Below are 111,820 nucleotides of genomic sequence, written 5' to 3' on the forward strand. Positions count from 1 at the left end.
GGTTAAACGCATTGAAGGTACGGGCGTGCGTCACCCGTTGCAGGCATTACTGGAGATTATAGGTTGATCTGGAAACGTGAAGTGACCCTCGATGCGCTTAATGCGATGGGGGAAGGGAATATGGTTGGCCTGCTTGATATCCGCTTTGAGCGTATTGGGGACGATACGCTGGAAGCGACAATGCCCGTCGATCATCGCACCAAACAGCCGTTCGGCTTGCTGCATGGCGGAGCGTCTGTGGTGCTGGCGGAAAGTATCGGCTCGGTCGCAGGCTATCTGTGTACGCAGGGGGAGCAAAAGGTGGTGGGGCTGGAGGTGAATGCCAACCATGTACGGTCGGCGCGTCAGGGGCGCGTACGAGGCGTCTGTAAAGCGTTGCATACCGGGGCTCGCCATCAGGTCTGGCAGATAGAGATCTTTGATGAACAGGGACGTCTGTGCTGTTCTTCGCGTCTTACTACGGCGATTGTGTGACGTTGTCACCATAAAAGTGTGATGCATATTGCTTTTGGTCAAAATGTGCGCAGAAAAAGGTGATATACTGTGCACGTTTACACATAAGCGAGGATGATATGTCTACTGATTTAGACCCGACCCAACTGGCGATTGAATTTTTACGCCGTGATAAAACCGAACTTTCTCCCGCGCAGTATTTGAAGCGTTTAAAACAGCTGGAGTTAGAGTTTGCCGATCTCCTCACCCTCTCTGCAACCGAACTGAAAGAAGAGATCTATTTCGCCTGGCGGTTGGGCGTGCATTAATAAAGTCTGTGTAGGCCGGATAAGGCGTTAGCCGCCATCCGGCTATGTTACCAGGCAATCTCACCAGACACTGTCCCCAGATAATAGATAGCCCCCTTGATTTTGTTTAAAAAAAATACAGATCGCCATTTGTGCTAAAAAGGCGCGCGTTCTTTATGAGATTATTCTTATGCCCCTTCAAGAGCTAAGCCATTAGGAGTGCCGGAGATAAGCGCCGGATGGGGCCGGAACCCTTAAGCCTGTATTGAACAGACTTAAGGGTTTTTCTTTTCCGGGCGCGTAAAAAACTAAGGTCTGTCAATAACCGCTGGCATGTCGTCAGCCGTATGATTATTCAAAATACGGTTAGCCAGCACACCTGACATCATCGATCCGTTAACGTTCAGTGCCGTGCGGGCCATATCAACGATAGGTTCGATGGCAATAAAAATACCGACCAGCGCAACGGGAAAATTCAACGTCGACAGGACAATCAGCGCCGCGAACGTACCACCGCCGCCGACGCCGGCTACGCCAATAGACCCTAGCGCAATGGCAGGCAACATCGCGGCCAGAAAATGCAGCGAGAGCGGATCAATGCCGATGGTGGGCGCAATCATCGCTACCATAATAGCCGGATAAATCCCGGCGCAGCCATTTTGCCCCATACTGGAGCCAAACGAGGCGGAAATATTGGCAATGGTGCTTTGTACGCCAAATTTTTCCTGGGCGGAAATGGCCAGCGGGATAGAGGCTGCGCTGCTGCGGGAAACAAACGCAAAGGTTAAGACGGGCCACACCATTCTGAAATAACGCGCTGGATTATTACCGCTGAGGATCAGCAAGATGGCATGCACGATAAACATCATAAAAATCGCGATGTAACAGGCACCGATAAAACCAAGTAAGCTGGCGAATTGTTCAAAGTGGTATGATGAAAATACGGTAGTCATTAATGCCATGACGCCATAGGGCGTTAATGCAATAACGATACGTACCATCTTCATGACCCATATCTGAATAGCGTTAATGCCTGCGCTTAATTTCTGACCTTCTTCCGGCGCCTCTTTTTTGACCTTTAACAGGGCGATCCCCGCTATTAGCGTGAAGATAACGATGCCGATAACGGAAACACTTCTGGCCCCCGTAAGATCAAGAAAAATATTAGTCGGAATCAGCGATGTCACTAACTGGGGAATCGACACCGCGGCAGTCTTATTGACTTCTTCTGTAGTTAACATTGACGGCATGTGCACAAAAGCGCTGGCGTCAAGCCCCAGTACATGGGCGGTCAGTAATCCGATAAAACCAGCAGCCATCACCAGGCATAACATGCATCCGACGATCGTCAGCGACATTTTTCCGATGCCGGCACTATTTTCCAGTTTATTGATGGCGGAAAGAATAGAAATAAAAATTAGCGGTATAGCGACCAGTTTTAGCAGGTGGACGTAACCATTGCCGACGATGCTGTACCATTCGATAATAGTTTTAGTGTGATTTGCTGAAATAAAATGTAGGGATAAACCAATAACAGCCCCTAAAAAGATAGCGATAAAAACGCTTTTCGACAGAGAATCGCTTTTTTGATTAATTCTCAAGATGACCCACGAGAAAACCAAAAAAAGTGCGATATACGCGAGCGTAACAACCATATTTTAAGCCTCTTGCCTCATTCAGCACCTGAAATGCCGGAAAGAGTTTACATAAACCTATAGCTCAAACTGAGTTATAGAACCGCAGCGGATTATAAAGAGCGCAACGCCAGGTATCCATACAAAAAATGGGGTTCTGACCTCGCCGCCCGGCAATGTCGACAGCCTATTAATTAAATAGTCATTTTCTATACATCTTTTCGTTTTTGACCTGCCAGAACGGTTAATGTCTTATAAATCATTACTTATCAAAAAGTTAAGTGGTTTTTTGTCTGTCGTATGACCTGGCGGACAGGGTCTATGCTTAATAAAAGGCGCTCAATATGACCATTTGTTGGAAAGCCCCTGCGGTTAAGGGGTTGAAGTGATAATCATTATCACTAACATGCTGTTATATCCTGGTGATTTAGAACGCGAGGTAACTCTATGGAATTGCATTCAGACACGTTTAACCCGGAGGACTTCCCCTGGCAAGGGCTGACGCTAACGCCAGCGGCGGCAGCGCACATACGTGAACTGGCAGCAAAGCAGCCGGGCATGTTGGGCGTGCGGTTAAGCGTAAAACAGACGGGATGTGCCGGATTTGGCTATGTTCTGGATACCGTTCGGGAGCCGGATAAAGACGATCTGGTTTTTGAAGCCGAAGGCGCAAAGCTTTTCGCACCGTTACAGGCGATGCCTTTTATTGACGGAACAGAAGTGGATTACGTACAGGAAGGGCTGAACCAGTTATTTAAATTTCATAACCCCAAAGCCCAGAATGAATGCGGCTGCGGCGAAAGTTTTGGGGTATAGGCGGTACTATGTCTCGTAACACTGAAGCAACGGAAGAGGTCGGCATCTGGACAGGCGGACGCCTTAATTACAAAGAAGGATTTTTCACGCAACTACCCACTGATGAACTGGCAAAAGGCATCAGCGAAGAGGTGGTGCGCGCGATTTCCGCAAAGCGTAACGAACCTGAGTGGATGCTGGAATTTCGTCTCAATGCCTATAGAGCCTGGCTGGACATGGATGAACCGCACTGGCTGAAGGCGTACTACGATAAACTGAACTATCAGGACTACAGCTATTACTCTGCGCCATCATGCGGAAACTGCGACGATAACTGCGTTTCCCAGCCGGGAGCCGTACAGCAAACGGGCGCGAATACCTTTTTGAGTAAAGAGGTTGAAGACGCCTTCGAGCAACTTGGCGTTCCGGTTCGCGAAGGGAAAGAGGTCGCCGTCGATGCGATTTTTGACTCGGTCTCCGTAGCGACCACATACCGTGAAAAACTGGCGGAACAGGGCATTATTTTCTGTTCTTTTGGCGAAGCGATACACGATCACCCTGACCTGGTCAGGAAATATCTTGGCACCGTCGTGCCGGGGAACGATAACTTTTTTGCCGCGCTGAATGCGGCAGTCGCTTCCGATGGGACATTTATCTATGTTCCCAAAGGCGTGCGTTGCCCAATGGAGTTATCCACCTATTTTCGCATTAACGCCGAGAAAACCGGTCAGTTTGAGCGCACGATTCTGGTGGCGGATGAAGGCAGCTATGTGAGTTATATCGAAGGCTGCTCCGCGCCCGTACGCGACAGTTATCAGCTCCACGCCGCGGTAGTGGAAGTCATCATCCATAAAGATGCTGAAGTAAAATATTCCACCGTACAAAACTGGTTCCCGGGCGACAACAACACGGGCGGCATTCTGAACTTTGTGACCAAGCGGGCGTTGTGCGAAGGGGAAAACAGCAAGATGTCGTGGACCCAGTCGGAAACCGGTTCGGCGATTACCTGGAAATACCCGAGCTGTATCCTGCGCGGTGATAATTCTATCGGCGAGTTCTATTCCGTTGCGCTGACCAGTGGACATCAGCAGGCTGACACCGGCACCAAAATGATCCATATCGGTAAAAACACGCGCTCAACCATTATTTCAAAAGGCATTTCCGCCGGCCACAGCCAGAACAGCTACCGTGGGCTGGTAAAAATTATGCCGACGGCAACTAACGCCCGAAATTTCACCCAATGCGACTCCATGTTGATTGGCGCGGACTGCGGCGCGCATACGTTCCCGTATGTTGAATGCCGCAATAACAGCGCGCAGCTGGAGCACGAAGCGACAACATCACGCATCGGTGAAGATCAGCTTTTCTATTGTTTGCAACGCGGTATCAGCGAAGAAGACGCTATTTCGATGATCGTCAACGGTTTCTGTAAAGACGTTTTCTCGGAACTTCCGCTGGAGTTCGCCGTTGAAGCGCAAAAACTGCTGGCGATTAGCCTTGAGCACAGCGTCGGTTAATGATGAAGGAAAAACCATGTTAAGCATTAAAGATTTACAGGTCAGTGTGGAAGAAAAAGCGATTTTGCGTGGCCTGAATCTGGAGATTCGCCCCGGCGAAGTTCATGCCATTATGGGGCCGAACGGTTCCGGGAAAAGCACGCTCTCCGCCACTCTGGCGGGACGTGAAGATTATGAGGTCACCGGCGGCTCGGTTACGTTCAAAGGTAAAGATCTGCTTGAACTGTCTCCGGAGGAACGGGCGGGCGAAGGGATTTTTATGGCCTTCCAGTACCCGGTAGAAATCCCCGGCGTCAGTAACCAGTTTTTCCTGCAAACCGCGCTGAATGCCGTGCGCGCCTACCGCGGGCAGGCGTCGTTGGATCGCTTTGATTTTCAGGATCTGATGGAAGAAAAGATCGCATTGCTGAAAATGCCGGAAGATTTGCTGACCCGTTCGGTAAACGTCGGTTTTTCCGGCGGGGAGAAAAAGCGCAATGATATTTTGCAAATGGCGGTGCTGGAGCCGGAACTGTGCATCCTTGATGAGTCGGACTCCGGACTGGATATCGATGCGTTGAAAATTGTGGCGGAAGGCGTCAACGCGTTACGCGACGATAAACGCGCTTTTATTATCGTGACCCACTATCAGCGCATACTGGACTACATCAAGCCCGATTACGTCCACGTCCTCTATCAGGGGCGAATTGTCCGTTCCGGCGATTTTACTCTGGTCAAACAACTGGAGGAGCAGGGTTATGGCTGGCTTACCGAACAGCAGTAAAGCGCTACAGCAATGGCAACATCTCTTTGAAGAAAAAGGAGAAAGTCGAACTGAGCAGGCAAGACAACATTTACAACAGATGTTACGTCTGGGATTGCCGACGCGTAAACATGAAGACTGGAAATACACGCCGCTGGAGGGCTTAACCCATAGCCAGTTTATCCAGCAGTGTGCGACTATCAGCGCCGCACAGCGTGATGCGTTGGCGCTGCAAATCGATGCCGTGCGGCTGGTGTTTGTCGATGGTCGGTTTATGCCAGAGCTCAGTGATAGCACGCAAAACAGCGGATTTGACGTAAGCGTCAGGGATGAGCGCCAGACGCTTGCCGCGCCGGTACATCCCGAGGTTTTTCTGCATCTGACGGAAAGCCTGGCACAATGTGTCACGTATATACAGGTACGGCGAAATCAGCGTCCGACCAGGCCGCTACTGTTAATGCATATCACGCAGGGCGTGGATGGCGACGAGCTGAACACCGCGCATTATCGCCACCATCTGGCGCTGGCGGAAGGCGCGGAAGCGACGGTTATTGAGCATTATGTCAGCCTTACAGCGGCAAAACATTTTACCGGCGCGCGTCTGACGATGAACGTTGCAGACAATGCGCAACTGCGTCATATCAAACTGGCGTTTGAAAATGCGTCCAGCTATCACTTTGCGCATAACGATCTTCTGCTGGCGACAGACGCCTCGGCGTTTAGCCACAGTTTTCTGCTGGGCGCCGCAGTACTACGTCACCACAGCAGCTCACAACTGAATGGTGAAAACGCGACGCTTCGACTGAATAGTCTGGCGATGCCGGTGAAAAATGAAGTCTGCGATACGCGGACATGGCTGGAACATAACAAAGGCTACTGTAACAGCCGCCAGTTGCACAAGACCATCGTCAGCGACAAAGGACGCGCGGTCTTTAATGGCCTGATTAACGTGGCGCAACACGCCATTAAAACCGACGGTCAGATGACCAATAATAACCTGTTGTTGGGGAAACTGGCCGAAGTCGATACCAAACCGCAATTAGAGATCTATGCCGATGACGTGAAGTGCAGCCACGGCGCGACGATCGGGCGTATTGACGATGAGCAGATGTTTTATCTGCAATCACGCGGCATCAGGCAGCAGGAGGCGCGGCACATGATTCTTTACGCGTTTGCCGCAGAGTTAACGGAAGCTATCCATGATAGCGCCCTTAAACAGCAGGTGCTGGCGCGAATCGGCCAGCGACTGCCCGGAGGCCTGGTATGACATTTCCTGTAGAAAAAGTACGGGCGGATTTTCCCATACTGCAGCGTGAAGTTAACGGCCTGCCGCTGGCTTACCTGGACAGCGCAGCCAGCGCTCAAAAACCTAATCAGGTGATTGATGCTGAATCTGCCTTCTACCGTCACGGCTATGCTGCGGTACATCGGGGTATCCATACGTTAAGCGCGCAGGCGACCGAAAGCATGGAGAATGTGCGTAAGCAGGCGTCGCGGTTTATTAACGCCCGCTCCGCAGAAGAACTGGTGTTCGTGCGCGGTACGACGGAGGGCATTAACCTTGTCGCCAACAGTTGGGGAACGGAAAATATTCGCGCCGGGGATAACATTATCATCAGCGAGATGGAGCATCACGCCAACATCGTTCCCTGGCAGATGCTGTGCGAGCGCAAAGGCGCTGAACTGCGCGTGATCCCATTGCATCCTGACGGTACGCTGCGGCTGGAGACCTTAGCTGCGCTGTTCGATGACCGGACCCGACTGCTGGCCATTACCCATGTTTCCAATGTGCTGGGGACGGAAAACCCACTGCCGGACATGATTGCGCTGGCGCGCCAGCATGGGGCGAAAGTGCTGGTGGATGGCGCCCAGGCCGTGATGCACCATGCTGTTGACGTCCAGGCGCTGGACTGCGATTTTTACGTTTTCTCCGGCCATAAACTTTACGGGCCGACCGGCATCGGCATTCTGTATGTTAAAGAGGCGTTGCTGCAAGAAATGCCGCCGTGGGAAGGGGGCGGGTCGATGATCTCGACCGTCAGCCTGACGCAGGGAACGACATGGGCGAAAGCGCCCTGGCGTTTTGAGGCGGGAACGCCGAATACTGGCGGCATCATCGGTCTCGGCGCGGCGATTGATTATGTGACGTCGCTGGGACTGGATAAGATTGGCGATTATGAGCAGATGCTGATGCGCTATGCGCTGGAGCAACTGGCGCAGGTGCCTGATATCACGCTATATGGCCCGGCGCAGCGGTTGGGCGTCATCGCGTTTAATCTGGGTAAACACCACGCTTACGACGTCGGCAGCTTTCTTGATAATTACGGTATCGCGGTACGAACAGGGCATCACTGCGCAATGCCGCTCATGGCCTGGTATGGCGTGCCGGCAATGTGCCGGGCTTCGCTGGCGATGTATAACACCCATGAAGAAGTGGACCGACTGGTGGCAGGATTAACGCGTATCCACCGCTTATTGGGATAACAGTGAGGTTTTATGGCTGCGCTACCGGATAAAGAAAAACTGCTGCGTAACTTTACGCGTTGCGCTAATTGGGAAGAGAAATATTTATATATTATTGAGTTGGGGCAGCGCCTGGCGGAGTTAAATCCGCAGGATCGTAATCCGCAAAATACGATTCATGGCTGTCAGAGCCAGGTGTGGATCGTGATGCGGCGAAACGCCAACGGCATTATCGAATTGCAGGGCGACAGCGACGCGGCGATCGTTAAGGGCCTTATGGCGGTGGTATTTATTTTGTACCACCAAATGACGGCGCAGGATATTGTGCATTTTGATGTCCGGCCATGGTTCGAAAAAATGGCGCTTGCGCAGCACCTCACACCTTCTCGTTCTCAGGGGCTGGAAGCAATGATTCGCGCAATTCGCGCTAAGGCCGCCACTCTTAGCTAAACTGTACAGACAGCGTTCTACCTGATGTCAAATCCTTTGTCGGACGGCGACGTCGCTTTATCCAGAGTGGATAGAGCGTGTATTTTGTTATTCTGATAAGCGAAGCGCTACCAGTCGTCGCAGAGGGCATCACCAGGAATACAGGAGGTTTGGTATGAAACGTGCGTCTTTCATTACGCTAACTATTATCGGCGCGTATAGCGCGTTACAGGCAGCCTGGGCGGTTGATTATCCATTACCGCCCGAAGGCAGCCGTCTTATTGGTCAGAATCAAACCTATACCGTACAGGAAGGTGATAAAAACCTGCAGGCTATAGCCCGGCGTTTTGATACGGCGGCGATGCTCATTCTTGAAGCGAACAATACGATTGCGCCGGTGCCTAAGCCCGGTACGCTAATTACCATTCCCTCGCAGATGCTATTGCCGGATGCGCCCAGGGAAGGCGTTATCGTCAATCTCGCGGAGCTACGGCTGTATTATTACCCGCCGGGAGAAAACCGCGTACAGGTGTATCCCATCGGCATCGGTTTGCAGGGACTGGAAACTCCCGTCATGGACACCCGGATAGGGCAAAAGATCCCCAACCCGACGTGGACGCCGACGGCAGGCATACGCCAACGTTCGCTTGAGCGGGGGATCACGCTGCCGCCGGTGATCCCTGCCGGGCCAAATAACCCGCTGGGACGCTATGCGCTGCGTCTGGCGCACGGTAATGGGGAATATCTCATTCATGGCACCAGCGCGCCGGATAGCGTAGGTCTGCGTGTGAGTTCCGGTTGCATTCGCATGAACGCGCCGGACATCAAGGCGTTATTTGCGCAGGTCAGAACGGGGACGCCGGTAAAAGTGATTAACCAGCCAGTGAAATTCTCTGTCGAGCCGAATGGCATTCGTTATGTAGAGGTACACAGGCCGCTATCGCCGGAAGAAGAGCAAAACGTGCAGACAATGCCCTATGTGTTGCCTGCGGAATTTACCGCGTTCAGAAACGCGCAAGGGGTGGATAGTCGCCTGGTCGATAAGGCGCTATACCGGCGAGCCGGGTATCCTGTCAGCGTGAGCGCCGGGCAGACGCCGGCGGTAAATACGACCGCAGTCGAATCCGCTCAGAACGGTTTTGTCGGGGAAGAGGGGCAAACGCGCGCGACGCAGTAGCCTTTGCAGCAAACGACGGACAAAAAAATGGCGCACGATGTGCGCCATTTTTATTACGCAGGTACTATTACTTACGGTATTTAGTAGCCTGGTTGTCCAGACGCTGGTTAGCGCGAGCTGCGTCGTCTTTAGCAGCCTGAACGTCGGAACGCATTGCGTTCACGTCGTTGCTCAGCTGGTCAACTTTAGCGTTCAGAGTCTGAACGTCAGAAGACAGCTGATCGATTTTAGCGTTGCTGGAGCAACCAGCCAGCAGAGTAGAACCCAGGATTACCGCGCCCAGTACCAGTTTAGTACGATTCATTATTAATACCCTCTAGATTGAGTTAATCTCCATGTAGCGTTACAAGTATTACACAAACTTTTTTATGTTGAGAATATTTTTTTGATGGGAATGCACTTATTTTTGATCGTTCGCTCAAAGAAGCATCGAAATGCATGAAAGTCCCTAAAAAACCGAAAGAAAACAGGGGGCTTCCATCGGATTCTTCTTAGATAATCCGCAATTAGATAGTAAAATCCGATTTGATTTTTTTATTAATAGTGGCTATCGATTAAATAAAAAAAGCGCCGGAAGGGCGCTTTTTTAAACAAATTAATTCACACAACAATTATTACAGTACGTGAACAGAGGCGGTGTTAGTGGTGCCGCTTGGAACCAGCGCGCCGGAGACCATCACTACGACGTCGCCTTTCTGGGCGAGGCCGCTTTGCAGGGCGACATCTTTGCCCAGACGGTAGAAATCATCAGTAGAATTGATTTCTTTCACCAGCTGCGATACCACGCCTTTGCTCAGTACTAACTGACGGGCGGTCACTTCATTGGTGGTCAATGCCAGGATGGTGGCGTCCGGGAAGTATTTACGCACGGCGCGAGCGGATTTACCGCCCTGGGTCGCTACCACGATCAGCGGCGCTTCCAGTTTTTCGGCGGTTTCTACCGCGCCGCGGCATACTGCTTCCGTAATGCGCAGTTTACGGCTGTCGTTGTTGTAGTCCAGACGGCTGTTCATGACGCGGTCGGTACGTTCGCAGATGGTCGCCATGATAGAAACGGCTTCCAGCGGGTATTTCCCTTTTGCGGATTCGCCGGACAGCATAACCGCATCCGTACCGTCGAGGATGGCGTTCGCAACGTCGCCTGCTTCTGCGCGGGTCGGACGCGGGTTTTTGATCATAGAATCCAGCATCTGAGTCGCGGTGATCACGACTTTACGTGCGCGGATACATTTTTCGATCATCATTTTCTGCGCAAAAATCACTTCTTCAACCGGGATTTCTACGCCCAGGTCGCCACGCGCAACCATGATGCCGTCGGAAGCTTCGAGAATTTCATCGAAGTTGTTCAGGCCTTCCTGGTTTTCGATCTTAGAGATAATCTGGATATTTTCGCCGCCGTGAGCTTTCAGATGCTCGCGAATTTCGACAACGTCAGAACGTTTACGGATAAAGGACGCCGCAACAAAGTCAACGCCCTGTTCGCAACCGAAGATCAGGTCCTGTTTGTCTTTTTCAGCCAGCGCCGGCAGAGCAATAGAAACGCCCGGCAGGTTAACGCCTTTGTTCTCGCCCAGATCGCCGTTGTTCAGCACCTTACAAATGACTTTATTGCCTTCGATGGCGGTCACTTCCATACCGATCAGACCATCGTCAACCAGGACGGTGTTGCCAACGCTCAGGTCGCTGGTAAAGCCTTCATAGGTGACGGCAACGATTTCATTATTACCGACCACGGATTTGTCGGTGGTAAAAGTAAAGGTTTGGCCCGCTTTCAGCGAAACGTCGTTACCGCCTTCCAGTTTAATGGTGCGGATTTCTGGTCCTTTAGTATCAAGCAGAATAGCGGCTTTTTTACCAGTTTTGCTCATCACGTTGCGCAAATTCTGGATACGCTGACCGTGTTCTGCATAATCGCCATGAGAGAAGTTCAGACGCATCACGTTCATGCCCGCGTCCAGCATTTTGCTTAACATCTCTTCGGATTCGGTTTTCGGACCGATAGTACAAACAATTTTCGTCTTTTTCATGACAGTCTTAGTCTTTAAGTTGAGGAGGATATGGAAATCTGGCTTCGGGCGCGCACGGCCCGGAAGCTAAGCCTGTGTTGCTAAAGTGATGATGCCTCGCTCTAAGGATAGGTGACATCGAAAGAGCGTGCAGAGGAATGTGTGCTCGCGTTTCAGCCCAACGGGAAGGGGATAATTTTAGTCGTTGAGTTTTACAGTCCAATGCGCTGAAACCATTCAAGAGACAATTGGCGCGCATTATACGCTGAAATTTACAAAAAAGGAAAATGAAAACCCTGTTTCAAAAGACATCTGTGCAGATCCACAACGGTTTGTTATTACGCTGTTTACGATGTCGCTGGCGATAACGCCGCCCGAACAGGGGCGGCGTTGCGCAACAGCGGGTGTTGTTGCGCATAATGTCAATCGAGCAACTTTTTGCCTTCCAGGTCGATGGCGATGTTTTGGTTGTGTGCTTTTCGATAGCACAGAATCGCTATCCCGATGGCCGCCCAGCTAATTCCGAGTATCAGAGCGTGAATGTTCATGTTTAAACAGACGTAGCCGATGACGATCATCCCCATGATCGGCGAAATGACATGGGCGAAAATGCGCCTCTGGGCTTTCATCCGGAAATTGAACAGGATAAACACACACAGGTTCACGACAAAAAAAGCGAAAAGCGCGCCAAAGTTCACCAGCGTGGAGATAGACTCAATCTTGCCGGAAAACAGGTAGCTGAGCAGCAGGGTGACGCCGCCGGTAAACAGAATGGCATAATCCGGCGTTTTACGCGTGGTATGGACGTGAGCGAGGAAGGCGGGCAACATTCGGTCGCGCCCCATTGAAAATAGCACTCTGGACACCGCCGTTTGCGCGGTAATAACGTTGCCGACGGCGCACACAAACGCCACAATGATGGAAAATGCCACTTTGAGCCAGATACCGCCAACGTTGCCGGCAATGGTGAAAAATGCTTCATTCGTCGCATTGCCTTCCGCGAAGCGGTCGACATTACCGGTGGCAAACGCCGCAAACGCCACAACGATAATAAACAGTACCGTCGCCAAAACTAACGCCAACAGCGTTGCTTTACTGACGGCGCGTCCCCCGCCTTCGCTTTCTTCACTTAATGTACTGATAGCGTCAAAGCCGAGAAAGTTCAGCGCAGCCACCGAAATCGCCGTCGCGATGAGCCCTGGGGTGAACCACTGTGAATCGAAAAAAGGCCGGAAGGAAAGCGTTATCTGACTACTGTCCAGCAGCATCAGACGGACAATGAGTAGCACGAAAATCGCCAGAATACCGAGTTGAATAAAGACCAGTAACTTATCGAATTTCGCCGTTTGCTGTATCCCGAGATAGTTGACTCCGGTGCCAATAGCCACATAAATCAACGGCCAGACCCAGACCGGGATTTGCGGTAAAATAGCGTGGACCGCGACGCCGCCCAGCACTGCCACGAGCGTAGGGAACAAAAGATAATCCAGCAGTAATATCCATCCGGTCAGAAACCCTACGGCGGGATTAATGCATACGCCAGCATACGCATAGGCCGAACCCGACGAGGAGATATGTTGCGATAAGGTAGAGTAGCTGTACGCGGTAAAAAACATCGCGATCGCGCCAATAATATAAACCAGCGCAACCATACCGTGCGAAAGATTATAAACGACGCCATAAAGAGAGACTGGCGCGATAGGCACCATAAACACCAGACCATAAAGCACTAAATCGGTAAGAGACAATTTTTTGACTTTTTTCATGATAAATACCTTAATGGCTTTTTATGCCAGATCGCGTAAAAACGCGCTTACCGCTGCGAGGCAGGGCGCGATATTTTCTTCATGCGGGTTATGGCTGCTGCCGGGAATAGTGACCGCGCGGCAGTCTGAAATGTGAGAGAGAAGCGGAGAGACGACGCGCTCGGTTGCCTGATCGTTTTCGCCGCGTAGTACCAGAACAGGACAGCGTATCTGGCACAAATGGGGCGTAATATCCCAGTCGGCAAGTTTGCCATTTGCCGCCAGTTCATTGGTTCCCCATAAAATGTGATAACCCGTAGGGTCGGCGGCGAACTGCGCATTAGAGCGCTGAACATGAACGGCTTCTTCCGCGAGGGTATAAACGTGTCTGGCATAATAAGCGACCAGCTGTTCCGGTGGGTTTTGATAAATGACGGCGGGCATAATGACGTTTTTGATATCGTCATCGGACATTGGCGTCAGAGCGTTAAAGAGCCGTATGGCTTCCTGTTGCCACAGGGCGATACTGGCCGGCGAACTGGCCAGTATCGTCCCGCGAAGCCCGGCAGGCTGTAAGCAGGCGTGCTCTGCGGCAAGCATTCCGCCCCAGGAATGTCCCAGTATCGAATACCCGTGTCCAATACCCAGGTGATGAATTAATTGGGTTAATTGACGGAGATAACGCGCAATAGTCCAGAAAGACGCGTCAGCATGAGGAAAATGCGTTGAACGACCGCAGCCATATTGATCGTAAAATATTACCATGCGCCCGTCATCAGCCAGACGGCGATAATTTAATAAATAATCAAAGCCGCCAGAAGGGCCGCCATGAAGGATAATGAGCGGCGTGAGTAATGATTTTCTGTCTCCATAAATCCGATAGCTTGTCAATATGTTTTCAGAAAACATTTCGCCATAGAGATAAGTATCATTCATATTCTTAATGACTCAGTGTGTGGCAGGGCAGGCGAAATTTATATTCGCCTGGGTAATATTATTTTTTTATTGTGTGTAAAACATTACACCAGAAGGTGGCGTAATGTTCCCATTGCAGAAACTGCGGGCTTCCCCAGTGCGGCGAACAATCACTGGCAAAGCAACATACTTTCCCTTTATGGTAAGTACCCATAACTAACAGTGGATCGCCATTAATTTCAGCAAGGACTTGACTATTTTCTTTGGCGATAAGCTTGTTATAGCCCAACAGCGGCGGCCATTCGCTAAATGGCTGGGTAATAACATGCTCTACCGCAGTATTTACTGCTTTACATCCTTGCGGTAGTTCTACGCGGTCATCTACATCCAGCATATCAACCGGCAATACCTCCGCCAGAACCGTATTTTTATAATTGGCTTTTGCTTCTATTCCCGTAAAGGATAAATACCCGCCGATCATCAACAGACCGCCGCCCTCAGCAACATAATCGGCGATAAGTTGTAATGCATCAGGAATAATGTCCATATTATAAAACGTTCTGTTTTGTAGCAGGAACGTATTGCTACCGATATCACTGATGACGATCGCATCATAGCAGGCTAATGCTTCGGCGGTTTGTGGAAAACGAGTTTGCACAATATGGGCAGGCATGTAGTCTACATCGATATTACCCTGGCGTAAGCAGGATAATAAATAGTCTGCGCCTTCTTCGTATTTGCTCGATGTAAAGCTATCAAAACCTTTAGAGTGAATCATATGAATGTGCCAGGATTCGCCAATAAATAAAATTTTCATTATGTCACCTGTTAATTAATGTGAATGACTTTATTAGATTGGGTACGCATTCGATGTAAAACCTGCAAGTGCTGAGGCATACTCGACGCACCGACTTGTTCCACCGCCAGAGAAGCGAAAGCGGAGGCATATTGAATGGCTGCGACCATGTCTGCTTGTCGCGCCAGCGCGGCGGCTAAGGCGCCATTAAAAGCGTCACCGGCCCCGGCGGCATCTTTTACCACGGCGCTCCATGCAGGAATATACAACGTGCGGGCGTGCTCACAGAGCAGAGAACCACGGGCGCCAAGGGTAATGATGACTTTTTTCACCCCGGATTGCAGAATAATATTTCCGGCTTTTTTCGCATCATTAATATCAGTAATGGTTACGCCGGATAAAAAAGAGGCTTCAGTTTCATTCGGCGTGATGATGTCAATATCAGATAATAAATGCGTCACCTGTTTCGTATAGGGGGCAGGATTCAGCATGATCATTTTATTTTCTTGTTTGCCCAGACGAATAAATTCAGTCAACGCTTCAATGTTCGTTTCGAGCTGCATTAACATAACGTCAGACTCGGCGATATAACGGTGTTGCTCGTTAATCTCTTGCGTGGTGAGCATCATATTGGCGCCAGGGTAGATGGCGATAATATTATCGCCATCCACGGCGGAGACATAGATCAATGCGCTACCGGTGGGCGCTTTATCTGTTTGATACGCGCTGTATGAGGTGATGCCTGATTGAATAATATGATTCATAGCAAATGCGCTGAACTGATCTTTGCCCACTTTAAAAATAAAATGTGCCGCAGCGCCGGCATTGTTTGCCGCTAAAGCCTGGTTGGCTCCTTTACCTCCAGGATAGAATCCAAATTGACTGGCCAGAATGGATTCTCCGCTTTGTGGAAACCACGGCACGGTTGCTGAAACATCAATATTGAATGAGCCTAAAACACACACCTTGCCTGCTTTTTTTGGGTTTTCCCGGCGCAGTTTTGCATCCTGATGGATTGGCGTGGCGATAGTGCTGGAGATATCAATCTTATTTTCAGTGATAAGCTTACTCAGCGCGTCACGGTTTAAAATCCCTCCGCCATAGCAACGCTGAAGCATACCTGATTTCTGGAAATAGCGTAGATCGGAACGAATAGTCTCCTGGCTAACCTTATAAAGGTCTGAAAGTTTACTGACGCTAACACTATTATCCTTTATCAGTAAATTAATGATGGCATGACGTCTTTCTTCTTTAAACATATTGCCTCCGGGTAGTGAGTTGAATTGTATTTATGGCAATGTTGTCATGCGGTGAATTCAATCACAGATTATGCGGTCAACCGGAAGTAACCCCAAATGAATGTCAATAATCAGAAGCGCAGCCAATGTGTTAAATATTAATTGCTTACAGAAGGGGAAAATAGTTTTGTGAGTGTTGTCATATATTTTCTATGTAATATGACGGGGTGAACGTAAAATAGTTGGGCTTGCACGATTCAGTGAGTATATGCAGCCGGACAGCGTTCGCTTATCAGTCGCTACCCTCGACGAAATAAGACGATATCGCTCTCCGGCCCGGGGGTTATATACGCTCGATTTTTGCCGGCAGCCCCTGACGTACTGCCGCGCCAGAAACCCAGTCGAGCCAGGTGTTGGTAATGGTTCTTGTCGGATCGGCAAAGCCCAGATCGTTAAGATTTATGCCTGCCCTGATTTGTGGATCATACGGCATAGGCACGCCATCCAGAGAGTGCTGCGTTGCGCCCATCTCGCGGTGGCCATATCCGTGTTCGATGGCGATGACGCCTGGCATCACGCCATTTAACAAACTGATTTGCGCCACGACCTGACCGCCCGGCGTAATGATCCGTACCCGATCGCCATGTTGCAGTCCATAACGCTCGCCGTCTTGCGGATTCAGCGCCACCAGGTTTGCTGGCTTCACATGGTGTAAGCGCGGGATGACGGCTGTTGAGCTGGACATGGTATTTGATTTAAATGAAATCAGTTTCAGCGGCCATTGCCCAATGGGAAACTGGTCGTCAATCGCACGACCATCTGACAAACGCGCCGGATACCAGACCGGGCAACCGCTGAAGCGCTCCCCGGTGATGGCGTGACGGTGGGCGGCGACATCTGCATTCCAGATCTGTAAGGGTTTTTTCCACGCGTTACCTAACCGTTGCTCCGTATAGCCGCTATCCTCGGGCGCAAACCGGCCGCCACGCGAGTAGATAAACGCCACGCGACCGACCTCATCAGCTTTAAGCGTGTGCTGAATTGCTGGCAGAATGCGGCTGACGCCGGTAAGCGAAATATCTTCCTGATTTGCCAGCGCGACCGGCGTCTTGCCCATAAAGGCGATATTAGCGGCTACGCGCAGATAGAAGTCTTCCGCCCGGTTCAGTGGAAAAGTATTGCCCTGCGGATCGGTTATCGCCCGGTCGCCGAAGCCGGGCAGATGGAGCCGTTTTGCTACCGCAATACAAAATGCTTCCATTGAGACAGGTTGCCCGTCCGCCGTGCGGTGAGTGGCGGGGGCGACAACCGGCCAGCGGGCGGTAGTGGCTTTACTGGCTACGCCGCCCCAGGGCGCCGTAAAGCCCCAGCTCTCAAAATTGTGCGTATCCGGCACAATGTAATCCGCCAGCGCCGTCGTTTCATTCATAAAGGCGTCAATCGCGATAAAGAGCGGCAGTCGGCGAGGGTCTTTTAGTTTTTCTTCCGCCACGGCGCGTAGACCGGGAACACCGTAAAACGGGTTGCTCATATTGGAAATCCAGGCTTTAAGCGGATAAGGATAGCCTTCGAGCGCGGAGGTCAACAGTTCGGTAAGCTGGCCTGCCACAAAGGGATACCACGGCGCTTTGGCTGGATAAGGGGATTGCCCACCGGCAATTTTGTCGCGGTATTCTTCCGATGCTTCATAAGCGGTTTTGCTACGGGCAATACTTAACCCGGACGGTTTCACTTTTCCGGCAAAACTGTTCATGTTGTAGCGGGGGCCGTCGCTAACGCCGTTGAATTTGCCGCCGCCGACAAAGACGCCGCCGGACAAGCTGAGGTTGCCGATCAGCGCGTTAAGCATCATGACCGACCAGGCGTTATAAAACCCATTGCCGGCCATCATGCCGCCGTGACTGATGACTGCGGCTTTACGTCCGTGAGCGGTAAAGGTTTCCGCCAGCGCGATAATTTGCGCTTCCGGCACGCCGCACTGTTCGCTGTATTGCGCCAACGAGAGCTTTTCTGCCGCCTCTTTCAGGCGTTGCAACCCGCTCTTCACCGTGACCCGTTGGCCGTCGGCGAGCGTAACGAACTGCGTCACGAAAAGCCGTGCCTGTCGGCAAGTGGACGCATCGACCAACTCGCCGTCGGTATTCAGCACGACAGGGGTCTCTTCGCCATCGGGCGTAAGATGGCGCAGCGTCAGGTGTTGTCCGGCAAGCGTCGGCAGTTCATCCGCAATGACCAGGTGCGTGGCGTTGGTCCAACTTTGCTCGCCGGCCTGCTGCATCGCCTGTACGCCGGGAATCGCCAGATAATCAGCATTATAACGTTGATTATCCATGATCCAGCGGATCATCCCCATTGCCAGCGCCGAATCACTGCCGGGCATGACCGGTTGCCAGCGACCGCGAGGATCGGCGAGCACCGTTGATAAGGGGAGGGCGGGGGCGACCACGACGTATTGAAAATTCTCACGCAGTCGGGCGCTCGCCAACTGACGTGCCTGGCGTTTAAACGGATTGCCGGACTGTGCCGGGGAGGTGCCCATAAAGAGCGCAAACTCCACGTTTTCCCAGTCGGGTTTGACATGCGGGTTTTTATCCAGATCGCCCATCAATGCCCCGGAGCCGGCCCGGTAAGCCAGTCCACAGTAGGCGCCATGCGCGCCGAAATTCTTGCTGCCGAAGCTATTTAGCGCAAAACGACGCAGAAACGCATCGCGGCCTTCGTCGCTGGTATTCGTGACCAGTAACTGATTGGTTTTGGGCCCGAAACTGGGGTGCTTTGCGTCAATTGGCGTATCCGGCGCATGAATAGCGCGCAGTCCGTCCACATGACCTTCGCCAAACAGATCGCCGCCTTCCACGACTTCTTCAATAAGTTGCTCAAAGCTGATGCGCTGCCATTTCCCTTCGCCGCGTTTACCCACGCGTTTCATCGGTTCAAGCAGTCGTAGCGGACTGTACAGGCTTTCCAGCAGCGTGGCGCCGCGCGCGCAGGCGGTTGAGCGGGCGTCAAGACCGCTTTCTCCCGCCAGTTGCTCCATGGCTTCGCTAAAAGGGACGGACGAGTCAATCGGGTGTTCCTGCGACAAGGGGTGATAGGGATTGCCGGCGATGCGTATCACTTTGCCATCGGCATTAACCCGGGCGCGGATACCGCACTGTGTCCAACAGCCGAAGCATTGCGTCATGGCGATGGTTTGTTGTGGATTTTGCTGCCAGTGTGTTTGCGCCTGCGCCTCCGGAATTAACGCGTTGCCAAAGATGCGGTCGCGCGTTACCTTGCCGGACGTCCCGTTTAACAGGCCATCAATTGCGCGTTTCGCCACATCACGGTAGCTCAGACCAAAAGTGACCATCCCACCGACGGCGAGACCGACTTTTAGCCACTGACGACGGGTTAAATTAGCCATGTTGTAATCTCCTGGTGAGTCCGTTCAGCGTTTCACGAATAATAATCAGTAGCGCTATCCACAGGCCGAAGGTGCCGAGAATAGCCAGCCAGCCATCCGTTCCGCCTGGTAACGAGTAAGGGTTAAATTGCGCGTTGAACTTGGGGACGGTTTGTACCTGAATCAACAATGTCCAGCGCATCAGCCAACATAGCGCCAGCGCGCTGAGAACCAGCAGGACGCGTCTTAGCTGCGATAACGGATGACGTAGCGTCAGGCTACAGAACAGCAGCGTGAATACCCACAGCGCTACCCAGCCGACAGCGTAATATTTGGCTGACAGGGCGACGGTAATCCACTGACGGATTGCCGTGCCGGAAAGCGTATCGCCGCTAACCCACATGGCCACAACCAGCCCCAGCGCCGCGAGCGTCCAGATTTGTCCCCACAATATTTTTGGCAGCCTTACCGAGTCGCGTCGGGCGGCGACAATCATCAGCGCGAAGAACGCCTGTAAGGCGCTAAGAAACATCGCCACGGGGAAGGCGTAGCTAAACCAGATTGGGCGCGCCAGCACAACGGAGACTTCGCGGCCGGTATAAATCAACAGGCCCACCGCGCAAAGCGCGCTGGCTAACGCCAACCATTTTGTGACGTTGTAACTTTTATTGAATAATCGTTTTATTTGCTGCGCCAGGAACCATAGGGCGAGAAAGCCGGTAAACAGCGGCAGAAATAATGCTCCCCAGGGCATCCACGACCAGGGCGTCGGCCAGGCATAGAAATGCCAGACGCGGGCGGTCTGGTGCAGATCCGCCGTCAGCGCCAGCGGTGCGGTAATCGCACAGGTAATGGCAATCAGTAATGCCCGATTTTCTTCTGTTGCGGCGTCTTTTTTCCGCCAGTGAAGATAACAGGCAAACAGTGCGGCGCAGGCGGCAATGCCAATAAAAAAGAAATATTGTACCGCCCACGGCAGCCAGCTAATGTCCTGCGGGTGAGCCAGCACTTCTTCAATGATGAGTGAATGCGTCATTCAGACCTCCTGCCAAAGCGCGGGCTGCGCACGGCCCATTAATGGGGTGACAAAGGCGTCGTCCAGACCCAGGTAGAAAACATGGGGCGACGTGCCGTTTTCCGGCTTTAATACCTTGATAGTGTCGCGATGTTGATGAAGCAGGGTGGAGATGCGGCTATGGGGATCTTTGATATCGCCAATAATACGCGCACCGCCGACGCAGGACTCTACGCAAGCGGGTAACAGTCCGGCTTCCAGACGATGAACGCAAAACGTGCATTTATCGGCAGTTTGCGTTTCATGATTGATAAATCGGGCGTCGTAAGGACACGCCTGGACACAATAGGCGCAGCCGACGCAGCGTTTGTTATCCACCACCACAATGCCGTCTTCCCGCTGAAAGGTGGCTTGTACCGGGCAGACCGGCACGCAGGGGGGGTTATCGCAATGGTTGCACAGACGCGGCAATAGCACATTCGTGACTTCCTGACTACCTTCACGCTGGACCTGGTATTGGTTCACCGTCGTACGAAACGCGCCCTGCGGCGTTTGGTTTTCAATAGTGCAACTTACGGTACAGGACTGACAGCCGATACAACGCCGCAGGTCGATAAGCATGGCGTAACGGTGTCGGGGAGAGCCTTCATGCCGCTCCGGCGAAAAAGGAAATTTCGCTTCAGCCAGCGGAACCAGCGAGGCGCCAGCGGTCAGGACGCCAAGCTGCTGGAGAAATTGCCGTTTACTGCTGTCCATATTGACTCCCGTCCACATTGCCAACAATGAAACATTTGTCACGATGTTGGTTCATGTGTAATGAATAAAAAATGTCGATGATTTACAGTGTAAAAATCGAGGCGGGGTGCGCTCTATTGTGGTTAACCACATACCCGGCTTGTTGTTGATCTAAAACAACATAATTGACAGGGATATTAGGGTGAGAGGTAAAACCGTAAGGCGCCTGGCGGTGTTGGCGGCAGTAGGGCTACTTTGTCATGGCGCGTGGGCAGGGACGTGGAATATCGGTATTTTGGCCATGCGCGGCGAGGCGTCTACGCGTAGCCACTGGCAACCCTTGGCAAAGACATTAAGCCAACAGCTTCCAGGCGAAACCTTTCACATCCAGCCGCTGGATCTGCATCAAATGCAGGAGGCTGTTAACCAGGGAACCGTGCAGTTTGTGATAACCAACCCGGCGCAATTTGTCCAACTGAACAGCCATGCGCCGCTGCGCTGGTTAGCTTCCCTGCGCTCCACGCGCGATGGGAAAGCAGTGAGTAATGTTATTGGCAGCGTGATTTTGACCCGACGCGATAGCGGCATCACCACGGCGCATGATCTCATCGGTAAGACCGTCGGCGCGATTGATGCTCAGGCGTTTGGCGGCTATTTATTAGGCTATAAAGCGCTCAGCGACGCGGGCTTACGCCCGGAGCGCGATTTTCATCTCCGTTTTACCGGATTTCCTGGCGATGCCTTAGTCTATATGCTGCGCGAAAAAGCGGTGCAGGCGGCAATTGTGCCAGTGTGCCTGTTAGAAAATATGGATCAGGAAGGATTGATTAATAAAAAGGACTTTATCGCGCTGCTTTCCCGACCGACGCCCCTGCCTTGCTTAACCAGTACGCCGTTATATCCTGACTGGTCGTTCGCGGCGCTACCTGCGGTAAGCGATGCGCTGGCGGATCGCGTAACGCGAGCGCTATTCAACGCGCCCGCCGCCGCGTCATTTCACTGGGGCGCGCCTGCGTCCACCAGTCAGGTGGAAGCCTTGCTGCGTGATGTTCGTCAGCACCCTCAGCAGCGTCGACTGTGGCTGGATGTCAAAAGTTGGTTAATCCAGCACCAGCTAATGGTCGGCGGCGTGATTCTGGCGTTCCTGTTGCTCACGCTCAATTATATTTGGGTCATGCTGCTGGTGCGTCGACGTGGAAAGCAACTGGAACGTAATAGCGTAGTTCTTCATCAGCATGAGCGGGCGCTGGAAACCGCCCGGCAAATGAGCGTGTTGGGTGAAATGACCTCCGGGTTTGCCCATGAGCTTAATCAGCCGCTTTCCGCGATTCGACATTATGCCCAGGGGTGCCTGATTCGACTGCGCGCTGCAGATGAACAGCATCCCTTGCTGCCAGCGCTGGAGCAGATTGACCAGCAGGCGCAACGCGGTGCGGATACTCTGCGTAACCTGCGTCACTGGGTCAGCCAGGCGCAGGGCAACCCGGTGCTAACCGAAGCGTGGAAGGCCATAGCCATTCGGGAGGCGATTGATCATGTCTGGCAATTGTTGCGTATGGCGCAACAGTTTCCGACAGTGACTCTGCATACCGAGGTTAGCGCTGCGCTGCGCGTAACTCTGCCGTCAGTGCTGCTGGAACAGGTGCTGGCGAATATCATTCTTAATGCGGCTCAGGCGGGCGCCACCCATTTATGGGTCGTTGCTGAACGCACTGAAAACGGCATCAGTATCGCTTTACAGGATAACGCCGGGGGAATCGATGAGGCGCTATTACGTCAGGCGTTTCAGCCGTTTATGACCACCCGCAAAGAGGGGATGGGCTTAGGGCTGGCGATTTGCCAGCGGCTGGTGCGGTATGGGCGGGGCGATATCAGTATCAGGAACCAGACCGCGCCGGACGGTCTGTCGGGAACGGTGGTCACGATACATTTCTTACATGAAAATGGGGGCAGGGATGGCGACAATTCATCTACTGGATGATGATACGGCGGTCACTAACGCGTGCGCGTTTTTACTGGAAAGTCTGGGATATGACGTAAAATGCTGGACGCAGGGGGCGGATTTTTTGGCGCAGGCCAGTCTGTATCAGGCCGGGGTCGTATTACTGGATATGCGAATGCCGGTACTGGATGGGCAGGGCGTTCATGATGCGTTGCGCCAGTGCGGAAGTACCCTGGCGGTTGTTTTTCTTACCGGGCATGGCGATGTACCGATGGCCGTGGAGCAGATGAAACGCGGCGCCGTCGATTTTCTGCAAAAACCGGTATCGGTAAAACCGCTACAGGCGGCGCTGGAGCGTGCGCTGACGGTTTCATCGGCAGCGGTGGCGCGTCGTGAGATTATACTGTGTTACCAGCAGTTGACGCCGAAAGAGCGTGAGCTGGCCAGCCTGGTGGCAAAAGGATTTATGAACCGTGAAATTGCGGAAGCGATGAATATCGCGGTGCGTACCGTAGAGGTGCACCGCGCCAGAGTCATGGAAAAAATGCAGGCCGGTAGCCTGGCGGAACTGATCAGGCGTTTCGAAAAAATGGCCTCGCCAGAGACCAGAATACGAACAACGTATGAGCCATGAATAATAAACTGCGTTATTTCTTTGATTTGCATCAAATTTTGTTTAATAGAGAAGACTGTTATATTCTGTTGGTTTGATCTGGCGACGAGTAAAACGTATGACAAAACCGACAAAAGATGACGAACTGTACCGCGAGATGTGCCGGGTGGTGGGCAAGGTCGTGCTGGAAATGCGCGATCTGGGGCAGGAGCCTAAATATATTGTTATTGCGGGCGTGTTAAGAACCGCGCTGGCGAATCAACGCATCCAACGTAGCGCGTTAGAAAAACAGGCTATGGAAACCGTGATTAACGCTCTGGCGCGGTCATAGCCGGTATCATGGTGGAAACGGCCTGTTGGCAATGACGAAATGCTAGTGGGCATCGCCTTTGAATCGTCGCGATTGTCACCATGGCGGGCTGGTTGCCCGCCGTTAGCGATGCGCAGGGTTATCAGGTGATGGCTAAGCGCAGCCCTAATGTATCAGGGTACGGCTCAAAATAATTCTGGCTGCGTAGATAGTCATCCGGATGTTCCGCCAGATAGTGCTTCAGCAGCGTTAACGGTGCCAGGATAGGTAGTCGGCCCGCCCGGTAGCCGAGAATCACCTCGCGTAATTCCGCGCGTTGCCTGCTGTTCAACGCGCGGTGAAAATAGCCCTGGATATGCATCAGCACATTGGTGTGATTTTTACGTGAAGCGGGGTGGCGCAGGATAGCCATCAGTTTTTCTCTGTATCGGACAAAGAAGGCATCCAGATCGTCCCACTCATGCAGACGCGCGACGAAAGGGCCAATTTCGCGGTAGCCGGCCTGGTGGTGGGCGAGAAGCTGAAGTTTGTATCGGCTATGAAACGCGAGCAAACTGTGACGACTCAAGCCCTGCGCGCGTAGCGCATTTAATTCATGTAGCGCGAAGATACGTGCGATGAAATTCTCGCGTAGTACCGGATCGTGCAGGCGACCATCTTCCTCTATCGGCAGCCAGGGATATTTGTCCATCATCGCGGCGGTAAACAGCCCCGTGCCAGCTTTGCGGCCCCTGTTACCCTTTTCATCATACAGGCGAACGCGCTCCATTCCGCAACTGGGCGATTTTGCACACACAATAAACCCCGCCAGTTCGCCTATTGTTGGCAGAAACCGATCAGCAAAGGCATTCATTCGCTCGGTGACGTCATCGTGCGGGGCATGGCTATAGCGCATCCGAATGTCGCCACAGGTCGTCTGGATAAGACGCAGCGCAGGGCGGGGCACGGGCAGGCCGATCGCCACCTCCGGGCAGATCGGTTTGTAGGCCACCCACGGCGCCAGAGAGTTCATGACAAAATCCATACGCTTATGTCCGCCATCAAAGCGTACCGTGGCGCCAGTCAGACATCCGCTAATGCCGACTACGGGTTTGTTATTCATGATTCCCCCTTATTGAAAGTACGACGACTGACGCCAATGGCGCAAAATGTTATCTCACGCTGATTTAAAACTTACACAACTTTGTTTTTTTGTCTAAGTTTTCGCGGAGATTTTTTTTGACGTAATTAAATATCAATAAGATAGAATGAGGGGAAGAAATCTATTTCAGCGCCTATAGTGTGATAACCTCCAGCGAAGCGACCACGTTGCGCCACTGGGCAAGCTGTTTTTTCTGCCCGGCAGTGAGCTTTCCGGTGGTCACCAGGAACCATTTTCTCTGGGCGAACAGCTCGGGCGCCAGCACGACTGGGGGAGAGGGAAGCACATTGAGCCGCAGCTCTTGTCCGGTACGAGTCAACGCTTCCAGCCAGATTTCACAGTGATCCGAGAGATTCCATCCGCTAATAAAGGCATTGTTGCCAGGCGCTTTTCTGTCGCCTTCAAGGCAAAAAGAGGTGTAGGCAATAATGATGCCATCCAGTATTTCGCGCAGCGTCATCACGGCGGGAAGGTGCGCGGACACTTTGCTGCGCAACGGACGCAATAAATGGGTCACCAGTTCTGCGCGAGGATATTCCCGGCCACAGTCATAAATCAACTGCCGCAGCGCGTCAATTCGCCCTTCGTGGAGATGTTGGAGCATCGTCTCCTGGATCGTTATCCAGTTATCGCCCAGGCGAATGACCGGACGCGACAGTAAGGGTTTGACCTGGCTTATCGGTACGCCTTTTCTCACCCAGTCGAGGATGCTAAGCGCTTGTCGAATATCGTCATCGCTGTATAAGCGATGCCCGCCATCAGTACGCTGCGGTTTCAATAAACCATAGCGTCGCTGCCATGCCCTTAGCGTGGCGGCATTGATACCGCATAGTCTGGCAAATTCGCCTATAGAATACGACATGGTAAAGCCCGTTAAATAAGGGGATTCTACTATATCATGATCAAATGAAGACTAAGGTAGTGATAAATGGTGCGGCATACCAGGGCATCCGCATGGATTTTGTCGATGATGAGCAATACTGCGTGGCGTAAGGCTCATCAAAATATGACCAATGCTTAATATCATCGGACGCCCCTGGTTAATACTCTATTAACCTCATTCTTCGGGCACAGTTAAGTAACTCTGTCACTTTATGAACCTGTAGCTTTCTCATCATATTCATCCGGTGTGTTTCGACGGTTTTTATACTGATATGTAGCTTTTCGCTGATCCCATGATTGGTATACCCCTCGTCAATAAGTTTAAGAACCTGACGCTCGCGCAAAGTAAGCAGTTGATGATTGGTCGTGTCAGCGTTTAATTCAGCCAGGATAGCTTCCCGATTCAACGTTGGGTCAATGTAACGCTTGTTTACTGCTACTGTTTGCAATGCCGCTAACAGAACTTGCTGACTACTGCTTTTTAAAACATAGCCATTAGCACCTGCGGCTAAAGTTTTAATGGTCATATACTCTTGTTGGTATGCCGTGTAAACCAGAATATTCATTGCTGGCCAACGCTGATGTAATTGAGGAATGATATCCAGGCCATTGATGCCAGGTAAGCTGAGATCAAGGATAAGTATGTCAGGTTCGTATGCGCAACAGGCATTATAAACCTCAAGACCATTTTTAACATGCTCTACAATTTTAAAATGAGGCCAGGGTAATAAGGCATTCATAATGCCGTTAATGATGATTTCATGATCGTCTACTAATAAGATCTTATATTCTTTCATTTTGCTGCCCTCGCGAAAATTAAGATAATATTAAGTAATGGTGTAGTTTTTGAAGATCATACGTATTTTCTGGCGTAAGTCGGTTAGTTCCTCCAGCGCGATGATTTTCCCCATTTTTACGCGATTCTCAATGTCTATGACATAGCATACCAATTCAGTCTGCCCTATTTGACCTAAACAGCCTTTTAATGTGTGAATTAACTGATCAATTTTTTTTCCAGCCGATACGGCATTTTCAATATCAGCCAGCAAGAGGTCCAGTGATTGGAAAATCTTGCTATTAATGACCACATCATCTGTCGCCAGTAGCGCTGAGCAGCGACTCGGATCCTGCTCCTGTAGCTCTATATTTCGTAAAAGTTGGTATTCTGCGGCAATACTGATATAGCGAGCTAAGGTAGCCAATGTCACTGGTTTGGTAATGTAATGATGAATCCCATTTTTTTTACAACGATGAATATCTTCTGCCGCTACGCTAGCGGATAGCGCCACAAACATGCAGTCAGGATCTAAATTATTCGGCTCATCGTGCCATAATTGTACACATTCAATACCATCTATTTCTGGCATTCTAATGTCAATCAGTACTAAATCGAATCGCTGCTGTTGTGATAAAGTCAGAGCCTCGTTACTACTGGCGGCAATAGTGACGTGTTGGCCCAGGCTGACAAGCATTTTGCCGATGATATCCCGATTAATATCGGCATCATCAACCAAAAGAATCTGCAACTGCCAGGGTGGTAACAAATTATTTATTACTGGCATATTTGGTGTACACAATATTAACTGTTGCGCCAGGTCGTAGAGTTTTCCGGGGAAATACAAAAGCTCTGCGTTGAGAAGCGCATTTTGCTGGTGGGGTGGCTCGCCGCGTATTCCCCAGCAAGCCAGTTGGCGATGCAGGCAGAACGGCGCTGACAGTGTCCCTTTAATTGGTTGAGGCGGCTGGTATTCTTGTAAGGGTAATACTAGCGAGACACAGGTTCCAACCCCGGGGACACTTTTTAGTGTCAGATTACCGCCCATCATTTTAGCCAGGCTTGACGCAATAGTCAGTCCAATTCCTGTACCTTGCGAATTTGTGTCTGCTTGATAAAAAGCAGTAAAGATTTGAGACTGCTGCTGTATTTCAATCCCTTTACCGCTATCGCTAACCAGAAATATTAATTGTTCCTCATGACGCTTGACCGTCAGACGTATCCCTCCGGTTTCGGTAAATTTTACCGCGTTCCCGAGTAAATTAACCAAAATTTGCCGTAAACGGATACTGTCGGTATGAAAATAGAGAGGGACATGTTGACCGACAAAAGTACGTAATGACAGTTTTTTGCTTTGCGCCGGCCCCTGGATGGTTTGCATTGCCTGGTCCAGTAACGGCAGTAACGCTGTTTCTTCCATATGTAATGTGAAATGACCAGACTCGATGCGTGAAAAATCCAGCAGATTATTAATAATAGCTAACAAAGACAGTGTACAATTTCTGGCGGTATCAGCTAGTCCTTGCTGCTCTATGTTTAAAGGGGTGGTTTGTAATAATTCAATCGCACCGAGTACGCCATTCATCGGAGTACGTAACTCATGACTTATTACCGTAAGATGAATGCTTTTACGTTTGTTAGCTCGCTCAGCGCGTTTTTTTGCTTCATTTAGCGCCTGGGTGCGCTCTGCGACTTTGTTTTCCAGATTGTCGTATTGGACTTGTAGAGTATCAAGCAGTTGGTTAAAAGCACCGGCAATACTATCTAATTCATCCAGTCGTTGTGCTGGTAAACGTGTGCTCAGCGGTGCAGTTGCGGTTTTATTAATGACATCGACAAAACGCCATAACGGTTTGGCCAGTGAGCGATGTAGTAACCAGCAAAAAGCCGACGTCATCAACACCAATGCTGTTAATGTAAAGGGGATTTGTTGAAGGATAATTTTTAAGATGCGATTATGTAGATTACCGTATGGGTACAGCGTAACCAGACTCCATCCGGGGCCATGCAAGGTTGTGCGTAATATCAGAAATCCGGGAATTTGCTGCCATCCATCATGCAGCGTTACATTTTCTAACTGTGTACGTATTTTTTGCGGGATGTATGAAAACGGCAATAAGTGGTTGTTTTGATCCAGCCATACTCGAATACTATCATCTAATGGCAGGTGGCTCTTAGTAATGAGATCGGGAAGTTTAACCGTCACCCCAAAAAATACGCCTTGCTGATCGGCAACCGCAACGGAAGCGTGCCATCCTTTGCCGTTTATGTATTCTGGTTCACTCCAGTAAAACCCGGCATGGGTTGGGTATAAAGGAAAGCTTTTTCGCGTTAAAGGCTGTAGAGTTGAATAATCTGAAGGGTTATCAGTAGATAATAACGAAATCTCATTTTTATGATTAAGAATAAAACTATCGCGACGAAAGCTTTTTTCATCGATATCAGAGGACTGCAGAAAGAGACGGTGCTTCTCTCCGTTTAGCGTCGGCGTGCAATTTGAAGGACCGACAGATAGATGCCGGCTCACCTCAGGGAAAATATCGTTATGATGAATCTCAGTCGCTAATGAGCATTGATACATTAAATTTTTAGCGTCACGTTCAGCCTCTTCAAACCGTTGATTGCTTAGTACAATATTCATCTCGGATAGAACGGATAAATCCTCTATTATATGCTGCCGTTTCTGAACCATTGATATATAAGCTGCGGTAAGCACAGATAGCAGCCAAATAATTATTGTTGTTAATAAAAATAAAAAAGTTAGCCTGATTACTAAAGATGTTTGCAGCGTATTCTTGAGATTGAGCAAATTCATAATGCTTCCCTCCAGTTGCCTGTTGCAAAATCTTTGGCACTTGATCACTATCGCAGTACATATAGTTTCATCAGAAGATTAATCGATGGTGTTATCATTAGGAAGATAAATTTCTTCATATATAACCCAGTCGATGACTACAATTACTTTTTAATAAGATGGCGATGTAAAAACATCGTAACAGTTTATTTAATAAATAATTTTTCAAATTGTAATTTTTTATGTCAATGCTGAAAGTGTAATTGTGAATTTATCGGAAAATCCGAATGATAGAATCGCCTGTGACAAGGTATATGTAGACAGCATCCTGATATTGTACAAGAAGAGTATAGTCGAAATAAATGTGAATCAGGCTTTTTACGGATGTGGTTGTGAGCGAATTTGATAGAAACTCCCATTTATGTCTGAGGAGGGATTCATGCTGGCAGTTTTAAAAGGCATTCCATTAATTCAGGATATCAGGGCCGAAGGTAATAGCCGATCCTGGATAATGACTATTGATGGGCATCCTGCCAGAGGAGAAATTTTCTCAGAAGCATTTTCTATTTCTTTGTTCTTAAATGACCTGGAAAGCTTACCTAAGCCTTGTCTTGCCTATGTGACACTACTGCTTGCAGCACACCCGGACGTCCATGATTATGCTATACAGCTCACAGCGGATGGGGGATGGTTAAACGGTTATTATACCACAAGTAGTAGCTCTGAGCTTATTGCTATTGAGATAGAAAAACACCTGGCTTTAACTTGCATTTTAAAAAATGTAATACGCAATCACCATAAACTTTATTCGGGTGGGGTATAAAATGGTAGTAAATAAACGTTTAATCTTAATTTTACTATTTATACTCAATACAGCAAAGAGTGATGAGTTATCATGGAAAGGTAATGACTTCACCCTTTATGCCAGACAAATGCCATTAGCAGAGGTTTTACATCTGCTCTCAGAGAACTATGATACGGCTATTACTATTAGCCCATTGATAACAGCTACATTTAGTGGAAAAATTCCGCCTGGACCACCGGTCGATATTTTGAATAACCTGGCAGCACAATATGATTTGCTTACCTGGTTTGATGGCAGCATGTTATATGTATATCCTGCATCGTTATTAAAACATCAGGTTATCACTTTCAATATTTTATCTACTGGACGGTTCATTCATTACTTACGCAGCCAGAATATCCTTTCATCACCGGGATGCGAGGTTAAAGAAATTACCGGTACCAAAGCTGTGGAGGTGAGCGGTGTTCCCAGCTGCCTGACTCGTATTAGTCAATTAGCTTCAGTGCTGGATAATGCGTTAATCAAACGAAAAGACAGTGCGGTGAGTGTAAGTATATACACGCTTAAGTATGCCACTGCGATGGATACCCAATACCAATATCGCGATCAGTCCGTCGTGGTTCCAGGGGTCGTGAGTGTATTGCGTGAGATGAGTAAAACCAGCGTACCGGCGTCATCGACGAACAATGGTTCACCCGCTACACAGGCATTGCCCATGTTTGCTGCCGACCCACGTCAGAATGCAGTGATCGTTCGTGATTATGCGGCCAATATGGCCGGGTATCGGAAACTTATCACAGAATTAGATCAACGCCAGCAGATGATAGAGATTTCGGTGAAAATTATCGATGTTAATGCTGGAGATATTAACCAGTTAGGCATCGACTGGGGAACGGCAGTGTCGCTGGGTGGCAAGAAAATTGCGTTCAATACAGGTTTGAATGACGGTGGTGCTAGCGGTTTTTCAACGGTAATCAGCGATACCTCAAACTTTATGGTGCGTTTGAATGCCCTGGAAAAAAGCTCTCAGGCTTATGTACTTTCCCAGCCATCTGTGGTGACTTTAAATAATATCCAGGCTGTGCTGGATAAAAATATTACTTTCTATACCAAACTGCAGGGAGAAAAAGTGGCTAAACTTGAATCCATCACTACGGGTTCTTTGTTGCGCGTTACACCTCGCTTGTTAAATGATAATGGCACGCAAAAAATAATGCTTAATCTTAATATTCAGGATGGACAACAAAGTGATACGCAAAGCGAAACAGACCCGCTGCCCGAAGTGCAAAATTCTGAAATTGCTTCGCAGGCCACATTATTGGCCGGGCAAAGTCTATTGCTGGGAGGATTTAAACAAGGTAAACAAATCCACTCGCAAAATAAAATTCCTTTATTGGGCGATATTCCTGTCGTAGGTCATTTGTTTCGCAATGATACGACTCAAGTACATAGTGTAATCAGGCTTTTTTTGATTAAAGCCTCAGTAGTAAATAATGGCATATCTCATGGTTAATCCAAAGAGCTCCTGGAAAATACGTTTTTTAGGTCACGTTTTACAAGGCCGGGAAGTATGGCTGAATGAAGGTAACCTGTCACTGGGGGAGAAAGGATGCGATATTTGTATTCCGCTTACTATAAATGAAAAAATTATTCTGAGAGAACAGGCAGATAATTTATTTGTTGATGCCGGGAAAGCCAGAGTTAGAGTTAATGGCCGCAGATTTAATCCAAATAAGCCGCTACCATCCAGTGGGGTTTTGCAGGTTGCGGGAGTGGCTATCGCGTTTGGTAAACAGGATTGTGAACTTGCTGATTATCAAATACCCGTTTCCAGATCAGGCTACTGGTGGTTGGCTGGCGTATTCTTGATTTTTATCGGTGGAATGGGGGTCCTGTTAAGTATTAGTGGTCAGCCTGAAACGGTAAATGACTTACCTTTGCGGGTTAAGTTTTTATTAGACAAAAGCAATATTCATTATGTGCGGGCGCAATGGAAAGAAGATGGCAGCCTGCAGTTGTCCGGTTATTGCTCGTCAAGCGAACAGATGCAAAAGGTGAGAGCGACTCTCGAATCATGGGGGGTCATGTATCGGGATGGTGTAATCTGTGATGACTTATTGGTACGAGAAGTGCAGGATGTTTTGATAAAAATGGGTTACCCGCATGCTGAAGTATCCAGCGAAGGGCCGGGGAGCGTGTTAATTCATGATGATATACAAATGGATCAGCAATGGCGTAAGGTTCAACCATTACTTGCAGATATTCCCGGGTTATTGCACTGGCAGATTAGTCACTCTCATCAGTCTCAGGGGGATGATATTATTTCTGCGATAATAGAGAACGGTTTAGTGGGGCTTGTCAATGTTACGCCAATGCGGCGCTCTTTTGTTATCAGTGGTGTACTGGATGAATCTCATCAACGCATTTTGCAAGAAACGTTAGCAGCATTAAAGAAAAAGGATCCCGCTCTTTCTTTAATTTATCAGGATATTGCGCCTTCCCATGATGAAAGCAAGTATCTGCCTGCGCCAGTGGCTGGCTTTGTACAGAGTCGCCATGGTAATTACTTATTACTGACGAATAAAGAGCGTTTACGTGTAGGGGCATTGTTACCCAATGGGGGAGAAATTGTCCATCTGAGTGCCGATGTGGTAACGATTAAACATTATGATACTTTGATTAATTATCCATTAGATTTTAAGTGAGTGGAAAATGACAACTTTGACCCGGTTAGAAGATTTGCTGCTTCATTCGCGTGAAGAGGCCAAAGGCATAATTTTACAATTAAGGGCTGCCCGGAAACAGTTAGAAGAGAACAACGGCAAGTTACAGGATCCGCAGCAATATCAGCAAAACACCTTATTGCTTGAAGCGATCGAGCAGGCCGAAAATATCATCAACATTATTTATTATCGTTACCATAACAGCGCACTTGTAGTGAGTGAGCAAGAGTAAAGTAAAAATATCTTAGAGCCTATCTCACCAGGCGTTATTGGTGTAGCCAGTCTGGATACGGACAGCGCGCAAAAACCGCAGCGTACACGTAGTACGTGAGGTTTGACTCGCTACGCTCGCCCTTCGGGCCGCCGCTAGCGGCGTTCAAAACGCTAACGCGTTTTGGCGAGCACTGCCCAGGTTCAAAATGGCAAGTAAAATAGCCCTAATGGGATAGGCTCTTAGTTAGCACGTTAATTATCTATCGTGTATATGGAGGGGAATGATGATAAAGAAAAAGGCTGCGTTTAGTGAATATCGTGATTTAGAGCAAAGTTACATGCAGCTAAATCACTGTCTTAAAAAATTTCACCAAATCCGGGCTAAGGTGAGTCAACAGCTTGCTGAAAGGGCAGAGAGCCCCAAAAAGAGCAGAGAGACAGAGAGTATTCTTCATAACCTATTTCCACAAGGCGTTGCCGGGGTTAACCAGGAGGCCGAGAAGGATTTAAAGAAAATAGTAAGTTTGTTTAAACAACTTGAAGTACGACTGAAACAACTTAATGCTCAAGCCCCGGTGGAGATACCGTCAGGAAAAACAAAAAGGTAAAGCATAATGTCTTCAGGAAACATCTTATGGGGAAGTCAAAACCCTATTGTGTTTAAAAATAGCTTCGGCGTCAGCAACGCTGATACCGGGAGCCAGGATGACTTATCCCAGCAAAATCCGTTTGCCGAAGGGTATGGTGTTTTGCTTATTCTCCTTATGGTTATTCAGGCTATCGCAAATAATAAATTTATTGAAGTCCAGAAGAACGCTGAGCGTGCCAGAAATACCCAGGAAAAGTCAAATGAGATGGATGAGGTGATTGCTAAAGCAGCCAAAGGGGATGCTAAAACCAAAGAGGAGGTGCCTGAGGATGTAATTAAATACATGCGTGATAATGGTATTCTCATCGATGGTATGACCATTGATGATTATATGGCTAAATATGGCGATCATGGGAAGCTGGATAAAGGTGGCCTACAGGCGATCAAAGCGGCTTTGGATAATGACGCCAACCGGAATACCGATCTTATGAGTCAGGGGCAGATAACAATTCAAAAAATGTCTCAGGAGCTTAACGCTGTCCTTACCCAACTGACAGGGCTTATCAGTAAGTGGGGGGAAATTTCCAGTATGATAGCGCAGAAAACGTACTCATGAAAAAAGACCCGACCCTACAACAGGCACATGACACGATGCGGTTTTTCCGGCGTGGCGGCTCGCTGCGTATGTTGTTGGATGACGATGTTACACAGCCGCTTAATACTCTGTATCGCTATGCCATGCAGCTTATGGAGGTAAAAGAGTTCGCCGGCGCAGCGCGACTTTTTCAATTGTTGACGATATATGATGCCTGGTCATTTGACTACTGGTTTAGGTTAGGGGAATGCTGCCAGGCTCAAAAACATTGGGGGGAAGCGATATACGCTTATGGACGCGCGGCACAAATTAAGATTGATGCGCCGCAGGCGCCATGGGCCGCAGCGGAATGCTATCTCGCGTGTGATAACGTCTGTTATGCAATCAAAGCGTTAAAGGCCGTGGTGCGTATTTGCGGTGAGGTCAGTGAACATCAAATTCTCCGACAGCGTGCAGAAAAGATATTACAGCAACTTTCTGACAGGAGCTAAAAATGAATCGAATTCACAGTAATAGCGACAGCGCCGTAGGAGTAACCGCCTTAACACATCATCACTTAAGCAATGTCAGTTGCGTTTCCTCGGGTTCGCTGGGAAAGCGCCAGCATCGTGTGAATTCTACTTTTGGCGATGGCAACGCCGCGTGCCTGTTATCAGGGAAAATTAGTCTTCAGGAGGCAAGCAATGCGTTGAAGCAACTGCTTGATGCCGTACCCGGAAATCATAAGCGTCCATCATTGCCTGACTTTTTGCAGACCAATCCCGCGGTTTTATCAATGTTGATGACGACATTAATACTCAGCGTTTTTGGTAATAACGCTCAATCGTTATGCCAACAGCTTGAGCGGGCAACTGAGGTGCAAAATGCATTACGTGATAAGCAGGTAAAGGAGTATCAGGAGCAGATCCAGAAAGCGATAGAGCAGGAGGATAAAGCGCGTAAAGCGGGCATTTTTGGCGCTATTTTTGACTGGATTACCGGCATATTTGAAACTGTGATTGGCGCCTTAAAAGTTGTGGAGGGTTTTCTGTCCGGTAATCCCGCAGAAATGGCTAGCGGCGTAGCTTATATAGCCGCAGGTTGTGCAGGAATGGTTAAAGCCGGAGCCGAAACGGCAATGATGTGCGGTGCTGACCACGATACCTGTCAGGCAATTATTGACGTGACAAGTAAGATTCAATTTGGTTGTGAAGCCGTCGCGCTGGCACTGGATGTTTTCCAGATTGGCCGTGCTTTTATGGCGACGAGAGGTTTATCTGGCGCAGCTGCAAAAGTGCTTGACTCCGGTTTTGGCGAGGAAGTGGTTGAGCGTATGGTAGGTGCAGGGGAAGCAGAAATAGAGGAGTTGGCTGAAAAGTTTGGCGAAGAAGTGAGCGAAAGTTTTTCCAAACAATTTGAGCCGCTTGAACGTGAAATGGCTATGGCGAATGAGATGGCAGAGGAGGCTGCCGAGTTTTCTCGTAACGTAGAAAATAATATGACGCGAAGCGCGGGAAAAAGCTTTACGAAAGAGGGGGTGAAAGCCATGGCAAAAGAAGCGGCAAAAGAAGCCCTGGAAAAATGTGTGCAAGAAGGTGGAAAGTTCCTGTTAAAAAAATTCCGTAATAAAGTTCTCTTCAATATGTTCAAAAAAATCCTGTATGCCTTACTGAGGGATTGTTCATTTAAAGGCTTACAGGCTATCAGATGTGCAACCGAGGGCGCCAGTCAGATGAATACTGGCATGGTTAACACAGAAAAAGCGAAGATCGAAAAGAAAATAGAGCAATTAATAACTCAGCAACGGTTTCTGGATTTCATAATGCAACAAACAGAAAACCAGAAAAAGATAGAACAAAAACGCTTAGAGGAGCTTTATAAGGGGAGCGGTGCCGCGCTTAGAGATGTATTAGATACCATTGATCACTATAGTAGCGTTCAGGCGAGAATAGCTGGCTATCGCGCTTAATCTGAGGATAAAAATATGGAAGCGAGTAACGTAGCACTGGTATTACCAGCGCCTTCCTTGTTAACACCTTCTTCCACTCCATCTCCCTCCGGGGAGGGAATGGGTACTGAATCAATGCTTCTGTTATTTGATGATATCTGGATGAAGCTAATGGAGCTTGCCAAAAAGCTGCGCGATATCATGCGCAGCTATAACGTAGAAAAACAACGGCTGGCCTGGGAACTGCAAGTCAATGTTTTACAGACGCAAATGAAAACAATTGATGAAGCGTTTAGAGCATCAATGATTACTGCGGGTGGCGCAATGTTGTCGGGTGTACTGACGATAGGATTAGGGGCCGTAGGCGGGGAAACCGGTCTTATAGCGGGTCAAGCCGTAGGCCACACAGCTGGGGGCGTCATGGGCCTGGGGGCTGGTGTAGCGCAACGTCAAAGTGATCAAGATAAAGCGATTGCCGACCTGCAACAAAATGGGGCCCAATCTTATAATAAATCCCTGACGGAAATTATGGAGAAAGCAACTGAAATTATGCAGCAAATCATCGGCGTGGGGTCGTCACTGGTCACGGTTCTTGCTGAAATACTCCGGGCATTAACGAGGTAAACATGGTGCAAGAAATAGAGCAATGGTTACGTCGGCATCAGGTGTTTACTGAGCCTGCATATTTAGGGGAGACCGCCATATTACTTGGGCAGCAGTTTATATTATCGCCTTACCTGGTGATCTATCGTATTGAGGCAAAAGAAATGATTATTTGTGAGTTCAGGCGCCTGACGCCCGGGCAACCTCGACCACAGCAATTGTTTCACTTACTGGGACTTTTACGCGGGATATTTGTGCATCACCCGCAGTTAACATGTTTAAAGATGTTGATAATCACCGACGTTCTGGATGAAAAAAAAGCCATGCTACGCAGGAAATTATTGCGCATCCTGACAGTAATGGGAGCGACCTTTACACAGCTTGATGGCGATAACTGGACAGTTTTATCCGCCGAGCATCTTATCCAGCGACGTTTTTAAATGACCTTCCTGACGTAAATCATTATCACGTGAAAATAACAATCAATAGGTATGATGATGAAAGAAGATCAGAAAAATAAAATACCCGAAGACATTCTGAAACAGCTATTATCCGTTGATCCGGAAACCGTTTATGCCAGTGGTTACGCCTCATGGCAGGAGGGGGATTATTCGCGCGCCGTAATCGATTTTAGTTGGCTGGTGATGGCCCAGCCATGGAGTTGGCGTGCCCATATTGCATTGGCTGGCACCTGGATGATGCTTAAAGAATACACGACGGCCATTAATTTCTATGGACATGCCTTGATGCTGGATGCCAGCCATCCAGAACCGGTTTACCAAACGGGCGTCTGTCTCAAAATGATGGGGGAACCCGGGTTGGCGAGAGAGGCTTTTCAAACCGCAATCAAGATGAGTTATGCGGATGCCTCATGGAGTGAGATTCGCCAGAATGCGCAAATAATGGTTGATACTCTTATTGCTTAAATAACAGAACGAAATATGAAAATTCATATTCCGTCAGCGGCAAGTAATATAGTCGATGGTAATAGTCCTCCTTCCGATATACAAGCGAAGGAGGTATCGTTTCCTCCCCCTGAAATTCCAGCGCCTGGCACCCCCGCAGCCCCTGTGCTGCTTACGCCTGAACAAATAAGGCAGCAGAGGGATTATGCTATACATTTTATGCAATACACTATTCGTGCGCTGGGTGCGACAGTCGTGTTTGGGTTATCGGTTGCTGCAGCGGTAATTTCTGGCGGGGCAGGATTACCCATTGCTATTCTTGCGGGGGCGGCGCTCGTGATTGCTATTGGGGATGCTTGCTGTGCGTATCATAATTATCAATCGATATGTCAGCAAAAGGAGCCATTACAAACCGCCAGTGATAGCGTTGCTCTTGTGGTCAGTGCGCTGGCCTTAAAATGTGGGGCAAGTCTTAACTGCGCTAACACCCTTGCTAATTGTCTTTCTTTATTAATACGTTCAGGAATCGCTATTTCTATGTTGGTTTTACCCCTACAGTTTCCACTGCCCGCGGCTGAAAATATTGCGGCCTCTTTGGACATGGGGAGTGTAATTACCTCCGTTAGCCTGACGGCGATAGGTGCGGTACTGGATTATTGCCTTGCCCGCCCCTCTGGCGACGATCAGGAAAATTCTGTTGATGAACTTCATGCCGATCCCAGTGCGTTATTGGCGGAACAAATGGCAGCGCTCTGTCAATCTGCTACTGCACCTGCATTAATGGACAGTTCTGGTCATACATCTCGGGGAGAACCATGAAACCTGTTAGCCCAAATGCTCAGGTAGGAGGGCAACGTCCTGTTAACGCGCCTGAGGAATCACCTCCATGTCCCTCATTGCCACATCCGGAAACCAATATGGAGAGTGGTAGAATAGGTCCTCAACAAGGAAAAGAGCGGTTATTGGCCGGACTTGCGAAACGAGTGATAGAGTGTTTTCCAAAAGAAATTTTTAGTTGGCAAACGGTTATTTTGGGCGGACAGATTTTATGCTGTTCCGCTGGAATAGCATTAACAGTGCTAAGTGGTGGAGGCGCGCCGCTCGTAGCCCTGGCAGGGATTGGCCTTGCTATTGCCATCGCGGATGTCGCCTGTCTTATCTACCATCATAAACATCATTTGCCTATGGCTCACGACAGTATAGGCAATGCCGTTTTTTATATTGCTAATTGTTTCGCCAATCAACGCAAAAGTATGGCGATTGCTAAAGCCGTCTCCCTGGGCGGTAGATTAGCCTTAACCGCGACGGTAATGACTCATTCATACTGGAGTGGTAGTTTGGGACTACAGCCTCATTTATTAGAGCGTCTTAATGATATTACCTATGGACTAATGAGTTTTACTCGCTTCGGTATGGATGGGATGGCAATGACCGGTATGCAGGTCAGCAGCCCATTATATCGTTTGCTGGCTCAGGTAACGCCAGAACAACGTGCGCCGGAGTAATCGTTTTCAGGTATATACCGGATGTTCATTGCTTTCTAAATTTTGCTATGTTGCCAGTATCCTTACGATGTATTTATTTTAAGGAAAAGCATTATGGATATTGCACAATTAGTGGATATGCTCTCCCACATGGCGCACCAGGCAGGCCAGGCCATTAATGACAAAATGAATGGTAATGATTTGCTCAACCCAGAATCGATGATTAAAGCGCAATTTGCCTTACAGCAGTATTCTACATTTATTAATTACGAAAGTTCACTGATCAAAATGATCAAGGATATGCTTAGTGGAATCATTGCTAAAATCTGAAGTTATTAGCGACGATGTTCGACGGTTGCTGCTGGAAATCATGTTTGCGGGCGTTAACCATAGCCTGATTTCCCAGGTACATGCGATGTTACCAGCGCTAACGGTTATTGTTCCGGATAAAAAATTACAGTTGGTATGTCTGGCATTATTGTTGGCGGGTTTAAATGAGCCGCTAAAAGCCGCGAAAATTTTATCGGATATAGATTTGCCAGAGGCTATGGCGCTGCGTCTGTTATTTCCTGCACCAAATGAGGGGTTTGAAAATTGAATATTTCTGATATGAGCGTAGTGCCTGTAAGCACTCAATCTTATGTAAAGTCCTCTGCAGAACCGAGCCAGGAGCAAATTAATTTTTTTGAACAATTGCTGAAAGATGAAGCATCCACCAGTAACGCCAGTGCTTTATTACCGCAGGTTATGTTGACCAGACAAATGGATTATATGCAGTTAACGGTAGGCGTCGATTATCTTGCCAGAATATCAGGCGCAGCATCGCAAGCGCTTAATAAGCTGGATAACATGGCATGAAGGTTCATCGTATAGTATTTCTTACTGTCCTTACGTTCTTTCTTACGGCATGTGATGTGGATCTTTATCGCTCATTGCCAGAAGATGAGGCGAATCAAATGCTGGCATTACTTATGCAGCATCATATTGATGCGGAAAAAAAACAGGAAGAGGATGGTGTAACCTTACGTGTCGAGCAGTCGCAGTTTATTAATGCGGTTGAGCTACTTAGACTTAACGGTTATCCGCATAGGCAGTTTACAACGGCGGATAAGATGTTTCCGGCTAATCAGTTAGTGGTATCACCCCAGGAAGAACAGCAGAAGATTAATTTTTTAAAAGAACAAAGAATTGAAGGAATGCTGAGTCAGATGGAGGGCGTGATTAATGCAAAAGTGACCATTGCGCTACCGACTTATGATGAGGGAAGTAACGCTTCTCCGAGCTCAGTTGCCGTATTTATAAAATATTCACCTCAGGTCAATATGGAGGCCTTTCGGGTAAAAATTAAAGATTTAATAGAGATGTCAATCCCTGGGTTGCAATACAGTAAGATTAGTATCTTGATGCAGCCTGCTGAATTCAGAATGGTACCTGATGTACCCGCGAGACAAACATTCTGGATTATGGACGTGATCAACGCCAATAAAGGGAAGGTGGAGAAGTGGTTGATGAAATACCCTTATCAGTTGATGTTATCGTTGACAGGACTGTTATTAGGAGTGGGCATCCTGATCGGCTATTTTTGCCTGAGACGCCGTTTTTGAGCCGACCTGATCCCGAGGTGTTGCAACTTTATCGTTATTTCTGGCAACCTGCTCGTTACGCTGTACCGGAATGGCTGGATAAGCTGGGTTTTCATCCTTCAAACTGCTGGCGTTATGGCGATCGGCCCGAGTTGGATCGTCTTCTTGACAGAGCGTTAAATAGACTAAGAGGAAGCTCTGTTATTCCAGCCTGTTTAAATGACAGGCAAAAACGGCAGGTTCGTCTTGCGCCGCGTATATCGGCATTTGCCTTTGGGCTGGGATTATTCAAACTCAGGTGTAGTGACTATTTTATGCTACCAGAGTATCGGCAATTGCTTCTACAGTGGTTTAGCGAGGATGAGATCTGGCAGCTATATGGTTGGTTGGGGCAAAGAGATGGCAAATTACTTCCTCCGCAAGTGATGCAACAAACTGCATTGCAGATCGGTACCGCCATTCTTAATCGGGAAGCGCATGACGATGCGGTTTTACATGCGCTATTAGTATTATTACCCCCTCCGCAGCGTATACTTTGGCCGAAGACTTCTCTTACCGAGATTATCTTCATGGAGCATTTGCTATGAGTTTTACTTCACTTCCTCTGACGGAAATTAACCATAAGCTACCCGCTCGAAATATTATTGAGTCACAGTGGATAGCATTACAATTAACTTTATTTGCGCAAGAGCAACAAGCTAAGAGAGTTTCACATGCTATTGTGAGCTCCGCTTACCGTAAGGCTGAAAAAATCATCCGAGACGCCTATCGTTATCAGCGTGAACAGAAAGTTGAGCAGCAACAAGAACTAGCGTGCTTGCGTAAAAATACGCTGGAAAAAATGGAAGTGGAATGGCTGGAACAGCATGTAAAACATTTACAAGAAGATGAAAATCAATTTCGTTCATTGGTCGATCACGCAGCGCATCATATTAAAAATAGTATAGAACAGGTTCTGTTGGCCTGGTTCGACCAACAGTCGGTAGACAGTGTTATGTGCCATCGTCTGGCACGCCAGGCCACGGCTATGGCGGAAGAGGGAGCGCTTTATTTGCGTATTCATCCTGAAAAAGAGGCATTGATGCGAGAAACTTTTGGCAAGCGGTTTACGTTGATTATCGAGCCTGGTTTCTCTCCCGATCAGGCTGAACTTTCCTCAACACGATATGCCGTTGAATTTTCACTTTCTCGTCATTTCAACGCGTTACTGAAATGGTTACGTAATGGTGAAGATAAAAGAGGTAGCGATGAATATTAAAATTAATGAGATAAAAATGACGCCCCCTACAGCATTTACCCCTGGCCAGGTTATAGAGGAACAAGAGGTTATTTCGCCTTCAATGTTAGCTCTCCAGGAGTTACAGGAAACGACGGGGGCAGCGCTCTATGAGACGATGGAAGAAATAGGAATGGCGCTGAGTGGTAAACTGCGCGAAAGTAATAAATTCACTGATGCTGAGAAACTGGAGCGCAGGCAGCAGGCTTTGCTGCGTTTGATAAAACAAATACAGGAGGATAATGGGGCAGCGTTGCGTCCGCTTACCGAAGAGAATAGTGATCCTGATTTACAGAATGCGTATCAAATTATCGCTCTTGCAATGGCGCTTACTGCCGGCGGGTTGTCAAAAAAGAAAAAACGCGATTTGCAATCGCAACTGGATACGCTTACAGCGGAGGAGGGATGGGAACTTGCCGTTTTTAGTTTACTGGAACTTGGCGAAGTGGATACCGCTACGCTGTCCTCTCTGAAACGTTTTATGCAACAGGCGATAGACAACGATGAAATGCCCTTATCGCAGTGGTTCAGACGCGTGGCAGACTGGCCGGATCGCTGTGAACGGGTCCGTATTTTGCTAAGAGCCATAGCCTTTGAACTTAGCATATGCATCGAACCTTCGGAGCAAAGTCGTTTGGCCGCAGCATTAGTACGTTTGCGTCGTTTGCTGTTATTCCTTGGCCTTGAAAAAGAGTGCCAGCGTGAGGAGTGGATTTGCCAGTTGCCGCCTAATACATTACTGCCGCTACTACTCGATATCATTTGTGAGCGCTGGCTTTTCAGTGATTGGTTGCTTGATAGACTTACCGCTATAGTTTCTTCATCGAAGATGTTCAATCGGTTACTCCAACAACTTGATGCGCAGTTTATGCTGATACCCGATAACTGTTTTAACGACGAAGATCAACGTGAACAAATTCTCGAAACGCTTCGTGAAGTAAAGATAAATCAGGTTTTATTCTGATACCTGGCTTTCAATATTTAGGTAAATTGGCTTTCTGGCTCATCATGAGGCGTCAGGATGGATTGGGATCTCATTACTGAACGTAATATTCAGCTTTTTATTCAATTAGCAGGATTAGCTGAACGGCCTTTAGCAACCAATATGTTCTGGCGGCAAGGACAATATGAAACCTATCTAAACTATCATAACGGTCGTATTCACTTATGTCAGATACTCAAGCAAACCTTCTTAGACGAAGAACTGCTTTTTAAAGCGTTGGCTAACTGGAAACCCGCAGCGTTCCAGGGTATTCCTCAACGATTATTTTTGTTGCGCGATGGGCTTGCAATGAGTTGTTCTCCACCTCTTTCCAGCTCCGCCGAGCTCTGGTTACGATTACATCATCGACAAATAAAATTTCTGGAGTCGCAATGCGTTCATGGTTAGGTGAGGGAGTCAGGGCGCAACAGTGGCTCAGTGTATGCGCGGGTCGGCAGGATATGGTTCTGGCGACGGTGTTATTAATCGCTATTGTGATGATGCTGTTACCTTTGCCGACCTGGATGGTTGATATCCTGATTACTATCAACCTTATGTTTTCAGTGATCCTGCTCTTAATTGCTATTTATCTTAGTGACCCTCTCGATTTATCGGTATTTCCGTCTTTATTACTTATTACTACATTATATCGTTTGTCACTCACAATCAGCACATCACGGCTGGTACTGTTACAACATAATGCCGGTAATATTGTGGATGCTTTCGGTAAGTTTGTCGTAGGAGGAAATCTCACCGTTGGGTTGGTCGTATTTACCATCATTACTATCGTGCAGTTTATTGTCATTACAAAAGGTATCGAGAGGGTGGCGGAAGTTAGCGCACGTTTCTCGCTTGATGGGATGCCAGGCAAACAAATGAGTATCGATGGCGATTTGCGTGCCGGAGTTATCGATGCAGACCATGCCCGTACATTAAGACAGCATGTCCAGCAGGAAAGCCGCTTTCTCGGTGCGATGGACGGTGCGATGAAATTTGTTAAAGGCGATACGATTGCCGGTATTATTGTTGTTCTGGTGAACATTATCGGCGGTATCATTATCGCTATCGTACAATATGATATGTCGATGAGTGAGGCTGTTCACACTTATAGCGTACTGTCAATCGGAGATGGTTTATGTGGGCAAATTCCATCGCTGCTGATTTCCCTTAGCGCGGGAATTATTGTCACCCGTGTCCCGGGTGAGAAACGCCAGAACCTGGCGACAGAGTTGAGTTCTCAAATTGCCAGACAACCTCAGTCGCTCATATTAACCGCTGTGGTTTTAATGCTCCTCGCTTTAATTCCTGGCTTTCCTTTTATCACTCTCGCTTTCTTTTCAGCGTTGTTAGCATTGCCAATTATCCTCATTCGCCGCAAAAAGTCTGTGGTTTCCGCAAATGGCGTCGAAGCACCGGAAAAAGATAGTATGGTTCCCGGCGCATGTCCTCTAATCTTACGTCTTAGCCCGACGTTACATTCTGCCGACCTGATTCGTGATATTGACGCCATGAGATGGTTTTTATTTGAGGATACCGGCGTCCCTCTCCCTGAGGTGAATATTGAGGTTTTGCCTGAACCCACCGAAAAATTGACGGTACTGCTATATCAGGAACCCGTATTTAGTTTATCTATTCCCGCTCAGGCGGATTATTTATTGATAGGCGCGGACGCTAGTGTGGTGGGTGACAGCCAGACGTTACCGAACGGGATGGGGCAGATCTGTTGGCTTACAAAAGACATGGCCCATAAGGCGCAAGGTTTTGGACTGGACGTTTTCGCGGGCAGCCAACGTATCTCTGCCTTATTAAAATGTGTCCTGCTTCGGCATATGGGAGAGTTTATTGGTGTTCAGGAAACGCGTTATCTAATGAATGCGATGGAAAAAAACTACTCTGAGCTGGTGAAAGAGCTTCAGCGCCAGTTACCCATTAATAAAATCGCTGAAACTTTGCAACGGCTTGTATCAGAGCGGGTTTCTATTAGAGATTTACGTCTTATTTTCGGCACCTTAATTGACTGGGCGCCACGTGAAAAAGATGTCCTGATGTTGACAGAATATGTCCGTATCGCGCTTCGCCGTCATATTCTGCGTCGTCTTAATCCGGAAGGAAAACCGCTGCCGATTTTGCGGATCGGCGAAGGTATTGAGAACCTCGTGCGTGAATCCATTCGCCAGACGGCAATGGGGACCTATACTGCGCTGTCGTCTCGTCATAAGACGCAGATCCTGCAACTTATCGAGCAGGCGCTGAAGCAGTCAGCCAAATTATTCATTGTCACTTCTGTCGACACCCGACGTTTCTTGCGAAAAATTACAGAAGCCACCTTGTTCGACGTACCGATTTTGTCATGGCAGGAATTAGGAGAGGAGAGCCTTATACAAGTGGTAGAAAGTATTGACCTTAGCGAAGAGGAGTTGGCGGACAATGAAGAATGAATTGATGCAACGTCTGAGGCTGAAATATCCGCCCCCCGATGGTTATTGTCGATGGGGCCGAATTCAGGATGTCAGCGCAACGTTGTTAAATGCGTGGTTGCCTGGGGTATTTATGGGCGAGTTGTGCTGTATAAAGCCTGGAGAAGAACTTGCTGAAGTCGTGGGGATTAATGGCAGTAAAGCTTTGCTATCTCCTTTTACGAGTACTATCGGACTTCACTGCGGGCAGCAAGTGATGGCCTTAAGGCGACGCCATCAGGTTCCTGTGGGCGAAGCGTTATTAGGGCGAGTCATTGATGGTTTTGGTCGTCCCCTTGATGGCCGCGAACTGCCCGACGTCTGCTGGAAAGACTATGATGCAATGCCTCCTTCCGCAATGGTTCGACAGCCTATCACTCAACCATTAATGACGGGGATTCGCGCTATTGATAGCGTTGCGACCTGTGGCGAAGGGCAACGAGTGGGTATTTTTTCTGCTCCTGGCGTGGGCAAAAGCACGCTTCTGGCGATGCTGTGTAATGCGCCAGACGCAGACAGCAATGTTCTGGTGTTAATTGGTGAACGTGGACGAGAAGTCCGCGAGTTCATCGATTTTACACTGTCTGAAGAGACCCGAAAACGTTGTGTCATTGTTGTCGCAACCTCTGACAGACCCGCCTTAGAGCGCGTGAGGGCGCTGTTTGTGGCCACCACGATAGCAGAATTTTTTCGCGATAATGGAAAGCGAGTCGTCTTGCTTGCCGACTCACTGACGCGTTATGCCAGGGCCGCACGGGAAATCGCTCTGGCCGCCGGAGAGACCGCGGTTTCTGGAGAATATCCGCCAGGCGTATTTAGTGCATTGCCACGACTTTTAGAACGTACAGGAATGGGGGAAAAAGGCAGTATTACCGCATTTTATACGGTACTGGTGGAAGGCGATGATATGAATGAGCCGTTGGCGGATGAAGTCCGTTCACTACTTGATGGACATATTGTGCTATCCCGGCGGCTTGCAGAGAGGGGGCATTATCCTGCCATTGACGTGTTGGCAACGCTCAGCCGCGTTTTTCCAGTCGTTACCAGCCATGAGCATCGTCAACTGGCGGCGATATTGCGACGGTGCCTGGCGCTTTACCAGGAGGTTGAACTATTAATACGCATTGGGGAATACCAGCGAGGAGTTGATACAGATACTGACAAAGCCATTGATACCTATCCGGATATTTGCACATTTTTGCGACAAAGTAAGGATGAAGTATGCGGACCCGAGCTACTCATAGAAAAATTACACCAAATACTCACCGAGTGATCATGGAAACTTTGCTGGAGATAATCGCGCGGCGTGAAAAGCAATTACGCGGCAAACTTACCGTACTTGATCAGCAGCAACAGGCGATTATTACGGAACAGCAGATTTGCCAGACGCGCGCTTTAGCAGTGTCTACCAGACTGAAAGAATTAATGGGCTGGCAAGGTACGTTATCTTGTCATTTATTGTTGGATAAGAAACAACAAATGGCCGGGTTATTCACTCAGGCGCAGAGCTTTTTGACGCAACGGCAGCAGTTAGAGAATCAGTATCAGCAGCTTGTCTCCCGGCGAAGCGAATTACAGAAGAATTTTAATGCGCTTATGAAAAAGAAAGAAAAAATTACTATGGTATTAAGCGATGCGTATTACCAAAGTTGAGGGAAGTCTTGGGTTGCCATGCCAGTCTTATCAGGATGATAACGAGGCGGAGGCGGAACGTATGGACTTTGAACAACTCATGCACCAGGCATTACCCATTGGTGAGAATAATCCTCCTGCAGCATTGAATAAGAACGTGGTTTTCACGCAACGTTATCGTGTTAGTGGCGGTTATCTTGACGGTGTAGAGTGTGAAGTCTGTGAATCAGGGGGGCTAATTCAGTTAAGAATCAATGTCCCTCATCATGAAATTTACCGTTCGATGAAAGCGCTAAAGCAGTGGCTGGAGTCTCAGTTGCTGCATATGGGGTATATAATTTCCCTGGAGATATTCTATGTTAAGAATAGCGAATGAAGAGCGTCCGTGGATGGAGATGCTTCCAACGCAAGGCGCTACCATTGGTGAGCTGACATTGAGTATGCAACAATATCCAGTACAGCAAGGGACATTATTTACCATAAATTATCATAATGAGCTGGGTAGGGTGTGGATTGCAGAACAATGCTGGCAGCGCTGGTGTGAAGGGTTAATTGGCACCGCTAATCGATCGGTTATCGATCCTGAATTGCTATATGGAATAGCTGAATGGGGGCTGGCGCCGTTATTGCAAGCCAGTGATGCAACCCTCTGTCAGAACGAACCGCCAACATCCTGCAGTAATCTACCACATCAGCTAGCGTTGCATATTAAATGGACAGTTGAAGAACATGAGTTCCATAGCATTATTTTTACATGGCCAACGGGTTTTTTGCGCAATATAGTCGGAGAGCTTTCTGCTGAGCGACAACAGATTTATCCTGCCCCTCCTGTAGTAGTCCCTGTATATTTAGGCTGGTGCCAGCTTACGTTAATTGAACTTGAGTCTATCGAAATCGGCATGGGCGTTCGGATTCATTGCTTTGGCGACATCAGACTCGGTTTTTTTGCTATTCAACTACCTGGGGGGATCTACGCGAGGGTGTTGCTGACAGAGGATAACACGATGAAATTTGATGAATTAGTCCAGGATATCGAAACGCTACTTGCGTCAGGGAGTCCAATGTCAAAGAGTGACGGAACATCTTCAGTAGAACTTGAGCAGATACCACAACAGGTGCTCTTTGAGATCGGACGTGCGAGTCTGGAAATTGGACAATTACGACAACTTAAAACGGGGGACGTTTTGCCTGTAGGTGGATGTTTTGCGCCAGAGGTGACGATAAGAGTAAATGACCGTATTATTGGGCAAGGTGAGTTGATTGCCTGTGGCAATGAATTTATGGTGCGTATTACACGTTGGTATCTTTGCAAAAATACAGCGTAAACCTGATAAGAAAAATAATATGCGAACAATATAATAGCGTTCCAGGTCGTGTCATGAGGGATACAGTATGTCTTTACCCGATTCGCCTTTGCAACTGATTGGTATATTGTTTCTGCTTTCAATACTGCCTCTCATTATCGTCATGGGAACCTCTTTCCTTAAACTGGCGGTGGTATTTTCGATTTTACGAAATGCTCTGGGTATTCAACAAGTTCCCCCAAATATCGCACTGTATGGCCTCGCGCTTGTACTTTCCTTATTCATTATGGGGCCGACGCTATTAGCTGTAAAAGAGCGCTGGCATCCGGTTCAGGTCGCTGGCGCTCCTTTCTGGACGTCTGAGTGGGACAGTAAAGCATTAGCGCCTTATCGACAGTTTTTGCAAAAAAACTCTGAAGAGAAGGAAGCCAATTATTTTCGGAGTTTGATAAAACGAACCTGGCCTGAAGACATAAAAAGAAAGATAAAACCTGATTCTTTGCTCATATTAATTCCGGCATTTACGGTGAGTCAGTTGACGCAGGCATTTCGGATTGGATTACTTATTTATCTTCCCTTTCTGGCTATTGACCTGCTTATTTCAAATATACTGCTGGCTATGGGGATGATGATGGTATCGCCAATGACCATTTCATTACCGTTTAAGCTGCTAATATTTTTACTGGCAGGCGGTTGGGATCTGACACTGGCGCAATTGGTACAGAGCTTTTCATGAATGATTCTGAATTGACGCAATTTGTAACGCAACTTTTATGGATCGTCCTTTTTACGTCTATGCCGGTGGTGTTGGTGGCATCGGTAGTTGGTGTCATCGTAAGCCTTGTTCAGGCCTTGACTCAAATACAGGACCAAACGCTACAGTTCATGATTAAATTATTGGCAATTGCAATAACCTTAATGGTCAGCTACCCATGGCTTAGCGGTATCCTGTTGAATTATACCCGGCAGATAATGTTACGAATTGGAGAGCATGGTTGAATGGCACAACAGGTAAATGAGTGGCTTATTGCATTGGCTGTGGCTTTTATTCGACCATTGAGCCTCTCTTTATTACTTCCCCTATTAAAAAGTGGCAGTTTAGGGTCCGCGATTTTACGTAATGGCGTACTTATGTCACTTACCTTTCCCATATTACCAATCATTTACCAGCAGAAGATTATGATGCATATTGGTAAAGATTACAGCTGGTTAGGGTTAGTCACCGGAGAGGTGATTATTGGTTTTTTAATTGGGTTTTGTGCGGCGGTTCCCTTTTGGGCCGTTGATATGGCGGGGTTTCTGCTTGATACTTTACGTGGCGCGACAATGGGTACGATATTCAATTCTACAATAGAAGCTGAAACCTCACTTTTTGGCTTGCTTTTCAGCCAGTTCTTGTGTGTTATTTTCTTTATAAGCGGCGGCATGGAGTTTATATTAAACATTCTGTATGAGTCATATCAATATTTACCACCAGGGCGTACTTTATTATTTGACCGGCAATTTTTAAAATATATCCAGGCAGAGTGGAGAACGCTTTATCAATTATGCATCAGCTTCTCTCTTCCTGCCATAATATGTATGGTATTAGCCGATCTGGCTTTAGGTCTTTTAAATCGGTCGGCACAACAATTGAATGTGTTTTTCTTCTCAATGCCGCTCAAAAGTATATTGGTTCTACTGACGCTCCTGATCTCATTCCCTTATGCTCTTCATCACTATTTGGTTGAAAGCGATAAATTTTATATTTATCTAAAAGACTGGTTTCCATCTGTATGAGCGAGAAAACAGAACAGCCTACAGAAAAGAAATTACGTGATGGCCGTAAGGAAGGGCAGGTTGTCAAAAGTATTGAAATAACATCATTATTTCAGCTGATTGCGCTTTATTTGTATTTTCATTTCTTTACTGAAAAGATGATTTTGATACTGATTGAGTCAATAACTTTCACATTACAATTAGTAAATAAACCATTTTCTTATGCATTAACGCAATTGAGCCATGTTTTAATAGAGTCATTGGCTTCTGTACTGCTGTTTCTGGGCGCTGGGGTAATAGTTGCTACTGTGGGTAGCGTGTTTCTTCAGGTGGGGGTGGTTATTGCCAGCAAGGCCATAGGTTTTAAAAGCGAGCATATAAATCCGGTAAGTAATTTTAAGCAGATATTCTCTTTACATAGCGTAGTAGAATTATGTAAATCCAGCCTAAAAGTTATCATGTTATCTCTTATCTTTGCCTTTTTCTTTTATTATTATGCCAGTACTTTTCGGGCGCTACCGTACTGTGGGTTAGCCTGTGGCGTGCTTGTGGTTTCTTCTTTAATAAAATGGTTATGGGTAGGGGTGATGGCTTTTTATATCGTCGTTGGCATACTGGACTATTCTTTTCAATATTATAAGATTAGAAAAGATCTAAAAATGAGTAAAGATGACGTAAAACAAGAGCATAAAGATCTGGAGGGCGACCCTCAAATGAAGACACGGCGTCGGGAAATGCAGAGTGAAATACAAAGTGGGAGTTTAGCTCAATCTGTTAAACAATCTGTTGCGGTAGTGCGTAACCCAACGCATATTGCGGTTTGTCTTGGCTATCATCCCACCGATATGCCAATACCACGCGTCCTGGAAAAAGGCAGTGATGCTCAAGCTAACTATATTGTTAACATCGCTGAACGCAACTGCATCCCCGTTGTTGAAAATGTTGAGCTGGCCCGCTCATTATTTTTTGAAGTGGAACGCGGAGATAAAATTCCTGAAACGTTATTTGAACCCGTTGCAGCCTTGTTACGTATGGTGATGAAGATAGATTATGCGCATTCTACCGAAACACCATAAATGCTTTTGGTATGCTTCTTCAGGCCACTGCGAAGGTTAAGAGGGTAATAGCGTATAGAGCAGTGCTTGACGATAAAGGTGAGAGACTGAAAATAATCGCTTTTAGCCTGGCACAAGCACCAGATAGCGTATTATAAAATTAAACAAGATAATGGATTGGTGCGTCTGAATGGACTCGAACCATCGACCCCCACCATGTCAAGGTGGTGCTCTAACCAACTGAGCTACAGACGCATTAAAATGATGGTGCGTTCAATTGGACTCGAACCAACGACCCCCACCATGTCAAGGTGGTGCTCTAACCAACTGAGCTATGAACGCAACGTTGTAGGTGACAACGGGGACGAATATTAGCGTCACAACTGCAATGAGGCAAGAGGGAAATCGCAATTTTCTTCCTGAAATCACCTGATTGCGGTGGAAATATGCAACATGTCGAGAAAATAGCCGCCATGCGACGGCTATCGTCGTATTATCGCGCAGCACGCTGCAAAATGATGGCGGACGGCTGACGTTGTAGATAGCGCATCCGTAGCATCATTAACACCGCCGCCGAGGTCAGGCCGATGATGAACCCCATCCAGAAGCCCGCCGGTCCCATACGATCCACCACCAAATCCGTTAACGCCAGGATATAACCGCTGGGTAAACCTAACACCCAGTAGGCGGTAAAGGTGATAAAAAAGATGGAACGCGTATCTTTATAACCGCGCAGAATACCGCTGCCGATAACCTGTATAGAGTCGGAAATCTGGTAAACCGCAGCGAGCAGCATTAATTGCGCGGCAAGCGCCACGACCTCAGGGTTGTCATTGTAGAGCAAAGCAATATGCTTACGCAGAGTAACGGTAAAAATAGCGGTAACCACAGCCATACAAATGCCGACGCCTAAACCGGTACGCGCTGCGGTTTGCGCACCCAGCGTTGAGCCCTGGCCCAGACGATAACCCACTCGAATCGTTACCGCCGCAGCCAGCGACATCGGCAGTACGAACATCAGCGAGCTAAAGTTAAGCGCAATCTGATGACCGGCGACATCCACAATACCTAATGGCGAAACCAGCAGCGCAACGACCGCAAATAACGTCACTTCAAAGAACAGCGCCAGCGCAATCGGCAACCCCAGTTGAATCAGGCGCTTCATGACGACGCTATCAGGTTTGCCAAAGCCTTTTTCATTACGAATATCACGCATTGAACGCGCGTGTTTAATGTAAGAAAGCATGGCGATAAACATCACCCAATAGACCGCCGCAGTCGCAACGCCGCAGCCGATACCGCCGAGTTCCGGCATACCAAAATGGCCATAGATAAAAATATAGTTCACCGGAATATTCACCAGCAGGCCCAAAAATCCCATCACCATACCCGGTTTGGTTTTGGCCAGACCTTCGCACTGGTTTCGCGCTACCTGAAAGAAAAGGTATCCTGGCGCGCCCCACAGCAGCGCGCGAAGATAACCCACGGCTTTATCGGCCAGCGCCGGATCAATATTATGCATAGAGCGGATAATGTATCCGGCATTCCACAGGACGATCATCACCAGCACGGAGACAAAGCCCGCCAGCCAGAACCCTTGTCGAACCTGATGCGCGATACGCTCACGACGGCCGGAGCCATTGAGTTGCGCAATCACAGGCGTCAAGGCCAGCAGTAAGCCGTGACCAAACAAAATGGCGGGAAGCCAGATAGAGGTGCCGATAGCGACGGCAGCCATGTCCGTAGCGCTATAGCCTCCCGCCATGACGGTATCGACGAATCCCATTGCGGTCTGTGCCACTTGCGCAAGGATCACCGGTATCGCTAACGCTAATAACTGACGCGCTTCACTGGTATACTTCTGCACGTATTCACCTTTTATTTTGTTGTTATATGAAAGACTAAAAAGCCGCCGTAGTGGCAGCCAAAAGAAATAGCAGGGGAAATTTCAGTCTATTGTAGCGGGGTATTACTATTTCTCCAGCGAAAAAACAGTTGTTAACGGCGCATTGCTGGCAAGCTGTTTTTCCACCTGCTATTGTGCTGAACAGTTCTGCTTTTATTTATTTCAGGAGTTGAAGATATGTTTACGGGGATCGTACAGGGTACCGCGAAACTGGTATCGATTGATGAAAAACCCAACTTTCGCACCCATGTGGTGACGTTACCGGACTACATGCTGGAGGGGCTGGAGACGGGGGCGTCGGTAGCGCATAACGGATGCTGTTTGACGGTGACTGAAATAAACGGCAACCAGATAAGTTTTGATCTGATGAAAGAAACGTTGCGCATCACCAATCTGGGCGCGTTGAGGGTAGGTGATGAGGTCAACGTAGAGCGCGCCGCCAAATTCAGCGATGAAATCGGTGGTCATCTGATGTCGGGGCATATTATTACGACGGCGGAGATCGCGAAAATCCTGACCTCCGAAAATAACCATCAGGTGTGGTTTAAAGTGCAGGATGCGTCCCTGATGAAGTATATCCTGTACAAAGGCTTTATCGGCGTTGACGGTATCAGTTTGACCGTCGGCGAGGTAACGCCAACGCGCTTCTGCGTGCATCTCATTCCGGAAACGCTGGAACGTACTACGCTTGGCAGAAAAAAACTGGGTGAGCGTGTGAATATCGAGATCGATCCGCAAACGCAGGCGGTTGTCGATACCGTAGAACGCGTACTGGCTACACGAGAAAATGCGGTCAGAAATCAGGCCGACATTGGCTAACGGAAAATAAGATTCCCCCGCATGAAATGCGGGGGAGATGATTAGCGAGGAACGCGCAGACCGTTTTCAACGCCGCGCGTAAATACCACCTGCCAAAGCTGAATATCACGCGCGCGAAACGCACCCGCGCAGGCGTTGAGATAATAGCTGAACATACGTTTAAAGCGCTCGTTATAATTGCCCGCAATCTCTGGCCAGGCATTGATAAAGCGCTCGTGCCACGCCATCAGAGTCGTGTCATAGTCGGCGCCAAAGTTATGCCAGTCTTCCATTACAAAGTGTGATTCGCTGGCCTCGGCGATTTGACGAACAGACGGCAAGCAACCGTTGGGGAAAATATACTTATTGATCCACGGATCGACATTATGATCGGTTTTTTTAGAACCAATAGTATGGAGCAGGAAAAGACCATCCGGTTTTAAATTCCTGTCAACAACGTCAAAATAGGTGTTGTAGTTTTTTGGCCCGACATGTTCGAACATGCCGACAGAGACGATTCGGTCAAACTGATCGTTAAGGTCGCGATAATCTTCCAGGAGAATGGAGACATCCAGACCTTCGCAACGCGTCTGCGCCATTTTTTGTTGTTCAGCGGAGATCGTTACGCCCACCACGCTAACGCCATAATGGGTCGCCATATATTGCGACAGGCCGCCCCAGCCGCAGCCGATATCCAGCACACGCATCCCCGGTTGTAGCTGTAGCTTTTCGCAAATTAATTTCAGCTTGGCTTGCTGTGCCGCTTCCAGCGTATCGGCATCTTTCCAGTAGGCGCAAGAATATTGCATATAGGGATCGAGCATACGGGAAAAAAGGTCATTACCAAGATCGTAATGTTCCTTGCCGACAATCCAGGCGCGTTTTTTACTTTGTAGATTAATCAGACGCGCGCCGAGGATACGGAGCGTATCTTTAACATGGTGGGGGAGTTGATTTTCAAGACCGGCACGTAAGACTTTGCTGAAGAAAATATCCAGACGCTCGCATTCCCACCAGCCATCCATGTAACTCTCACCTAACCCCAACGATCCTTCCTGAAGGACGCGTTTAAAAAAATCGGGATTCTTAACACGAATGTCAGACGGGGCGGAACCATTAATTGTAATATCCGCGCGACTTAACAATTCGTTGGCGATTCGGTACCAGTTATCATCCGGTACGCTGACTTCTTCTATACACGATGAACTCATAGTTTCTCCATCACTGGACGGTGATCAGAACCTTAAAACAGCGTAGACGCTTTTTTGGCTTTGTGAGAAATCCCACGGAAAATTCCGTGAGCCAGTTATCCGACGTAGAACAGAGGAAGGGAGGAGCCCTTGCCGAAAAGGCCATCCATGGTGAATCGGGAACGCTCCGGTTCCCGTTAATGCCTAATAATTATCGTAATATAAACAATCGGGAATCAGTATAGGCCGCAATTTTTGATGATTCAACCGAAAATTGTTAGCGTGCTAATTACCAGCGGTTAACAAGTCTTTAGTGAGACTTGTCGTGGGCGACATTGGCATGGGGAAATTCGGACTCAGCGCAATCTGCATGAGACTGCATTTTGTAACCTAACGCCGCCAGAACAACGGTAGAGAGCATTACGCTGGTGGTGGTCAGCAGCGGCGTGCTGATGAGCCATGAAACCACCAGGCTTGCCAGGAAACATAACCCCAGTTGCAGCGTATTTTGTAGCGCCGCAGCGCGTCCCGTGGCTTGAGGGAAAGGGCGTAACGCTTGCGCGACGACGATAGGGTAGATGGCGCCATTAGCAATCGCCATTACGCAGAAAGGAATCAGGATCTTCACCAGTGAGGCATTATTCAGAAGGCCCGCTCCCCAGGTGGCGATAACGCTCAGCGCATACAGCCCTAACAGCCACGGAAGCAATTGGTAGCCCTGCCATTTTTGTAGCGCCGCGCGGCAACCATATCCGCCAATCAGAAAAGCGATGGTTTGCGGAACATAGCTCAGGCCAATCACTGCCGGGCTGTAACCCATCGCGCTGAGAATAAACGGGGACCCTGTTAGCCACGCAAAAAAGCTGGCGGAACAGGCGGCATAAATCAGCACATTACCGCGATAGGTTTTAGAGCGTAACAACGTCACGAAAGTGAGTTTATCCTGTCCCTCGGTACGCGCTTTTACCGATGGTTTTAAGCGCAGCGCCGGCAACATCAGCAACAACGTAATCACGAACAGGGTGGCGAAAATCGCCTGCCATGAGAAATGCGTCAGTATCCAGCTTCCCAGTAAGGGCGCAAGCGCCGGGGATAAGCCCACCAGTGGCATGATCGTGGCGAAGATACGGTTAATTTTTTGCGAAGGATAATAATCGGTCACCAGCGCTTGCCAGATTACCGTTGCCGCGCAAACGCCGACGGCCTGCACGAAGCGCAGCGTCAGCAGTGCTGCCGCGCTTTCTACCCACAGCATCCCCAGACTTCCGAGTGCAAAGATAGATAACCCCAGCAGTAAAATCGGTTTACGGCCATAACGATCCGATAGCGGTCCCCAGAGGAGTTGCGCGACGGCAAAGCCAGCTAAAAACAGGCTGAGGCTGGCGCTGACCGCGGCGGCAGGCGTTTGTAAATCCGCCTGTATGGCGGCAAACGCGGGCAGGTACATGTCCGTAGCCAGAAATCCCAGTACGCTAAGACCGGCTAACCAGACTAAAAAACCTTTTCCAGGTTGCATATTTGTTTCTCTTTCTTATCAGACAGACATTGTCGCAGAGTGTAGGGAGTGAAATTACGGTTGTGAAACGTTAATATTTGTCCAATGAATTCAAAATTTTTGTAGGCAAATTATGTGGTCGGAATACTCGCTTGAAGTGGTTGACGCCGTAGCGCGCAATGGCAGTTTTAGCGCGGCGGCGCAGGAACTGCACCGTGTGCCTTCAGCAGTCAGTTACACCGTTCGTCAGTTAGAGGAGTGGCTGGCCGTACCGCTTTTTGTACGACGTCACCGTGATGTTGAACTGACGCCTGCTGGCGTCTGGTTTTTAAAAGAAGGGCGTTCTGTTATCAAAAAAATGCAGATCACTCGCCAACAGTGTCAGCAAATTGCTAATGGCTGGCGCGGGCAGTTAGCTATTGCGGTGGACAATATCGTCAGACCAGAACGTACCCGGCAGATGATCGTCGATTTCTATCGCCATTTTGACGATGTGGAACTGCTGGTTTTTCAGGAGGTGTTTAACGGCGTCTGGGACGCGCTCTCCGACGGGCGTGTCGAACTGGCGATTGGGGCGACGCAGGCGATTCCGGTAGGGGGGCGTTACGCTTTTCGGGATATGGGGACCCTGAGCTGGAGCTGCGTAGTGGCAAGCGATCACCCGCTGGCGTCGATGCCTGGGCCGTTAAGCGATGATACCCTGCGCAACTGGCCGTCGCTGGTCAGGGAAGACACTTCGCGAACCTTACCGAAACGGATTACCTGGCTGCTGGATAACCAAAAAAGGGTCGTCGTACCGGACTGGGAGTCATCGGCAACCTGCCTGTCGGCAGGACTATGCGTGGGAATGGTGCCGACGCATTTTGCCCGACAGTGGATAGACAGCGGAAAATGGGTGGCGCTGACGTTAGAGAATCCGTTTCCCGATGCGGCCTGTTGCGTGACGTGGCAGCAAAACGAAGCCTCGCCCGCGCTGGCATGGCTGCTGGACTATTTGGGCGATAGCGAAACGTTGAATCGGGAGTGGCTGCGGGAGCCAGAAGAGGCTCCCGACAGTGGGGATTAACGCCGATAGTCGCGGAACGGGCCGTCAGCGACCGAGCGACGCTCAACCAGGCGTGGATGAACTTCAATAGACTGTGACTCTTCACGCTTATTGACGATGCGATCCAATAGCATATTAAATGCGGTTTCACCTAAAGAGTCTTTGGGCTGGTGAATCGTCGTCAGCGCCGGGGTAAAGAAACGGGCGTTACGCACATTGTCATAACCGATCACCGAAACGTCCTGCGGTACGCGAAGCCCCATTTCGTCAGCCGCGCAAAGCGCGCCCATCGCCATAATATCGCCGCCGCAGAAAACGGCGGTAGGGCGATGTGACTGCGATAAGATTTGCTGCATCGCGTGGTAACCGGATTCCGGCTCGAAGTCGCCCTGAACAATCCAGTTGTCCGGCACGTTGATCAGCGCCTCCTCCATGGCTTTCATAAAGCCTGCCAGCCGCCCCGCGCCGGTGTTGCGCTCCAGCGGGCCGGGAATAACGCCGATATCCCGGTGGCCGCGTTCAACCAGATAACGACCCGCCATATAGCCGCCTGCAAAGGCGTTATCAATCACCGTGTCGGTAAAATCGGCCTTCGCTTCACCCCAGTCCATCACCACCATCGGAATATGGCGATACTCTTCCAGCATGGAAAGCAGAGGTTCTGGATACTCAGAACACATCACCAGCAGGCCATCCACGCGCTTTTGCGCCATCATGGACAGGTAGGCGCGCTGTTTTTCCAGGTTATTCCAGGCGTTGCCTAAAATCAGCGTATAGCCTTTCTGGAAACAGTTTTTTTCAACTGCCTCGATAATTTCGGCAAAATAGGCCGCTTCGCTGCTGGTCGCCAGTAAGCCTATCGACTTGGTATGGTTAACCTTCAGGCTACGCGCGACGGCGCTGGGAGAGTAGTGCAGCTCTTTAATTGCCGCCCAGACCGCGTTACGCGTTTCTTCAGCGACAAAACGCGTTTTGTTGATTACGTGTGATACAGTTGTAGTGGAAACGTTTGCCCGTTTCGCTACATCTTTAATTGTTGCCATTACATTTCACTCCAGACCCTCGCTAAGCTCCTGAGAAACGCCAGGTAAACGTTTGCCTACACACACCCTAATCGCAACATCAGGGTTGCGGCACGCCGGAAAAACGACACGGAACGTCAGGAAGGGGTCAATGGCCGTTACGCTAATTCAGTAAGCCTGGAATTTTGTCTGATCTTGAGGAAAAGGGGAAGCGTTAAAAACAGTTATCAATATAAAACATGAGAGATTTTTGTGCGGGAATGTGCAAAAATGCGCTATATCACTTTTTGTGTGGGAATAAAAAGGAGAAAACTTGATGAGTACCGACCTGAAATTTTCGTTGATTACTACGCTGATTGTTCTGGGCGTGATTGTCGCAGGTGGATTAACGGCCGCTCTGCACTGATTTCCTCTCTTCTGAGGGTGGGCGTCTCCTCTATTCTATCCCTCTCTAAAACGCAGAAGGCGTACCTTCTGCGTACTCAGACTTATGCGGCGAGATTTTTCGCAACAAATTCCCAGTTAACCAGCGCCCAGAAATGCTCCAGATAGTTTGGACGGGCGTTGCGGTAGTCGATGTAATACGCGTGTTCCCACACATCAACCGTCAGCAACGGCATTGCATCCGTAGTCAGCGGCGTACCGGCATTTGAGGTAGAAACGATAGCCAGTTTGCCATCAGCGCTTTTTACCAGCCATGTCCATCCGGAACCAAAGTTTTTGATAGCGGCATCGGTGAACTGCGCTTTAAATTCCGCGAAGCTGCCAAAAGATGCCGCGATAGCATCAGCCAGTTTCCCGGTCGGTTCGCCGCCAGCGTTTGGCGCCAGGCAGTTCCAGTAGAAGGTGTGGTTCCATACCTGAGCGGCGTTATTAAAGATACCGCCTTCGGAGGCGCGCACGATCTCTTCCAGCGATTTGCCTTCAAACGCCGTGCCTTTGATCAAATTGTTAAGATTGGTCACGTAAGTCTGATGATGTTTGCCATAGTGATATTCCAGCGTCTCAGCAGAAATATGCGGCGCCAGAGCATCTTTGGCATACGGTAATGCAGGTAATTCGAACGACATTGCTTCTCTCCTTATTATTAATATTGCGCACGCACAATACCCCTGGTGCGCGTAAGGATAGGGTAGCAAATTGAGAGGTGGCGCAAAAGAAGAAGTTATCCTGTCGTTAAACGACAGGATAAAATATTAGCGAATTGTTTTAGGCGTCATCACCCGGCGGGCGCCGACATAATGACGTTGCCAGTACTCTTCGTTCAGTGAGGTGATCTTAATTTCCTGGCCGCTGCGCGGAGACTGGATAAACTTACCGTTGCCGACATAGACGCCAACGTGATCGGCGGTGCCGCGTCCCTGCGTACGAAAGAACACCAGATCGCCGTTTTTCAACTCGCTACGCTCAATAGGCGCCGCGTCACGCAGGTGATACATCTCATTCGCCGTTCGGGGGATACGGATCTTCACTAAATCTTTATAGGCATAATAAACCAGACCGCTGCAATCAAAACCGGTGCGCGGCGACGCACCTCCCCAGTGATACGGTTTACCAATCTGGTTCATGAGCTTGGACATCGCGGTTTTCGTCGCTTTTTGTACTTTTGCACGATGCGCATCGGCAATAGAGACCGGCAATGTTCCTTTCCCCTTCACGCAGTGCGGCTTACGGCCTTTACGCGTCGTGCATTTTTCCGTTACGTCGAGGGCGGCGATTGACGTGGGCGCGGTTCTGTTACGACGATGTGTCGTATGACGAGATTTCGTGGAGGCGGTGGTACGTTTTGGCGTAGAAGCGGAAGAAGAACGGCTGGTTTTTGAGGTTTTTTTTACGTTTTTTTTGCTGGTCTTACTGATCTTTTTCGTTGTGCTTTTCTTTTTATCTGCCGTTTTCGTGACATGAGAAACAGCAGGCGTCGCTTTGGCTTGCCTGGAAGCATGGGCCATTGGCGTAAAAGGGAGAGTAGTAAAAAGTAAAGCACAGAGCGTGATCGAGATTTTGTTTATCCGCGCCACTGAGCAATCCTCTGTTAAAGGCAGGCGATTCATGCCTGCGTATGATTTACAAAACCTGATAATTCTAATCTACAAAAGCACAGATTGGTAATTGCTTTTGGTTTCTGAAGCTGTGTTTCGTTAACAGATGTAAAAATATAGCAATTAATGCTAAACACGAACGCGTTATCTACAAATCACTGAGCGGCAACCCGCTTAAAAGATATTTTGTATACAACTTATTCCCGCAGACGGTAAAATAATAAGGCATGATGAAAATGTTATTTTCCGTTGCCAGCCTGACCCGTTACAATGACAGGCTTCAGTCGTAAAAGTAGTTTAAGGAAGCGAGACAATGAGCACCACTATCGAAAAAATTCAGCGCCAGATCGCTGAAAACCCGATTCTCCTGTATATGAAAGGTTCACCGAAACTGCCAAGCTGTGGTTTCTCTGCGCAGGCCGTTCAGGCGCTTTCAGCCTGCGGGGAACGTTTTGCCTATGTTGATATCCTGCAAAACCCGGATATTCGCGCTGAATTACCGAAATACGCCAACTGGCCGACATTCCCACAACTGTGGGTAGACGGCGAGCTGGTCGGCGGGTGTGATATTGTGATTGAAATGTATCAGCGTGGTGAGCTGCAGCAGCTTATTAAAGAAACTGCTGCAAAATATAAAACTCAGGAGCCGGACGCAGAGTAATCTGTGAAAGGGGAAAGCGACCTGTAAAGGTCGCTTTTTTACTGCCATAGAAAGCAAGAGCGGCGTTGTTAGCCTCGTTATTTGTCCGTCGACAAAGGTAACGGCCAGCCGCCCAGGCGCTTCCAGCGATTGACGATTTCACAAAACAGCACCGCTGTCCGCTCGGTATCATACAAAGCGGAATGGGCTTTTTCACCGTCAAACTCCATACCTGCCGCCAGGCACGCTTTTGATAACACCGTTTGTCCCAGCGCCAGTCCGCTCAATGCCGCAGTATCAAAGGTGACGAACGGATGAAACGGGTTACGTTTCAGCGAGGCGCGCTCTGCGGCGGCCATCATAAAACTGTGATCAAAAGTGGCGTTATGCGCGACCATAATGGCGCGGCTACAACCGCTGTCTTTGATACCTTTACGCACCATTTTGAAAATAGCGTGTAGCGCCTCATATTCACTCACCGCGCCGCGTAGCGGGTTAGAGGGATCGATACCGTTAAACGCAAGCGCTTCCGGCTGTAAGTTGGCTCCAGCGAACGGCTCCACATGGAAATGCAGCGTCATGTCCGGCATCAGCCAGCCTTGTTCATCCATTTTCAGCGTGATGGCGGCGATTTCGAGCAGCGCATCGGTTTTAGCGTTAAATCCTGCAGTTTCAACGTCGATGACGACAGGATAAAAACCACGAAAACGGTCGCACAGACCGGAAAGTTGAGCGTTATCGGACATCTGAGTCTCTTAATACGAAAAAATGCAGCGCGTATTATGGCAAATTTTACGCCGGGATGCAGTAAAACAACGGGCGCAGTGACCTGCGCCCGGCGGGGGATCAGTTACCCAGACCGCGGCCTGCGTCTTTAGCTTCAATCAATTCGATTTTATAGCCATCCGGATCTTCAACGAAGGCGATGATGGTCGAACCGCCTTTTACCGGCCCCGCTTCACGGGTCACGTTACCGCCGTTCTGACGAATGCGTTCACAGGCTTCAGCAGCATTGTCAACGCTCAGCGCGATATGCCCATACGCATTGCCCATGTCGTAGCTCTCAACGCCCCAGTTATAGGTTAGTTCGATGACCGCTTCTTCCGTTTCCGGACCATATCCCACAAAGGCCAGCGAGTATTTGTATTCCGGATTCTCACTGGTACGCAGCAATTTCATGCCCAGAACGTTAGTGTAAAAAGCGATGGAACGCTGCAAATCGCCGACGCGCAGCATAGTATGCAATAAACGCATTTTCGTTGTCCTTAAAATAGTCAAGATATTCAAAGTATAGCGGCGATGTGAGGCCGCTATCAATGAAATTACAGAGTAGGGTAGTCAGTGTAGCCTTCCGCGCCGCCGCCATAAAAACTTTCGGGACGCTGTGGATTAAGTTCCGCTTTACGTTGCAGACGCGCCACCAGATCCGGGTTAGCGATGTAATCGCGACCAAACGCCACGGCGTCAATCAGCCCTTTTTCGATCAGATCTTCCGCTTTTTCTGGCGTATAGGCGCCAGCGCCGATGATGGGACCGTGGAAACGCGCGCGCACTTTTTCACGGAACGCGTCGCTGTACGGTTCGCCGCCCGCCCAGTCTGGTTCAGACATATGCAGATAAGCGATGCCGCGTTTGCCTAACGCTTCAATCAGATAAAGGGCGTCAGCTTCTTCATTCGGGCCGTTATCGACATTCTGGAAAGTGCCGACAGGAGAAAGGCGGATGCCGATACGGTCCGCGCCCCATTCCTTAATGCCGGCATCAACCACCTCCAGCACCAGACGGGCGCGATTCTCTACGCTGCCGCCGTACCGATCGGTACGGTGATTAGAAGACGGTGAGAGGAACTGGTGCAGCAGATAACCATGCGCGGAGTGCAGCTCCACCAGATCGAAGCCTGCCTCTCGGGCATTGGCGATAGCCTGGCGGAAATCGTTGACGATCCCGGGGATCTCGTGAGTATCCAGCGCGCGCGGCGTGGAAGTCTCTACGCGGATGGCCTGGCCGTTTTCGTCACGCAAAGAGGTGCGGGTTCCCGCATTGATAGCGGATGGCGCGACGGGCGCTTGTCCGCCTGGTTGCAGGCTGGCGTGTGAAATACGGCCCGTATGCCACAGTTGCACCGCCATATGGCCGCCCTGGGTATGGACTCCCTGAGTGATTTTTTTCCAGGCGGCGATCTGCTCATCGCTGTGTAATCCCGGTGCGCCGGCATAGCCTTTCGCCTGTGCGGAGATTTGTGTGGCTTCGCTGATGATCAATCCAGCGCTGGCGCGTTGACGGTAATATTCCGCCATTAACGGCGTAGGAATGTCGCCCGGTTCAATACTCCGCAAACGCGTCAAAGGCGCCATAAATACGCGATTTGTCGCCGTGATGGCACCCACCTTGAGGGGGGTAAACAGTTTTGCTGATGACATAGTGGCTCCTGATATAAGTAGACCGGTCGTCTTGTAATAAAGGAAATAAAAACGCCCGTTACTGCTCAGGCGTTGCAATGATGGTCTTAACATGCGCCAACGCATTTTCCAGCGGCGCGGCGCTACGGGATATTTTGGCCTGCAAATTGGCGCCCAGCCACAGGGCATAAAGTACCTGCGCCTGTGGCAACGGCTGGCCGGTGAAATGTAAACAGTGGCTATTACGGCCATCTTCCAGCGCGCGTGCAAGCAGTGCCATGATCTCCTGCGCCCCTTTATCCATCGTAGAGCGCATATCCTCCGACAGATCGCAGACCTCCGCTGACAGTTTCACCGTCAGGCAACCGCTAATGGCGCCTTGCTGGCAAAACTGCTTTAACGTTTCCTGATACCAGGCGAGAAGACGATCGCGATGATTACCGGGACCGGAGGTGAAGTGCGCCGTAAGACGCTGATGATAGCAGGCGTAATGTCGCTCAAGCATGGCGACGCCGAAGGCTTCTTTCGAGCGAAAGTAGTGATAAAACGACCCTTTAGGCACCTGGGCGGTTTTGAGCAACTCGCTAAGCCCCATGCCGGTAAAACCCCGTTGCATACAAAGCTGCTCGCCGGTGGCCAGCAGATGTTCGCGGGTATCGTGTTCGGTTTGCTTATTCATGACAGGCAGTATAGTAGACCAGTCGGTCTACTGCAAACAGAGTTGCCATAATGTCAGTTAGCGTCTTCAATAGTCATAAGCGCCAAACGTTGAGGAGGGGATGTGGCCGAGCAGTTGGAGTTTTTTCCTGTAGCAAGCCCATGTCGCGGTATCTGCCAGTCTGATGAGCGTGGCTTTTGTCGGGGATGTATGCGCAGCCGCGACGAACGGTTTAACTGGCAAAAAATGAGCGATGCCGAGAAACAAAATGTACTGCGGCTTTGTCGCCAGCGTTTCTTGCGTAAAATACGCGCAAATAAGCCTCTCCCATCGGAAGATCCTCAACAACCTTCACTCTTTTAAACGCGGAATTGCGTATACTCAACCTCATTATTCTCTATGAGGAATCTGTTATGGTTCAGCGTGTCACCATCGCTCCACAAGGCCCGGAATTTTCGCGTTTTGTCATGGGTTACTGGCGTTTGATGGACTGGAGTATGTCCGCGCGTCAGTTAGTGAGTTTTATCGAAGAACATCTGGATTTGGGCGTCACTACCGTTGACCATGCGGACATTTATGGCGGTTATCAGTGCGAAGCGGCGTTTGGCGAGGCGCTAACGCTGGCGCCGCATTTGCGGGAAAAACTGCAAATCGTTACCAAATGCGGTATTGCGACCACCGCCAGAGCGGAAAATAGGCTCGGTCATTATATTACCGATCGCCGCCATATTATTCTGAGCGCCGAACAGTCATTAAAAAATCTGGCGACAGATTATCTGGATATGTTGTTAATTCACCGTCCCGATCCGTTAATGGATGCGGATGACGTCGCCGAGGCGTTTCAACATCTGCACCAAAGCGGCAAAGTGCGCCATTTTGGCGTTTCTAATTTTACGCCAGCACAATTTACGTTGCTGCAATCGCGCCTGCCTTTCACCCTGGCGACCAACCAGGTAGAGATCTCGCCGGTTCATCAGCCTTTGTTGCTGGACGGCACATTAGATCAATTACAGCAACTGCGTATTCGTCCGATGGCCTGGTCATGTCTTGGCGGCGGTCGGCTGTTTAATGATGAGGCTTATCAGCCGTTGCGCCAGGAACTTTCCGTTATCGCGCAAGAACTCAACGCCAGTTCTATTGAACAGGTGGTCTATGCCTGGATTTTACGTTTGCCGTCGCAGCCGCTGCCGATTATTGGCTCGGGTAAAATCGAACGCGTACGCGCCGCATTAGAAGCGGAAACGCTGTCATTGACGCGTCAACAGTGGTTCCGAATCCGCAAGGCGGCACTGGGTTATGACGTGCCGTAATCGCCAACTCGTTGACTTTCCGTACATGTTTTCGCCAGTGGTTTACACTTAACAGGCGACCACATGTAACGGAGGTTTTATGAAGCGATTAAGTTTAGCGATGGTGACGCTGCTGGCCTGTGCGGGTGCGCAGGCCGCCAGCGAGAAAGTAGAGATGAATCTGGTGACGGCGCAAGGCGTAGGACAGTCTATCGGCACCGTCGTCATCGATGAAACCGAAGGCGGCTTAAAATTTACCCCACACCTTAAAGCGTTGCCGCCGGGCGAGCATGGTTTTCACATTCATGCCAACGGTAGCTGCCAGCCCGCGATTAAAGACGGCAAAGCGGTTGCCGCAGAAGCCGCTGGTGGTCATCTGGACCCACAAAATACCGGCAAGCATGAAGGGCCGGAAGGCCAGGGGCATCTGGGCGACCTCCCGGTGTTAGTCGTTAATAATGATGGTATCGCCACCGAACCGGTTACTGCGCCACGTCTGAAGTCTCTTGATGAAGTGAAAGATAAAGCGCTCATGATCCATGTGGGCGGCGATAACATGTCCGATCAGCCGAAACCGCTCGGCGGCGGCGGAATGCGTTACGCCTGCGGCGTCATTAAATAACCCGGAGACAGTGTTCCCTGCGCTGGAGCCTGTTCCAGCTGCGACAGCGAACAGTGTAAACGCCAGATAATCGCCGCCAGCTCATGCGCGGCGGGTTGATGATGATGTGCGAGCGTGTCGCAGATACGCTGTAATTCCTGTAGCGTGACGGCAAGCGGGCGTTGCTGCACGCCGCGCTCGCTCATCACATCGCGCAGCAGGGATATACAAATATCCCGCACCCGGGAAAGCGGATCGGAACGCGACTCCCAGGCGCGCAGCTGCCACACCACATGCGAGCAGTTCAGCAGCACCACTCCCCAACGTAATAACCACCGGCGCGCCAGCGCATCCTGACTATTGCTGAGCTGACTGACGTGATGATAGGTCAGCGATTCAAACTCGCTTTCGTTATGGGAAGGGTGACGGCTAAGCTGATCGACGAAATCCCGGCGTAGCGCGCGGATATGGCGGCGGCTTTTTACGGCATCGGAACCGGGGCGCAAAATCGCAAACGCCAGCCAGGAAATCGCGACGCCGACGATCTTGGCGGTATTATCGTTAAGGAAGTCGGCGAAGTCGTACACCGGTGGATTGGTCACGGCGATGAATGAGCCCATAAAAACGATAAGCTGCCCCCACAGTCCCGCCAGCTTAGGCATCTGCAGTTTAAGCAGTTGCATCGTGACGAACAGCGGAAAAAGGAAAAGCAAGAATTGCCACAGATCGGTGATTTGCACCATCAGGCCAAATTTCACCACGAAGCTGAATAAGGACAGCAGCACTAAAGTACGCATCAATAAGGAAAGCGACTTAAACGGCGTGGCGACGATGGAGTAGAGGACGCAACTGATCGCCGCCAGGGTTAATGCGCCGGGCCCGGATTCCCATTGCGCGCCAATACTCCAGGCGCCAATTACCGTGAGCGTGCAAAAGGTACGCACGCCGCTCCAGATGGCCTCTGCGTTATCCGTATGCCGCGCAAGGCCGGGAGTGCGGCGGATATGGATTTGATCTACCGGCGCGCCGCTTTCGATCAGATATAACTGACGGCTGCTGCGCAGATATAGCTGGCAAAAATAGCGTAATCGCTGCCAGAACGCGAGGTGACGATAATCCTGTTCATCCTGCGGGCGTAGCGGCGCAATAATCCGCGCCACGGTGTAGCTGTCCGCGCGCGGTTTTGCCAACTCAGCTAAGAGTTGTTCAATGACTTCGCGGCTGTTTTCCGGCGGCGTCGGCCAATTTAAAAGCATTCTACGCAGACTGGAGATCACGCTGGTTAGCCGTAATTGCTGGTGTAACAATGCATTTAGCAATGCATTCTGGCGGCGAAAACGGTAGTGACTCCAGAAGGCCTGAATACGCAGCAGGTTCATGGTCAGGATTTGCCCAATGACCCCCTCATGCGCGGAGCGGATAGCGTCGGTAGTCTCCGGCTGCCACAGTAGACTGGCATGTTCCAGCAAGCGCGCATGCATGTTTTTCAACGCGGTGAGCAGGGCGGTACCATCCGATGTGCTGGGTAGGATCATCATCATCATGCCGCCACAGAGGATGCCGACGATAACTTCACATACACGTGCCTGGGCGATATCCCACAACTGCGTGATTTCTACAATATTAACCATCGGGAACGCGATGATCGCCGCCGTGTAGCCGGACAACTGGAAAGCATAAGCGGCATTATTGGTAAAATGCGCGCAGGCCCAGGTACAAAAACCGATCCAGACGGCCATGCTAAATAAGAACAACCAGGGTTCATTCAGCGTATGGCCGGCAATAATCAACGCGGCGGTCGCGCCGAGTAAACTCCCGGCAATACGCCCCAGACTTTTACTGATTACGCCGCCTACGGTCGGAAAGCTCACCACTGCGGCCGAAGTCATCGCCCAGTAGGGCTCATCCAGATTGAGATAATAAGCGAATGTCAGCGCGAGACACATGGCAATGGTATTGCGCAACGCGTAACGCCACTGGCCGGAGGTCGCTTTAAACCAGGGCGTATTTCGCAGGGCTGGCAGGGAGAGTTTCATTACCGCTGCCCAATGGCTACGCTGCAGGTAGTGCCGGAGACGAGCGTGATATCCTGCGGCAAAGCGTCAAATTCGATACGTACCGGTACGCGTTGCGCCAGACGTACCCACGGTACGTTGGGTTTAATATCGGGCACTAAACCGGAGTCACTTTCCACGCTTTGGTCGTAAATAGCGCGCCCGATACTGCCAACGTGACCCTGTAACTTAACATTGCCACTATACAGTGTTATTAATGCAGGCTCACCTTCGCGGATATGGCGTAGTTTGGTTTCTTCGAAATATCCCATTACATAAAATGAATGGCTATCTACCAGGGCGAAAAGTGGCTTACCGGTACTGGCATAATCACCGGTACGCGTGGAAAGGTTGGTCACCCAGCCGGATACCGGCGCTTTTACTTCCGTCTGGCTAAGCTGCCACTGCGCCTGTTTTAACGTCGCCAGTGCGACATCTACGCTGGCCTGCATCGCTTTAACATTCAGATTGGCGCTATCCAGATCTTCAGCAGAGATGTAGTTACGCGATAAATGTCGACGTCGATCGGCTTCATTATTCGCTTTTGCCAGATCGGACTGCGCTTTGGCCAACTGCGCCTGCGCGTTAAGTTCTGCAATATGGAAGGGCGTTTTATCAATGACAAAAAGAACGTCCCCGGCGTTGACGAACTGATTATCTTTGATATTGAGTTGGGTAATGCTGCCAGAAACCTGCGGCGTTACGCTGACCTGTTCCGCGCGGATTTTACCATCGCGCGTCCACGGTGACTGCATATAGTAATTCCATAACCACCATGCGGCCAGAACGGCGACGACGGCGACAATGAGAGTAGAAAAATATTTTATTGTTTTTAACGACATATTTACCACGCGATCAGTAAAACGAGGCCCAGACATACGCAAAGCGTAAAGAGGGAGAGATCCATTAACAGGGGATGCCAGATTTCATCAGAGTATATCCGGTCACGCAGGAGTCGGTGAATAAACAACCAGATAACGAACCCAAGCGCAAAGGCTTTAAAGAATGGCGGAAAGTAAACAGATGCTCCCAACATGAGATCTTGTAAGGGCAATCCTGTGGCGTTGAGTATACACTTCACAAGCAATGTTCCTTTGCGTCAGACATCGATGCTTTAGTTTTAGCCAAAACTGAAGCTACAGGTGCCAGGTGCGCACTATGTCTGAAAAAATGTCTATTGGTAAGCAAATTTAGCAATACATTTGTTTTGAGAATACAAATACTGCACACTATTCTAAAATCAGCATAATAACTTAGCAAGCTAATTATAAGGAGATGAAATTGGAATCGCCACTAGGTTCTGATCTGGCACGGTTGGTGCGCATTTGGCGTGCTCTGATTGACCATCGCCTCAAGCCTCTGGAATTGACGCAGACACATTGGGTCACGTTGCACAATATTCATCAATTGCCGCCTGACCAGTCGCAGATTCAATTGGCTAAAGCGATAGGCATTGAGCAGCCATCGCTGGTACGCACGTTGGATCAACTTGAAGATAAGGGGCTAATTTCGCGGCAAACCTGCGCCAGCGATCGTCGCGCTAAGCGCATTAAACTGACCGAGAAAGCGGAGCCGCTGATCGCTGAGATGGAAGCGGTCATTCATAAAACGCGCGGTGAAATTTTGGCTGGGATTTCTTCAGAGGAGATTGAGCTTCTGATTAAACTTATCGCCAAACTTGAACACAATATTATGGAATTGCACTCTCACGATTGAGGTGCAGGGGCATACGTGTGGCCATGTGACCACACGTAAAGCCTGGTTTAGCGTGGAGAGACGGTAACCTGGCTGCCGTTGCTGGCCAGCACGACACGCTGACCTGCCGAGAAACGCGTATTTCCTTGTTTCTGCACAACCATAATGGTGTTGCCATCGTCTTTACGAATTTCCAGTTCCACACCCTGGGTTTTATTCATTGCGCTCTGGACGCCCTGGCCCGCTACGCCGCCAGCCACCGCGCCTGCCGCGGTCGCCAGTGAACGACCCGTACCGCCGCCGATAGTGTTGCCGAGGAATCCGCCCAACACCGCGCCGCCGATAGCGCCAATCACGTTAGAATCATCACCGCCCTGAATTTGAACCGGACGAACGTTAACGATAGTACCGTACGTTACATTCTGAACTTGTTTAGCCTCGGATGCGGTATAAACATCACCCGAAAGGCTATCATTGTTAACACACCCAGCTAAGGATAACCCCATCAGTGAAACGGCCAGTACACGTTTAATCATTTACCCATCTCCTGTTCTTCACGAAACGCTATGTCAGCATCCCTATAGCTAAATTATATGGCATTTATGCAGTTAAGGTCATATCTTCTGCTGAAAGAATGTAAAAATCATAATCAGAAGTTAATTAACCAATCTTAAACGAAGTCGGAAGCAAGAAAAGATAGGTCATTGATATCCGTGGACGACACGGCAAAAAACGTGACGTGGGCATAGCATTACAAAATACGTTATGCCGAGTGTTAAGGCTTAACCCAGCTTAAAAGGAAGAGGTATGAAATCGGGCCGTTTTATTGGCGTTATGTCCGGAACCAGCCTTGATGGCGTGGATGTTGTACTGGCGGCAATTGATGAAACTATGGTTGCGCAACAGGCAAGTCTCACCTGGCCTATTCCCGTTCATCTGAAAAAAGGCATTCTCGATATTTGCCAGGGACAGCCGCTTACGCTCTCGCAACTCGGCCAGCTGGATACCCAGTTAGGCCGGCTTTTTGCACAGGCGGTTAATGCGCTGTTAGCGCGACAACGTTTGCAGCCGCGGGATATCGTCGCCATTGGTTGTCATGGGCAAACGGTCTGGCATGAACCGACCGGCGAGGCCCCGCATACGCTGCAAATTGGCGATAATAATCACATCGTCGCCCATACGGGGATTACAGTGGTCGGCGATTTTCGGCGGCGGGATATTGCGCTGGGCGGACAAGGCGCGCCGTTGGTGCCTGCTTTCCATCACGCGCTGTTGGGACATCCGACGGAAAAACGTATGGTCCTGAATATCGGCGGCATCGCCAATTTATCTCTGCTTTTCCCCGGACAGGCGGTGCGCGGGTACGACACGGGGCCGGGTAATATGTTGATGGATGCGTGGATTTGGCGACAATGCGCGCAGCCCTACGACAAAGACGCGGCATGGGCGAAAGAAGGTCAGGTTATTCTTCCATTGCTGCAAAAGATGTTGCGCGATCCGTACTTTGCTGCGTCGGCGCCCAAAAGTACAGGACGCGAATATTTCAACTATGGCTGGTTAGAGCGTCATCTTACGGCTTTCCCTGGCGCAGACGCGCGCGATGTACAGGCCACGCTGGCGGAGCTGACGGCGGTCTCCATCGCCCAACAGGTGCTGCTCAATGGCGGCTGCGAGCGGCTGATGGTCTGTGGCGGCGGAAGCCGGAATCCGTTAGTGATGGCCCGTCTGGCGGCGCTGTTGCCCGGTATCGAGGTTTCGACCACCGATAAGGCGGGGATCAGCGGCGATGATATGGAAGCGCTGGCCTTTGCATGGCTTGCCTGGCGAACGCTCGCGGGCCTGCCGGGAAATTTACCTTCCGTGACGGGGGCTACAGAAGCCAGTGTTTTAGGCGCTATTTACCCGGCTAACCCAATAACTCAGAGTTAACTGAATTTTTCCCGGACCCTATATCGGTAAACTAGCAAGGTCAGGAAGGGGCGTTTGCCCTTCCAGAAGCAGGAGAGCTTTCGGGATATGCCTATGAAAAAGATCGCAATAATGTGTTTACCTGTGCTGCTGACCGGCTGTAGCGTTTATCAACAATTTGTTGAACGTATGCAAACGGATACGCTGGAATACCAGTGTGATGAGAAGCCGCTTACCGTTAAAGTCAATAACCCGCGTGAAGAGGTCAGTTTTGTTTATGACAATAAGCTGCTGACCCTGAAGCAAGGAATCTCGGCCTCGGGCGCGCGTTATACCGACGGGATTTATGTTTTCTGGTCGCAAGGCGAGAGCGCCACGGTCTATAAGCGAGACAGAATTGTGCTTAATAACTGTCAGTTACAAAATCCGAAGCGTTGAGATTTTCAGTATGGGGGCGCACAATAGCGCCACCCACTGATTATTTCTGATCAACGCCATGTCTGATAACGACCAATTGCAGCAGATCGCGCATCTGCGCCGTGAATATACGAAAGGCGGCTTGCGTCGCCGCGATTTACCCGCTGAACCGTTAACCTTATTTGAGCGCTGGCTTGGGCAAGCGTGCGACGCGCGACTGGCCGATCCGACGGCAATGGTCGTGGCGACCGTAGATGACAAGGGGCAACCGTACCAGCGTATTGTATTGCTCAAGCATTATGATGAAAAAGGCCTGGTCTTTTATACCAACCTGGGAAGCCGCAAGGCGCATCAAATTGAGCACAATCCGCGTATCAGCCTGTTATTTCCCTGGCATATGCTTGAACGCCAGGTGATGGTGACAGGCAAAGCCGAGCGTCTCTCCACTCTTGAGGTGGTGAGGTATTTCCACAGCCGTCCGCGCGACAGCCAGATCGGCGCATGGGTCTCTAAACAATCCAGCCGCATTTCCGCGCGCGGTATCCTCGAAAGCAAATTCCTGGAGCTTAAGCAGAAGTTTCAACAGGGCGAAGTGCCGCTACCCAGCTTCTGGGGCGGTTTTCGCGTGAGTATTGAACAGATGGAGTTCTGGCAGGGCGGCGAACATCGTCTGCACGATCGCTTTTTATACCAACGCGACGACGGCGCATGGAAAATCGACCGTCTTGCGCCCTAAAGATGCAAAAATCTTGTTTTAAGCACTGGTGCGGATGAATCCGCCGTTTTATGCTATGTCTCTTTCGCGTCTGGCGAAAAGTCGTGTACCGGCAAAGGTGCAGTCGTTTTATACATGGAGATTTTGATGGCAAGCAGTAACTTGATTAAACAATTGCAAGAGCGGGGGCTGGTAGCCCAGGTGACGGACGAAGACGCGTTGGCAGAGCGACTGGCGCAAGGCCCGATCGCGCTCTATTGCGGCTTCGATCCTACCGCTGACAGCTTGCATTTGGGGCATCTGGTTCCATTGTTATGCCTGAAACGCTTCCAGCAGGCAGGGCACAAACCTGTTGCGCTGGTAGGCGGCGCGACCGGTCTGATTGGCGACCCGAGCTTTAAAGCTGCCGAGCGTAAACTGAACACTGAAGAGACCGTTCAGGAGTGGGTGGCGAAAATTCGTAAACAGGTTGCCCCATTCCTGGACTTTGATTGCGGCGAAAACTCCGCCATCGCGGCCAATAACTATGACTGGTTCGGCAGCATGAATGTGCTGACTTTCCTGCGCGATATCGGTAAACATTTTTCCGTTAATCAGATGATCAACAAAGAAGCGGTGAAGCAGCGTCTGAACCGTGACGATCAGGGTATCTCTTTCACGGAGTTCTCTTATAACCTGCTACAGGGGTACGACTTCGCTTGTCTGAATAAACTGCACGGCGTTGCCTTACAGATTGGCGGTTCTGACCAGTGGGGGAACATCACTTCCGGTATCGACCTGACCCGTCGCCTGCACCAGAATCAGGTATTTGGTTTGACCGTTCCACTGATCACCAAAGCTGACGGCACGAAATTCGGTAAAACCGAAGGCGGCGCTGTCTGGCTGGATCCGAAGAAAACCAGTCCGTACAAATTCTACCAGTTCTGGATTAACACCGCAGATGCCGATGTTTATCGCTTCCTGAAATTCTTCACTTTTATGGACATTGAAGAGATCAATGCCCTGGAAGAAGAAGATAAAAACAGCGGTAAAGCGCCGCGCGCGCAGTATGTGCTGGCCGAGCAGGTGACGCGCCTGGTTCATGGTGAAGAGGGGCTGGTCGCGGCGAAACGGATCACTGAATGCCTGTTCAGCGGTTCACTGAGCGCGCTGAGCGAAGCTGACTTTGAGCAGTTGGCGCAGGACGGCGTACCGATGGTTGAAATGGAAAAAGGCGCCGACCTGATGCAAGCGCTGGTAGACGCCGAACTCCAGCCGTCGCGTGGTCAGGCGCGTAAGACTATCGCCTCCAACGCTGTCACTATCAATGGTGAAAAACAATCCGATCCTGAATACATCTTTAACGATGAGGACCGTCTGTTTGGCCGCTACACCTTATTACGTCGCGGCAAAAAGAACTATTGTCTGATTTGCTGGAAATAAGGCATTAAGTAACAGGGAGTGAGAAATCACTCCCTTATTTTTGATGTTCAGGTAAAAAAATGAAGAATATCCTCGCTATCCAGTCCCATGTTGTTTTCGGACATGCGGGCAACAGCGCCGCCGAATTTCCCATGCGCCGTCTTGGCGCGAATGTTTGGCCGCTGAATACCGTTCAGTTTTCTAACCACACGCAATATGGTAAATGGACCGGCTGTGTCATGCCGCCCAGCCATCTGACTGAGATTGTCCAGGGGATTGCGGACATTGGCCAGTTAGCGCACTGCGACGCCGTACTTAGCGGTTACCTGGGATCTGCCGAGCAGGGAGAACACATTCTCGGTATTGTGCGCCAGGTTAAAGCGGCAAATCCGCAGGCAAAATATTTCTGCGATCCCGTGATGGGGCATCCGGAAAAGGGCTGTATCGTGGCGCCTGGCGTCGCAGAGTTCCATGTGCGTTATGCGCTACCCGCCAGCGATATTATCGCGCCTAACCTGATTGAACTGGAAATTCTCAGCAAACATAGCGTGAATAATGTGGATGACGCCGTGCAGGCGGCGCGTGAACTGATTGCTCAGGGGCCAGAAATTGTACTGGTAAAACATCTCGCCCGCGCCGGTTACAGTTCAGAACGCTTTGAAATGCTGCTGGTGACAGCGCAGGAAGCCTGGCATATTAGCCGTCCGCTGGTGGATTTCGGTTCACGTCAGCCAGTTGGCGTTGGCGATGTCACCAGTGGTTTATTGCTGGTCAAACTTTTGCAGGGCGCGACGTTGCAGCAGGCGCTGGAGCACGTTACGGCGGCAGTCTATGAGATTATGATCGCCACCAAAACGATGCAGGAGTACGAACTGCAGGTCGTGGCGGCCCAGGACAGGATCGCTAACCCTGAACATTACTTCAGCGCAACGCGGCTGTAATTATTGCTGCTAAAAAGAGGCCGGATGGCGGTACAGCGAGCTATCCGGCAACATGACATTAATTCAGTCCTTCCGCTTTAAGCGCTGCCGCAACGGTCGGTCTTTTTGCGACACGCTGCATATAACTTTCAATATGCGTTAACCCGTCCATATTCAGTTTTACGCCATAGGCCCAACGCAATACGGTAAACAGATAAGCGTCTGCAATCGTAAAACGCTGGCCGCAAATCCACTGGTCGTCTGAAAGCGACTCATCCACATACTGCAATTTCTTTTCCAGACCGGCGCGAACGGCGGGTTTGAGTGTTTCCGGCGTGTCAGGGCGGAACAGCGGGGTAAAGCCTTTATGCAGTTCCGTTGCAATATAGTTGAGCCATTCCAGCGTATGATAGCGAGCAAGGCTACTTACCGGCGCCAGAAGCTGGCGGTCGGGAACGCTGTCGGCGAGGTACTGCATAATGGCGACGCCTTCAGTCAACAGTGTACCGTCATCCAGCAGCAGAGCCGGAACCTGTCCTTTAGGGTTGACTGCCAGGTAATCATCACCGTTTTCCAGGCGTTTTTTTGCGAGATCGACGCCATCAAGCGTAAAGTCTTTGCCAATTTCGCGCAGGGTAATATGGGAAGCAAGAGAGCAGGCACCCGGTTTGTAGAACAGTTTCATCGGTAACTCCTTTTTGCTGAGGTTTAAAGTATGGTAGTGCGGGGACGAGCAAAAAAAAAGCCGCTAACGCACAGTTAGCGGCCTGAATGTTGTTTCCCGGAAAATTAAACTGTAGCGGCTTTAGAGCCTTTTTCAGCGGTATCATCGTCCTGGGTCATACGGTTCAGCTTAGGCGCTGTCAGCAGCATCAGGACGGCGATAACGGCGGTTGCTATGCCAATCTGCATAAATACGCGACCATAGACTTCCAGGGACATCAGTGGGTCAGTCACGTCGCTCGGCACAGCCATCAGGTTGGCGACATAACCGCCGATGATGTTAGCGCCTGCCGTTGTCAGGAACCAGCTACCCATGATGAAGCCCATCAGACGCTGCGGAACCAACTGTGCGACCATTGCCAGGCCCAGACCGGAGATCATCAGCTCACCGATACTTTGCAGGCCGTAGCTTGCGATCAGCCAGTTTACGGATACGATGCCGGCATCGTTCGCAAATTTGGCGCCCAGCGGCAGAATCAGGAACGCGCCGGAACACAGCACCATACCAATGGCGAATTTCATCGGCATCGGCAGCGTATCGCCCATCCTGTTATAAATAGCGGCCAGAATCGGGCTGCCGATAATGATCCAGAATGGGTTCAGCGCCTGATACTGTTCCGGTTCGAACGCGATACCGAGAATAGAGTGCTCGACGTTACGAATGGCAAAGAAGTTCAGCGACGTCGGCATCTGGCTGTACAGTACGAAGAAGATAATCGCCTGCAGCATCAAAATAAAGGCGACGATCATTTTACGGCGCGCCGCGCCGTGCATGGAAAACGCTTCTTTACCGAAGATAATGACGATGCCAAGAGCGATTACGCCCAGCACCATACGCGCGATATCCTGGTTGTGCAGCAGCCAGGTGGCGACCGCAATCAGAACGACAATACCCACGATGGTCAGCAGCAGATTACGGAAGTTGATCGGTTCAAAGTCGGGTTTGGAACCGTAGCTTTTCACCCAGCGCTGGCAGAAAGCAAAGTTAACGACGGTTATCAGCATACCGACGACACTAAGCGCAAACGCGGTGCTCCAGCCATAACGCGCCGCCAGCCACGGCGTCGCCAGCATAGAGAAGAAGGAGCCGATGTTGACGGACATATAATACATCGTAAATGCGCCGTCGAGACGCGGATCATCCTTCGCGTAGCAGGTAGACAGCAGGGAAGACGGGTTAGCTTTAAACAGACCGTTACCCACAGCGATAGCCGCCATGCCCATATAGACGATGCCAGCGTCATGACCAGACCATGCGACCAGCGCATAACCGATAGCCAGCACCACGGCACCCAACATAATAACGCGTTTGGTGCCCAGAATTTTATCACCTAACCAACCGCCAATGGCGACCAGGCCGTACACCAGCGCACTGAAGGAAGAGAAAAGGGTGATGGAATCCGCTTCTGACATACCCAGTTGTTTTACCAGGTAGACGGCCATAATGCCTTGCAGGCCGTAATAACCAAAACGCTCCCATAACTCTATCGAGAAGATGAGATAGAACGCCTTCGGTTGTTTGAAAGCGTTCAAACTGACGCTTTCAGTTGGTTTTTTGTTTGCAGTAGACACTTTTACCTCTTTTTTACGCCCCGTATTAACAGGGATTGTCTGGCGCGTGATGAGTCAGACTCATCCGTCCGATTGTTATATTGGAGGGGAAACGGCAGGTAATGTTCACTATCTTTCCTCTCCAGACAAGAGCTTTGTAATAATCTGTTACATATAACTCTTCTGGTTGAATCGTCCGATGTCAGAAATGTTATCCAGCGTTAAATTTCTTCATTTGAAGAATGGCAGATTTTTACACTGCAAAAAGGCCATTAGTTTGGGTGAAAGGCGATATCTTCTGCTATTTAAGGTGAAAAGCAGTGATATAGGCCATTATATGAAAAAATGGCAGAGTAATGTTTTGTAGTGAAAACGGGGCGTCAGTCTATCCGGTTGTAAATGTAACCTTAGATGTCATTAAATTTCACATGAAGTTATCAAAGTGATCCTGATCACGGATAGATAGAATTTTTTGCGATTAAAAAAATGATTAACCTGACGTGGAGTGAAAACGAAAGCACATTACATCAGAAAAAGGACAGAGACTGGAATGATTGATGGCTAAAATAGATCCAGGCCGAAGGTGGGAGCGCGCTGGCGTGACGGACGCACTCCGACCATATCAAATATCGACTTTTTCTTTGTATTCGCAAAGATCTTCAATGAGGCAGGAGCCGCAGCGGGGTTTTCGGGCGATACAGGTATAGCGGCCATGCAAAATTAACCAGTGATGGCAGTCCACTTTGAACTCATTCGGCACCACTTTCAGCAACTTCTCTTCTACCTGCTCGACATTTTTACCCGGCGCGAACTGTGTTCGGTTGCATACACGAAATATATGCGTATCAACGGCGATGGTCGGCCAGCCGAAGGCGGTATTTAGCACCACGTTAGCGGTTTTACGCCCCACGCCGGGAAGCGCTTCCAGCGCCGCCCGATCCTCCGGCACTTCGCCATTATGCTTGTCCAGTAAAATACGGCAGGTCTTAATCACGTTTTCCGCTTTACTGTTAAATAAGCCGATGGTTTTGATATAGGATTTCACGCCCTCTACGCCCAGCTCCAGCATCGCGGCTGGTGTATTGGCGACCGGGTAAAGTTTGGCGGTAGCCTTGTTCACGCTGACGTCGGTTGCCTGCGCGGAAAGCAACACGGCAATCAGCAACTCAAACGGCGACGTGAAATTGAGTTCCGTTGTGGGGTGCGGATTGTTGTCGCGCAGGCGCGTCAGAATTTCCAGCCTTTTTGCTTTGTTCATCAGACTTTCCCTGTTTCACCTGCCGGAACAGCGGAAGGCGCGGTTTCGGCGCGGCGTTTCTTCATTTTTTCATCAATAAGATATTTTACCGCCAGCATGAGCCCCAGGCCGATAAACGCGCCTGGCGGCAGCATCGCCAGCAGGAAAGGCGAGTCGGTGTGAAATATCTCGACCCGTAATACTTTTGCCCAGCCTCCCAGCAGGCTATCCGCGCCATCGAAAAGCGTACCATTCCCGAGGATCTCGCGCAGCGAACCCAGCACGAACATCGCGCCTGTCGCGCCCATGCCGATGGAAAAACCGTCCAACGCGGAAAGCCACGGTCCTTTTTTCGCGGCAAACGCTTCGGCGCGACCAACAACAATGCAGTTCGTTACAATCAGAGGAATAAAAATCCCTAAAGACTGATACAAACCGAACGCATACGCATTGATCAGCATCTGTACTGCGCTTACCACCGAAGCAATGATCATAACGTAAATCGGGATACGGATTTCTGCCGGCGTCCAGCGACGTAGTGCGGACACCGTAAGGTTGGTCAGCGTTAATACCAGCGTTGTGGCCAGACCCAGCCCCAGAGCGTTGGTTGCCGTAGACGTCACCGCCAGTAAAGGGCACAGGCCAAGTAGCTGCACCAGAGCAGAGTTATTTTTCCATAACCCCTGAACAACAATGTCTTTTATTTCGCTCATGGCTATTCTCCACAGGCGGTTAAATGGGGGAGCTGAGCGGGCAGTGATTCGGCGTACAGCCCGGCGCGTTTAACCGCATTCACTACGGCACGCGGCGTTATTGTCGCCCCGGTAAATTGGTCAAAATCACCGCCATCTTTTTTCACCGCCCAGTGCGTATCATTTTCACCGCTGATGGTTTTACCGCTAAAGTGGGTAATCCAGTCAGACAAACGGCGCTCAATTTTATCACCTAACCCTGGCGTCTCATGATGTTCCGTCACGCGCGTCCCCAGGACGGTACCGTTGAAATCTGCGCCAACAATAAGCTGGATAGCGCCGGAATAGCCATCTGGCGCGGTGGCCTCAATGATGGCCGCTACGGGTTTATCATCCTTGCGAGCGATAAAAACACGGTGTGTGCCTTTGCCGAGGGCGGGCGCATCGACCAGATAACAACTCTCTTGCAGATTATTATTGTAACGATCTGGCGGCAATACCTGATCAAACAAGGCATGTTGTTGTTGCAGCGCTTGTTCGTGGATGGTTGATTTTGTCATCTGATTAATCACCGCGGTCAATCCCGTAGAGCCTGCGGCAAAAAGCGCCAGCGTAATACCGTGTTTACGAATCGTTTTCATCATGGTTTATCCTTTGCGATGTCCATAGACGCGGGGGCGCGTGTAGTAGTCGATCAGAGGAACCGTGATATTCGCCAACAGGACAGCAAAAGCAACGCCGTCCGGGTAGCCGCCGAAGCTACGAATCAGCCACACTAATACCCCAGCCAGCGCGCCGAAAATTAAACGTCCACGGTTGGTCGTGGAGGCGGTAACCGGATCCGTTAAGATAAAAAATGCGCCCAGCATGGTGGCGCCTGACAGCAGATGAAGCTGCGGCGAGGCCAGCGTAGCGGGCGAGAAAAGCCAACCTAACGCGGCGCATAGCGCCAGCGTCAGCAGAAAACTGACCGGGATATGCCAGCGGATGGCTTTTTGCCACAGCAGGAATACGCCGCCGACAAGCCAGGCGAGGTTAACCCACTGCCAGCCCACGCCGGCCAGCGCGGCGCTGTATATCGGGTACTGCATAATTTGCTCAACGGAATGTCCGGCGCGCAAGGACGTTTTAAACGTATCCAGCGGCGTCGCCTGGCTGATACCGTCAATACCGATACGTAGCAGCGTCATATCGCCGCCGCTGGCGGTATGCCCGCTAAAAATCATCCGCAACGTGTCCAGCATATCGGGCGTTGTTGCGGCTATTTCATAAGGCGGCAACCAGCTTGTCATTTGTACCGGAAAGGAAATTAATAGCACCACGTAACCGATCATTGCCGGATTAAAGGGGTTTTGTCCCAGCCCGCCATATAACTGTTTGGCGATAATAATGGCGAATCCGGTTCCCAGCACGACCATCCACCAGGGCGCGAGCGGAGGGATGCTGACCGCCAGCAAAAGCCCCGTCAACAACGCGGAATAATCCTGCAGGTGACTGGCGACCGATTGTTTGCGCAGCCTGAGGACAATGGCTTCCGCGACGAGCGCTGTGATGGCTGCCAGAACGATCTGGAAAAGCGTTCCCCAACCAAAAAACCACGTCTGCGCGGCAATCCCCGGCAGAGCGGCGATTACTACCAGCAACATGATTCGCGATGTCTGGCGCTGGTTATGGGTATAAGGCGAGCTTGCGATTCTGAATACCATTTAGTCCTCGTTAACAACCTGCTGCTGTGCTGCTTTTTTTGCCTGAACGCGAGCGATAGCCGCAGCAACCGCGGCTTTACGCGGGTCGGCCGGTTCGACAGGTTCGCTTACGGTCTGCTGCTCCTGCTTACGGGCTTTGGCACGGGCGATCGCCGCTTCCACCGCGGCTTTACGCGGATCGACCGGTTCGGCGGGTTCGGCGGGTTCGCTTCCGGCCTGCTGCTCCTGTTTGCGGGCTTTGGCGCGGGCGATAGCCGCTTCCACCGCGGCTTTACGCGGGTCTACCGGTTCGGCAGGTTCGCTTCCGGCCTGCTGCTCCTGCTTACGGGCTTTGGCGCGGGCGATGGCCGCTTCCACCGCGGCTTTACGCGGATCGACCGGTTCGGCAGGTTCGCTTCCGGCCTGCTGCTCCTGCTTACGGGCTTTGGCGCGGGCGATAGCCGCTTCCACCGCGGCTTTACGCGGATCGACCGGTTCGGCAGGTTCGCTTCCGGCCTGCTGCTCCTGCTTACGAGCTTTGGCGCGGGCGATAGCCGCTTCCACTGCGGCTTTACGCGGATCGTCGCCGGATATCGCGCTGTCAGCCACCGGATGACCGGCTTGTTTAGCGCGCGCTTGCGCTTTACGCGCTTCACGGGCCGCGATGACGGCGCTATTGTCTGGCAGACTACCCGCCTGAATAACCACCGGTTGCGTGGCCTGCGCCTGTTTCTCTTTTACCCGCGCCAGCGCAGCGGCAATGGCATCCTGATCTTTTGCCGCTGGTTGTACCGCTGCACTCTTATGACGTGCAAGGCGGGCGGCTTTTTCGCGCTCCAGTCTTGCCTGACGAGCCTCAAAACGCGCTTTGGCTTCGGCGGCGCGTTTTTCTTCAAGCCTGATCGCATTAATCTCCGCTTTTTCCTGACGGAAATATTGGACGAGCGGAATATTACTCGGGCAGACCCAGGCGCAGGCGCCGCATTCTATACAATCAGCAATATGGTGAGCGGTAGCCTTGTCATGCTGCTGCCCTTTGCTGAACCAATAAAGCTGCTGCGGTAAAAGGTCGGCAGGGCAGGTGTCAGCGCAAGCGCTGCAACGAATACAGCTTTTCTCTTCCTGAGGCGTTCCCATTTCAGTCACGGATGGCGCCAGCAGGCAGTTGGTGATTTTTACGACCGGTACGTCAAGCCAGGGAAGGGTGAATCCCATCAACGGGCCGCCCATGATGACCATCTGGTCAGCGGAAGGGCAGAACCCGGCATCGTTAAGCAAATGACGAACGGGAGTGCCGAGCCGCGCCCAGACGTTACCCGGACGGCTTACCGCTTCACCCGTTAAGGTGACAACGCGTTCTGTGATCGGTTCGCCGTCAACCACGGCGCGTTTAACGGCATAAGCCGTACCGACGTTTTGCATCAGCACGCCAATATCAGAGGAGCGCCCGCCGTGGGGAACCTGTTTTCCCGTCAGTATTTGGGTGAGCTGTTTTGCGCCGCCGGAAGGGTATTTGGTTGGGATCACACGTAACGAAATATCGTGGGCGTCAGCCAGTACGGCGCGCAGCATGGAAATAGCCTGCGGTTTGTTATCTTCAATGCCGATTAATACCTCACGCGGTTGCAGAATATGCGCCAGGATGCGAATACCTTCCACAATCTGCGCGGCGCAGTCCTGCATCAAACGATCGTCCGCCGTAATGTAAGGTTCGCACTCTGCGGCATTGATAATAAGCGTGGTGATTTTATCGCCGCCGCCCTGCAATTTAACGCCGGTGGGAAACCCCGCGCCGCCAAGCCCGGCAACGCCATACTGATGAATGCGTTCAATGAGCGCTTCACGGCTGTGGGCGCGGTAATCAGACCAGCCCTCGCGTTCAATCCAGCGGTCCTCGCCGTCGGCATCAATGATGACGCTTAACTCCGCCAGCGCCGAAGGATGCGCCGTCGAGTGGGGGGCAATAGCGATAACCGTCCCGGAGGTGGGCGCGTGTACCGGCAGCATTCTCCCACGTCCACGGGTAAGCGCCTGGCCGCGTAGCACGCGATCGCCGACGCTAACGCACAACTCGCCCTCAGCGCCAATGTGCTGTTTTAAGGGGATAACGAAGCGCGGCGCTAAAGGCACCTGGCGCAGCGGCGTGCCGTTTGACTGGGTCTTCATTTCGGGCGGATGAATACCACCGTCGAAATCCCAGATTTTATCTTTTCTGAAAGCGGAAAATAGTTTAAGCATGTTGTTCCACGGGAATGATGCGAACGGGAATGGTGTTCAAATCCCATTTCCAACTGTCGGGCGTCTCATTCACCGGACGTAATTCGATGCAGTGCGTCGGACACGGATCGACGCACAGATTACAGCCAGTACAGAGATCGCTCATGACCGTGTGCATGGCGCGCGTTGCGCCAACGATGGCGTCAACCGGGCAGGCCTGAATGCATTTTGTGCAGCCAATGCAGTTATTTTCATCAATAACTGCCAGCATACGTACTGGCGCGGCCTGCTGTTCTTCACCATCGCATGGCTGCGGCTCTACGTTTAGCAACTCTGCAATTTTCAGCATGACGGCTTCGCCGCCGGGCGCGCAACGATTGATTTTCTCGCCCTGGAGACCCACGGCTTCGGCGTAGGGGCGGCAGCCGGGATAGCCGCACTGACCACACTGGCTCTGCGGCAAAATCGCATCGATTTTTTCAACAACCGGATCATCTTCAACCGCGAATCGGCGGGAGGCATAACCCAGAATGGCGCCGAACACCAGGCCCAGAAGGGTCAGGGCGCCAACGGCAATCCAGATAGTATTCATTACAACTTCACCAAACCACTAAAGCCCATAAAGGCCAAAGACATTAATCCTGCGGTAATCAATGCTATCGCGTTACCACGAAAAGGGGCGGGCACATCCGCCACGGCAAGGCGTTCGCGGATGGCGGCGAACAGAACCATCACTAATGAAAAACCGACGGCGGCGGAAAATCCGTACAGCGCCGACTGAAGAAAGTGATGACCGAGATTAATATTCAGTAACGCTACGCCCAGAACCGCACAGTTAGTGGTAATCAGTGGTAAGAAGATGCCTAACAAGCGGTATAACGCCGGGCTGGTTTTCCGCACAACCATTTCGGTAAATTGCACGACCACAGCAATGACGAGGATAAAGGCTAGCGTCCGCAGATAAATCAGATCCAGCGGAATAAGTATCCAGGTGTCGATAAGCCAGGTGCATATCGACGCCAGCGTCATGACAAAGGTCGTCGCGAGGCCCATCCCCATGGCGGTTTCCAGTTTTTTGGATACGCCCATAAAGGGACAAAGGCCCAGGAATTTGACCAGTACAAAGTTATTGACCAGTACAGTTCCGACAAAGAGCAGCAGGTAATCAGTCATGTTTCGGCCTGAAATAAAAAAGCCGCCTATTATCTGTCAAACTACCACAGGCGACAACAGGTTAACTGTAGGGTTATTACGGATTAACAAACGTTGTTTTAACGCGCGCTGAACGTTTGAGATAAGGCACAATGAGCGCCGTTGCCAACAGTGGGAAGAGTAACTGACGCACGGCAAAGGCATCTGAGACGGGCGAAAAGGCAAATGCTTTAACCGCCAGTAACACCGACACCAGCAGCCAGATAATGTAATGCTTCGGCACGCAGCGTCTGCGCTTGAAGAATGCGATCGTCAACCACAGGGTATAGTACCACATGGCGATAGCGGTAATAAATGAAATGCCCCATAGCAGTAAATTACCGGTTTCCTGTCCGCTAAGCGTCTTGAACGTTTGCGGTGTGGCAAGCGCCATAACGTAGAGTAATAACGCCAGCGAGGCGCTCAACAACGCGACTAACAGCCAGGCTAACGGGCCAAGAAGCCAGCCTCCAATTCGTTGTGGCGGTGTTGTAGTCATATCTTCTCCGGGGTTACGCGCATTAACGGTCATGCCGCTCATTTTGGGGCAAATATTATAAGGTTTTTGATGTTAAACGCTACTTTCTTTATTGCACATAGCGCCAGACGGATTGCGGAACCTGACCTACATCAAACAGGCGTCCTCCGGAAACCAGTTCGGCACGGCGGTGATCTGCAGCGCGATACATATTAACAATGTCCATGTCATCAGTAAGGGTATAGTTAAGGTGGTCGAACAGTTTTTCCAGACTTTCGAGCGAACTAATTTTGCGGAATTTTAATAGATAATCCTGAACAGTCATATAAAGTTGATCCATATTAAATATAATGCCAACGGAGTAGTCACTGATAAAAAATAAACAAAACCGCACCAGTGAGAGGTCAGGGGTGCAGGTAAAAAGGGAATATTCTTACCGGTAAAGAGTCAGGCGCCACATGGCGCCTAGGGCGAAAGGTTAACGCGCTTTCCTACAACAGGCAATAAACGTCAGACCAGATAGGACATATTTCGTTTTTTTTGCCGGTTTTTGACTTTTCTTTGCACCCCCCGGGGCGCCGCTTACCGTACCACGCGAAAATGCCTTTACATTATCTGACGCTTACTTCTTCTGGACGGAAGCCGTGGGCTCTGGTGGTTGGTAATTGTCAATATGGTTGGCAATACCTAAAAGAATGACTGAGATAACGAGAACTATCCACCCAGTTAATTCAATAAGACGATTCATTATTGACGACATTTGCTTTGATTTATCCATAAACACAGGGGGTAAATGTTACTTTCCTGGCGAACGGTCGGCAAGAGGGAGGGAAACGTTTTCAGCCTCTGTTCTGTAACAAGTTAATCATTTGATGCTACGTTGATGGTCAGGACGCTATTGCGGCTAATCGCACGATGGTGTGGAATAGCGATATCTAAAACCGGAGGCAGTGAGATGAATGATAAAATCCGCGTTGGGTTAATCGGTTATGGCTACGCCAGTAAAACCTTTCATGCGCCCTTAATTATGGGAACGCCAGGGCTAGAGCTTGCGGCGGTATCCAGCAGCGATGAAACAAAAGTGAAAGCAGATTGGCCGGCGGTTTCCGTGGTCTCTGAGCCCCGACATTTATTTAACGATCCGCATATCGACCTGATCGTGATCCCGACGCCCAACGATACCCATTTCCCGCTGGCGAAAGCTGCGCTGGAAGCCGGTAAGCATGTGGTGGTTGATAAACCCTTTACCGTGACACTGTCACAGGCGCGAGAATTGGATGCGCTTGCGCGGAGCACTGGTCGGGTACTTTCCGTCTTCCACAACCGACGCTGGGACAGCGATTTTTTGACGCTGAAGGCCTTGCTGGCGGATGGCGTGCTCGGCGAGGTGTCCTTGTTTGAATCCCACTTTGATCGCTTCCGTCCCCAGGTGCGCGACCGCTGGCGCGAGCAAGGCGGGCCGGGAAGTGGTATCTGGTACGATCTGGCGCCGCACTTGTTGGATCAGGCCATTCAACTTTTTGGCCTGCCGGTCAGCATGACGGTGGATTTAGCGCAACTGCGTCCGGGCGCGCAATCTACAGATTATTTCCACGCGATTTTATCCTACCCCCAGCGCCGCGTGATTTTGCACGGTACGATGCTGGCCGCGGCGGAATCCGCGCGATACATCGTTCATGGTTCGCGCGGTAGCTATGTTAAATATGGCCTCGATCCCCAGGAAGAACGGTTAAAAAACGGCGAGCGTTTACCGCAGGAAGACTGGGGATACGACATGCGTGACGGCGTATTGACCCTGGTTGAGGGAGAGACGCGCAAAGAAGAGAACTGGCTTACGTTGCCGGGTAACTATCCGGCATATTATGCCGCTATCCGCGATGCGTTAAACGGTAACGGTGAAAATCCCGTGCCGGCAAGTCAGGCGATTCAAATTATGGAGTTGATTGAACTGGGCATGGAATCGGCAAAACATCGCGCGACGCTGTGTCTTGCCTGAGATGTCGCATTTCTCCGCCTGGGATAGCATTAAACCGCAGGCGGAGAAGAGCGTTAGTGTCAATAAAGCAATCTTACGCCGCGGCCACTTTTTCGCGCAGCGCACGTTTTTCGCTATCGCTCAGAAAGGCGATTTCCAGACCGTTAATCTGCGCCTGGCGAATCTGTTCGCGGCTCAATCCTGCCGCTGGCGCGGCGACATGATATTCATGGATAATATCTACGCCCTGAACAGCCGGATCGTCCGTATTAAGACTGGCGAGAACGCCATGCTCAAGGAAGGTTTTGAGCGGATGATCTGCCAGCGATGCGACGGTACTGGTCTGAATATTCGAGGTCAGACAGGATTCAATACCGATACGCTGCTGTGCAAGAAAATCCATTAACGCGCGATCTTCGACAGCTTTTACGCCATGTCCGATACGTTCGGCCCCCAGTTCGCGAATCGCCTGCCAGATACTTTCTGGCCCTGCGGCTTCGCCTGCGTGAACGGTAATATGCCAGCCCGCATCGCGCGCCCGATTAAAGTGCGACAAAAACAGACTGCCGGGAAAGCCCAGCTCATCACCGGCTAAATCCAGCGCGGTGATTTTCTCTCTGTGCGCCAGCAGCGCATCAAGCTCCTGTAAACATGCCGCCTCGCCGAAGGTACGGCTCATAATGCCAATGAGTCGCGCCTCGACGCCAAACGTGTTACAGCCGTCGCGTACGCCGTCGATAACGGCTTCAACCACGCCTGCGATCGGTAACTGATGCGCCATCGCCATATAGCCGGGCGAAAAGCGAAGCTCGACGTAATGCAGGCCGTTACGTGCGGCATCTTCAATATTTTCAAAGGCTACACGGCGGCAGGCGTCAAGCGATGCCAGGACTTTTACCCCCCAATCGAGCTTAGTGAGAAAGCTCACTAAATCGGGTTCGGTTGAGGTGACCTGGACATGCGGAATCAGCGTTTCCAGCGTTTGGGAGGGAAGGGCGATGTTGAACTGCCGACCAAGATCCAGAATTGTTTGGGCGCGAATGTTGCCATCAAGGTGGCGGTGGATGTCAGTCAAAGGAAGCGTAATATCAATCATGGGCGCACTCAATTTTTAATAAAAGTGCGCACCATTATACTACAGATTGATAATGCTCTGGAAATTTTGCAAAAACGGAGTCATTACGTTGCAACTTCGCGAGAGCGCGGGAGAAATTTTGTATCATTCTCTGTAACGCGCCCCCGGTCAGCTCACGGGGGTTGTCTCTGTTATCGCCTCTCAGGATAAAGGGTCAACCCCCCGCTTGTAGACGGTATCAGCGAACGGTGCGGTGGCAAAATCCATATCCGAGATCGTAAAGGGGAGCAGATCGGCTTCGCCAAAACGATCGGCGACATAATCCCACTACGTACACCATGTCCCGCGTCGGTCAACTTCCTGTGAAAAATCGAACATATCCCTTCCTTATGCCTGAACGGTATTCATCAGGCCAACCATTTCATCTTTTACCGACTGAACCTGCGGGCCGATAATTACCTGCAAATTATGCTGATTGAGCTGTACGATGCCTGTCGCGTGATTGTCCTTCAATGCCTGGACATCGACAAACGACATATCTTTCACTGACAGGCGTAGGGGGATGCAGTTGTCCAGACTCACGATGTTTTCCGTGCCGCCTAATGCTCACGACGAGCACCATGTGCGGAGTCAAACGATAGCCGCTCGCCTGGTAACGCAAAAGTAGAGGCTGCGCGTCGTTCGGCGCAGACCGGGTGCAGCGTCGCGACACCCGGCAAGGCGATTATTGTTGAGGCAGCGCCGGAACGTCCGGAACGGAAAGCGCCGGCATCCCAAACAGGCCGACAAAGTCTTCCAACGGCATTTTTTGTCCGTTGAGCTTGATCTGGCCATTGGCATACTGCAAACTGGAGGCGATAGTATTATCCTTCAGCGTTGTCAGTCGGAACATCTGACCCATTGCGGACAGCCCCTGAACCTGCTGTTTTGCCAGTTTTTCCGCATCATCCTGCTGATAGCCTTCCAGCTTTGCTATCTGCGTCATAAACTCGACCGCCATGTCCATCGGAATTGCCAGTTTCGCATCCAGCGATTTCACGGAGCGGTCGACTTCCTGCGCCAGCGTTTGCGGTTGTGCCGTTGTGGTTGCCGGATCTTTGAGGAACAGCGACAGATTCAGCGTGGTTTCCCCTTTGGCGTTTTTCCAGCTAAGCGGCGCCAGGGTCAGTACCGGATCGCCTTTTAACAGCACGGGGAGAGCGCTAAAGAACGCTTCAGTGACTTTTTGCTGATAAAGCTCAGGATTCTGCGCCACGTCCGGCTGATTCAACAGCGCCTGCGTTTGCGCATGATATTGCTGACTAAACTGGTGCCAGGCTTCGCCGTCGATTTGACCGACTTTCAGCGTTAATTTACCGCTGCCCAAATCCTGATTCTGCACTTTCAGGCTGTTAAGCGAGTAATCCAACTGGCTGTTAATGGTTTTTCCGTCGTTGACGAGATCGGACTTGCCGGCAATTTCCATCCCTTCCAGCACCGCCATCTCTTTACCCTCAATGGCGATGGACAGTTTATCCAGCGTTAACTTTTGGTCGCCCACACGTTCGCCAAAGCTTGCCAGCTTACTGGTACCGTCTGTTTTCAAATTATTAAAGGTGAGTTGGACCTTCTGATTATATTCGTTAACGGCATCGACCAGGCCGCTCTGCGCTTCGCCTGACAGCGAAACCACATTACCGTCTTTATCGGCGTTAAGCTGGAACTCGCCGCCGCTAAAGGCGACCTTTTCACCGGCATTCTCGTAGTTTAACGGCTTGAGAGAGATATCGGAGCGGGTATCGCCGCCATAACCAATGCGGGTATTGATAACAAAGGGCGTGTCGCCTTTCGCGATATCAAAGAGGGGTTTTGCCGCATCGTTATTCACCAGGGTGGTTTTTACCGACGCCATAGAAGGGATCAGATTGAGCGTTTTGAGCTGGGCGAGCGGGAAGGGGCCATGTGAAACGGACTCGTCCAGCACAATGCTTTGCCCGGGCTTCAACCAGGTAGTGTCTGCGCCGGCAACCGGTTTGACAACCAGTTGCAGATGGCTACTGAACACGCCACGCTGGTAGTTTTGATAACTTAATTCGACACCGGCCTCCGGCGCAGTACGCTTGAGCTGTTCATTGGCCTGAGTCACCATTTCTGCAAGATGGTTCTCCAGCTTTTTCCCCGTATACCAGGCGCCGCCTGTCCAGACGATGCCAAGTGCAATTACTACACCTGCAGCTACCAGTGTTTTTTTCATATCAATTGTCCATAAAAATGAAACCAGGCGGATTAAACCGCCTGGAGGAGTTTTACGTCTGTTATAAGCTTAGCAAGAGTTGTTAAAAAATTCAGTACGTTGCTACAGCTTGTTATAAACACGCGCTAAACGGCCCGTGCCGCTGGCGTTAACCGGAGACTCATCCGCGCCGATAAAGGCAGATTCACCCGGCTTCAGTACCAGACGCTGTTCATCTTTACGTAACACCGCCTCACCCTCAACGCAGAACAGAATCGCGGCGCTGTGTTGGCCGATGCTCGTCTCCTGAAGCGCCAGGTCGTGCAGTGAAAAAGCAAAATCGTCAACCGGAATTGGGAAGTCCAGCTCCGCGCCGCTTTTTACCGGGGCAGTCAGTAACTCGCCAGCAGGCTTAGGTTCGAACTTCACGTTCGCGACCAGCTCAGGGATGTCGATATATTTTGGCGTAAGGCCAGCGCGCAGAACGTTATCGGAGTTTGCCATGACTTCCAGCGCAACGCCCTGCAGATAAGCATGAGGCGTTTCGGCAAACAGGAACATCGCCTCGCCGGGATTCAGTTTGACCACATTCAGCAACAAAGGAGAGAAAAGCCCGCTGTCGTCAGGATAATACTCTGAAATCACGCGGATCGTTTGCCACGGTTCGCCTTGCTGGCTGTTAAGCGCCGCTTTGAGTACGGCTAACGCGCGGGATTTTTCTTCGCCTTGCATATTCAACAGGCTGGCGAAAAGCTGGCTCAGACGTTCAGCATTCGGCGCCTGCAAAAAGTGGGCGATAGCGGAATGCGCGCCGGCGATAGGTTGCAGTAAAGAGACAATGTCAGAAAATTCGCGGAACGCGTTCATCGCCAGGAAAGGCGTCAGGGCAAAAACCAGCTCTGGTTTATGGTTAGGATCTTTATAGTTCCGCTCTGCGGCATCCATGGGGATACCCGCCGCATTTTCTTTCGCGAAACCGATTTCGGAATTGCGCTTATTCGGGTGCACCTGAATAGAGAGCGGCTGCGCGGCGCACAGTACTTTAAACAGAAACGGCAGTTCGCCGAAACGGTTGGCTACCGCTTCGCCCAGCATGGCGGTTTTATTCTTTTCGATGGCGTCACGCAGGGAGACGGTTTCGCCGTTGGCGGTGGTGATTCGCGAGCTGCTTTTGGGATGCGCGCCCATCCAGAGTTCAGCCATTGGCTGCTGCTGCGGATTGGCGATGCCATAAAGTTCCGTTAACGCAGTTTTACTTCCCCAGGCATAGTTTTGCACTGAGTTAATGAGTTTTTGCATTATCAAGCCCTGTTTCAATGTGGAGATCAATGGGAGGTATTAAACCAAGAAACCCGCATGAAGTAACCTCCGGGCGTAAAAAGTCGTACTTGTCTCAGTTTTTGTTAAAAAATTGTGTAGGATAGTGTTACTCGCTTTGAGTCGGGCAATGGAACACCTGCCCAGAGAATAACCATACCGAGCGGTAAGTGAGAGCACAATGTCAAACAAACCCTTCTTTTATCAAGACCCTTTTCCCCTCAAAAAGGACGATACCGAGTACTACTTGTTGACCAGCGAACATGTTTCCGTCGCCGAATTCGAAGGACAAGAGATCCTGAAAGTCGCGCCGGAAGCGCTAACGTTGTTGGCGCGTCAGGCCTTCCACGATGCGTCTTTTATGTTACGTCCCGCGCATCAGCAGCAGGTGGCGGATATTCTGCGCGATCCGCAGGCCAGTGAAAACGACAAATATGTCGCGCTGCAATTCCTGCGAAACTCCGATATCGCGGCCAAGGGCGTGTTGCCCACCTGCCAGGATACCGGTACGGCCATTATTGTCGGCAAAAAAGGCCAACGCGTCTGGACTGGCGGAGGTGATGAAGCGGCGCTGGCTCGCGGCGTATATAATACCTATATCGAAGATAACCTGCGCTATTCACAGAACGCGGCGCTGGATATGTACAAAGAGGTCAATACCGGTACTAACCTGCCGGCGCAGATCGATCTCTACAGCGTCGATGGCGATGAATATAAATTCCTCTGTATCGCTAAAGGCGGCGGATCGGCGAATAAAACCTACCTCTATCAGGAGACAAAAGCGCTTCTGACGCCGGGTAAGCTCAAAAATTATCTCGTCGATAAGATGCGTACGCTGGGCACCGCCGCCTGTCCGCCGTATCACATTGCGTTTGTCATTGGCGGCACCTCGGCGGAAGCGAACCTGAAGACCGTTAAGCTGGCCTCGGCAAAATACTATGATGCGCTACCGACCGAAGGCAATGAACACGGGCAGGCCTTCCGCGATATTGAGCTGGAAAAAGAATTGTTGCTTGAGGCGCAAAATCTTGGCTTAGGCGCGCAGTTCGGCGGCAAGTATTTCGCTCACGATATTCGTGTCATCCGATTGCCGCGCCACGGGGCATCGTGTCCGGTAGGTATGGGCGTGTCCTGCTCCGCGGATCGAAACATTAAAGCGAAGATCAACCGGGACGGGATCTGGATCGAGAAGCTGGAGCGCAATCCCGGTAAATATATTCCAGAGGCGCTGCGCCAGGCGGGAGAGGGCGAGGCGGTGCGCGTTGATCTTAACCGTCCCATGAGCGAGATACTGCAACAACTGTCGCAGTATCCGGTATCAACGCGCCTGTCGCTGAACGGCACGATTATTGTGGGCCGCGACATCGCGCACGCTAAACTGAAAGAACGGATGGACAGCGGCGAAGGTTTGCCGCAGTACATCAAAGATCATCCTATCTATTATGCGGGGCCGGCAAAAACGCCGGAAGGGTATGCCTCCGGGTCGCTTGGGCCGACTACCGCAGGACGAATGGACTCTTATGTTGATCAGCTCCAGTCGCAGGGCGGCAGTATGATCATGCTGGCGAAAGGCAACCGCAGCCAGCAGGTGACCGATGCCTGTAAGAAACATGGCGGCTTCTACCTGGGCAGTATCGGCGGCCCGGCAGCCGTTCTGGCGCAGGGCAGTATCAAGCGCCTGGAGTGCGTGGAATATCCTGAACTGGGTATGGAGGCTATCTGGAAAATTGAAGTGGAGGATTTTCCGGCCTTTATTCTGGTGGATGATAAAGGCAACGATTTCTTCCAGCAGATTCAGTCATCGCAGTGCGCACGCTGCGTTAAGTAATGTCGCCGCCCTGCGGGGCGGTAACATGATTCGCTATTTTGCCGGAGAACGGCGCAAGCGCCTTATCCGGTCTACACCGTTGTGTTGTTATCGTTAATACTCATAAGACCGCAAACATGTGAGCAATGTCGACACATGATCTCATCAACTTGAGTAAGGAGCAGGTAATGGTAACGGTACGCCGCGAGAAAGATTCAATGGGCGCGATTGAAGTCCCGGCAGATAAACTGTGGGGGGCGCAGACTCAACGTTCGCTGGAGCATTTTCGGATTTCCACGGAGAAAATGCCCGTCTCGCTCATTCACGCTCTGGCGTTGACCAAGCGCGCCGCTGCGAAGGTCAACCAGGACTTAGGGTTGTTGGCGGCGGAAAAAGCCAGCGCGATTATCCAGGCGGCTGATGAAGTGCTGGCGGGAAAACATGCTGATGAGTTTCCGCTGGCGATTTGGCAGACCGGGTCCGGTACGCAAAGCAACATGAATATGAATGAGGTGTTAGCGAACCGCGCCAGTGAAATTTTGGGCGGCGTTCGCGGTATGGAACGCAAGGTGCATCCCAATGATGACGTCAATAAGAGTCAAAGCTCAAACGATGTGTTCCCAACCGCCATGCACGTGGCGGCGTTACTGGCGTTACGCGAACACCTCATCCCGCAATTATCCGCATTAACGGATACGCTTCGCGATAAATCCCACGCTTTCGCCGATATTGTCAAAATTGGCCGTACTCACCTGCAGGACGCGACGCCGCTCACCTTAGGCCAGGAGATTTCCGGTTGGGTAGCCATGCTGGAACATAACCTCAGACACATTGAGCACAGTTTACCGCACGTCGCGGAACTGGCGCTCGGCGGAACCGCAGTAGGGACAGGGCTTAATACCCACCCGGAATATGCCCGGCGCGTGGCCGAGGAACTGGCGACGATTACCGCGGCGCCGTTTGTTACCGCCCCGAATAAATTCGAAGCGCTGGCGACCTGTGACGCGTTGGTACAGGCGCATGGCGCATTAAAAGGACTGGCGGCCTCGCTGATGAAAATCGCCAACGATGTTCGCTGGCTGGCGTCCGGCCCGCGCTGCGGCATTGGCGAGATTGCTATCCCGGAGAATGAGCCAGGCAGTTCCATTATGCCTGGTAAAGTGAACCCGACCCAGTGTGAAGCGGTAACGATGCTATGTTGCCAGGTAATGGGTAACGATGTGGCCATCAATATGGGGGGCGCATCGGGCAACTTTGAGCTCAACGTCTATCGTCCGATGGTTATTCATAATTTTCTGCAAACGGTGCGCCTGCTGGCCGATGGCATGGAGAGTTTTAATAAACACTGTGCGTCAGGAATCGAGCCAAACCGCGAGCGTATTACGCAGTTGCTGAATGAGTCGCTGATGCTGGTCACTGCGCTGAATACGCACATCGGTTACGATAAAGCGGCGGAGATTGCGAAGAAGGCGCATAAAGAAGGGCTGACGCTCAAAGCCTCAGCCGTGGCATTAGGATACCTTAGCGACGAGGAGTTCGACGCCTGGGTACGTCCGGAGTTGATGGTTGGCAGTATGACGCCGGGACGTTAATCCGCCACATACAGGTGCAGTCGCGGAATAATCAGTCGCAGCGGCTGCGCCTGTGGTTTAAAACGGTGCTGAATATTGTCGGCGTCATAGTTTTCCAGCCCGCCAATATCCGGCACGCCAGCGCCGTTGTCCGTGTTGATTAACGCGATAATCGGCGTGGGACAGGCGTGTTGCACCTGTTTCTGCTGGCCCTTATACCAGATGCGGGCGATCGGCTGTACTTTAACCGGACGCTTAATCTTGAGTCGGGCCTGCTGCGGTAAGGCAGCGATATCCTGATATTCCCGTTCCAGCTTGAATTGCCATTGTTCGCGCGTCCACGGCGGGACGCTGCGCGGCGACGCGAGGCTTTTTTTCAACTGGCTCAGAACCTCATCCCGGCTTAAATTTTTAATAATATGTTTATTTGCCCAGCCGAAACGTATGGTGGCGGGGTTATTGATAAGCGTCAGCGTGCGGTAAGCGTTCAGAGTAATTAAGCCGGGTAGATGCCGATGCACCCACTCAAAACGTGCCGCTGAGGGAAGACCGGACTCTACCGTAACCATCTGCTCGAAGGTGGTTTTCAACTGGTTAATGCGCTGTACCTGATTTTCCAGATCTAGCTGTGTCGCATTATCCACTTGATAGCATAAAACGCCAGGCAGGCGGACGGCGGCTTTACTGCTGCGGTTTTCGGACTGCTGTTGAATAAACAAATGGCGATAGTGACGTAGCGCCAGCGCTTCGGCCTCTTTCCCCAGATGTTGCGTTACCTCGATAGTATCCAGCGGCGCATGTTCCGCCTCTTTGGTCACCTGCGGCAGTGAAAAGACACGGGCGATAAGTAGCGAATGCTGCTGTAGATTATCCGTCAGCGCCGCCAGGTGTTGTTCTATCTGGCGGAAAGTGCCATTCAGGCGTTCAACGAGATCGTAGCGGGACATGGTATCACTCACTTTAGTTACAACATACTATCTGTATAGCACAGTTCCCGCCGCTCAACCAGCGTGCAAAATGCGTCAGGCAGCGGTCATGTCGGGCATCGCGTGCCAGACCGGCCAGCGAAAACTAAATTTTGCGCCGCCCAGTTCGCTCTCGTCACAGACGACGCTACCGCCCATCGCTAGGGCGATAGAGTGTACGATGGCGAGTCCAAGCCCGCAGCCGCCTGTCGCCCGGTCTCTACTGGGGTCGAGTCTGACAAAAGGTTCAAATATGCGCTCACGCGCATCCGCTTCAATGCCGGGGCCATCATCTTCGACTATCAATGTTGCCTGACTGCCGTCGAGTAACAGGCTGACCTGAACGGTGGTACGACTGTAGCGCAACGCATTATTCAGCAGGTTATCCAGCACTCGCGACATTAACCGCATATCAAGCGCGCCATAATCGCCGATTACAGATGTGAGAAGGTTTACGGCACGTTCCGGGGTCACGCTCTGCACATCCTGCAAATGCGCGAGCAACCATGCGGGGAGGTCGGGTTCGGTCAACATCAGTTCATTTTGTGGTCGGTCAAGGCGCGCATAGGTGAGCAGTTCTTCAATCAGCGCTTCCAGTTGACCAATATCGCGATTGAGCGCCTGTGATTCCGGCGGTGTCAGATTTTCACTCATTTCAAGCCGATAGCGTAAACGTACCAGCGGCGTGCGAAGCTCATGGGCGATACCGTCAATCAGCTGTTTTTTACTGGCGATCAGGGCATTAATGTTATCCGCCATCTGGTTGAACGCGACGCCCAGACGTTCGAAACTGGAGCCATTATCGAAGTGCAGGCGTTCAGTCAAATGACCCTCGCCAAAGCGCTGCGCGGCGGATTCGAGCCTGAGCATTTCTTGCCAGTGCGGGCGCATCCAGATAAACACAGGAAAGGCGAGAGAAAAGGCAATGAGCGCCATTAAGGCGATATCCAGCAGTCGCATTTGATGCAGGAAATAGAGATAGGGAACCGGGCCAACCGCCAGGACGTAATGGCTGCGCGGGATACGCTGAATAAAGGTGTATTGATCGTCAAGCGCGACAATATCGCCTTCACGCAGTCGCTGCGTGGTGGCGGCATCAAGCTTATAATGATTTAACGGTTCAACGCGTAAATCGAAAGAGAGGTTCAGGTCCATCTCTTTTAACGTTTTCCCCCATTCACGCGGCGGAATTTCCCGCAGTTCGCTGCGCATCAGATAGAGCGAACTTTTCATCAGATCGTCGAGCGATTGCCTGCCCGCGCGTTCGGCAGTGAATTTGTACACCAGTCCGACCAATAAGGTCATGACCAGAAAACAGACGAACAGCAAAAGGTAAAACTGCACAAACAGCTTTTTCATCAACGCCCACCGGATCTCAATACATTAACTCTATCGCGGCGCTGACGGAAAAGATTTCCCGTCAGCGCCGCTGGTGGGTTATAAAAGCAGGCTTTGCGTCAACTGACAACCTCATTGTCCGGCGTTAAGGTCCGGACTTTCGTGAACAATGCGTCCATCGACAAGCGTTAAAACAGCGCGAATGGTATCAATTCTGTCTTCGGGCATCGTCATAAATGGCTGATTGAGTACCGCCAGATCGGCCTGTTTTCCGACGCTAAGCTGGCCCCGGTTTTGTTCGGCAAAGGCGAGCCAGGCGGCATGACGTGTATATAACGCTAGCGCTTCCAGACGCGTGAGCCGCTCGCTGGCGGGTTTACGCACGGAACCGCCTGACGCTATACCGGTGATATGATATTCGATAGCGTGCCAGACACCGGCAATGCCAATACGCGTCGAATCGGTGCCGCCAGCTACGACAAGCCCTTTATCCAGCGCCAGTCGAACCGGCGGCGAATTGTCCGTCGCGCTGGGTGGATTGGCGTCACGGATGGCAAGCCCCTCAAAGTAAGGCCCCATTTGCACAGTGTATGCCAGACCCAGCTTACGCATTCGCTCAAGCGTCTGTGGCGAACCGGTATTCAGATGCGCAATAGACCAGCGGAGAGGGCGCAGATCGTACTGCTGCGCTACCTGCTCAAAAATCGTCAATATCGCGTCGGCGCTGTCATCGGTATAGGCATGGATCTCAAGCGGTATTCCCCGTTTTGCCGCAAACGTCGCGACCTGGCGAAGCGCGGTTTTGTCCTGCTCTGAGGAAGAAAACCCTGGGGCCATCCGCACGCCGTCATTCATTCCGGCCACCAGGCTTTCCCCCAGACCAAGAAAAGCCAGTTGCCCGTCATCGGCACGCGCCGGGCGAAAGGCCATCAGGTTGCTGAACCACTGCGCTTCATGACCTTTCGCTTCTGGCTGTACCGGAATGCGATACCCCACGCGCAGCGGTAAATCCCCCTGGTTTCGCATTGCAAATAAAGGCTCATAAGCGGCGGCAGGCCCGGCAGAGGGGTCAATGATGCCGGTCACGCCGCGAGCGTTCATATCAGCGAAAAATTGCCGCAGACCACCCTCACGATCGGCGTTACTACTTATGCTGGCAAAAAGCTGGTTAAACGCGGCGATGTCACCAAATAATTTCCCCGTGGCGCTACCTTTTGCGTCGCGCTCTACGCCGATTCCCGCTAAATCAGGAGGAGGGGTGTCGTTAAGGCCAAGTACGTCTATACCGCGCTGATTCACTAACGCATAGTCGTAAAGATACTGAATATAAGCCGGATGATCGGGAAGGGCGTGGCTCAATTCGGCTACCGTCGGCGCCCGGTTTTCTGCAAATTGCGCCGGTATCCACGATCCCACTACGGCTACCCATTGATCGTGGGGACGACGGTTAGCGTCGGCGCGTAATTTATCCAGCGCGTCTTTAAGCGAAGGGCTGTCGTACCAGTAGGTTTCGAATGTCCAGGTTTGTCCGCCGCGAATGGCGTGAATGTGGGTATCGGTCAGGCCGGGTATCACGGTTTTACCCTGTAAATCGATGGTACGGGTATGGTCGCCGCGCCATTCATTTGTCGCCGTATCATCGCCAATCGCCACAATCCGCGAGCCGGAAATCGCCAGCGCGCTGGCCTGCGGCTGGGCATCATTCAGAGTGATGATATTACCGTTATGTAAAATAATATCCGCTGCCGGGCGGGCGGCGGTGGCTGCGCCTGTGGCCATGAGCAGAAAGAGAAGCGCGGTTCTGGAAAGCAGAGGCGGGACGAGACTGATCATTAGCATGTTCCTTTTGTCGGGCGATAAGCAAACCATAGAGAGCGAACAAGAATTGTTCAATCTGTGCCCAGGGAACAGTGCGTTCTGTTTTTAGAACGGTGGTAATGAAAAAAGAAAAGCCCGCCGAAACGGCGGGCTTGAGAAGAATTAATGAATAATTAGAACTGGTAAACCATACCCAGCGCGACAACGTCATCGGTATTAATGCCGTTATCTGCATAGAAGTTATCGTCGTCATCCAGCAGGTTGATTTTATAATCAACATAGGTGGAGAAGTTTTTGTTGAAATAGTAGGTGGCGCCGACATCAGCATATTTGACCAAATCTTTGTCATCATTTACGCCGTTATTGACAAGGTCTTTACCTTTAGACATCAGGAAGGAAATTGCCGGACGTAAACCGAAATCAAATTGGTATTGCGCAGTAACTTCAAAGTTTTGTGTTTTATTAGCCACACCACCATGAGCATCAGAATCCAAAGAGCCATATGGCGTCATATTCCGGGTTTCAGAATACATAGTGGCTAAATAGATGTTGTTGGCATCATATTTCAAGCCAGCAGTCCATGCATCTGCTTTATCGCCTTTTGCATACTGTTCGCCACGCGAAACCTGATCGTTTGTACGGTCAGATGTTGTGTAAGCAGCACCTGCGCTAAAGCCCATGCCAAAATCGTAAGTGGTAGAAATACCAAAACCATCTCCGTTTTCTCTACGGAAATCGTCATCATCAGTACGGTTATTTGTACCTTCATTACCGTTACCGCTATTTTCATTATTGCCCTGGTATTGTAGAGCAAAACTCAGACCGTCTACCAGACCGAAGAAATCAGTGTTACGGTAGGTGGCCACGCCGTTAGCACGACCGGTCATGTAGTTGTCAGCGTAAGTATAGGAGTCGCCGCCGAACTCAGGCAGCATATCGGTCCAGCCTTCCACGTCGTACAGGACGCCGTAGTTACGACCATAGTCGAATGAGCCGTAGTCGCCGAATTTCAGGCCGGCGAATGCCAGACGAGTCCAGGAATTAGCGCCCTCGCCTTCGGTAGTGTTAGCCTGAACGTTATATTCCCACTGGCCGTAACCAGTCAGTTGGTCGTTAATCTGCGTTTCGCCTTTAAAACCGAAACGAACATAGGTTTGGTCGCCGTCAGAGCCACTATTGTCAGAGAAATAGTGCAGGCCGTCTACTTTCCCGTAAAGGTCCAGCTTATTGCCGTCTTTGTTATAAACTTCAGCGGCGTGTGCCGCGCCAGCAGCCAGCAGAGCCGGGATGACAAGTGCCAATACTTTTCTTTTCATTTTTTTATCCTTAAAAACTTAACTTATTTGCAAAAGATTGAACTTCTACAGATTCGTTGAATCAAAGGCATCCTAATCTGAATAATATTATTTCAGCAAATGCTAACTTTTCTTATATGTTATTAATTAATACAAAAGTTACTGTCGGAAACGAATATATTTATGGTGAATATATTTGTTGTTATATATTCATGGTTGTGATTTGTTTGATTTCACAATTTGCGAAAAAAGATGGCAATATAGCGGCGGGCAGACATTCTGTTATCAATTTTGTGAACTGGCTTCGAGTTTTTTTTATTTAATTTTCTTGAGCGAAAAAGACGTAATGATGAACCGCAACGCAGAGAAAACGGTAATAAAGGGGCTGTTCCGACTAATAAAAATAGCATCCATGTATACAATGTCTGTTTTTTGAACAGTGGCGGTGATGAGCATCGCCACTATGACTTGATAAAGGCAGGTAAAATCTGTCGGCTAACTTATCCCGTCGTTTCGTCCCAGGCATGAGGGGCAAAAAGATAGCCTTTATTGCGAATGGTCTTTATACGATAGGGCTCAGCAGCGCTATCCAGCAGTTTCTTACGCAGGCGGGAAATCGCTACATCCACGCTGCGATCCAGACCATCATAATTGACGCCGCGCAGCGTTTTTAGCAACGCGTCGCGATCCATAATTTGTCCGGCGTGTGTCGCCAGTTCCCAGAGCAATTCAAAATCGGCGGTGGAGAGCGATATGAAATCGCCATTGAGCTGGACCGCCCGGTTAAGGGGATCGATGGTTAACGCGCCAAAACGCAGCGCTTTATGCGGCGTAAGCGCGCTCTCCTGAAGACTTTTTGCCTGTTGCGTTTGTTCGCTTTGCCGCAGGTGTAAGCGCAGACGCGCCAGCAAAACGGCCGGAGGCGTGGTTTTGAGGATGTAGTCGCAGGCGCCCATCTCCAGCGCCAGAATATGATTCATATCACTGTCCAGCGAGGTGAGCAGGACAATCGGGCCTTGCCAGCGGTGGCGCAGATCGCGGCATATCGTCATGCCATCTTTACCTGGAAGCATAATATCCAGTAAAACCAGATCGGGCTGAGTGGTGAGGATAAGATCCTCCGCCCGGTCACCACGCGGCTCAACAATGACATCAATATCATGTTTCGCCAGATAAGCGGCAATGAGAGAACCCACTTCAGCGTCGTCTTCAACAAATACAATGCGGTTCATATTATAAATGGGGAATAGAAAACGCCAACATACACCGCCTCTGTTTTCCCTTCCATAAATCTTTTCTAAACGAGAGCGGTTCCGTTATGCTACACGCTGTTGTTATTAGCATGTTAAGGCAAGGTAATGGGACTCGTGATTAAAGCTGCCCTGGGGGCGCTGGTCGTCGTATTGATTGGTCTGCTGTCAAAAACGAAAAATTATTATATCGCCGGATTAATTCCTCTGTTTCCAACGTTTGCGCTTATCGCGCACTATATCGTGGCCAGCGAGCGGGGCATCGACGCGATGCGTACCACCATCGTCTTTAGCATGTGGTCGATCATTCCTTATTTCATTTATCTTGCAACGCTATGGTATTTCAGCGGCGTGATGCGCCTGCCCGTCGCGCTTGGCGGTGCGGTGGTCTGCTGGGGGCTAAGCGCGTGGCTGCTGATTTTTTGCTGGATTAAATGGCATTAATATTGGCAAAGACCGTGGTTTCCCCATCGTAATACAGACGGATATTACGATGGGGAGGTTGTCAACCCACCAGCATCCACGTAGCCGGAACCGCCGCGACCAGCAATAAACCAATCAGCACGACTTCCTGACGATTTAACACGTTGTCATGCTTGTGCGTCCGACGCGCATACAGGAAAACCAGTAATCCAGGTGCGTACAGCACGACGGACAGCAGCAGGTGCATGGGACCCGACGCGTATAACAACCATAAGCCATAAATACAGGCTCCGATACCGACCGCCCGATGGAGGGGACGTGTTGCAATCTTCAGCAGAAATGCGCCGACCAGAAAGTAGGGCACCAGAATCATTTCTGACGCAATCGTCAATAGCGTGTTGTAGTCCGAACCGGTCAGCCAGATCAGCACCAGACAGATTTGCACACAGATATTGGTGAGCCATAACGATGCAGAAGGCGCGCCTTGCGCATTTTGTCGCGCGAAGATGCCCGGGAAGGATTTATAGGCTGCCGCCAGAAATGGCACCTCCGCCGCCATAATAGTCCAGCTTAGATAAGCCCCGCAGACAGACACAATCAGTCCCGCTGCAATAATAATTTCTCCCCACGGCCCCATCATTTTTACCATTAGTCCGGCCATCGACGGGTTACGCATCTCCGCCAGTTCCGGACGCGCCAGAACGCCAAGAGAAAGCAGCGTGACCAGGAGATATATTCCCAGCGCCGCGAGGACCGCCAGTAGCGTGGCGCGGCCTACATCGCGTTTATTTTTCGCTCGGGCCGAGACGACGACGGCGCCTTCAACGCCAATAAATACCCACAGCGTAATAAGCATGGTGTTCTTGACCTGTTCCCATACGGGAATACCGAGTTCAACACCGGTGAAGTCCAGTGTGAAGGTATCCAGTTTGAACATCATGATAGCCAGCACAATAAACGCGCCGAGCGGTAACAGTTTCGCCAGAGTCGCAACCAGATTGATGCTGGCTGCCGTTTGTACGCCGCGCAGGATGAGGAAATGGACAATCCAGAGCAGGACTGAAGCGCCGACAATAGCCTGCCAGGTATTACCGTCGCCAAACAGACGCAGGGCAGGCGTATCGGTAAAGAAACTCAGCGCTGAAAAAACGATAACCAAATAGGATACGTTGGCGATGACCGCGCACAGCCAATAGCCCCAGGCAGAACAAAAGCCAATCAGTTCGCCGAAGCCTTCGCGGGCGTAAGTAAAGATACCGCCGTCAAGCTCGGAGCGAATGCGCGTAAGGATTAACATGGCGAATGCCAGTAAGAGTATCCCCACGCCGGTAATGGCCCAGCCAATTAACAACGCAGCCGGACTGGCAACGGCGGCCATATTCTGGGGCAGACTGAAAACACCTGCGCCAAGCATTGAGCTTAAAACCAGCGCGGTCAGCGCGCTCAGTCCCAGTTTTTTTTCCATTGGTATCCAGCTATAAAAATGAAATTGGAAGAATAATTATTATGGCAAAACGCATAAAAATGGTGAAAGCCACTAAGGCGCGGGATTTTACGGAGAGAAGGGACCGCATGCAACGGCCTGGATAAGATTTATCGCCAAAAAAGCGAAAAGTGAGATTCATCGCGATATTTGACGGAACTGGCATCCCGCGAGAAAGTGCCGGATGGTGGCTTATCAGGCCTGCCGTTGAACGATCGTGTAGGCCTGATAAGGCAGGTATGCCGCCATCCGGCGAGAAAGCCTGATGGCGACGCGCGCCTTATTTATAGAGGTCGGCGCTGATGGTGATGTTATTACCGCGCTCCTGCCACTGACGCGTAATATGATAATACTTAGCGCCTTTCTTCGCCGCGCGTTTGGCGACCTGGTAGGAGATTTCTGTCATATTGCCGTAGTTGCCGGTGAACTTAACGCTGTCGAAAGGCACCATCATCGCAGCCGTCGCTTTATTCAGCTCCTCAACTTTTGTGCCATCCGGTAGTGTGACAGTGTAACGCCCGCCTTTGGAGGATTGCGTTTCGAAGAAACGGCCTACTTCGGCGCTCGGCGAGGCTGACGTGGCGACGCCTGGAATTTCGACTTTCTTCGCAGCTTCGCCGCCCTGAGCCAGCGCAGCGCGGCCAGCTTCAGAGTCTGCCGGAATAGCGTCGGGGCTCTGGACGATGCGTTTTTTCGCATCTTGTTTATAGATAAATGCAGTGATGCGCTGGTTTCCGCCCTGATTCGCATCTATCTGACGAACAATATAGAAAGCGTATGCGCCTTTTTGTTTCGCCGCTTTCGTAATGGCATCGTTAACTTCCGGCTGGCTACGGTAGAAGCCCTGAACGGTGACGGTGTCATACGGTTCTAATTGTACGGCCTGGTCTTTCGGTAATTCCACGATGCCATTAATGACACGATTTTTGGGCGCGTCGGCTTTCGGCGCGTCGGCTTTATACACGTCCGCCACAACACGCCAGTTACCACTGTTGCCGAACTCCGAGGTGTCGACAACATAGAAGGAGGCTGCGCCTTCTTTATCTGCGCGGCGGGACACGGCGGAGACCGCATCGCCAATAGCATTAAAACGACCGGTAATAACGATGCGGTCATAAGGTTTTAGTGCAGCCGCTTGCTCCGGCGTCAGTTCTGTTGCTGCATGGACAGAAAAAGCAGCCGCAGAAAGCAGAGCCGACGCCAGGAGAGTGTTCTTAAGCTTCATAAAAATAATCCTTCGCCTTGCGCAAACCAGGTACTGGTATTGTTATTGACTAGAAACGTGGCTGATTATTGCATTTAAACCATATGGATGTCTGCGGGATTTTTCACGCATCGTGTCATGTATCCTATCTTTGATGATAACATTTGCCGATATGTCGAAAAAAACGGCGTCCGGGCGGCTAAGCTAATGAAGCGCATAAATTTAATAAGTTAATTTAATGTTAATTTCTTGATCTCACCAGGGGTTTAATGATGTTTTGCTGTCAAATTTGAGCGAATTATCAGCCCTCGCAGGCCATTTTCAAGGCATTATGGCTGCTTAGCGGCTGAATCGTTCATGTTTTGCAAATTTGATAAAAAATTCTGTTTTTTGGCGCTAGATCACAGGCGTTATTTTCAGTAGGTTATAGAGAGTTTGTAACGGTTTTATTCTGCTGGGGTAACATTTACCTCAAACGCGGGCAGGCGTACGCTTCTCGCGCTTACTGACAAACCATCATCAAAAATACCGATGGAAGGGAACATTTATGCGAATTGGCATACCAAAAGAGCGGTTACCCAATGAAACCCGTGTCGCTGCGACGCCGAAAACGGTAGAGCAGCTACTGAAGCTGGGGTTTAGCGTCGCTATCGAAAGCGGGGCGGGTCAACTGGCAAGTTTTGACGACAAAGCGTTTGCGCAGGCTGGCGCGGATATTGTAGACGGCAATGCTATCTGGCAGTCGGAAATTATTCTCAAGGTTAATGCGCCTGAAGAAGAGGAAATCGCTTTACTGAACCCCGGGACTACGCTGGTCAGTTTTATCTGGCCTGCGCAAAATCCTGGGTTAATGGAGAAACTTGCCGAACGTAAGGTCACGGTGATGGCGATGGACTCCGTGCCGCGTATTTCCCGCGCGCAGTCGCTCGACGCGTTAAGCTCAATGGCGAATATCGCGGGTTATCGCGCCATTGTAGAGGCCGCGCATGAATTTGGGCGCTTCTTTACCGGCCAAATCACCGCCGCCGGGAAAGTGCCGCCGGCGAAGGTGATGGTGATTGGCGCGGGCGTAGCCGGTCTTGCGGCTATCGGCGCGGCAAACAGCCTGGGGGCGATTGTCCGCGCGTTTGACACTCGTCCTGAAGTCAAAGAGCAGGTCCAGAGTATGGGGGCTGAGTTCCTCGAACTGGATTTTAAAGAGGAAGCCGGTAGCGGCGATGGTTACGCCAAAGTGATGTCCGAGGCGTTTATCAAAGCGGAAATGGCGCTCTTTGCCGCCCAGGCCAAAGAGGTCGACATCATTGTGACCACTGCATTGATTCCGGGTAAACCAGCGCCGAAGCTGATTACCCGCGATATGGTCGATTCTATGAAGGCTGGCAGCGTGATTGTCGACCTGGCCGCGCAGAATAGCGGTAACTGCGAATATACCGTCGCCAATCAGGTTGTGACGACGGACAATGGCGTAAAAGTGATTGGCTACACCGATCTACCGGGGCGTTTGCCGACGCAGTCATCCCAGCTTTATGGCACCAACCTGGTTAACCTGCTGAAGCTGCTGTGCAAAGAGAAAGACGGCAATATTGACGTGGATTTTGACGATGTCGTGATCCGTGGCGTGACGGTGATTCGCGACGGCGACATTACCTGGCCTGCGCCGCCAATCCAGGTTTCCGCGCAGCCACAGGCCGCGCCTAAAGCAGCACCTGCGCCAAAAGAGCCGGAAAAGCCCGCTTCACCCTGGCGGAAGTATGCGTTAATGGCGCTGGCGATCATTCTTTTTGGCTGGCTGGCCGATGTCGCGCCAAAAGAGTTCCTCGGCCATTTTACCGTGTTTGCGCTCGCCTGCGTGGTTGGTTATTACGTGGTGTGGAACGTGTCTCATGCGCTTCATACGCCATTAATGTCGGTGACCAACGCAATTTCAGGGATTATTGTTGTCGGGGCATTATTGCAAATTGGTCAGGGCGGCTGGGTCAGCTTCCTGAGCTTTATCGCGGTGCTTATCGCCAGCATTAATATTTTCGGTGGCTTCACCGTGACTCAGCGTATGCTGAAAATGTTCCGGAAAAACTAAGGGGTAACACATGTCTGGAGGATTAGTTACAGCTGCATACATTGTTGCCGCGATCCTGTTTATTTTCAGTCTTGCCGGGCTTTCAAAGCATGAAACGTCCCGCCAGGGGAATAACTTCGGTATTGCCGGGATGGCGATCGCGTTGCTGGCGACCATTTTCGGGCCGGATACCGGCAACGTAGCATGGATTCTGGTCGCCATGATTATTGGCGGCGCGATTGGCATCCGCATGGCGAAAAAAGTTGAGATGACCGAGATGCCGGAGCTGGTCGCGATTCTGCACAGTTTCGTGGGCCTGGCGGCGGTACTGGTTGGTTTTAACAGCTATCTGTACCATGACGCCAGTCTGGCGCCGGTGCTGGTGAATATCCATCTGACCGAAGTCTTCCTCGGTATCTTTATTGGCGCAGTCACTTTCACTGGATCGATCGTAGCGTTTGGTAAACTGCGCGGCAAAATCTCTTCTAAGCCGTTGATGTTGCCTAACCGTCACAAAATGAACCTGGCGGCGCTGGTTGTTTCTTTCCTGTTGCTGCTGGTTTTTGTCCGTACCGAAAGCGTGGGTCTACAGGTTCTGGCGCTACTGCTGATGACCATTATCGCGCTGGCGTTTGGTTGGCATCTGGTCGCTTCTATCGGCGGGGCGGACATGCCGGTGGTTGTTTCAATGCTGAACTCCTATTCCGGTTGGGCTGCCGCGGCGGCTGGCTTCATGTTGAGCAACGATTTGCTGATTGTGACCGGCGCGCTGGTCGGTTCGTCAGGCGCGATCCTGTCTTACATTATGTGTAAAGCGATGAACCGCTCTTTCATCAGCGTTATTGCTGGTGGGTTCGGTACTGACGGCTCCTCAACAGGCGACGATCAGGAAGCTGGCGAACATCGCGAAATTACGGCGGAAGAGACCGCTGAGATGCTGAAAAACTCCCACTCCGTCATTATTACGCCGGGGTACGGGATGGCGGTGGCGCAGGCGCAGTATCCGGTGGCGGAAATCACCGAAAAACTGCGTGCACGCGGTATCAACGTGCGTTTCGGCATTCATCCGGTGGCGGGTCGCCTGCCGGGGCATATGAACGTGCTGTTGGCAGAGGCGAAAGTGCCTTATGACATCGTGCTGGAAATGGACGAAATCAATGATGATTTCGCCGATACCGATACCGTGCTGGTGATTGGCGCGAACGATACGGTGAACCCGGCGGCGCAAGACGATCCCCGCAGCCCGATCGCCGGTATGCCGGTTCTCGAAGTGTGGAAAGCACAGAATGTCGTGGTCTTTAAGCGTTCAATGAATACTGGTTATGCTGGTGTGCAGAACCCGCTGTTCTTTAAAGAGAATACGCAAATGCTGTTTGGCGATGCCAAAGCCAGCGTGGATGCAATTCTGAAAGCGCTTTAATCTTTTAAACGTGCGGCGGCCTCTTCGGAGGCCGTTTTTATACACTTCATCCTTTACGCTGCCTCTTTGTTGGCTGCGCTCAGAAACCCCGGTCACATCGTTATCTATGCTCCCGGGGATTTCTTCCCTTGCCGCCGCGAGGCATCTTGAATGATTTTGTGTATGTATTGCATTTTATCTTTTGTTTAAATCGCTAAGCAGAACGGCGATACTCTGCCCGCCGGTGGTCTGTTCGAGGGCGATTTTGACAATGATGGTTAACGGAACGGAGAGCAACATGCCCACCGGACCTAATAGCCAGCCCCAGAAAATTAACGACAAAAATACCACTAAGGTTGAAAGGCCTAAACCACGTCCCATGATTCGTGGCTCAAGGATATTGCCGAAGACCAGATTAATCAGCAGATAGCCTGCCAGCACCAGCAGCGCATCATAAAACCCGTTAAATACCAGCACCTGAATAATGGGTGGCAGGGCAGCGAGCACCGATCCAATATTAGGAATATAGTTCAGCGCGAAGGCCAGTAGACCCCAGACAAAGGCGAAGCGGACATCCAGCACGGCCAGCATTCCCCATGCGACCAGCCCCGTCACGATACTGATCGCTGTTTTTAGCACCAGATAATGGGAAACGCTATCAAGCGCGCGTTGAATTGCCGCCATGCCCTCCACCGGACGGCTCATCATCTGCTGCAGTTTTTCAGGCAGTTGTGGAACCTCCAGCAGCATAAATACCACGGTCAATAACAATAAAAAGATGGACGACATGGCATTGGACAGTTGGGTGAGCAGGTTCGTTACCAGAGTCATGGCGGCGTTTGGATCGATATATTTCGCCAGCTCATCAACCGACACGCCAATGCCTGCTCGCTGTAACCACGGTTCAATACGTTGCAACGGTATCACCAATGAGGAGCGATACTGCGGTAGGGTACGAGCCAGTTCATTTAATGATGTTCCCAAATAGGCCAGTAGTAGTACCATTAACATAACAATAATCACAATGAGCAATGATACGGCGATAACGCGCGGAATTCGGCATCGGGTCATCCGTTGTACAACGGGATTGAGAACGACTGCAATAAATAACGCCAAAATAAAGGGAACAATGATATCTGCGGCGAAGCGGATACCGCTCAGAATAACCACCAGCATTCCCAGCATAATGACGATTTTTAGACCATTGAGCGTGATGATCGGTTTTGCCATATCAGTCCCTGTTTTCTGATGCCGACACGAATAATAATGTGATGTCGGTCGACCTGTTCTGGTTAAAATCAAACACTTCAGGTAAAGAAGTGAAAATATTTTGAGTTAATTCCTGGCTTATGATACAAATCAGGCGTGTTCAACTACCGAGGACAATTATCATCCGCGATGACGAGAAGCAACACTGCGGATAATTGTAATATTATGGACAATATGTTCAGCGCTTTTTTCTCCACGCAAACGCATCTTCACTCTACCTCCTTTTTCCTGCTTATCGGCGAGCAGCACTGGCGTAACGCACTTTAGTCTCTCACTTCTGCCTGAGCTGGCGCAATGCGCTGTGCTAACTGATTTTATTTTTTAGTTTGCTGCGTGCAGCAGACTCGAAAGAGTATATTCTCATGCAGGAGAAGTGTCATGTTTTACTGGATTTTATTAGCTCTGGCTATCGCGACTGAAATTACTGGCACGCTCTCAATGAAATGGGCTAGCGTGGGTAATGGCAATGCGGGTTTTATTTTAATGCTGGTGATGATCACGCTGTCATATATATTTCTTTCTTTTGCGGTAAAAAAGATTGCCCTGGGTGTAGCGTATGCCTTATGGGAAGGGATCGGCATTTTATTTATTACCATTTTTAGCGTGCTGCTATTTGATGAAGCATTATCAACCATGAAGATTGCCGGCTTGCTGACGCTGGTCGCCGGCATCGTATTGATCAAATCAGGGACGCGTAAACCCGGCAAACCGGTGAAGGAGGCGACTCGTGCAACAATTTGAATGGATACACGGCGCCTGGCTTGGGTTGGCAATAATGCTGGAAATCGTGGCTAACGTACTGTTGAAATTTTCGGACGGCTTTCGCCGTAAATGCTATGGCATCTTATCGCTTGCCGCTGTTCTGGCCGCCTTCAGCGCGCTTTCCCAGGCGGTAAAAGGGATAGACCTGTCGGTGGCGTATGCGTTATGGGGCGGTTTTGGTATTGCCGCCACGCTGGCGGCGGGCTGGGTGCTCTTCGGCCAGCGCTTAAACCCCAAAGGCTGGGTTGGCGTGATATTGCTGCTCGCCGGAATGGTCATGATCAAATTTGCCTGAGACGATCGCTGCCTGTCGGTTCAGGCAGCGATTCCCGCATTAATCCTGCGCCAGAGCTTTCAGCTTATCGCGAAAGCCGGTGACGGATATAGCGCGGTTATCGGCGCGCCAGCGATCTTTAGCCGCAGGGGCGGAGCTTTGTACGCCAATGAGCTGCCATCCGCTATCCGTGTGCAATAAGAGCGGCGAGCCGCTGTCGCCAGGTAACGTGTCGCACTGGTGTGAGAGTACGGCATTCTGCGCCCAGCCGGTCACGACGCAATCCTGATGGGAATAGAGCGCATTCAGATGATCTTCCGGATAACCGGACTGCGTGACTTTTCGGTCTGCGGCTTTCAACGCCGCAGTGAGCGCCGCTTTATCGCCGGTAAATAAAGGCACTGGCGTGATACCGGAAGGTGGGTAGCGCAATATTACCAGACCAAAATCCCAGCTTGCCGCGGCAGGCGGCACAATCCAGCCATCGCCATCCGCTTTCAGGCGTCGGCCCAGCGACGGTTCAACGCGGCCTTCAATGCCGTGGATTTCATAGCGCCATACTCCTTTTCGCGCCACAAAACGCAGCGCAACCGCCTTGTCTGGTTTTCCTTTCGGTGGCGTTAGCAGGCAGTGACCTGCTGTCAGGGCGATATGCGGGGAGATAAGCGTTGCCGTACACAAA

General features: G+C 50.5%; 116 protein-coding genes, 2 tRNA genes and 2 pseudogenes (2 of these 120 cut by a window edge). 64 read left to right on the forward strand and 56 right to left on the reverse strand.

The genetic code is table 11. The features are described 5' to 3' along the window. The 3 genes from ACLJRS_RS02835 to ACLJRS_RS02845 all read left to right on the forward strand — a co-directional run. Positions 1 to 67, forward strand: partial view of an FAD-binding and (Fe-S)-binding domain-containing protein gene (locus ACLJRS_RS02835; RefSeq protein ID WP_000612929.1) — the final stretch only. Its footprint begins 2,990 nt before the window's first position; only the last 67 of its 3,057 coding nucleotides appear in the window; its start codon lies off the left edge, out of view; its stop codon occupies positions 65 to 67. After that, positions 64 to 474, forward strand: a complete 411-nt coding sequence (gene menI, locus ACLJRS_RS02840; protein ID WP_000637930.1) for a 1,4-dihydroxy-2-naphthoyl-CoA hydrolase — start codon at positions 64 to 66, stop codon at positions 472 to 474. Before ACLJRS_RS02835 ends, menI begins: the two co-directional genes overlap by 4 nt. Positions 475 to 572: 98 nt before the next feature. Next, the gene (locus ACLJRS_RS02845; protein ID WP_001537749.1) at positions 573 to 761 is read left to right on the forward strand and encodes a YdiH family protein; all 189 of its coding nucleotides are present in this window, start codon (positions 573 to 575) and stop codon (positions 759 to 761) included. Positions 762 to 1,048: 287 nt separating this feature from the next. Here the strand turns inward: ACLJRS_RS02845 and ACLJRS_RS02850 are convergent, their stop codons facing one another. Continuing rightward, positions 1,049 to 2,395, reverse strand: coding sequence for an L-cystine transporter (locus ACLJRS_RS02850; RefSeq protein WP_000261856.1), 1,347 nt, complete (start codon positions 2,393 to 2,395; stop codon positions 1,049 to 1,051). Positions 2,396 to 2,821: 426 nt separating this feature from the next. On the opposite strand from ACLJRS_RS02850, the gene sufA reads away from it, so the two are divergent. The 7 genes from sufA to ACLJRS_RS02885 all read left to right on the forward strand — a co-directional run bounded on the left by sufA (position 2,822) and on the right by ACLJRS_RS02885 (position 9,497). Next, positions 2,822 to 3,190, forward strand: coding sequence for a Fe-S cluster assembly scaffold SufA (gene sufA, locus ACLJRS_RS02855; protein ID WP_000418969.1), 369 nt, complete (start codon positions 2,822 to 2,824; stop codon positions 3,188 to 3,190). 8 nt (positions 3,191 to 3,198) lie between these two features. After that, positions 3,199 to 4,686, forward strand: coding sequence for a Fe-S cluster assembly protein SufB (sufB, locus tag ACLJRS_RS02860; protein WP_000089388.1), 1,488 nt, complete (start codon positions 3,199 to 3,201; stop codon positions 4,684 to 4,686). A 16-nt stretch (positions 4,687 to 4,702) separates the two neighbouring features. After that, the gene (gene sufC / locus ACLJRS_RS02865; protein WP_000948902.1) at positions 4,703 to 5,449 is read left to right on the forward strand and encodes a Fe-S cluster assembly ATPase SufC; all 747 of its coding nucleotides are present in this window, start codon (positions 4,703 to 4,705) and stop codon (positions 5,447 to 5,449) included. Then, positions 5,424 to 6,695, forward strand: coding sequence for a Fe-S cluster assembly protein SufD (gene sufD / locus ACLJRS_RS02870; protein WP_000907929.1), 1,272 nt, complete (start codon positions 5,424 to 5,426; stop codon positions 6,693 to 6,695). Before sufC ends, sufD begins: the two co-directional genes overlap by 26 nt. Beyond that, on the forward strand, positions 6,692 to 7,912 hold the full coding sequence (gene sufS / locus ACLJRS_RS02875; protein WP_000143859.1) for a cysteine desulfurase SufS: 1,221 nt from the start codon (positions 6,692 to 6,694) through the stop codon (positions 7,910 to 7,912). The genes sufD and sufS overlap by 4 nt, the downstream gene beginning before the upstream one ends. Before the next feature lie 12 nt (positions 7,913 to 7,924). Then, positions 7,925 to 8,341, forward strand: coding sequence for a cysteine desulfuration protein SufE (sufE, locus tag ACLJRS_RS02880; RefSeq protein ID WP_000729468.1), 417 nt, complete (start codon positions 7,925 to 7,927; stop codon positions 8,339 to 8,341). Between the two features lie 154 nt (positions 8,342 to 8,495). Further along, positions 8,496 to 9,497, forward strand: a complete 1,002-nt coding sequence (locus ACLJRS_RS02885) for a L,D-transpeptidase family protein (RefSeq protein ID WP_000817059.1) — start codon at positions 8,496 to 8,498, stop codon at positions 9,495 to 9,497. 67 nt (positions 9,498 to 9,564) lie between these two features. On the opposite strand, the gene lpp is transcribed toward ACLJRS_RS02885, so the two are convergent. From lpp to ttrB, 9 genes are all read right to left on the reverse strand, one after another. Further along, positions 9,565 to 9,801: a murein lipoprotein Lpp gene (gene lpp / locus ACLJRS_RS02890; RefSeq protein ID WP_001082307.1), complete on the reverse strand. Its 237-nt coding sequence runs from the start codon at positions 9,799 to 9,801 to the stop codon at positions 9,565 to 9,567. 310 nt (positions 9,802 to 10,111) lie between these two features. After that, positions 10,112 to 11,524: a pyruvate kinase PykF gene (gene pykF, locus ACLJRS_RS02895; protein ID WP_000751447.1), complete on the reverse strand. Its 1,413-nt coding sequence runs from the start codon at positions 11,522 to 11,524 to the stop codon at positions 10,112 to 10,114. A gap of 401 nt (positions 11,525 to 11,925) precedes the next feature. Then, the gene (locus ACLJRS_RS02900; RefSeq protein ID WP_000756090.1) at positions 11,926 to 13,269 is read right to left on the reverse strand and encodes an APC family permease; all 1,344 of its coding nucleotides are present in this window, start codon (positions 13,267 to 13,269) and stop codon (positions 11,926 to 11,928) included. 21 nt (positions 13,270 to 13,290) lie between these two features. After that, positions 13,291 to 14,184: a proline iminopeptidase-family hydrolase gene (locus ACLJRS_RS02905; protein WP_001000508.1), complete on the reverse strand. Its 894-nt coding sequence runs from the start codon at positions 14,182 to 14,184 to the stop codon at positions 13,291 to 13,293. Between the two features lie 58 nt (positions 14,185 to 14,242). Further along, positions 14,243 to 14,980: a glutamine amidotransferase gene (locus tag ACLJRS_RS02910; protein WP_000697187.1), complete on the reverse strand. Its 738-nt coding sequence runs from the start codon at positions 14,978 to 14,980 to the stop codon at positions 14,243 to 14,245. Between the two features lie 11 nt (positions 14,981 to 14,991). Then, positions 14,992 to 16,218 carry a PfkB family carbohydrate kinase gene (locus ACLJRS_RS02915; protein ID WP_000471808.1) on the reverse strand — a complete coding sequence of 409 codons (1,227 nt, stop codon included), beginning with the start codon at positions 16,216 to 16,218 and terminating at the stop codon, positions 14,992 to 14,994. A 322-nt stretch (positions 16,219 to 16,540) separates the two neighbouring features. After that, entirely contained in the window at positions 16,541 to 19,603 is a 3,063-nt protein-coding gene (gene ttrA / locus ACLJRS_RS02920) for a tetrathionate reductase subunit TtrA (protein WP_000002359.1), read from the reverse strand. Continuing rightward, positions 19,596 to 20,618, reverse strand: a complete 1,023-nt coding sequence (gene ttrC, locus ACLJRS_RS02925) for a tetrathionate reductase subunit TtrC (RefSeq protein WP_000149761.1) — start codon at positions 20,616 to 20,618, stop codon at positions 19,596 to 19,598. The genes ttrA and ttrC overlap by 8 nt, the downstream gene beginning before the upstream one ends. Beyond that, entirely contained in the window at positions 20,619 to 21,353 is a 735-nt protein-coding gene (gene ttrB / locus ACLJRS_RS02930; protein ID WP_001520059.1) for a tetrathionate reductase subunit TtrB, read from the reverse strand. It abuts the gene before it with no gap. A gap of 181 nt (positions 21,354 to 21,534) precedes the next feature. Here ttrB and ttrS point away from each other — a divergent pair, with 181 nt between their 5' ends. The 3 genes from ttrS to fumD all read left to right on the forward strand — a co-directional run bounded on the left by ttrS (position 21,535) and on the right by fumD (position 24,218). Beyond that, a complete protein-coding gene (gene ttrS / locus ACLJRS_RS02935; protein ID WP_001214415.1) occupies positions 21,535 to 23,313 on the forward strand; it encodes a tetrathionate respiration histidine kinase TtrS in 1,779 nt (592 codons plus the stop codon). Beyond that, positions 23,288 to 23,908, forward strand: a complete 621-nt coding sequence (gene ttrR, locus ACLJRS_RS02940) for a tetrathionate respiration response regulator TtrR (RefSeq protein WP_000190927.1) — start codon at positions 23,288 to 23,290, stop codon at positions 23,906 to 23,908. Before ttrS ends, ttrR begins: the two co-directional genes overlap by 26 nt. A gap of 97 nt (positions 23,909 to 24,005) precedes the next feature. Further along, positions 24,006 to 24,218 carry a fumarate hydratase FumD gene (fumD, locus tag ACLJRS_RS02945; protein WP_000165779.1) on the forward strand — a complete coding sequence of 71 codons (213 nt, stop codon included), beginning with the start codon at positions 24,006 to 24,008 and terminating at the stop codon, positions 24,216 to 24,218. A gap of 121 nt (positions 24,219 to 24,339) precedes the next feature. Here the strand turns inward: fumD and mlrB are convergent, their stop codons facing one another. The 4 genes from mlrB to ACLJRS_RS02965 form a co-directional block, all read right to left on the reverse strand. Beyond that, positions 24,340 to 25,299, reverse strand: coding sequence for a transcriptional regulator MlrB (gene mlrB, locus ACLJRS_RS02950; protein ID WP_001060729.1), 960 nt, complete (start codon positions 25,297 to 25,299; stop codon positions 24,340 to 24,342). Positions 25,300 to 25,471: 172 nt separating this feature from the next. After that, on the reverse strand, positions 25,472 to 26,200 hold the full coding sequence (locus ACLJRS_RS02955) for a MerR family transcriptional regulator (RefSeq protein WP_000122323.1): 729 nt from the start codon (positions 26,198 to 26,200) through the stop codon (positions 25,472 to 25,474). A 178-nt stretch (positions 26,201 to 26,378) separates the two neighbouring features. Continuing rightward, entirely contained in the window at positions 26,379 to 27,017 is a 639-nt protein-coding gene (locus tag ACLJRS_RS02960; RefSeq protein ID WP_000666335.1) for a two component system response regulator, read from the reverse strand. 30 nt (positions 27,018 to 27,047) lie between these two features. After that, entirely contained in the window at positions 27,048 to 29,810 is a 2,763-nt protein-coding gene (locus tag ACLJRS_RS02965) for a two component system sensor kinase (RefSeq protein ID WP_001050765.1), read from the reverse strand. Between the two features lie 400 nt (positions 29,811 to 30,210). Here ACLJRS_RS02965 and spiC point away from each other — a divergent pair, with 400 nt between their 5' ends. The 30 genes from spiC to ssaU all read left to right on the forward strand — a co-directional run bounded on the left by spiC (position 30,211) and on the right by ssaU (position 51,700). Beyond that, positions 30,211 to 30,612 carry an SPI-2 type III secretion system protein SpiC gene (spiC, locus tag ACLJRS_RS02970; protein ID WP_001738217.1) on the forward strand — a complete coding sequence of 134 codons (402 nt, stop codon included), beginning with the start codon at positions 30,211 to 30,213 and terminating at the stop codon, positions 30,610 to 30,612. 1 nt (position 30,613) lies between these two features. Further along, positions 30,614 to 32,107, forward strand: coding sequence for an SPI-2 type III secretion system protein SpiA (spiA, locus tag ACLJRS_RS02975; RefSeq protein WP_000261279.1), 1,494 nt, complete (start codon positions 30,614 to 30,616; stop codon positions 32,105 to 32,107). Next, the gene (gene ssaD / locus ACLJRS_RS02980) at positions 32,088 to 33,299 is read left to right on the forward strand and encodes a SctD family type III secretion system inner membrane ring subunit SsaD (protein ID WP_000323791.1); all 1,212 of its coding nucleotides are present in this window, start codon (positions 32,088 to 32,090) and stop codon (positions 33,297 to 33,299) included. Before spiA ends, ssaD begins: the two co-directional genes overlap by 20 nt. Before the next feature lie 7 nt (positions 33,300 to 33,306). Then, complete coding sequence (gene ssaE / locus ACLJRS_RS02985) at positions 33,307 to 33,549, forward strand: YscE family type III secretion system co-chaperone SsaE (RefSeq protein WP_000210202.1); 243 nt, start codon at positions 33,307 to 33,309, stop codon at positions 33,547 to 33,549. A gap of 262 nt (positions 33,550 to 33,811) precedes the next feature. Next, positions 33,812 to 34,138 carry an SPI-2 type III secretion system chaperone SseA gene (gene sseA, locus ACLJRS_RS02990; RefSeq protein WP_000972855.1) on the forward strand — a complete coding sequence of 109 codons (327 nt, stop codon included), beginning with the start codon at positions 33,812 to 33,814 and terminating at the stop codon, positions 34,136 to 34,138. Between the two features lie 6 nt (positions 34,139 to 34,144). Further along, positions 34,145 to 34,735, forward strand: coding sequence for an SPI-2 type III secretion system translocon protein SseB (gene sseB, locus ACLJRS_RS02995; protein ID WP_000094422.1), 591 nt, complete (start codon positions 34,145 to 34,147; stop codon positions 34,733 to 34,735). Continuing rightward, positions 34,732 to 35,205: a SycD/LcrH family type III secretion system chaperone SscA gene (sscA, locus tag ACLJRS_RS03000; RefSeq protein ID WP_000711024.1), complete on the forward strand. Its 474-nt coding sequence runs from the start codon at positions 34,732 to 34,734 to the stop codon at positions 35,203 to 35,205. The genes sseB and sscA overlap by 4 nt, the downstream gene beginning before the upstream one ends. A 2-nt stretch (positions 35,206 to 35,207) precedes the next feature. Beyond that, on the forward strand, positions 35,208 to 36,662 hold the full coding sequence (sseC, locus tag ACLJRS_RS03005; protein ID WP_001079772.1) for an SPI-2 type III secretion system translocon protein SseC: 1,455 nt from the start codon (positions 35,208 to 35,210) through the stop codon (positions 36,660 to 36,662). A gap of 15 nt (positions 36,663 to 36,677) precedes the next feature. Further along, entirely contained in the window at positions 36,678 to 37,265 is a 588-nt protein-coding gene (sseD, locus tag ACLJRS_RS03010; RefSeq protein WP_000388323.1) for an SPI-2 type III secretion system translocon protein SseD, read from the forward strand. A gap of 2 nt (positions 37,266 to 37,267) precedes the next feature. Beyond that, positions 37,268 to 37,684 (forward strand): LcrR family type III secretion system chaperone SseE, encoded by a 417-nt coding sequence (sseE, locus tag ACLJRS_RS03015; RefSeq protein WP_000249606.1) that lies wholly within the window; start codon positions 37,268 to 37,270, stop codon positions 37,682 to 37,684. A gap of 51 nt (positions 37,685 to 37,735) precedes the next feature. Further along, positions 37,736 to 38,170 (forward strand): SycD/LcrH family type III secretion system chaperone SscB, encoded by a 435-nt coding sequence (gene sscB / locus ACLJRS_RS03020; protein ID WP_000979963.1) that lies wholly within the window; start codon positions 37,736 to 37,738, stop codon positions 38,168 to 38,170. Between the two features lie 15 nt (positions 38,171 to 38,185). Beyond that, positions 38,186 to 38,968, forward strand: a complete 783-nt coding sequence (gene sseF / locus ACLJRS_RS03025) for a type III secretion systems effector SseF (protein ID WP_000690717.1) — start codon at positions 38,186 to 38,188, stop codon at positions 38,966 to 38,968. Continuing rightward, positions 38,965 to 39,654, forward strand: coding sequence for a pathogenicity island 2 effector protein SseG (gene sseG / locus ACLJRS_RS03030; RefSeq protein WP_000805846.1), 690 nt, complete (start codon positions 38,965 to 38,967; stop codon positions 39,652 to 39,654). Before sseF ends, sseG begins: the two co-directional genes overlap by 4 nt. A 93-nt stretch (positions 39,655 to 39,747) precedes the next feature. Next, a complete protein-coding gene (gene ssaG / locus ACLJRS_RS03035; RefSeq protein WP_000350226.1) occupies positions 39,748 to 39,963 on the forward strand; it encodes a type III secretion system needle filament protein SsaG in 216 nt (71 codons plus the stop codon). Then, a complete protein-coding gene (locus ACLJRS_RS03040) occupies positions 39,941 to 40,231 on the forward strand; it encodes an EscG/YscG/SsaH family type III secretion system needle protein co-chaperone (protein WP_000444713.1) in 291 nt (96 codons plus the stop codon). Before ssaG ends, ACLJRS_RS03040 begins: the two co-directional genes overlap by 23 nt. 11 nt (positions 40,232 to 40,242) lie before the next feature. Beyond that, positions 40,243 to 40,491, forward strand: a complete 249-nt coding sequence (gene ssaI, locus ACLJRS_RS03045) for a SctI family type III secretion system inner rod subunit SsaI (protein WP_001574409.1) — start codon at positions 40,243 to 40,245, stop codon at positions 40,489 to 40,491. Beyond that, on the forward strand, positions 40,488 to 41,237 hold the full coding sequence (ssaJ, locus tag ACLJRS_RS03050) for an SPI-2 type III secretion system apparatus lipoprotein SsaJ (protein ID WP_000862878.1): 750 nt from the start codon (positions 40,488 to 40,490) through the stop codon (positions 41,235 to 41,237). The genes ssaI and ssaJ overlap by 4 nt, the downstream gene beginning before the upstream one ends. A gap of 17 nt (positions 41,238 to 41,254) precedes the next feature. Then, a complete protein-coding gene (locus ACLJRS_RS03055) occupies positions 41,255 to 41,803 on the forward strand; it encodes a type III secretion system domain-containing protein (RefSeq protein WP_001531605.1) in 549 nt (182 codons plus the stop codon). After that, positions 41,800 to 42,474, forward strand: coding sequence for an SPI-2 type III secretion system apparatus protein SsaK (gene ssaK, locus ACLJRS_RS03060; protein ID WP_000011196.1), 675 nt, complete (start codon positions 41,800 to 41,802; stop codon positions 42,472 to 42,474). Before ACLJRS_RS03055 ends, ssaK begins: the two co-directional genes overlap by 4 nt. Next, on the forward strand, positions 42,440 to 43,456 hold the full coding sequence (ssaL, locus tag ACLJRS_RS03065) for an SPI-2 type III secretion system apparatus protein SsaL (RefSeq protein ID WP_000238880.1): 1,017 nt from the start codon (positions 42,440 to 42,442) through the stop codon (positions 43,454 to 43,456). The genes ssaK and ssaL overlap by 35 nt, the downstream gene beginning before the upstream one ends. Before the next feature lie 57 nt (positions 43,457 to 43,513). Continuing rightward, the gene (gene ssaM, locus ACLJRS_RS03070; RefSeq protein ID WP_000383702.1) at positions 43,514 to 43,882 is read left to right on the forward strand and encodes an SPI-2 type III secretion system apparatus protein SsaM; all 369 of its coding nucleotides are present in this window, start codon (positions 43,514 to 43,516) and stop codon (positions 43,880 to 43,882) included. Beyond that, positions 43,867 to 45,912, forward strand: a complete 2,046-nt coding sequence (gene ssaV / locus ACLJRS_RS03075) for an SPI-2 type III secretion system apparatus protein SsaV (protein ID WP_001258231.1) — start codon at positions 43,867 to 43,869, stop codon at positions 45,910 to 45,912. The genes ssaM and ssaV overlap by 16 nt, the downstream gene beginning before the upstream one ends. Next, positions 45,902 to 47,203 carry a SctN family type III secretion system ATPase SsaN gene (gene ssaN / locus ACLJRS_RS03080; RefSeq protein ID WP_410957746.1) on the forward strand — a complete coding sequence of 434 codons (1,302 nt, stop codon included), beginning with the start codon at positions 45,902 to 45,904 and terminating at the stop codon, positions 47,201 to 47,203. Before ssaV ends, ssaN begins: the two co-directional genes overlap by 11 nt. Positions 47,204 to 47,205: 2 nt before the next feature. Then, on the forward strand, positions 47,206 to 47,583 hold the full coding sequence (ssaO, locus tag ACLJRS_RS03085; RefSeq protein ID WP_000449089.1) for an SPI-2 type III secretion system apparatus protein SsaO: 378 nt from the start codon (positions 47,206 to 47,208) through the stop codon (positions 47,581 to 47,583). Then, the gene (ssaP, locus tag ACLJRS_RS03090; protein WP_001223304.1) at positions 47,564 to 47,938 is read left to right on the forward strand and encodes an SPI-2 type III secretion system apparatus protein SsaP; all 375 of its coding nucleotides are present in this window, start codon (positions 47,564 to 47,566) and stop codon (positions 47,936 to 47,938) included. The genes ssaO and ssaP overlap by 20 nt, the downstream gene beginning before the upstream one ends. Further along, positions 47,919 to 48,887: an SPI-2 type III secretion system cytoplasmic ring protein SsaQ gene (ssaQ, locus tag ACLJRS_RS03095; RefSeq protein ID WP_000944184.1), complete on the forward strand. Its 969-nt coding sequence runs from the start codon at positions 47,919 to 47,921 to the stop codon at positions 48,885 to 48,887. The genes ssaP and ssaQ overlap by 20 nt, the downstream gene beginning before the upstream one ends. A gap of 67 nt (positions 48,888 to 48,954) precedes the next feature. Next, entirely contained in the window at positions 48,955 to 49,602 is a 648-nt protein-coding gene (gene ssaR, locus ACLJRS_RS03100; RefSeq protein WP_000056368.1) for an SPI-2 type III secretion system export apparatus protein SsaR, read from the forward strand. Beyond that, positions 49,599 to 49,865: an SPI-2 type III secretion system apparatus protein SsaS gene (ssas, locus tag ACLJRS_RS03105; protein WP_000999982.1), complete on the forward strand. Its 267-nt coding sequence runs from the start codon at positions 49,599 to 49,601 to the stop codon at positions 49,863 to 49,865. Before ssaR ends, ssas begins: the two co-directional genes overlap by 4 nt. After that, positions 49,866 to 50,645 (forward strand): SPI-2 type III secretion system apparatus protein SsaT, encoded by a 780-nt coding sequence (gene ssaT / locus ACLJRS_RS03110; protein WP_000068768.1) that lies wholly within the window; start codon positions 49,866 to 49,868, stop codon positions 50,643 to 50,645. Further along, the gene (gene ssaU, locus ACLJRS_RS03115) at positions 50,642 to 51,700 is read left to right on the forward strand and encodes an SPI-2 type III secretion system apparatus protein SsaU (RefSeq protein WP_001291721.1); all 1,059 of its coding nucleotides are present in this window, start codon (positions 50,642 to 50,644) and stop codon (positions 51,698 to 51,700) included. Before ssaT ends, ssaU begins: the two co-directional genes overlap by 4 nt. 157 nt (positions 51,701 to 51,857) lie before the next feature. On the opposite strand, the gene ACLJRS_RS03120 is transcribed toward ssaU, so the two are convergent. From ACLJRS_RS03120 to mdtK, 3 genes are all read right to left on the reverse strand, one after another. After that, a tRNA-Val gene (locus tag ACLJRS_RS03120) sits at positions 51,858 to 51,934 on the reverse strand. A gap of 10 nt (positions 51,935 to 51,944) precedes the next feature. Continuing rightward, positions 51,945 to 52,021: transfer RNA gene (locus ACLJRS_RS03125), tRNA-Val, on the reverse strand. A 151-nt stretch (positions 52,022 to 52,172) separates the two neighbouring features. Continuing rightward, positions 52,173 to 53,546 (reverse strand): multidrug efflux MATE transporter MdtK, encoded by a 1,374-nt coding sequence (mdtK, locus tag ACLJRS_RS03130; protein ID WP_001175078.1) that lies wholly within the window; start codon positions 53,544 to 53,546, stop codon positions 52,173 to 52,175. Positions 53,547 to 53,762: 216 nt separating this feature from the next. On the opposite strand from mdtK, the gene ACLJRS_RS03135 reads away from it, so the two are divergent. Beyond that, positions 53,763 to 54,404 (forward strand): riboflavin synthase, encoded by a 642-nt coding sequence (locus ACLJRS_RS03135; protein WP_000493972.1) that lies wholly within the window; start codon positions 53,763 to 53,765, stop codon positions 54,402 to 54,404. Between the two features lie 41 nt (positions 54,405 to 54,445). Here ACLJRS_RS03135 and cfa read toward each other — a convergent pair whose 3' ends face one another. Then, positions 54,446 to 55,594, reverse strand: a complete 1,149-nt coding sequence (cfa, locus tag ACLJRS_RS03140; RefSeq protein ID WP_000098878.1) for a cyclopropane fatty acyl phospholipid synthase — start codon at positions 55,592 to 55,594, stop codon at positions 54,446 to 54,448. Between the two features lie 289 nt (positions 55,595 to 55,883). Then, a complete protein-coding gene (gene punC / locus ACLJRS_RS03145; RefSeq protein WP_410957747.1) occupies positions 55,884 to 57,089 on the reverse strand; it encodes a purine nucleoside transporter PunC in 1,206 nt (401 codons plus the stop codon). A 112-nt stretch (positions 57,090 to 57,201) separates the two neighbouring features. On the opposite strand from punC, the gene punR reads away from it, so the two are divergent. Further along, positions 57,202 to 58,134 (forward strand): DNA-binding transcriptional activator PunR, encoded by a 933-nt coding sequence (gene punR / locus ACLJRS_RS03150; protein ID WP_000269523.1) that lies wholly within the window; start codon positions 57,202 to 57,204, stop codon positions 58,132 to 58,134. On the opposite strand, the gene purR is transcribed toward punR, so the two are convergent. Next, positions 58,131 to 59,156, reverse strand: a complete 1,026-nt coding sequence (gene purR, locus ACLJRS_RS03155) for an HTH-type transcriptional repressor PurR (protein ID WP_000190992.1) — start codon at positions 59,154 to 59,156, stop codon at positions 58,131 to 58,133. The two genes, punR and purR, sit on opposite strands and share 4 nt — an antisense overlap. 295 nt (positions 59,157 to 59,451) lie before the next feature. Between purR and ACLJRS_RS03160 the strand changes: the two genes are divergently transcribed. Then, entirely contained in the window at positions 59,452 to 59,541 is a 90-nt protein-coding gene (locus tag ACLJRS_RS03160) for a YnhF family membrane protein (RefSeq protein ID WP_000102277.1), read from the forward strand. Between the two features lie 82 nt (positions 59,542 to 59,623). Here the strand turns inward: ACLJRS_RS03160 and sodB are convergent, their stop codons facing one another. Together sodB and ACLJRS_RS03170 are read right to left on the reverse strand one after the other, a co-directional pair. Then, complete coding sequence (sodB, locus tag ACLJRS_RS03165) at positions 59,624 to 60,205, reverse strand: superoxide dismutase [Fe] (protein ID WP_000007292.1); 582 nt, start codon at positions 60,203 to 60,205, stop codon at positions 59,624 to 59,626. 126 nt (positions 60,206 to 60,331) lie between these two features. Beyond that, positions 60,332 to 61,153 (reverse strand): C40 family peptidase, encoded by an 822-nt coding sequence (locus tag ACLJRS_RS03170; RefSeq protein WP_001520344.1) that lies wholly within the window; start codon positions 61,151 to 61,153, stop codon positions 60,332 to 60,334. 334 nt (positions 61,154 to 61,487) lie between these two features. On the opposite strand from ACLJRS_RS03170, the gene grxD reads away from it, so the two are divergent. Next, positions 61,488 to 61,835 carry a monothiol glutaredoxin 4 gene (gene grxD, locus ACLJRS_RS03175; RefSeq protein WP_000108176.1) on the forward strand — a complete coding sequence of 116 codons (348 nt, stop codon included), beginning with the start codon at positions 61,488 to 61,490 and terminating at the stop codon, positions 61,833 to 61,835. Between the two features lie 77 nt (positions 61,836 to 61,912). Here the strand turns inward: grxD and rnt are convergent, their stop codons facing one another. The 4 genes from rnt to ACLJRS_RS03195 all read right to left on the reverse strand — a co-directional run bounded on the left by rnt (position 61,913) and on the right by ACLJRS_RS03195 (position 64,892). After that, complete coding sequence (gene rnt / locus ACLJRS_RS03180) at positions 61,913 to 62,560, reverse strand: ribonuclease T (RefSeq protein ID WP_001282268.1); 648 nt, start codon at positions 62,558 to 62,560, stop codon at positions 61,913 to 61,915. A 100-nt stretch (positions 62,561 to 62,660) separates the two neighbouring features. Continuing rightward, positions 62,661 to 63,068, reverse strand: a complete 408-nt coding sequence (gloA, locus tag ACLJRS_RS03185; RefSeq protein ID WP_001237787.1) for a lactoylglutathione lyase — start codon at positions 63,066 to 63,068, stop codon at positions 62,661 to 62,663. A 68-nt stretch (positions 63,069 to 63,136) separates the two neighbouring features. Then, a complete protein-coding gene (locus tag ACLJRS_RS03190; RefSeq protein WP_000092946.1) occupies positions 63,137 to 64,234 on the reverse strand; it encodes an alkene reductase in 1,098 nt (365 codons plus the stop codon). Positions 64,235 to 64,292: 58 nt separating this feature from the next. Further along, positions 64,293 to 64,892 (reverse strand): TetR/AcrR family transcriptional regulator, encoded by a 600-nt coding sequence (locus tag ACLJRS_RS03195; RefSeq protein WP_001041823.1) that lies wholly within the window; start codon positions 64,890 to 64,892, stop codon positions 64,293 to 64,295. Positions 64,893 to 64,994: 102 nt separating this feature from the next. On the opposite strand from ACLJRS_RS03195, the gene ACLJRS_RS03200 reads away from it, so the two are divergent. The 3 genes from ACLJRS_RS03200 (at position 64,995) to sodC2 (ending at position 66,782) form a co-directional block, all read left to right on the forward strand. Continuing rightward, on the forward strand, positions 64,995 to 65,234 hold the full coding sequence (locus tag ACLJRS_RS03200; RefSeq protein WP_001538148.1) for a DUF1289 domain-containing protein: 240 nt from the start codon (positions 64,995 to 64,997) through the stop codon (positions 65,232 to 65,234). A gap of 50 nt (positions 65,235 to 65,284) precedes the next feature. Then, positions 65,285 to 66,181: an aldo/keto reductase family oxidoreductase gene (locus tag ACLJRS_RS03205; protein ID WP_000250733.1), complete on the forward strand. Its 897-nt coding sequence runs from the start codon at positions 65,285 to 65,287 to the stop codon at positions 66,179 to 66,181. A gap of 79 nt (positions 66,182 to 66,260) precedes the next feature. Further along, the gene (gene sodC2, locus ACLJRS_RS03210; protein ID WP_000826820.1) at positions 66,261 to 66,782 is read left to right on the forward strand and encodes a superoxide dismutase [Cu-Zn] SodC2; all 522 of its coding nucleotides are present in this window, start codon (positions 66,261 to 66,263) and stop codon (positions 66,780 to 66,782) included. On the opposite strand, the gene ACLJRS_RS03215 is transcribed toward sodC2, so the two are convergent. From ACLJRS_RS03215 to ACLJRS_RS03225, 3 genes are read right to left on the reverse strand one after another with little or no spacing between them, the layout of a single operon-like run. Next, positions 66,758 to 68,797, reverse strand: coding sequence for an FUSC family protein (locus ACLJRS_RS03215; protein WP_000777638.1), 2,040 nt, complete (start codon positions 68,795 to 68,797; stop codon positions 66,758 to 66,760). The genes sodC2 and ACLJRS_RS03215 overlap by 25 nt on opposite strands. Then, a complete protein-coding gene (locus ACLJRS_RS03220; RefSeq protein ID WP_001538147.1) occupies positions 68,797 to 69,657 on the reverse strand; it encodes an HlyD family secretion protein in 861 nt (286 codons plus the stop codon). Before ACLJRS_RS03220 ends, ACLJRS_RS03215 begins: the two co-directional genes overlap by 1 nt. A gap of 2 nt (positions 69,658 to 69,659) precedes the next feature. Further along, positions 69,660 to 69,896: a DUF1656 domain-containing protein gene (locus ACLJRS_RS03225; protein WP_000649755.1), complete on the reverse strand. Its 237-nt coding sequence runs from the start codon at positions 69,894 to 69,896 to the stop codon at positions 69,660 to 69,662. A gap of 194 nt (positions 69,897 to 70,090) precedes the next feature. Between ACLJRS_RS03225 and slyA the strand changes: the two genes are divergently transcribed. Next, positions 70,091 to 70,531 (forward strand): transcriptional regulator SlyA, encoded by a 441-nt coding sequence (slyA, locus tag ACLJRS_RS03230; protein WP_000764551.1) that lies wholly within the window; start codon positions 70,091 to 70,093, stop codon positions 70,529 to 70,531. A gap of 47 nt (positions 70,532 to 70,578) precedes the next feature. Here slyA and slyB read toward each other — a convergent pair whose 3' ends face one another. Continuing rightward, positions 70,579 to 71,046, reverse strand: a complete 468-nt coding sequence (gene slyB / locus ACLJRS_RS03235) for an outer membrane lipoprotein SlyB (RefSeq protein ID WP_000597179.1) — start codon at positions 71,044 to 71,046, stop codon at positions 70,579 to 70,581. A gap of 271 nt (positions 71,047 to 71,317) precedes the next feature. Between slyB and anmK the strand changes: the two genes are divergently transcribed. The 5 genes from anmK to pdxY all read left to right on the forward strand — a co-directional run bounded on the left by anmK (position 71,318) and on the right by pdxY (position 75,892). Next, a complete protein-coding gene (anmK, locus tag ACLJRS_RS03240; protein ID WP_000835028.1) occupies positions 71,318 to 72,439 on the forward strand; it encodes an anhydro-N-acetylmuramic acid kinase in 1,122 nt (373 codons plus the stop codon). Positions 72,440 to 72,526: 87 nt separating this feature from the next. Further along, positions 72,527 to 72,856: a C-type lysozyme inhibitor gene (gene mliC / locus ACLJRS_RS03245; protein ID WP_001132086.1), complete on the forward strand. Its 330-nt coding sequence runs from the start codon at positions 72,527 to 72,529 to the stop codon at positions 72,854 to 72,856. Positions 72,857 to 72,914: 58 nt separating this feature from the next. After that, positions 72,915 to 73,571, forward strand: coding sequence for a pyridoxamine 5'-phosphate oxidase (gene pdxH / locus ACLJRS_RS03250; RefSeq protein WP_001282334.1), 657 nt, complete (start codon positions 72,915 to 72,917; stop codon positions 73,569 to 73,571). Between the two features lie 126 nt (positions 73,572 to 73,697). Then, positions 73,698 to 74,972 (forward strand): tyrosine--tRNA ligase, encoded by a 1,275-nt coding sequence (gene tyrS / locus ACLJRS_RS03255; RefSeq protein ID WP_000168626.1) that lies wholly within the window; start codon positions 73,698 to 73,700, stop codon positions 74,970 to 74,972. Positions 74,973 to 75,031: 59 nt separating this feature from the next. Beyond that, positions 75,032 to 75,892, forward strand: a complete 861-nt coding sequence (gene pdxY / locus ACLJRS_RS03260; protein ID WP_000789732.1) for a pyridoxal kinase PdxY — start codon at positions 75,032 to 75,034, stop codon at positions 75,890 to 75,892. A 58-nt stretch (positions 75,893 to 75,950) separates the two neighbouring features. On the opposite strand, the gene gstA is transcribed toward pdxY, so the two are convergent. The 12 genes from gstA to blr all read right to left on the reverse strand — a co-directional run bounded on the left by gstA (position 75,951) and on the right by blr (position 86,393). Then, complete coding sequence (gene gstA / locus ACLJRS_RS03265; RefSeq protein WP_000765727.1) at positions 75,951 to 76,556, reverse strand: glutathione transferase GstA; 606 nt, start codon at positions 76,554 to 76,556, stop codon at positions 75,951 to 75,953. A 104-nt stretch (positions 76,557 to 76,660) separates the two neighbouring features. Beyond that, a complete protein-coding gene (dtpA, locus tag ACLJRS_RS03270) occupies positions 76,661 to 78,166 on the reverse strand; it encodes a dipeptide/tripeptide permease DtpA (RefSeq protein ID WP_000100911.1) in 1,506 nt (501 codons plus the stop codon). A gap of 601 nt (positions 78,167 to 78,767) precedes the next feature. Next, positions 78,768 to 79,403, reverse strand: coding sequence for an endonuclease III (gene nth, locus ACLJRS_RS03275; protein ID WP_001030318.1), 636 nt, complete (start codon positions 79,401 to 79,403; stop codon positions 78,768 to 78,770). Next, complete coding sequence (locus ACLJRS_RS03280) at positions 79,403 to 80,095, reverse strand: electron transport complex subunit E (protein ID WP_001289628.1); 693 nt, start codon at positions 80,093 to 80,095, stop codon at positions 79,403 to 79,405. The genes nth and ACLJRS_RS03280 overlap by 1 nt, the downstream gene beginning before the upstream one ends. A 2-nt stretch (positions 80,096 to 80,097) precedes the next feature. Next, a complete protein-coding gene (rsxG, locus tag ACLJRS_RS03285) occupies positions 80,098 to 80,718 on the reverse strand; it encodes an electron transport complex subunit RsxG (protein ID WP_000978306.1) in 621 nt (206 codons plus the stop codon). Positions 80,719 to 80,721: 3 nt separating this feature from the next. Continuing rightward, positions 80,722 to 81,780 carry an electron transport complex subunit RsxD gene (gene rsxD / locus ACLJRS_RS03290; protein WP_000231960.1) on the reverse strand — a complete coding sequence of 353 codons (1,059 nt, stop codon included), beginning with the start codon at positions 81,778 to 81,780 and terminating at the stop codon, positions 80,722 to 80,724. Continuing rightward, positions 81,781 to 83,997, reverse strand: coding sequence for an electron transport complex subunit RsxC (rsxC, locus tag ACLJRS_RS03295; RefSeq protein ID WP_001750098.1), 2,217 nt, complete (start codon positions 83,995 to 83,997; stop codon positions 81,781 to 81,783). Continuing rightward, positions 83,990 to 84,568, reverse strand: coding sequence for an electron transport complex subunit RsxB (gene rsxB / locus ACLJRS_RS03300; RefSeq protein ID WP_001092597.1), 579 nt, complete (start codon positions 84,566 to 84,568; stop codon positions 83,990 to 83,992). The genes rsxC and rsxB overlap by 8 nt, the downstream gene beginning before the upstream one ends. After that, a complete protein-coding gene (gene rsxA / locus ACLJRS_RS03305) occupies positions 84,568 to 85,149 on the reverse strand; it encodes an electron transport complex subunit RsxA (RefSeq protein WP_000133203.1) in 582 nt (193 codons plus the stop codon). The genes rsxB and rsxA overlap by 1 nt, the downstream gene beginning before the upstream one ends. 76 nt (positions 85,150 to 85,225) lie before the next feature. Continuing rightward, positions 85,226 to 85,666, reverse strand: a complete 441-nt coding sequence (locus ACLJRS_RS03310; RefSeq protein WP_000214061.1) for a DUF2569 domain-containing protein — start codon at positions 85,664 to 85,666, stop codon at positions 85,226 to 85,228. Positions 85,667 to 85,754: 88 nt separating this feature from the next. Next, a complete protein-coding gene (ydgT, locus tag ACLJRS_RS03315; RefSeq protein ID WP_000217946.1) occupies positions 85,755 to 85,970 on the reverse strand; it encodes a transcription modulator YdgT in 216 nt (71 codons plus the stop codon). A 297-nt stretch (positions 85,971 to 86,267) separates the two neighbouring features. Next, complete coding sequence (gene blr, locus ACLJRS_RS03320) at positions 86,268 to 86,393, reverse strand: division septum protein Blr (RefSeq protein ID WP_001708800.1); 126 nt, start codon at positions 86,391 to 86,393, stop codon at positions 86,268 to 86,270. 207 nt (positions 86,394 to 86,600) lie between these two features. On the opposite strand from blr, the gene ACLJRS_RS03325 reads away from it, so the two are divergent. Next, a complete protein-coding gene (locus ACLJRS_RS03325) occupies positions 86,601 to 87,641 on the forward strand; it encodes an oxidoreductase (protein ID WP_000998242.1) in 1,041 nt (346 codons plus the stop codon). A gap of 73 nt (positions 87,642 to 87,714) precedes the next feature. On the opposite strand, the gene add is transcribed toward ACLJRS_RS03325, so the two are convergent. The 5 genes and pseudogenes from add to manA all read right to left on the reverse strand — a co-directional run bounded on the left by add (position 87,715) and on the right by manA (position 92,206). Further along, positions 87,715 to 88,716 (reverse strand): adenosine deaminase, encoded by a 1,002-nt coding sequence (gene add / locus ACLJRS_RS03330; RefSeq protein ID WP_000565577.1) that lies wholly within the window; start codon positions 88,714 to 88,716, stop codon positions 87,715 to 87,717. Positions 88,717 to 88,941: 225 nt separating this feature from the next. Further along, a pseudogene (locus tag ACLJRS_RS03335) lies at positions 88,942 to 89,073 on the reverse strand (transcriptional regulator); the annotation flags it as partial. Positions 89,074 to 89,082: 9 nt separating this feature from the next. After that, positions 89,083 to 89,301: pseudogene (locus ACLJRS_RS03340) on the reverse strand (PTS transporter subunit EIIB); the annotation flags it as partial. Positions 89,302 to 89,419: 118 nt separating this feature from the next. Beyond that, positions 89,420 to 90,928 carry a YdgA family protein gene (locus tag ACLJRS_RS03345; protein WP_410957748.1) on the reverse strand — a complete coding sequence of 503 codons (1,509 nt, stop codon included), beginning with the start codon at positions 90,926 to 90,928 and terminating at the stop codon, positions 89,420 to 89,422. Positions 90,929 to 91,030: 102 nt separating this feature from the next. Next, positions 91,031 to 92,206, reverse strand: coding sequence for a mannose-6-phosphate isomerase (manA, locus tag ACLJRS_RS03350; RefSeq protein WP_001170618.1), 1,176 nt, complete (start codon positions 92,204 to 92,206; stop codon positions 91,031 to 91,033). A gap of 199 nt (positions 92,207 to 92,405) precedes the next feature. Between manA and fumB the strand changes: the two genes are divergently transcribed. Together fumB and fumC are read left to right on the forward strand one after the other, a co-directional pair. Beyond that, entirely contained in the window at positions 92,406 to 94,052 is a 1,647-nt protein-coding gene (fumB, locus tag ACLJRS_RS03355) for a class I fumarate hydratase (RefSeq protein ID WP_000066603.1), read from the forward strand. Positions 94,053 to 94,219: 167 nt separating this feature from the next. Next, positions 94,220 to 95,623, forward strand: coding sequence for a class II fumarate hydratase (gene fumC, locus ACLJRS_RS03360; RefSeq protein WP_000259121.1), 1,404 nt, complete (start codon positions 94,220 to 94,222; stop codon positions 95,621 to 95,623). On the opposite strand, the gene tus is transcribed toward fumC, so the two are convergent. From tus to rstA, 5 genes are all read right to left on the reverse strand, one after another. Next, positions 95,620 to 96,549, reverse strand: a complete 930-nt coding sequence (gene tus, locus ACLJRS_RS03365; protein ID WP_000092492.1) for a DNA replication terminus site-binding protein — start codon at positions 96,547 to 96,549, stop codon at positions 95,620 to 95,622. The two genes, fumC and tus, sit on opposite strands and share 4 nt — an antisense overlap. A 75-nt stretch (positions 96,550 to 96,624) precedes the next feature. Next, a complete protein-coding gene (rstB, locus tag ACLJRS_RS03370; RefSeq protein ID WP_000732949.1) occupies positions 96,625 to 97,926 on the reverse strand; it encodes a two-component system sensor histidine kinase RstB in 1,302 nt (433 codons plus the stop codon). A 111-nt stretch (positions 97,927 to 98,037) separates the two neighbouring features. Further along, positions 98,038 to 99,744, reverse strand: a complete 1,707-nt coding sequence (locus ACLJRS_RS03375) for an amidohydrolase (RefSeq protein WP_000928660.1) — start codon at positions 99,742 to 99,744, stop codon at positions 98,038 to 98,040. A 152-nt stretch (positions 99,745 to 99,896) separates the two neighbouring features. After that, a complete protein-coding gene (ompC, locus tag ACLJRS_RS03380) occupies positions 99,897 to 101,039 on the reverse strand; it encodes a porin OmpC (protein ID WP_000824336.1) in 1,143 nt (380 codons plus the stop codon). A gap of 479 nt (positions 101,040 to 101,518) precedes the next feature. After that, positions 101,519 to 102,250 carry a two-component system response regulator RstA gene (gene rstA, locus ACLJRS_RS03385; protein WP_001080048.1) on the reverse strand — a complete coding sequence of 244 codons (732 nt, stop codon included), beginning with the start codon at positions 102,248 to 102,250 and terminating at the stop codon, positions 101,519 to 101,521. Positions 102,251 to 102,376: 126 nt separating this feature from the next. Here rstA and ACLJRS_RS03390 point away from each other — a divergent pair, with 126 nt between their 5' ends. Further along, positions 102,377 to 102,712 (forward strand): GlpM family protein, encoded by a 336-nt coding sequence (locus tag ACLJRS_RS03390; RefSeq protein ID WP_000524877.1) that lies wholly within the window; start codon positions 102,377 to 102,379, stop codon positions 102,710 to 102,712. A gap of 61 nt (positions 102,713 to 102,773) precedes the next feature. On the opposite strand, the gene ACLJRS_RS03395 is transcribed toward ACLJRS_RS03390, so the two are convergent. Together ACLJRS_RS03395 and ydgH are read right to left on the reverse strand one after the other, a co-directional pair. Continuing rightward, entirely contained in the window at positions 102,774 to 104,156 is a 1,383-nt protein-coding gene (locus ACLJRS_RS03395; protein ID WP_000412353.1) for an amino acid permease, read from the reverse strand. Between the two features lie 298 nt (positions 104,157 to 104,454). Further along, positions 104,455 to 105,399: a DUF1471 family protein YdgH gene (gene ydgH / locus ACLJRS_RS03400; RefSeq protein WP_000769294.1), complete on the reverse strand. Its 945-nt coding sequence runs from the start codon at positions 105,397 to 105,399 to the stop codon at positions 104,455 to 104,457. Between the two features lie 526 nt (positions 105,400 to 105,925). Between ydgH and pntA the strand changes: the two genes are divergently transcribed. After that, positions 105,926 to 107,455 (forward strand): Re/Si-specific NAD(P)(+) transhydrogenase subunit alpha, encoded by a 1,530-nt coding sequence (gene pntA / locus ACLJRS_RS03405; protein ID WP_001219364.1) that lies wholly within the window; start codon positions 105,926 to 105,928, stop codon positions 107,453 to 107,455. Between the two features lie 10 nt (positions 107,456 to 107,465). Beyond that, positions 107,466 to 108,854, forward strand: a complete 1,389-nt coding sequence (gene pntB / locus ACLJRS_RS03410; RefSeq protein WP_000014056.1) for a Re/Si-specific NAD(P)(+) transhydrogenase subunit beta — start codon at positions 107,466 to 107,468, stop codon at positions 108,852 to 108,854. Positions 108,855 to 109,028: 174 nt separating this feature from the next. Here pntB and ACLJRS_RS03415 read toward each other — a convergent pair whose 3' ends face one another. Continuing rightward, complete coding sequence (locus ACLJRS_RS03415) at positions 109,029 to 110,063, reverse strand: AI-2E family transporter (protein WP_001118272.1); 1,035 nt, start codon at positions 110,061 to 110,063, stop codon at positions 109,029 to 109,031. Between the two features lie 417 nt (positions 110,064 to 110,480). Here ACLJRS_RS03415 and mdtJ point away from each other — a divergent pair, with 417 nt between their 5' ends. Together mdtJ and mdtI are read left to right on the forward strand one after the other, a co-directional pair. Next, positions 110,481 to 110,843 (forward strand): multidrug/spermidine efflux SMR transporter subunit MdtJ, encoded by a 363-nt coding sequence (mdtJ, locus tag ACLJRS_RS03420; RefSeq protein WP_000500278.1) that lies wholly within the window; start codon positions 110,481 to 110,483, stop codon positions 110,841 to 110,843. Next, complete coding sequence (gene mdtI, locus ACLJRS_RS03425; protein WP_001183824.1) at positions 110,830 to 111,159, forward strand: multidrug/spermidine efflux SMR transporter subunit MdtI; 330 nt, start codon at positions 110,830 to 110,832, stop codon at positions 111,157 to 111,159. The genes mdtJ and mdtI overlap by 14 nt, the downstream gene beginning before the upstream one ends. 39 nt (positions 111,160 to 111,198) lie before the next feature. Here the strand turns inward: mdtI and ACLJRS_RS03430 are convergent, their stop codons facing one another. Then, positions 111,199 to 111,820 carry the 3' portion of a trypsin-like serine peptidase gene (locus ACLJRS_RS03430; RefSeq protein ID WP_000549649.1) on the reverse strand. 200 nt of this gene lie beyond the right edge of the window, so only the last 622 of its 822 coding nucleotides appear in the window; its start codon lies beyond the right edge, outside the window — the gene reads right to left on this strand; the stop codon is at positions 111,199 to 111,201.

It is taken from the genome of Salmonella sp. SAL00670, assembly GCF_046552235.1.
Lineage (GTDB): Bacteria > Pseudomonadota > Gammaproteobacteria > Enterobacterales > Enterobacteriaceae > Salmonella > Salmonella enterica.

What these genes read in the sequence shown, in the direction of transcription:
- fumD (WP_000165779.1), top strand. Translation starts at nt 24,006, where the DNA reads ATGACAAAACCGACAAAAGATGACGAACTGTACCGCGAGATGTGCCGG.
- ACLJRS_RS03390 (WP_000524877.1), top strand. Translation starts at nt 102,377, where the DNA reads ATGGGACTCGTGATTAAAGCTGCCCTGGGGGCGCTGGTCGTCGTATTG.
- ACLJRS_RS02850 (WP_000261856.1), bottom strand. Translation starts at nt 2,395, where the DNA reads ATGGTTGTTACGCTCGCGTATATCGCACTTTTTTTGGTTTTCTCGTGG.
- manA (WP_001170618.1), bottom strand. Translation starts at nt 92,206, where the DNA reads ATGCAAAAACTCATTAACTCAGTGCAAAACTATGCCTGGGGAAGTAAA.
- purR (WP_000190992.1), bottom strand. Translation starts at nt 59,156, where the DNA reads ATGGCAACAATTAAAGATGTAGCGAAACGGGCAAACGTTTCCACTACA.
- anmK (WP_000835028.1), top strand. Translation starts at nt 71,318, where the DNA reads ATGAAATCGGGCCGTTTTATTGGCGTTATGTCCGGAACCAGCCTTGAT.
- tus (WP_000092492.1), bottom strand. Translation starts at nt 96,549, where the DNA reads ATGTCCCGCTACGATCTCGTTGAACGCCTGAATGGCACTTTCCGCCAG.
- blr (WP_001708800.1), bottom strand. Translation starts at nt 86,393, where the DNA reads ATGAATCGTCTTATTGAATTAACTGGGTGGATAGTTCTCGTTATCTCA.
- ACLJRS_RS03135 (WP_000493972.1), top strand. Translation starts at nt 53,763, where the DNA reads ATGTTTACGGGGATCGTACAGGGTACCGCGAAACTGGTATCGATTGAT.
- gstA (WP_000765727.1), bottom strand. Translation starts at nt 76,556, where the DNA reads ATGAAACTGTTCTACAAACCGGGTGCCTGCTCTCTTGCTTCCCATATT.
- ACLJRS_RS02955 (WP_000122323.1), bottom strand. Translation starts at nt 26,200, where the DNA reads ATGTCGTATTCTATAGGCGAATTTGCCAGACTATGCGGTATCAATGCC.
- rsxD (WP_000231960.1), bottom strand. Translation starts at nt 81,780, where the DNA reads ATGGTATTCAGAATCGCAAGCTCGCCTTATACCCATAACCAGCGCCAG.
- sseG (WP_000805846.1), top strand. Translation starts at nt 38,965, where the DNA reads ATGAAACCTGTTAGCCCAAATGCTCAGGTAGGAGGGCAACGTCCTGTT.
- ssaU (WP_001291721.1), top strand. Translation starts at nt 50,642, where the DNA reads ATGAGCGAGAAAACAGAACAGCCTACAGAAAAGAAATTACGTGATGGC.
- add (WP_000565577.1), bottom strand. Translation starts at nt 88,716, where the DNA reads ATGATTGATATTACGCTTCCTTTGACTGACATCCACCGCCACCTTGAT.
- sufS (WP_000143859.1), top strand. Translation starts at nt 6,692, where the DNA reads ATGACATTTCCTGTAGAAAAAGTACGGGCGGATTTTCCCATACTGCAG.
- mlrB (WP_001060729.1), bottom strand. Translation starts at nt 25,299, where the DNA reads ATGAATAACAAACCCGTAGTCGGCATTAGCGGATGTCTGACTGGCGCC.
- grxD (WP_000108176.1), top strand. Translation starts at nt 61,488, where the DNA reads ATGAGCACCACTATCGAAAAAATTCAGCGCCAGATCGCTGAAAACCCG.
- ssaT (WP_000068768.1), top strand. Translation starts at nt 49,866, where the DNA reads ATGGCACAACAGGTAAATGAGTGGCTTATTGCATTGGCTGTGGCTTTT.
- ACLJRS_RS03395 (WP_000412353.1), bottom strand. Translation starts at nt 104,156, where the DNA reads ATGGAAAAAAAACTGGGACTGAGCGCGCTGACCGCGCTGGTTTTAAGC.
- ACLJRS_RS02965 (WP_001050765.1), bottom strand. Translation starts at nt 29,810, where the DNA reads ATGAATTTGCTCAATCTCAAGAATACGCTGCAAACATCTTTAGTAATC.
- sseB (WP_000094422.1), top strand. Translation starts at nt 34,145, where the DNA reads ATGTCTTCAGGAAACATCTTATGGGGAAGTCAAAACCCTATTGTGTTT.
- slyA (WP_000764551.1), top strand. Translation starts at nt 70,091, where the DNA reads ATGAAATTGGAATCGCCACTAGGTTCTGATCTGGCACGGTTGGTGCGC.
- ACLJRS_RS02845 (WP_001537749.1), top strand. Translation starts at nt 573, where the DNA reads ATGTCTACTGATTTAGACCCGACCCAACTGGCGATTGAATTTTTACGC.
- ompC (WP_000824336.1), bottom strand. Translation starts at nt 101,039, where the DNA reads ATGAAAAGAAAAGTATTGGCACTTGTCATCCCGGCTCTGCTGGCTGCT.
- pntA (WP_001219364.1), top strand. Translation starts at nt 105,926, where the DNA reads ATGCGAATTGGCATACCAAAAGAGCGGTTACCCAATGAAACCCGTGTC.
- ACLJRS_RS03215 (WP_000777638.1), bottom strand. Translation starts at nt 68,797, where the DNA reads ATGAAACTCTCCCTGCCAGCCCTGCGAAATACGCCCTGGTTTAAAGCG.
- sodB (WP_000007292.1), bottom strand. Translation starts at nt 60,205, where the DNA reads ATGTCGTTCGAATTACCTGCATTACCGTATGCCAAAGATGCTCTGGCG.
- ssaE (WP_000210202.1), top strand. Translation starts at nt 33,307, where the DNA reads ATGACAACTTTGACCCGGTTAGAAGATTTGCTGCTTCATTCGCGTGAA.
- ACLJRS_RS02905 (WP_001000508.1), bottom strand. Translation starts at nt 14,184, where the DNA reads ATGAATGATACTTATCTCTATGGCGAAATGTTTTCTGAAAACATATTG.
- fumB (WP_000066603.1), top strand. Translation starts at nt 92,406, where the DNA reads ATGTCAAACAAACCCTTCTTTTATCAAGACCCTTTTCCCCTCAAAAAG.
- cfa (WP_000098878.1), bottom strand. Translation starts at nt 55,594, where the DNA reads ATGAGTTCATCGTGTATAGAAGAAGTCAGCGTACCGGATGATAACTGG.
- spiC (WP_001738217.1), top strand. Translation starts at nt 30,211, where the DNA reads ATGTCTGAGGAGGGATTCATGCTGGCAGTTTTAAAAGGCATTCCATTA.
- ACLJRS_RS03205 (WP_000250733.1), top strand. Translation starts at nt 65,285, where the DNA reads ATGGTTCAGCGTGTCACCATCGCTCCACAAGGCCCGGAATTTTCGCGT.
- ACLJRS_RS02910 (WP_000697187.1), bottom strand. Translation starts at nt 14,980, where the DNA reads ATGAAAATTTTATTTATTGGCGAATCCTGGCACATTCATATGATTCAC.
- ACLJRS_RS03375 (WP_000928660.1), bottom strand. Translation starts at nt 99,744, where the DNA reads ATGCTAATGATCAGTCTCGTCCCGCCTCTGCTTTCCAGAACCGCGCTT.
- pntB (WP_000014056.1), top strand. Translation starts at nt 107,466, where the DNA reads ATGTCTGGAGGATTAGTTACAGCTGCATACATTGTTGCCGCGATCCTG.
- pdxY (WP_000789732.1), top strand. Translation starts at nt 75,032, where the DNA reads ATGAAGAATATCCTCGCTATCCAGTCCCATGTTGTTTTCGGACATGCG.
- ssaR (WP_000056368.1), top strand. Translation starts at nt 48,955, where the DNA reads ATGTCTTTACCCGATTCGCCTTTGCAACTGATTGGTATATTGTTTCTG.
- ACLJRS_RS03190 (WP_000092946.1), bottom strand. Translation starts at nt 64,234, where the DNA reads ATGTCATCAGCAAAACTGTTTACCCCCCTCAAGGTGGGTGCCATCACG.
- gloA (WP_001237787.1), bottom strand. Translation starts at nt 63,068, where the DNA reads ATGCGTTTATTGCATACTATGCTGCGCGTCGGCGATTTGCAGCGTTCC.
- ssas (WP_000999982.1), top strand. Translation starts at nt 49,599, where the DNA reads ATGAATGATTCTGAATTGACGCAATTTGTAACGCAACTTTTATGGATC.
- ACLJRS_RS02900 (WP_000756090.1), bottom strand. Translation starts at nt 13,269, where the DNA reads ATGAAAAAAGTCAAAAAATTGTCTCTTACCGATTTAGTGCTTTATGGT.
- ACLJRS_RS03195 (WP_001041823.1), bottom strand. Translation starts at nt 64,892, where the DNA reads ATGAATAAGCAAACCGAACACGATACCCGCGAACATCTGCTGGCCACC.
- ssaV (WP_001258231.1), top strand. Translation starts at nt 43,867, where the DNA reads ATGCGTTCATGGTTAGGTGAGGGAGTCAGGGCGCAACAGTGGCTCAGT.
- mdtJ (WP_000500278.1), top strand. Translation starts at nt 110,481, where the DNA reads ATGTTTTACTGGATTTTATTAGCTCTGGCTATCGCGACTGAAATTACT.
- ACLJRS_RS03310 (WP_000214061.1), bottom strand. Translation starts at nt 85,666, where the DNA reads ATGACTACAACACCGCCACAACGAATTGGAGGCTGGCTTCTTGGCCCG.
- sseE (WP_000249606.1), top strand. Translation starts at nt 37,268, where the DNA reads ATGGTGCAAGAAATAGAGCAATGGTTACGTCGGCATCAGGTGTTTACT.
- sufC (WP_000948902.1), top strand. Translation starts at nt 4,703, where the DNA reads ATGTTAAGCATTAAAGATTTACAGGTCAGTGTGGAAGAAAAAGCGATT.
- ssaK (WP_000011196.1), top strand. Translation starts at nt 41,800, where the DNA reads ATGAGTTTTACTTCACTTCCTCTGACGGAAATTAACCATAAGCTACCC.
- rnt (WP_001282268.1), bottom strand. Translation starts at nt 62,560, where the DNA reads ATGTCCGATAACGCTCAACTTTCCGGTCTGTGCGACCGTTTTCGTGGT.
- ssaL (WP_000238880.1), top strand. Translation starts at nt 42,440, where the DNA reads ATGGTGAAGATAAAAGAGGTAGCGATGAATATTAAAATTAATGAGATA.
- lpp (WP_001082307.1), bottom strand. Translation starts at nt 9,801, where the DNA reads ATGAATCGTACTAAACTGGTACTGGGCGCGGTAATCCTGGGTTCTACT.
- ACLJRS_RS03220 (WP_001538147.1), bottom strand. Translation starts at nt 69,657, where the DNA reads ATGTCGTTAAAAACAATAAAATATTTTTCTACTCTCATTGTCGCCGTC.
- rsxG (WP_000978306.1), bottom strand. Translation starts at nt 80,718, where the DNA reads ATGATGAAAACGATTCGTAAACACGGTATTACGCTGGCGCTTTTTGCC.
- pdxH (WP_001282334.1), top strand. Translation starts at nt 72,915, where the DNA reads ATGTCTGATAACGACCAATTGCAGCAGATCGCGCATCTGCGCCGTGAA.
- spiA (WP_000261279.1), top strand. Translation starts at nt 30,614, where the DNA reads ATGGTAGTAAATAAACGTTTAATCTTAATTTTACTATTTATACTCAAT.
- ssaP (WP_001223304.1), top strand. Translation starts at nt 47,564, where the DNA reads ATGCGTATTACCAAAGTTGAGGGAAGTCTTGGGTTGCCATGCCAGTCT.
- nth (WP_001030318.1), bottom strand. Translation starts at nt 79,403, where the DNA reads ATGAACAAAGCAAAAAGGCTGGAAATTCTGACGCGCCTGCGCGACAAC.
- rstA (WP_001080048.1), bottom strand. Translation starts at nt 102,250, where the DNA reads ATGAACCGCATTGTATTTGTTGAAGACGACGCTGAAGTGGGTTCTCTC.
- rsxC (WP_001750098.1), bottom strand. Translation starts at nt 83,997, where the DNA reads ATGCTTAAACTATTTTCCGCTTTCAGAAAAGATAAAATCTGGGATTTC.
- sscB (WP_000979963.1), top strand. Translation starts at nt 37,736, where the DNA reads ATGATGATGAAAGAAGATCAGAAAAATAAAATACCCGAAGACATTCTG.
- sseC (WP_001079772.1), top strand. Translation starts at nt 35,208, where the DNA reads ATGAATCGAATTCACAGTAATAGCGACAGCGCCGTAGGAGTAACCGCC.
- punR (WP_000269523.1), top strand. Translation starts at nt 57,202, where the DNA reads ATGTGGTCGGAATACTCGCTTGAAGTGGTTGACGCCGTAGCGCGCAAT.
- sseA (WP_000972855.1), top strand. Translation starts at nt 33,812, where the DNA reads ATGATGATAAAGAAAAAGGCTGCGTTTAGTGAATATCGTGATTTAGAG.
- sseD (WP_000388323.1), top strand. Translation starts at nt 36,678, where the DNA reads ATGGAAGCGAGTAACGTAGCACTGGTATTACCAGCGCCTTCCTTGTTA.
- ssaN (WP_410957746.1), top strand. Translation starts at nt 45,902, where the DNA reads ATGAAGAATGAATTGATGCAACGTCTGAGGCTGAAATATCCGCCCCCC.
- sufA (WP_000418969.1), top strand. Translation starts at nt 2,822, where the DNA reads ATGGAATTGCATTCAGACACGTTTAACCCGGAGGACTTCCCCTGGCAA.
- sscA (WP_000711024.1), top strand. Translation starts at nt 34,732, where the DNA reads ATGAAAAAAGACCCGACCCTACAACAGGCACATGACACGATGCGGTTT.
- rsxB (WP_001092597.1), bottom strand. Translation starts at nt 84,568, where the DNA reads ATGAATACTATCTGGATTGCCGTTGGCGCCCTGACCCTTCTGGGCCTG.
- ACLJRS_RS03325 (WP_000998242.1), top strand. Translation starts at nt 86,601, where the DNA reads ATGAATGATAAAATCCGCGTTGGGTTAATCGGTTATGGCTACGCCAGT.
- sufD (WP_000907929.1), top strand. Translation starts at nt 5,424, where the DNA reads ATGGCTGGCTTACCGAACAGCAGTAAAGCGCTACAGCAATGGCAACAT.
- sufB (WP_000089388.1), top strand. Translation starts at nt 3,199, where the DNA reads ATGTCTCGTAACACTGAAGCAACGGAAGAGGTCGGCATCTGGACAGGC.
- ACLJRS_RS03345 (WP_410957748.1), bottom strand. Translation starts at nt 90,928, where the DNA reads ATGAAAAAAACACTGGTAGCTGCAGGTGTAGTAATTGCACTTGGCATC.
- rsxA (WP_000133203.1), bottom strand. Translation starts at nt 85,149, where the DNA reads ATGACTGATTACCTGCTGCTCTTTGTCGGAACTGTACTGGTCAATAAC.
- ydgH (WP_000769294.1), bottom strand. Translation starts at nt 105,399, where the DNA reads ATGAAGCTTAAGAACACTCTCCTGGCGTCGGCTCTGCTTTCTGCGGCT.
- sodC2 (WP_000826820.1), top strand. Translation starts at nt 66,261, where the DNA reads ATGAAGCGATTAAGTTTAGCGATGGTGACGCTGCTGGCCTGTGCGGGT.
- pykF (WP_000751447.1), bottom strand. Translation starts at nt 11,524, where the DNA reads ATGAAAAAGACGAAAATTGTTTGTACTATCGGTCCGAAAACCGAATCC.
- rstB (WP_000732949.1), bottom strand. Translation starts at nt 97,926, where the DNA reads ATGAAAAAGCTGTTTGTGCAGTTTTACCTTTTGCTGTTCGTCTGTTTT.
- ssaM (WP_000383702.1), top strand. Translation starts at nt 43,514, where the DNA reads ATGGATTGGGATCTCATTACTGAACGTAATATTCAGCTTTTTATTCAA.
- ttrC (WP_000149761.1), bottom strand. Translation starts at nt 20,618, where the DNA reads ATGACGCATTCACTCATCATTGAAGAAGTGCTGGCTCACCCGCAGGAC.
- ssaQ (WP_000944184.1), top strand. Translation starts at nt 47,919, where the DNA reads ATGTTAAGAATAGCGAATGAAGAGCGTCCGTGGATGGAGATGCTTCCA.
- ssaG (WP_000350226.1), top strand. Translation starts at nt 39,748, where the DNA reads ATGGATATTGCACAATTAGTGGATATGCTCTCCCACATGGCGCACCAG.
- ttrR (WP_000190927.1), top strand. Translation starts at nt 23,288, where the DNA reads ATGGCGACAATTCATCTACTGGATGATGATACGGCGGTCACTAACGCG.
- punC (WP_410957747.1), bottom strand. Translation starts at nt 57,089, where the DNA reads ATGCAACCTGGAAAAGGTTTTTTAGTCTGGTTAGCCGGTCTTAGCGTA.
- ACLJRS_RS03415 (WP_001118272.1), bottom strand. Translation starts at nt 110,063, where the DNA reads ATGGCAAAACCGATCATCACGCTCAATGGTCTAAAAATCGTCATTATG.
- ydgT (WP_000217946.1), bottom strand. Translation starts at nt 85,970, where the DNA reads ATGACTGTTCAGGATTATCTATTAAAATTCCGCAAAATTAGTTCGCTC.
- ttrB (WP_001520059.1), bottom strand. Translation starts at nt 21,353, where the DNA reads ATGGACAGCAGTAAACGGCAATTTCTCCAGCAGCTTGGCGTCCTGACC.
- fumC (WP_000259121.1), top strand. Translation starts at nt 94,220, where the DNA reads ATGGTAACGGTACGCCGCGAGAAAGATTCAATGGGCGCGATTGAAGTC.
- ACLJRS_RS03280 (WP_001289628.1), bottom strand. Translation starts at nt 80,095, where the DNA reads ATGAGCGAAATAAAAGACATTGTTGTTCAGGGGTTATGGAAAAATAAC.
- sseF (WP_000690717.1), top strand. Translation starts at nt 38,186, where the DNA reads ATGAAAATTCATATTCCGTCAGCGGCAAGTAATATAGTCGATGGTAAT.
- slyB (WP_000597179.1), bottom strand. Translation starts at nt 71,046, where the DNA reads ATGATTAAACGTGTACTGGCCGTTTCACTGATGGGGTTATCCTTAGCT.
- ttrA (WP_000002359.1), bottom strand. Translation starts at nt 19,603, where the DNA reads ATGGCTAATTTAACCCGTCGTCAGTGGCTAAAAGTCGGTCTCGCCGTC.
- ACLJRS_RS02885 (WP_000817059.1), top strand. Translation starts at nt 8,496, where the DNA reads ATGAAACGTGCGTCTTTCATTACGCTAACTATTATCGGCGCGTATAGC.
- mliC (WP_001132086.1), top strand. Translation starts at nt 72,527, where the DNA reads ATGCCTATGAAAAAGATCGCAATAATGTGTTTACCTGTGCTGCTGACC.
- ssaI (WP_001574409.1), top strand. Translation starts at nt 40,243, where the DNA reads ATGAGCGTAGTGCCTGTAAGCACTCAATCTTATGTAAAGTCCTCTGCA.
- ssaO (WP_000449089.1), top strand. Translation starts at nt 47,206, where the DNA reads ATGGAAACTTTGCTGGAGATAATCGCGCGGCGTGAAAAGCAATTACGC.
- sufE (WP_000729468.1), top strand. Translation starts at nt 7,925, where the DNA reads ATGGCTGCGCTACCGGATAAAGAAAAACTGCTGCGTAACTTTACGCGT.
- ssaJ (WP_000862878.1), top strand. Translation starts at nt 40,488, where the DNA reads ATGAAGGTTCATCGTATAGTATTTCTTACTGTCCTTACGTTCTTTCTT.
- ACLJRS_RS02915 (WP_000471808.1), bottom strand. Translation starts at nt 16,218, where the DNA reads ATGTTTAAAGAAGAAAGACGTCATGCCATCATTAATTTACTGATAAAG.
- ssaD (WP_000323791.1), top strand. Translation starts at nt 32,088, where the DNA reads ATGGCATATCTCATGGTTAATCCAAAGAGCTCCTGGAAAATACGTTTT.
- tyrS (WP_000168626.1), top strand. Translation starts at nt 73,698, where the DNA reads ATGGCAAGCAGTAACTTGATTAAACAATTGCAAGAGCGGGGGCTGGTA.
- ACLJRS_RS03160 (WP_000102277.1), top strand. Translation starts at nt 59,452, where the DNA reads ATGAGTACCGACCTGAAATTTTCGTTGATTACTACGCTGATTGTTCTG.
- ACLJRS_RS02960 (WP_000666335.1), bottom strand. Translation starts at nt 27,017, where the DNA reads ATGAAAGAATATAAGATCTTATTAGTAGACGATCATGAAATCATCATT.